The organism is Sphingomonas arabinosi, from assembly GCF_036663715.1.
GTDB lineage: Bacteria > Pseudomonadota > Alphaproteobacteria > Sphingomonadales > Sphingomonadaceae > Sphingomonas.
Genome location: NZ_JAXOJN010000009.1, coordinates 1 through 111,822, shown reverse-complemented (window position 1 = coordinate 111,822; position 111,822 = coordinate 1). Strand labels below are relative to the sequence as shown.

The following is a 111,822-nucleotide window of genomic DNA, read 5'->3' as shown; positions in this document are numbered from 1 at the left end:
TCACCCCCGCAAACCGCAGCGCATCCCCCGTCCACGCATTACACGTCCGAACCGCGTCATACCGCCCGTTAGCCTCGTAAAACGCATCATACCCCGCATACCCCCGGTACCGCGCACCCCCGTCGCGAAAGCTCGCCCGGATATACGCCGCCAACCGCCGATACTGCGCGGGCGTCACGACGATCTCCCGAGCCCCATCCCCCGGACGCGGCCTCGGCAGATGATCGACATGCATCAGTGTCCGATCACTCCCGACCGCCGAAACAACCACCGTCCGCAGCTTCACGTCCGCCCAGGTCGGCGTCTCCAGGTAGAACGCCTTTTCCCCCCACCCGAACGACACATGATCGAACGCCCCATAGCGAGGGCCACGCAAATCCTCCGCCCGAGCTACCCCGCGCCAGTCCACCCCCGCCGCCACCTTCGGCACGATGATCCCGGTATGCACGCCGTTGCTTTCGACGAAGATATGCACGCCCTCGGCAGGTGCGACCCAGTCGCGGTTGCTCGGGATCGACCCGCCGATCAGCCCCGCCACCGCATAGCTCGCGACCAGCCCCAAAACCGTCGCGACCATCCATAAAATCGTCTTAACCCAGCGCGTTTCCGTCTTCATTCCGTCATGCTAGACCAGCCGCATGGCCAATGACACGCACGTACTGAGCACCCCGCCCGAAGGCGCCCCCGACTGGACGATCCCGCAGAACTGGTCGGCCTATACCGCGGAGGACCATGCGACCTGGGACACGCTGTTCGCCCGCCAGTCGAAACTGCTCCCCGGCCGCGCGTCGAACGCGTGGCTGCGCGGGCTCGACGTGCTGAAGCTGTCGAAGCCCGGCATTCCCGATTTCGAGGAGCTGTCCGAACGCCTGACGAAGCTCACCGGCTGGTCGGTCGTCGCGGTGCCCGGCCTCGTCCCCGACGACGTGTTCTTCGACCATATGGCAAACCGCCGCTTCGTCGCCGGCAACTTCATCCGCCGCCCCGACCAGCTCGATTATCTGCAGGAGCCCGACGTCTTCCACGACGTGTTCGGCCACGTGCCGATGCTCGCCGACCCGGTCTTCGCCGACTACCTCGCCGCCTACGGCCGCGGCGGCCAGCGCGCTTTGGGTTTGGACGCGCTGAAATACCTGGGAAGGCTCTACTGGTACACGGTCGAGTTCGGCCTCATCGCCGAACCCGAAGGCCTGCGCATCTACGGCTCCGGCATCGTCTCCAGCTTCGCCGAAACCCGCTTCGCCCTCGACGACCCAAGCCCCAACCGTATCGCGCTAGACCTCGCTAGGGTGATGCGGACCGAATACCGGATCGACGATTTCCAGCAGAACTATTTCGTCATCCCCAGCTTCGATGAACTGCTCCGGCTCACGGTAGAGACCGACTTCGCGCCACTGTACGAGGAACTGAAAGCGCTCCCGGATATCCCGGTGGCGCGGATCGAGCCGGGTGACGTGGTGATCACCGAGGGGACGCAGGACTACGCGAACGCGAAAGTGGCCGCCGAAACCGCATAAGCATCCCCCTCTAAGGCCACCACCCCGGCGAAGGCCGGGGCCCAATTGGGCGAACCTCCGAAATAGAGGCGCGCCGCCATCCCAATTGGGCCCCGGCCTCCGCCGGGGTGGTGCCGGAAGTGGGGTGAGGGTAACCCTTCCCAACTTGTTCCCCCGCGAAGGCGGGGGCCCAGACTGGCCCCCCGCCTTCGCGGGGGAACAACCTTCTACACTAGATATCCAAAGCCCACCCATCACGCCCCTTAGGATCGAACGGCCCCTCCGCCACGAACCGCTCAACCCCAGCCTTCAACCGAAGCACACTCCAATCCCCCCGCCGGTCGACCGCCTCGAGCGAACACCCGCAAGCCTCATACGCCGCGACAACCCCAGCCCGCTGAGTCTCCAGCAACCCGGCAAGAACAACCGTCGCCCCCACATCCGAAATCGAAGCAATCTCCGGCGCCATCGACACCAGCGGCCCCGCCAGAATATTAGCAATCACCATATCATACGGCGCCCGAGCCACGATCGCATCGTCCAGCGTCCCGTCCGCAACCACCAGATCGATCCCCTCGACCCCGTTCAACCCAGCATTCTCGCGCGTAACGTCGATCGAAACCGGATCGATATCCGTCCCCATCACCTTGGCCCCCGGCCAAAGATGCGCCGCCGCAAACGCCAGCAAGCCCGTCCCGGTCCCGATGTCGATCACGTTCGCAAACGACGCATCCGCCAACCCGTCGAGCATAGCCAGACACCCGCTGGTCGTCTCATGATGCCCCGTCCCGAACGCCCGGCTAGCCTCGATCAGAAAAGCCCGCTTGTCCGCCGGCACCGCGCCCGCATGCGCCCCGGTATGCACGAAGAACCGCCCGACCGACAAAGGCTCCAGCCCGGCCTGGCTCATCGTCACCCAGTCCGCATCGTCCAACCGCTCAACCGCGATCGCCGCCCCCGCCGCACTCGGCACCAGCGCGCGCACCGCAGCAACCGTGTCCGCCGCCGGCTCATGCTCGAAATACGCATCGAGCCGCCACGACTCGACGTCGTCCTCGATCTCCTCGGTCGTCATCAGCACGGCGTCGCCCGGAATCGCGTCACCCAGGTCGTCGCTCGCATCGATCGCCTCAGCCTCCGCCCGCGTGCAGGGGAGGGTGAGCTTCCAACTATCGGACATAGCTCGCCCCATTCACGTCGATCACCGACCCCGTCATCGACGCCGGCGCCTCCAGCGCGCAATAGCGTGCGACCGACGCGACCTCCGCCGGATCGGCAACCTTGCCGAGCGGAATATCCGCCAGCAACGCATCGCCGCCGCGGCTCGAAAGATAATCCTCCGCCATCCCGGTCATCGTGAACCCGGGGCACACGGCAAACGCAAGGATACCCTCCCGCGCGTACCCCCGAGCGATCGTCTTGGTCATCGCGACCATCCCCGCCTTCGACGCGGCATAATGCCAATGCGCCGGCGAATCCCCGCGATACGCCGCCCGACTCGCGATGTTGACGATTCGCCCACCGACACCGCGCGCCTGCCAGTGCAGCACCGCCAACCGGCACAGCTCGGCGGACGCGGTCAGGTTGACCCGCATCGTCCGCTCCCACTGCGCGGTCCAGTCGTCGTCCGCGAGCGGCGATGCCTCGAACACCCCCGCATTGTTGATCAGCACGTCGATCGCCCCGCCAGCCTGCTCCAGCGCCGCGTTCCACAACGCAGTCGGCGCCGCAGGATCGGCGAAGTCGGCCGGGATACCGCTACGGGTCCCATGCCCGATGACGGAAGCGCCCGCGTCGGTCAGCGCCGCATGAATGGCCGCGCCGATGCCCCGGCTCGAACCTGTAAGAAGAATGGTCATGCCGAAGCCTTTAGCGCGCGCCGAACAGTCCCGTCACCCCGAACCCGCGGAAGACAGCCCGCAACCAGGCCGCAACCAGGCCGCAACCTTCGCCACGAAATCGCCCGCGCTGTTCTTGAAGTTGCTGAGCCGCCCATCGAGCACGTCGAACCCGCGACCCACCCCGTCGATCCCGGTCGCGACCCTCTCATTGCCCTTCTCCGAGATTGTCATGGGTTATCGGACCGCCCCCAATGGGTTGCATCGCAGCACGCGGTGGCTAATAGGTCGCCCGATCTATATATTGTGAACCAAGATAATTTTGGTTCGTCATCTTCTGGTTCGAGGACTCCGCCCTTGGCATCGCGCAACCCGGCACGCCCGCTCTCTCCCCATCTGCAGGTCTATAAATGGGGCCCGCACATGCTGGTCTCGATCCTGCACCGCGCGACCGGCAGCGGGATGGCGACCGTCGGCAGCCTGCTGCTCGTCTGGTGGCTCGCCGCGATCGCCGCGGGCGATCAGGCCTATGCGACCTTCGTCGACGTGTTCACCACCGACACCGGTGGCCTCAACATCCTCGGCTACATCGTCGCCGTTGGCCTGACGCTGTCGCTGTTCCAGCACATGATGACCGGCATCCGCCACATGGTGCTCGATATCGGCGCCGGCTACGAACTGAAGCGGAACAAGATGGGCGCGCTCGCGACGATGGTCGCATCGGTGGCGCTGACGATCGTGTTCTGGCTCTACATGGGGATCAAGTAATGGGTTCGGGTACGGCAATCGGTCGCGTCCGCGGCCTCGGCAGCGCGAAACACGGCACGCTTCATTGGTGGCGGCAGCGGCTGACCGCGGGTTCGAACCTGTTCCTGATGCTCTGGCTGATGATCTCGGTCGCGCGGATGCCCGGCTACGACTACGCCGCGGTCCATATGTGGCTGCAATCCGCCTGGGCCGCCGTGCCGATGGCACTGCTGATCGCGTCTGTGTTCTATCATTTCCGTCTCGGTCTCCAGGTCGTGATCGAGGATTACCAGCATGGTGAGAGCCGCGTCGTCGCAATGATCGTGCTGAACCTGTTCACCTTCACGCTGGGCGGCATCGCCCTGTTCGCGATCCTGAAGGTCGCCTTCTCCGGAGCCCCTGCGTAATGTCTGCAGCCTACAAGATCATCGATCATACCTATGATGCGGTCGTCGTCGGTGCCGGCGGCTCCGGCCTGCGCGCCACGATGGGCATCGCCGAAAGCGGACTGAAGACCGCGTGCATCACCAAGGTCTTCCCGACCCGCTCGCACACCGTCGCCGCGCAGGGTGGCATCGCCGCGTCGCTCGGCAACAACTCGCCGGATCACTGGACCTGGCACATGTTCGACACCGTCAAGGGGTCCGACTGGCTCGGCGACCAGGACGCGATCGAGTATCTCTGTCGCGAAGCCCCGCAGGCGGTCTACGAGCTGGAACATGCCGGCATGCCGTTCAGCCGTAACGAGAACGGCACGATCTATCAGCGTCCGTTCGGCGGCCACATGCAGAACATGGGCGAGGGGCCTCCGGTCCAGCGCACCGCCGCCGCCGCCGACCGCACCGGCCACGCGATGCTCCACGCGCTGTATCAGCAGAGCCTCAAGTACAACACGGACTTCTTCGTCGAGTATTTCGCGCTCGACCTGATCATGGAAAACGGTGTCTGCCGCGGCGTCATCGCGCTGTGCATGGAAGACGGCTCGATCCACCGCTTCCGCAGCCACCAGACCGTGCTCGCTACCGGCGGTTACGGCCGCGTATATTTCTCGGCGACCTCGGCGCACACCTGCACCGGTGACGGCAACGCGATGGTGCTCCGCGCCGGCCTGCCGCTCCAGGACATGGAGTTCGTCCAGTTCCACCCGACCGGCATCTACGGCGCCGGCGTGCTCATCACCGAGGGCGCACGCGGTGAGGGCGGTTACCTGACGAACTCCGAGGGCGAGCGCTTCATGGAGCGCTATGCCCCGTCGGCGAAGGACCTCGCCTCGCGCGACGTCGTCAGCCGCTCGATGGCGCTCGAAATGCGCGAAGGCCGCGGCGTCGGCAAGAACGGCGACCATATCTTCCTGCACCTCGATCACATCGATCCCAAGGTGCTCGCCGAGCGCCTTCCGGGCATCACCGAGACGGGCAAGGTCTTCGCCGGCGTCGACCTCACGCGCCAGCCGCTGCCGGTCACGCCGACGGTGCATTACAACATGGGCGGCATTCCGACCAACTTCCACGGCGAGGTCGTCAACCTCGTCGACGGCAACCCCGACGCGGTCGTCCCCGGCCTGTTCGCGGTCGGCGAAGCGGCCTGCGTGTCGGTCCACGGCGCCAACCGCCTGGGCTCGAACAGCCTGATCGATCTCGTGGTGTTCGGCCGCGCGACCGGCCTGCGCATTCGCGACACCCTGAAGCCCGGCACCGCGCACGCGCCGCTGCCCAAGGGTTCGGAAGATCTGGCGCTCACGCGTCTCGACCATTTCCGCAACGCGAGCGGCGGGTCGCCGACCGCGCAGATTCGTCTCGACATGCAGCAGACCATGCAGAAGCATTGCGCCGTGTTCCGCGACACCGAACTGCTGAACCAGGGCGTCGAAAAGATGGCCGGGATCTACAACCGGATGACGGACGTCGCCGTGAAGGATCGCAGCATGATCTGGAACACCGATCTGGTCGAGACGATGGAGCTCGACAATCTGATCGGCCAGGCGGTCGTCACGATGAACTCGGCCGCCAACCGCACCGAGTCGCGCGGCGCGCACATGCACGAGGATTTCCCCGAGCGCGACGACGCGAACTGGATGAAGCACACCATCACCACCTTCGACGGCTGGGGCGGCAAGGGCGGCGAGACCAAGATCGATTTCCGCCCGGTCCACGACTACACGCTCACCGACGACATCGACTACATCAAGCCCAAGAAGCGGGTATACTAATGATCTGGGCCATCATCGCGATCGGGTTCCTGGTGCCCGTCGCGGTGGGGCTCCTGACGCGCTTCCAACCGATGATCGCCGGCTTCCTATGGCCAGCGGTCGTCGCACTGCTGACCGCGATCTACGTCTACGGAATAGAAGTCCGCGCCCTCGGCGAAGAACCCCAAAAGATAGCAATAACCTTCTACGCGCTATTCTCGCTCGTAGGCGGAGTCCCCGGCGGCCTCGTAGGCTGGATCCTCCAGCACAAGCGCACAAACCGGGAAGCGTAAAGCCACCCAACCCCACGGGACCCCCCTCCCTGAAAGGGAGGGGCCGGGGGTGGGTCGGCCAGCTCGAGTCACCCCGACAGCGTCAAGAGGAACCCGACCCACCCCCAACCCCTCCCTTCCAGGGAGGGGCGAAGAGGGTTCCGCGATCCCCGACCGCAGCGCCTAAACCGCGAACATCTCCCCAAGCACACCCAGCACCGCGCGGAGCGTCTGCGCGTCGATCCGCCCCAACCGCTTGATCAGCCGCCCGCGATCGATCGTCCGCATCTGATCCGGCAGCACCAACCCGCTCGTCCCCTTGAACGTCACCGCCACCCGAAACGGCGCCGGGTGGCTCCCCGTCGTCAACGGCGCGACGATCGCCGTCCGCAGATGATCGTTCATCTCGTTGGGCGAAACGACAAGGCACGGCCGCGTCTTCTGGATCTCGCTCCCGACGGTAGGATCGAGCGCCGCCAGCCAGATCTCACCCCGCTTCACGCGCCGCTCACCACGTCAGTGTCGCGTCGTCGGCAACGCCGACGCCGAGCCATTCCTGCTCTTCGCCGGTCGCAGCAAGCTCGGCCGCAGCCTCGGCCCAACCGTCCCGCGCGACCCGCTCGGCCGGTGTCGCGATCAGCTTGCCGTCCTCGACGCGCAGATCCATCGCCGCGCCGGTAGTGACGCCGATCGCCCCCAGGATCGACCGCGGCACGATCATCCCGGTTGAATTACCCATCTTCCGCAATGACGTCCGCATCGTAAATTCCCTTCGCCCGCACCGATACCATCAGCAGCGCGTGCTTACAAAGTTATAACGATATCCCGAATATGCTGATATGCCGCAACCCAACCGGAACCCACTCCCCCCGCAAAAGTTAGCCGCGGCATGACCGACACATCCCCCGCCTCGAACGCCCGCAACTACCCGCTGCTGGCCGCCCCCCACGTCCACCTCCACGGCCCCGTCGACGACGCGATGTACGACACGTTCAAGTCGCAACTGGTCGCCGCCCCAACCGAAGGCCCGCTGGTCGTCTCGATCACCACGCTTGGCGGCGATCCCGAAGTCGCGCGCGCGATGGGCGACAACATCCGCCTGCTCCGCGAATACACCGATCGCGAGACGCTCTTCCTCGGCAAGGTCGCGGTCTATTCCGCCGGCGCGACCTTCATGTCCGCCTTCCCGGTCGACAGCCGCTTCCTGACGCGCGGCAGCCGCATCATGATCCACGAGCGCCAGATGCAGAGCACAATCGAGCTCAACGGCCCGCTCAACACGCTGTCCTACGCGCTCAAGGCCAAGCTCCACGAGATCGAGGATTCGATCAACATCCAGGAGGAAGGCTTCCGCGCGATCGTCGAAGGCTCGAAGGTATCGCTCGAGGACTTGAAGAAGAAGGCCCCCTCCAACTGGTACATCGAGGCCGAAGAGGCCCGCGACCTCGGTCTCATCCTCGATATCATCTGAGCGAACCACGAATGGCGGCGCGGCGCGGCGGGTGACCCATGTTGCACCCGCGAAGCTAAGCGTTTGCGAGCGGGCCCCGTGTCATGTATCGGCTCCCATAACCTATAATCACACCACGGACGGACCGCTCGCAATGGCCGAATTCTCGCTCCCGAAAAACAGCGTCGTCAAGAAGGGCGTCAAGCACGCCTCTACGAGCCAGGGTTCGGGGGACAGCAAGCGTCTGAAATCGTTCAAGGTCTATCGCTACGATCCGGATTCGGGCGAAAACCCGCGCTACGATACGTTTGCGCTCGACCTAGACGACACCGGCCCGATGGTGCTCGACGCGCTGATCAAGATGAAGAGCGAGCATGACTCCTCGCTCACCTTCCGCCGCTCGTGCCGCGAGGGCATCTGCGGCTCGTGCTCGATGAACATCAACGGCAAGAACGGCCTCGCCTGCACGACGGCGATCGAGGATTGCAAGGGCGAGGTCCAGATCACGCCGCTGCCGCACATGGACGTGATCAAGGATCTGGTCCCCGACTTCACGCATTTCTACGCGCAATATTCGTCGATCAAGCCGTGGCTGCAGACCGTCACCCCGCCGCCCTCGGGCAAGGAGCGCCTCCAGTCGCCGGAAGACCGCTCGAAGCTCGACGGCCTGTACGAGTGCATCCTGTGCGCGTGCTGCTCGACCTCGTGCCCGAGCTATTGGTGGAACGCGGACAAGTTCCTCGGCCCGGCGATCCTGTTGCAGGCCTATCGCTGGCTCGCCGACAGTCGCGACGAGATGACCGGCGAGCGCCTCGACGAACTCGAGGATCCGTTCCGCCTGTACCGCTGCCACACCATCATGAACTGCGCGAACGCCTGCCCCAAGGGCCTCAACCCCGCCAAGGCGATCGCCGAGATCAAGAAGATGGAAGCCGAAAGGGTCGTTTGATCCGATTGATCGGGGAGGGGGCGTGTTTCACTCCCTGTTCCCCGCCCCAATCCTATTTCCCCTCCGGTCCCGCTCTCCCGTCCCGCTCCCCCCTCCCGTTCATGCTGAGCGAAGTCGAAGCGCGCGCTCGGGGCGGGGGAGGACATTCCCAAGATCCTTTGACTTCGCTCAGGACGAACGGGGAAAGGGTTTCAAGGAAACATCTTTGACCCAACCCCATTTCGTCGAAGCCGAAGACCCAGCCAACCCAGGTTGGCGCAGCTGGTCGCTCTCCGACCCAACCCGCTTCAACACGCTGCTCGGCCCCATGCTCTACCGCGTCGACGGCCACATCGTCCGCGTCCGCATCACCCCCGAGCATCGCCACTCCAACCTCCAGAACAACGTCCACGGCGGCGCGCTCCTCGCGTTCATCGACGTCGCGCTGTTCGCCGCCGCAAGAGGCTTCGGCCTGATCACCGCCGGCACCGCGGTAACGCTCGATCTCAACACGCAGTTCATCGGCGGCGGAAAGATCGGCGCGCCGATCGAGGCGCAGGTCGAGGTGCTCAAGGAAACCGGCCGCCTCTTGTTCCTGCGGGGCCTCGTGGTGCAAGGCGACGACGAAACCAAGATCGCCGCCTTCTCGGCCACGATCCGCAAGCCGTCCGGCAAGCCTCCAAAGGCTGACACCGCCACCTGACACCACCCCGGCGAAGGCCGGGGCCCAATTGGGACACGATCATTGTTGAAGCGCCCCGCTCCGTTATCGAAACCTTTCCAATTGGGCCCCGGCCTCCGCCGGGGTGGTAAAGAGGTGGGGCAGTGACCGTCCTCAAAGCCTACGAAGCGCTCGTAGCCTCAGGCGAACTCCGCCCAGACCCCGAACAAGCCGCCGCCGCCGCCCGCCTCAACACGCTCGCCAACGAACTCGCCGCCCCCAAGTCCACCGGCTTCTTCGCCCGCTTCTCGAAGAAACCAGACCCCCGAGGCGTCTATCTCTGGGGCGGTGTCGGTCGCGGCAAATCCATGCTGATGGACCTCTTCTTCGCCAACGCCCCAGTCGACAAAAAACGCCGCGTGCATTTTGGCGAGTTCATGCTCGAGGTCCACGCGCGCATTGCCGCCGAGCGCCGCAAGGAAGTCGGCGACCCGATCGTCCCCGTCGCCACCGCGATCGCAGACGAGACCCGCCTGCTCGCATTCGACGAGATGATGGTCACCAACAGCCCCGACGCGATGATCCTGTCACGCTTGGTGACGTCGCTGCTCGATTCCGGCGTGACGATCGTCACTACGTCCAACCGCCCGCCCGCCGACCTCTACAAGAACGGCCTCAATCGCGAGCATTTCCTGCCCTTCATCGCGACCATCGAGCAACGCCTCGACGTGCTGCCGCTCAACGGCCCGGTCGATTACCGCCGCGATCGCCTCGGCAGCCAAGACACCTGGCTCGTCCCCAACGGCCCCGAGGCGACCGCGCAACTCTCCGCCGCGTTCTTCCGCCTCACCGACTTCTCGACCGACGACAGCGAGCACGTCCCCGCCGAAGATCTCATCGTTCAGGGTCGCACGCTCCGTGTGCCGAAGTCGCTTAAGGGCGTCGCGGTGTTCAGCTTCAAGAAGCTGTGCGGAGAGGCGAGGGGCGTGGCCGACTACCTCGCCATCGCGCGGAAGTTCCACACCGTCATCCTGGTCGGCATCCCCAAGCTCGGCCCCGAGAACCGCAACGAGGCCGCGCGCTTCGTGGCGCTGATCGACGCGCTGTACGAGCACAAGGTGAAGCTGCTCGCCGCGGCGGATGCGCAGCCGGGGGACCTTTACGAGAAGGGCGACGGGAGGTTCGAGTTCGACCGCACGATCAGCCGTTTGGAAGAGATGCGCTCCGAGGAATATTTGGCGGAAGGCCACCTCTGACGCACCCCAAATACCACCCCGGCGAAGGCCGGGGCCCAATTGGAAAGGTCGCAGTAACAGCGCGCGGTGCCCCGTTAGCAACGTTCCCCAATTGGGCCCCGGCCTCCGCCGAAGTGATTCGGTTTAAGTCGGCAAAGCTTATTGCACATGCGAACAACTCGCAATAACGCCATCACTTTTCCGCTTTAACGGTTGCCGTAGCGCCATAATGCGCGTAACCGGCGTCACCAATCACCCCGCACATCAGACGGAGACGGATTGGAATGGCTCGCAAGAAGATCGCGCTGATCGGCGCCGGTAACATCGGCGGTACGCTCGCGCACCTCGCAGCACTCAAGGGCCTTGGCGATATCGTCCTGTTCGACGTGGCCGAGGGCATCCCCCAGGGCAAGGCGCTCGACCTGTCGCAGTGCGGCCCCGTCGAAGGCTTCGACTCGACGATCACCGGCTCGAACGATTACGCCGACATCGCCGGCGCGGACGTCATCATCGTGACGGCCGGTGTCGCGCGGAAGCCCGGCATGAGCCGCGACGACCTGCTCGGCATCAACCTCAAGGTCATGAAGGCCGTCGGCGAGGGCATCAAGGCCAACGCCCCCGACGCATTCGTCATCTGCATCACCAACCCGCTCGACGCTATGGTTTGGGCGTTGCGTGAGTTCTCCGGCCTTCCGCACCACATGGTCGTCGGCATGGCCGGCGTGCTCGACTCGTCGCGCTTCAGCCACTTCCTCGCCGACGAGTTCAAGGTCTCGGTCAAGGACGTCACCAGCTTCGTGCTCGGCGGCCACGGCGACACGATGGTCCCGGTCATCAGCTACTCGACCGTGTCGGGCATCCCGGTGCCGGATCTCATCGCGATGGGCATGTCGAGCCAGGAAAAGATCGACGCGATCGTCAAGCGCACGCGCGGCGGCGGCGGCGAGATCGTCGCCCTGCTGAAGACCGGTTCGGCGTATTACGCGCCGGCGACCAGCGGCATCGCGATGGCCGAGGCGTATCTGTACGACCAGAAGCGCGTGCTGCCGGCGGCGGCGTATGTGTCGGGCGAGTATGGCCTGACCGATCTGTACGTCGGCGTGCCGGTGGTGATCGGGGCCGGCGGCGTCGAGAAGATCGTCGAGATCAAGCTCGACGACGAAGCCAAGGGCAACCTCCAGGTCTCGGTCGACGCGGTCAAGGAACTGATCGTCGCCTGCAAGGGTATCGATGGTTCGCTGAATTGATTTGAAGACGTGAGCTAAACCGATCTGCTGTTCCCCGGCGAAGGCCGGGGTCCAGTTGGGAGAACTCCCGAGATGGATACCGCCTTCTGCGTCTACATCATGGCCAGCATGCGGAACGGTACGATCTACCTCGGCGTCACGAGCAATCTTCCCAAGCGTGTTTGGGAGCATCGCAACGGTGTTGTCGCAGGGTTCACGAAGAAATACGGTTGTCATCTGCTCGTCTGGTACGAAGTTTATGACGATCTGGACGCCGCCCGGCAGCGCGAGCTGCGGATGAAGGAATGGAAACGGGACTGGAAGGTGAAGGAGATCGAAGGGATGAACCCGAACTGGGATGATCTGTTCGATACGCTGACGCCAAACTGATCCGCCTTCCCAACTGGGCCCCGGCCTCCGCCGGGGAACAAGAGAGAGAAAATTAGATGAGCATCCTCGTCGACAAGAACACCAAGGTCATCACTCAGGGCATGACCGGCGAAACCGGCAGCTTCCACACCAAGATGGCGCTGGAATACGGCACGCAGATGGTTGGCGGCGTCACACCCGGCAAGGGCGGCACGACCCACCTCGACCTCCCCGTCTACAACACCGTCGCCGAAGCCAAGGCGATGACCGGCGCGACCGCGTCGGTCATCTACGTGCCGCCCCCCTTCGCCGCCGATTCGATCCTTGAGGCGATCGACGCCGAGATCGAGCTGATCGTCGCGATCACCGAGGGCATTCCCGTGCTCGACATGGTCAAGGTCAAGCGCGCGCTGTCGGGCTCCAAGTCGCGCCTCATCGGCCCGAACTGCCCCGGCGTGCTGACCCCCGGCGAGTGCAAGATCGGCATTATGCCAGGCTCGATCTTCAAGAAGGGCTCGGTCGGCGTTGTCAGCCGTTCAGGCACGCTCACCTATGAGGCGGTGTTCCAGACGTCGAACGCAGGCCTCGGTCAGACGACCGCGGTCGGCATCGGTGGCGATCCGGTCAACGGCACGAACTTCATCGACGTGCTTGAGCTGTTCCTCGCCGACGACGAGACTCAGTCGATCATCATGATCGGCGAAATCGGCGGCGACGCAGAAGAGCAGGCGGCACAGTTCCTACGCGACGAAGCCAAGCGCGGTCGGTCGAAGCCGATGGCAGGTTTCATCGCCGGCCGTACGGCACCTCCGGGCCGCCGCATGGGTCATGCCGGCGCGATCGTGTCGGGCGGCAAGGGCGACGCAGAGAGCAAGATCGCGGCGATGGAAGCTGCCGGGATCCGCGTTTCGGAAAGCCCCAGCCTGCTCGGCGAGACGCTGCTGAGCGTGTTGAAGGGCTAACAAATCCTTCTCCCCTTGGGGAGAAGGTGGCACCCGTCAGGGTGTCGGATGAGGGGGAGTGGGGGCCGCAACGGTGTCCCCCTCACCCTCCCAGGCTTGCAGCTTGGGCCCCTCCCTCTCCCACAAGGGGAGAAGGACACTGAGGACGAGAACGATGGGCTACGAAGGCCAGGATTTCAGCGATATCGCAGCCGGCGTCAGCCCGGCGTTCGTGGAGACGCTCTACGCCAAGTTCAACGCGGACCCGGCCTCGGTCGAATCCGGTTGGCGCGCGTTCTTCGAGGGTCTCGAAGGCTCCGCACAGGGCCCGAGCTGGGAGAGCGCCCGCTGGCCGCTCACCACTACGGACGACCTGACCGCAGCGCTCGATCCGACCCAGATGGAGCCCGCGCCCAAGCCTTCGAAGGGCGGCAAGCCAGCCCCCGCCGCAGCGGCACCCGCTCCCGTCTCGAAGGAAGACATCGCCAAGGCCGCCGCCGACGCGATCCGCGCACAGTTGCTCGTCCGCACCTACCGCGTCCGTGGTCATCTCGCCGCCAACCTCGATCCGCTCGGCCTGTCGAAGCGCGAGATGCCCGAGGATCTGAAGACCGAATATCACGGCTTCTCCGATGCCGACATCGACCGGAAGGTCTATCTCGGCGGCACGATGGGTTTCGAATGGGTCTCGATCCGCGAGCTCGTCGACACCTTGCGCAAGAATTACTGCGGCAATGTCGGCCTCGAATACATGCACATCTCCGACGTCGAGGAGCGCCGCTTCCTCCAGGAGCGCATGGAGGGCCAGGACAAGGCGATCGAATTCTCCACCGACGGCAAGAAGGCGATCCTCACCAAGGTCATCGAAGCCGAGCAGTGGGAGAAGTTCCTCGGCAAGAAATACGTCGGCACGAAGCGCTTCGGGCTCGACGGCGGTGAATCGATGATCCCCGCGCTGGAAAGCGTCATCAAGTACGGCGGCCAGATGGGCGTGCGCGAGCTCGTCATCGGCATGGCGCATCGCGGTCGCCTCAACGTGCTCGCCAACGTGATGGCCAAGCCGTTGCGCGTGATCTTCCATGAATTCGCCGGCGGTTCGGCCAACCCCGACGACATCGGCGGCTCGGGCGACGTGAAGTATCACCTCGGCACCAGCACCGATCGCGAGTTCGACGGCCACAAGGTTCACATGAGCCTGGTCGCCAACCCGTCGCATCTCGAAGCCGCCGATCCGGTCGTGCTCGGCAAGACGCGCGCGATTCAGACGCTCAACAACGACCTCAAGGACCACGTCGCCAGCTTGCCCGTGCTGATCCACGGCGACGCGGCGTTCGCGGGGCAGGGGATCGTCTGGGAGTGCCTCGGCTTCTCGGGTATCCGCGGCTACAACACCGGCGGCTGCGTCCACTTCATCATCAACAACCAGGTCGGCTTCACGACCTCGCCGCAGTTCGCGCGCTCGTCGCCCTACCCGTCGGACGTCGCCAAGGGCGTCCAGGCGCCGGTCTTCCACGTCAACGGCGACGATCCCGAGGCGGTCACCTTCGCCACCAAGATGGCGATGGAATTCCGCCAGAAATTCCACCGCGACATCGTCATCGACATGTGGTGCTATCGCCGCTTCGGCCACAACGAGGGCGACGAGCCGTCCTTCACGCAGCCGCTGATGTACGACATCATCCGCAAGCACCCCGGCGTCTCGTCGGTGTACGGCGATCGCCTGATCAAGGAAGGCGTGATCGACCAGCCCTGGATCGACGAGAACGTGAAGCAGTTCACGCTCCGTCTCGAAGGCGAGTTCGAAGCGGGCGCGTCGTACAAGCCCAACAAGGCCGACTGGTTCGGCGGTCGCTGGACCGGCCTCAGCGCGCCGACCGACGGCGGTTCCGCGCGTCGCAACGTCGAGACCGGCCTCAGCCAGAAGCTGTTCGACTCGCTCGGCCGCACGCTGACCACGATCCCGGATAGCGTGAAGATCCACAAGACGCTCAACCGCGTGATCGACGCCAAGCGCGAGATGTTCAAGTCGGGCAAGGGCTTCGACTGGGCGACCGGCGAAGCGCTCGCGTTCGGCGGCCTGCTCTCGGAAGGCTATGGCGTCCGTCTGTCCGGCCAGGACTCGGGCCGCGGCACCTTCTCGCAGCGCCATGCGGTCTGGGTCGACCAGACCGACGAGCACAAGTACGTGCCGTTGCAGGAGATCGAACACGGTCGCTTCGAGGTACTCGACAGCCCGCTCAGCGAGTACGGCGTGCTCGGGTTCGAGTATGGCTACGCGCTCGCCGACCCGAAGACCTTGGTCCTCTGGGAGGCGCAGTTCGGCGATTTCGTCAACGGCGCGCAGATCATGATCGATCAGTTCATCACGTCCGGCGAGTCGAAGTGGCTCCGCGCCAACGGCCTCGTGATGCTGCTCCCGCACGGCTATGAAGGGCAGGGGCCAGAGCACAGCTCGGCGCGTCCCGAGCGCTTCCTTCAGTCGTGCGCCGACGACAATATCCAGGTCGCGAACTGCACCAGCCCGGCGAACTATTTCCACCTGCTTCGCCGGCAGATGCATCGCAACTTCCGCAAGCCCCTGATCGTGATGACGCCGAAGTCGTTGCTCCGTCACAAGCTCGCGGTCTCGAACGCCGAGGATTTCCAGGGCGACAGCCACTTCCGCCGTCTCCTGTCCGACACCAACGGTGCGGCGGACGTCGATACGAAGCGGCTCGTGCTCTGCACCGGCAAGGTCGCCTACGACCTGATCGAGGCGCGCGATGCCCACGGCGACACGGACACGCAGATCGTCCGCGTCGAGCAGCTCTATCCTTTCCCGGGCGAGCCGATCGCCGAGCGCGTCGCGCGGATGCCGAACCTCGAAGAGATCGTCTGGGCGCAGGAAGAGCCGAAGAACAACGGCTATTGGTTCTTCGTCGAGCCGCTGATCGAGGAGGCGCTGGCAACGGTGAACTCGCCCGTGAAGCGCGCGCGCTACGCCGGCCGCAACGCCTCGGCGTCGCCCGCGACCGGCCTGATGAAGCGTCACCAGGCCGAGCAGGGCGCGCTCGTCGCCGACGCGCTCGGCCACAACGTCCGCGACGAAATCCGCCGCGCGCGCAAGACCGAAGACGAACGCTCTGCCGGCAAGGCTGGCGCATAACTCCAATTCCTGCATCTCCGCCCGTGCGGGGATTGAAGAGGTAGAAGCAAACATGGCAACCGAAGTCACCGTCCCCGTCCTGGGTGAATCGATCACCGAAGCCACCCTCGGCGAGTGGCTGAAGCAGCCCGGCGACCCCGTCGCCGTCGACGAGCCCATCGCCAGCCTCGAGACCGACAAGGTCTCGGTCGAGGTCCCGTCGCCGGTCGCCGGCGTTATGGGCCAGCACGCGGTCGCCGTCGGCGACACCGTGCAGGTCGGCGCGATGCTCGCCACGATCGACGCCGGTGATGGCGCCGCCGCGTCGGCCCCTGCGCCCGCACCCGCCGCGACCGCAACGCCAGCCGCTGCTCCCGCCGCCAAGGACGAGTCCGGCGCGGGTTACGGCGACCAGCCCGGCGCCGGCACCAGCGACTCGCCCGCCGCGCTCTCCCCGTCGGTCCGCCGCGCGGTGCTCGAGCACGGCGTCGACCCCGGCACCGTAAAGGGCACCGGCCGCGACGGTCGCATCACCAAGGAAGACGTGACCGCCGCCGCGTCGAGCAAGCCTGCACCGGCCCCCGCCGCAGCCCCCGCACCGGCCGCAGCGCCCGCCGCATCGGGTCGCGGCGAAGAACGCGTGCGCATGACGCGCCTCCGCCAGACGATCGCCAAGCGCCTCAAGGAAGCGCAGAACACCGCCGCGATGCTGACGACGTTCAACGACGTCGACATGACCGCGGTGATCGAGGCGCGCGCCAAGTACAAGGACCTGTTCGAGAAGAAGCACGGCGTCCGCCTCGGCTTCATGGGCTTCTTCGTGAAGGCCGCCACCATGGCGCTGCGCGATATTCCCTCGGTCAACGCGTCGATCGACGGCGACGACATCGTCTACCACGACTATGCCGACATCTCGGTCGCGGTCTCGTCGCCGGGCGGCCTCGTCGTCCCCGTGATCCGCGATGCCGACCAGATGTCGGTCGCGACGATCGAGAAGACGATCGGCGACTTCGGCAAGCGCGCCAAGGAAGGCGCGCTCAAGATGGACGAGATGAAGGGCGGTACCTTCACGATCTCGAACGGCGGCGTGTTCGGCTCGCTGATGTCGACCCCGATCATCAACCCGCCGCAGTCCGCCGTGCTGGGCCTACACCGCATCGAGGAGCGCCCGGTCGTCGTCAACGGCCAGATCGTCATCCGCCCGATGATGTACTTGGCACTCAGCTACGATCACCGCCTGATCGACGGCCGCGAAGCCGTGACGTTCCTGGTGGCGCTTAAAAATGCTATCGAGGATCCGACGCGGATTCTTATCGACCTGTGAGGTAGCAATGGACTGGCGCGACCACATTCACTCGGACCCCGGCATCATGGGCGGCAAGCCTGTTTTTCGGGGTACGCGCTATACCGTGGAACGCGTCCTGAAGCTGGTCGGCGCGGGTTGGTCCTATGACCAGATCGCGGAAGAATATCCGGGGGTGCTTTCCGAGCACCTCCGCGCCGCCGCCCTGTTTGCCGCAGATCTCATGCACGACGAAAGCTATGTCGCGATCGGTCGGGCACGCGCGGCTTGAAGCTGATGTGCGATGCGAACATCGGTAGCCGCATCGCTCGCGTTCTGAGTACGGCCGGACACGATGTCGTACGTGCATCCGTTGTTTTGCCCGACGAGAAAGACGAAATCATTCTCGCGTATGCGGTCGCCGACGATCGCTTTCTCATTACGTGCGACCGCGATTTTGGCGAACTCGTCTTTCTGAAGCGAGCGCCCGCACCGCCCGGCATCATCTATGTCCGGTTCGAGCCGGACCACGTCGAACACATCCTTCCGCGGTTGTTGCCGCTCCTCGAATTCGAGGCGTGCAATGGCCATATGACTGTCATCGGGACGAAGCGTGACCGCGCTGTTCCCCTCCCAGCGAAGAGCAAAGACAATGGCTGACTACGACTATGACGTCCTCGTGATCGGTGCGGGCCCCGGCGGTTACGTCGCGGCGATCCGCGCCGCGCAGCTCGGCCTGCGCACCGCCTGTGCCGAGTCCCGCGAGACGCTCGGCGGCACCTGCCTCAACGTCGGCTGCATTCCGTCCAAGGCGTTGCTCCACGCGTCCGAGATCTACGAGGAGGCCAAGGGCGGCCACCTCACCAAGTTCGGCATCGATTTCCAGGGCGTCACCCTGAACCTCGACCAGATGCACGCCGAGAAGGCCAAGGCCGTCAAGGAACTGACCGGCGGCGTCGAATTCCTGTTCAAGAAGAACAAGGTAACCTGGCTCAAGGGCAAGGCCGCGTTCCAGGACGCGCACACCGTCGACGTGAACGGCCAGAAGGTCACCGCGAAGAACATCGTCATCGCCACCGGCTCCAGCGTCATGCCGCTCCCCGGCGTCGAGGTCGACCAGAAGACCGTCGTCGACAGCACCGGCGCTCTAGAGATCCCGAAGGTCCCCGAGCACATGGTCGTCATCGGCGGCGGCGTGATCGGCCTCGAGCTCGGCAGCGTCTGGCGTCGTCTCGGCGCCAAGGTCACGGTCGTCGAGTTCGTCGACCAGATCCTCCCCGGCTTTGACGGCGAAGTCCGCCGCGAGACTGCCAAGCTCTTCAAGAAGCAGGGTATGGAGCTGAAGCTCTCGACCAAGGTCACCGGCGTAACCGTCGCCGACGGCGTCGCGACCGTCACCGTCGAGCCCGCCGCCGGTGGCGCGTCCGAGACGCTGACAGCCGACGCGGTGCTCGTCTCGATCGGCCGTAAGGCCAACGTCGACGGCCTCAACCTCGAAGCCATCGGCCTCGAACTCAACAAGCGCGGCCAGATCGAAACCGACCACTCGTTCCGCACGAAGGTCGACGGCGTCTGGGCGATCGGCGACTGCATCCCCGGCCTGATGCTCGCGCACAAGGCCGAGGACGAGGGCGTCGCGGTGGCGGAAAACATCGCCGGCCAGACCGGCATCGTCAACGAGGACATCATCCCGAGCGTCGTCTACACGATGCCCGAGATCGCCGGCGTCGGCCTCACCGAAGAGGCTGCCAAGGAAAAGACCGCAGAATCGGGCGGCATCAAGGTCGGCAAGTTCCCGTTCGCCGCCAACAGCCGCGCCAAGACCAACCGCGACACCGACGGCTTCGTGAAGATCATCGCCGACGCCAAGACCGACCGCGTCCTCGGCGTCTGGATCGTCTCGAGCCTCGCCGGCACGCTGATCGCCGAAGCCGCCATCGCAATGGAATTCGGCGCGACCAGCGAAGACATCGCCTACACGTGCCACGCGCATCCAACGCATGCCGAGGCGATCAAGGAAGCGGCTATGGCGGTACAGGGCAAGCCGATTCATATCTAGTACGACCGCGCAAAGGCCGTAGCGCAAGCTACGGCCGAGCACCCAGCGGTCGGACCGGCCGGCGCGGCCAAAAGCCGCGTCCGACGACAGGGGCTTTGCCCCTGTCCGGCCAAGCCACGGTACGACCGCGCAAAGGCCGTAGCGCAGCTACGGCCGAGCAATCAGCGGTCGGACCGGCCGGCGCGGCCGAAAGCCGCGTCCGACGACGGGGGCTTTGCCCCTGTCCGGCCAAGCCACGGCTAAGCTGAATTTCTGGAGGGCGTCGGTGGTAATCCACCGGCGCCCTCTCTGCGTTTGCACGGCGAACGGCGAACGGCGAACGGCGAACGGCGAACGGCGAACGGCGAACGGCGCGGGTGCGGAGCGAGGGGTGAAGGGTGAAGGGTGAAGGGTGAAGGGTGAAGGGTGAAGGGTGAAGGGTGAAGGGTGAAGGGTGAAGGGTGAAGGGTGAAGGGTGAAGGGTGAAGGGTGAAGGGTGAGCGGTGAGCGGTGCGGCGGGGCGAAGGTAGGAAGCAGATGTAACCACAGTCAGCTTCAAGCCTCGCACCATTCCAAAACCCCACCCGGCGCCCCCATCCGTCATCCCGGCGAACGCCGGGACCCACGGTTACGGCGGACCCGGCGATCACGCGCCACCATTACCCGGTCCGCAACCATGGGTCCCGGCGTCCGCCGGGATGACGGGGGGAAGGGTGATCATGAGGGCGCGTGGTTTAAGGTGTAACGCGAACCGCAAGAGGATCATGATCCCCACCCGCCACCCCGGCGAACGCCGGGACCCACGGTTACGACGGACCCGGCGATACCGCGCCACCGTTACCCGGTCCGCAACCATGGGTCCCGGCGTCCGTCGGGATGACGGGGGAAGGACGATATGAGGGCGCGCAGTCAAAGGTGTAGGGCGACCTAGTGCCTGGTGCCCCGTGCCTCGTGCACTCCGCTCTGCTTAACCCCCTCACGCCCGAGCGGACCGACCAGCCCCGAGTACGGCTGCCGGATGCCAAGCCCAAGCGATCCTAGGAGGGGGAGGCCAAGAGAGACCACCGATCAGGTCCTCGCTAGCAGCCTCTCTCAAGGCCACCCATCCAACCAGAACCAAAAGCACCACCCCGGCGAAGGCCGGGGCCCAATTGGAAAGGCTGCAGTAACGGCGCGTAGCCCTACATCATCGCCGTTCCCCAATTGGGCCCCGGCCTCCGCCGGGGTGGTGCCAATCTGAAATGTATTGCCAGGAGGAAACCAGCCCAGAGCGTGCGACGACCAACGCGTTCCCTACAGCCATCGCGCCAACGAAACGGCCGCCGCCGCCCAGCACACCATCGTCAAACCTCAGGCGCACCATTCCGCTTCAGGCGGCAAGGGTGGTGCGTCACAACGCGCCGGTTCCGAGGCGGCCCCCGCACAGGGATTGGCCACAGACCCATCCTACCAAAAGCACCACCCCGGCGAAGGCCGGGGCCCAATTGGAAAGGCCGCAGTAACGGCGCGCCGCCCTACGTCATCGCCGTTTCCCAATTGGGCCCCGGCCTCCGCCGGAGTGGTGCCCCCATGACGTGTATCGCCGGGAGGATATCAGTCTAGGTCGTGCGACGAACGGCGCGTTGCACTACATCATCGCTCCAGCGAAACTGCCCCCCCCGGGCACACCAAAAATCAAACCTTAGGCGGACCATTCCGCGGCTTGCCGAACCCGGCGAACAGCGTCTCCAGTCCCGCCGTAACCGTGCCGATCACCTTGGCCATTTCAGGCGGCAACGGTGGCGCCTCCCCACGCGGCGGCTTCGGCGCAGCCCCGGCATAGGGATTGGCCGCAGGCTCGTCCGACGAAGGCTTCGCGCCAGCCTCAGGGGCTGCCGACGTCTCCGGCGTCACCGGCGGTTCAGGCGGGGCAGGGTGCCCAGCACGCCCGGCGGTCTTCGCATCCTGCTTCGTGATCGCAGCCGCAGCCATCATCAATCCAGCCGCGACCACCTGCCGCCCGGCCGGCGTCCCCAACTGCCGGGTGACCGCCGCAGCGATCCCCGCAAAAGGCGTCGCGCCATCATGCTTCCGGCCATGCTTGGCGCCATCATGCTTCCGGCCGTCATGCTTGCCGCCATGCTCATGCCCACACCCACCGCTGGCGGCCCGCTCAGCCTCGCGCTCGCGGCGCTTCCGCTCGTCCTTCTTTTTGCCCATGTCACGCTCCAGAACTGTATTGTCTATCCAATACACCATGTAAGTATCGCCGGCCCGCGCCACAATGCCCCCTTTCGTTCGGCACCCGCGTTACCCATCTCTGCAACCGACCTGACGGCGCCGCACAAGGCTTGCCGCACCCGAACAAATATGGAACACACCGCCTCATGCTGACCAAGATTTCCGTACGCGGCGCGCGCGAGCACAACCTCAAGGACGTCGACATCGACATCCCCCGCGACACGCTCACGGTGATCACCGGGCTCTCCGGGTCAGGCAAGTCCTCACTCGCGTTCGACACGATCTACGCCGAGGGCCAGCGCCGCTACGTCGAATCGCTCTCCGCCTATGCCCGCCAGTTCCTCGAACTGATGCAGAAGCCCGACGTCGACCACATCGAAGGCCTCTCGCCCGCGATCTCAATCGAGCAGAAGACGACCAGCCGCAACCCGCGCTCGACCGTCGCCACCGTCACGGAGATCTACGACTATATGCGCCTGCTCTGGGCGCGCGTCGGCATCCCGTACTCCCCCGCCACCGGCGAGCCCATTGCCGCGCAGACCGTGTCGCAGATGGTCGACCGCGTCATGGCGCTCCCCGAAGGCACGCGCCTGTACCTGCTCGCCCCCGTCGTCCGCGGCCGCAAGGGAGAGTACCGCAAGGAGCTCGCCGAGTGGCAGAAGGCCGGCTTCGCGCGCGTCCGCATCGACGGCGAGATTTACGACATCGACGAAGCCCCCGCGCTCGACAAGAAGTACAAGCACGACATCGAAGTCGTCGTCGACCGCTTGGTCGTCGGTGGCGAAATAGCCACGCGTCTGGCTGAGAGCTTCGAAACCGCGCTGAAACTCGCCGACGGCCTAGCCTATGTCGACCCCGCCGATCCGGTCGAGCCGCACACCCCCAAGTCGGAAATCCTCGGCAACAACGCCCCCGATGGTCGCATCGTCTTCTCAGAGAAATTCGCCTGCCCGGTCAGCGGCTTCACCATCTCCGAGATCGAGCCGCGCCTGTTCTCGTTCAACGCCCCGCAAGGCGCATGCCCGGCCTGCGACGGCCTCGGCGAGAAGCTGCTGTTCGACGAAGACCTCGTCGTCCCCAACCACATGCTCAGCATCAAGAAGGGCGCGGTCGTCCCCTGGGCGAAATCAAACCCGCCGTCGCCCTATTACATGCAGGTCCTCGGCAGCCTCGCGCGCGAATTCAAGTTCGACATCGAGACCCCCTGGTCCGACCTCCCGCCGGAGGTCCAGAGCACCATCCTGCACGGCTCGAAGGGCAAGCCCGTCACGCTCACCTTCATCGACGGCAAGAAGAAATACGACGTCTCGAAGCCGTTCGAGGGCGTCATCGGCAACCTCAACCGCCGCATGCTCCAGACCGACTCCGCCTGGATGCGCGAGGAACTCAGCAAGTACCAGTCCGCCGCCCCCTGCGAAGTCTGCGGCGGCGCGCGCCTGAAACCCGAAGCGCTCGCGGTCAAGATCGCGATGAAGGACATCTCCTACGCCACGCATCTCTCGGTGGTCGACGCGCTCCAGTTCTTCACCGACATGCCGCAGCATCTCGGCGACCAGCAGAACGCGATCGCCGAACGCATCCTCAAGGAGATCGTCGAGCGGCTGGGCTTCCTCAACAATGTCGGCCTGGACTACCTAAACCTCGACCGCACCTCCGGCACGCTAAGCGGCGGCGAAAGCCAGCGCATCCGCCTCGCGTCGCAGATCGGCAGCGGCCTGTCCGGCGTGCTCTACGTCCTCGACGAGCCCTCGATCGGCCTGCACCAGCGCGACAACGACATGCTCCTCAAGACGCTCCGCCGTCTGCGCGATCTCGGCAACACCGTGCTCGTCGTCGAGCATGACGAGGACGCGATCCGCACCGCCGACTACATCATCGACATGGGCCCCGGCGCCGGCGTCCGCGGCGGCCAGGTCGTCGCCCAAGGCACTCTCAAGCAGATCCTCAAGTCGAAGGGCAGCATCACCGCCGACTATCTCAACGGCACGCGCGAAGTCCCGGTCCCGACCACGCGCCGGAAGGGCAACGGCAAGAAGCTCACCGTCCACAACGCCGTCGCCAACAACCTGCGCGGCGTCACCGCCAGCCTGCCGCTCGGTACCTTCACCTGCATCACCGGCGTCTCCGGCTCGGGCAAGTCGAGCTTCACGATCGACACGCTCTACGCCGCCGCCGCGCGCGAGTTGAACGGCGCGCGCATCGTCCAGGGCAAGCACGACAAGATCACCGGCCTCCAGTATCTCGACAAGGTCATCGACATCGACCAGTCGCCGATCGGCCGCACCCCGCGCAGCAACCCTGCCACCTACACCGGCAGCTTCACGCAGATCCGCGACTGGTTCGCCGGCCTGCCGGAATCGCAGGCGCGCGGCTACAAGCCCGGCCGCTTCAGCTTCAACGTCAAGGGCGGCCGCTGCGAGGCGTGCCAGGGCGACGGCGTGCTCAAGATCGAGATGCACTTCCTCCCCGACGTCTACGTCACCTGCGACGTCTGCCACGGCGCGCGCTACAATCGCGAGACGCTCGAGGTGAAGTTCAAGGGCCATTCGATCGCCGACGTGCTCGACATGACGGTCGAGGACGCCGCCGAGTTCTTCAAGGCGGTCCCCCCGATCCGCGACAAGATGGCGATGCTGGTCGAGGTCGGCCTCGGCTACGTCAAGGTCGGCCAGCAGGCGACGACGCTCTCGGGCGGCGAAGCGCAACGCGTCAAGCTCGCCAAGGAACTCTCGCGCCGCGCCACCGGCAACACGCTCTACATCCTCGACGAACCCACCACCGGGCTCCACTTCGAGGATGTGCGCAAGTTGTTGGAAGTCCTCCACGCGCTGGTCGAGCAAGGCAATACGGTGGTGGTAATCGAACACAATCTCGACGTCATCAAGACCGCCGACTGGGTCCTCGACCTGGGTCCGGAAGGCGGCGTCAAGGGCGGCGAGATCGTCGCGGAGGGGACGCCGGAGAAGGTGGCGAAGGCCAAGGGTAGCTTTACGGGGAAGTATCTGGCGCCGTTGTTGGAGAAGCGGGTGGTTGCGGAGTGAGCAGGTTGAGCCTTAGAGGTCATCTCCCACAGGCTCGTCTTGCACCGCGAGCCCCTGTGGGTTGTCGTAATTGGCTTGAATATGCATGTGAAGGTTAACGCGAACTGCAGCTGCCATCGCTGGTGAGCGGACTGCGGGATCGAGGCCCTCTGCAGTACTTTGAATCATATATTCTCCCCAGACTCCAATATTCCCATCCCATTCGGCGTCTTCAATAACTCGCTCTGCAACATCTGCGTATGTTTCGCCGTCAACACTCCGCCAAGAGGTCCAGTTTAATCCGCGCGCGATATCGATCCTGGGTATGTTTCTCATAGGAACTGGGGCAGTGGGGGGACGAGTGCTTCCCCAGTCGCCGTATGTCAGAGATCCACGGTTTACGCTTCTTCGAACCTCTTGAAATAGAAGTCTTTCCGCAACGGGGATGTCAAACCGCTCACCGAGCCCCGAGAATGACTGTGGGAAGCTACTTCCCGCAACAACGACCTCAAAATGTTCAGATACGTCCATCAGCGATTCTAGTAAGCCGGCGCACGTTGCCGATTGTGTTAGAACATCGGTCCGCCATCCGCAATCGAAGACGAATAAAACGTTTCGAATGTTGCGATATAGGCAGTAACTTGCAATCTCTAAAAATTGCCCCGGCTCTTGAGTGGTAACACGAATGACAACGCCGCGATCTAAGTTCTCTATGTGATCTATCTGGCGCTCTAGTTGAAGGTCCAGCGGAGAAAGGCGTAATACGGGAACTATATTGTTTGATCTTGCAACGCATTCGTAATACTGAGAGTAGCCATCCGAGGAATCGAAAAGTCGAGAAAACTCTTGGTATGCCTGCCTTTGGGCGTTCGCAATATTTCGGGAATCATCTAGATCGAGGCCATATGCTCGGTCGCCGACCGCTTCCTGTATGACATCGAACACTTTTGCCAAAGTTCTTGCGTTAAGCCATGGGCGGATCTTAATGACAGGGAAGATAGCGTTCTTCGTATTTGTAGGAAGTTCGCGTAGGGCGCGCATTTCTGCCAAGCGTGCATGAAGCAGGGGTGCATACGTTCGCCCTTCAAGCATACTATACCCCTAACTTAATTCGCATTGCCTGCTGCGAAACTCGAAACAGTTTGCTCAACTCGGCAATCTGTTCGTCGACTGGCAGGTGGGCCACTTTTGGTCTCGCTTTTCGAACAGAGGCATCTGGCATAATTATGAGAGAAGCAAGCTTATTGGCTTCTACTTCCTTGCGATCGCTAAGGCTTGATCTGTAGAGGACGTCGTCAAAAAGGCCGCCTCCAATATCCTGACGATGGAGCAGAAAATGGGCAATCTCATGCGCTAGCGTGAAGCGCTGCCTTTCTACCATCTCGTGACGGTTTATCTTAATCCGGTAGCCACTCGCAGCTGTATCGGAAGGCTCAATCAAGCCAGATTCTTCAGGGCGAAGTGTGGATTTGAAAACCTCAAGGCCAAGAGCATCTGCTAAGGCGCCGAGTCTAACTGGGGTTTCTTGAAGATACTCGTCTAGAGTGGCTTTGTATTTTTCTGGAATGATCATACTGCGTCTTCGTCGAATGTGCTATCATTTTCGATTTGAGGCTTTCGTCCTCTGGCTACTTGAATTTCTCTGCGAACGTCCTCTTTTATCTCCTGAACTAATTCGACATATCTGATGTCGGTCGTGCTGAACCGACGTTCCAGAAATTCATCAGAGCTTTGTTTGACCCGTGACTCAAACGCGCTCCACCCTATTATGGCCAAGCCGCCTAGAAATAACGCCAGCGCTGCCAATATTACGCCGAGTGCAGTAAGAATTATGCTTATAAAATCTGCCGAAGATATTTTATCATTTGGACTTGGAGTCAAGCCGGAGCCAGCCTGCAAGACATATAATAATGCTGCGCCGGTAAGCATGAGGACGATCATCGTTAGGATGCGCCGAGCTACGTTCATAAAAGATCTGTGGAACAGAATGAGAACATAGTCAATACAGCCTGATTAGCATCGTTTAAGCCAACAATAAACGTCGCTACTGTTTTGCAAACCCCACCGCCACCCGCAACGCCGCATTGATCCTCCCTTGCCACCCCGGCCCGCCCTCGCGAAACTTCGCCAGCACATCGCGGTCAAGCCGCAACGTCACCTGCTGCTTGGCCCGGTCGCGCAGGGGAGGGTGGCCCTTCACGACGCCGTTTGGCCCCAGATAGCCCGTTGCCGGACGGATCACTTTCCCGCCGATCGCGAACTCGGCATGTTCGAACATCTCGTCGGTCCACTCCGGCGCATCGTCCGAGGGATCAAGCCAAGGGGTGCCGGTCAAGACCGGATGGTTGGTCGCGGTGGCGTAGGCGAGTGCTTCGCTGATGTCGGGGTCGGTCAGGTACGGAAAATCCTCGACGATTTCTTCCGCGCTCGCGCCGCCGAGAAGCATCCCGAGAACGTCGACGATACGCATACGTGTACCGGTTACGACGGGTGTTCCGCCGCACACGTCGGGAGCGATCGTTACGCGGGGAAAGCCTGCGACCGTCATGGGTATGAACGTGCAGCGCACGGGTGCCGTCGTCAAGCCGATCGGCGGAACACGCCAACGCCGCTGCTCGTTGAACCAGCGAACCAACAATCGGACGAACCCCATGACCAAGCCCCAACCGCACAAGCCCGCCAAGCCCAAGACGTTCGGCATCAACGCGTTGTCGATCGGCGCCGCGGCGATCGGTCTCGGGGGTGCGTTGCTGGCGGTGTTCCTGCGCTCGAAGAGCAACCCCGCCGAGCATGCCGCGCCCGATCTCGCGCTCGACAAGCCCCGCCCCGGTGCGGACGATCGCGCGCCGGAGGCCTTCCGCCCCGATCCTACCGCGGTCCCCACCAAGGCCGAGCGCGAGTCGCTCCGCCCCGCCACCGGCCCCGCGCCTTCGTTCGCCGCGGATCGCGGTTCGACGCTCGGCTGAGGCGAGCGGGGGCTGAGCGCTCGCTTCCGCTGATCCTCCCCCGCCAGGGGGAGGTGGCTGACGGAGGAAGGGCGTAACCTCCATCCTTGTTCTCCTGCGAAGGCAGGAGCCCAGGATCAAGCAGGACAGCGATCGTGGCTCCTGGGCCCCCGCTTTCGCGGGGGAACAAGACCGCAGTTCAAGCCGCCGAGCCATCCCGCTACCCCCCGAAACCGCTGTCCTACACACCCCGATCCGGCATACCTGATCGGTCCTCTCCGTAACGAGGATCGATCATGGCGAACGCACCCACCCCGGCCGACCCGCACCCATGCATCGCAACGCGCGCCGCGCCCGCACCCAGGCCGCGCTACGAACCCCCGATCCCCGATCATCTCCCCGACGCGGTCCGCCACGTCATGGCTTGGCAAGCCCATGTCGACGCCGGCCGGATTGGCACCCTCATCCCGGCATCGCCGGAGATCGCCGCCAACCGCGACCGCTGGACCGCGCTCGCCCGGAGCATGCGCAAGTGACCGCCCTCCCGCCGGAATCGATGATCGCCCCCCAACCCCGGCACACGCTGGAATCCGCGCCGGAGGCCACGACCGACCACGTCTCGCCCCAGCCCGCCGATCCCACCAACCAGCCCCACACCGAAAACGCGCCCTACGCCCCCGCAACGCCCGCCCGCTACACCCAGCGCAGCGACGGCTGGACCCCGGATCGCCAGCGCGCCTTCCTCGAACGCATCGCGGAGGGCGCCACCGTCGACGAGGCAAGCGCCAGCGTCGGCCTCTCGCCCGCTGCCGCCTACTCCCTGCGTCGCCGCGCATCCGGTGCGGCATTCGCGCTCGGCTGGGACGCCGCCAAGCTGGTCGCGCGGCCGATCGTCGCCGAAACCCTGTTTCTCCGCGCGATCGCCGGCCAGACCGAGCGCGTCACGCGTCCCGACGGCGAAGTGATCGAGCGCCACCGCTACGACAACCGCCTCGCCATGTCCTTGCTCAACCGGCTCGATCGCCACGCCGACGCCTCCGAGACGGCCAACGCCGCCACCCGCATGGTCGCCGCCGAATTCGAAGCCTTCCTCGACATCATCGCGCTGGACGCCGGCCCCGCCCGCGCCGGCCTGTTCCTCGGCGAGCGTCTCGAAGCCGACACGGCAGGGGAGGCGGCGATGGCCCCGATCCTCACGCTCGCCCGCGCGGATCGCTGGTTGCGCAGCGCCGCAGGTGTCGCGTCGGGGATCATGGTCGCCGATCTCGATCCCGCCGCCCGCGCCGACTGGACCGCCGATCAATGGTCCCGCGCCGAAGCCGCCGGCCTCCTCCGCCTCGCCCCCGAACCCGTGCGCGCACCCGCGCCCTCTACCAAACCCGCTCCCGCCGAAACCACGCCAGCGTCTATACTTCCTATACTTCACTCGGTTCGCCACGACGGTCGCGTGGGGGACAGCCCGGTCTGGTACGATCCGATCGCCGAAGGCTGGCGCACCAGTTTCCCGCCGTCACAGCCCTTTTTCGGCACCGAATATGGCGACTTCGGCGATGAGGAGTATCACCGCGAATGCTCGGACGACGAGGCGATCATCCTCGACGTTCCCCATGACCGGGAGATTGCCGAACGCGCGGCCGTCGAAGGCGCGGACCGCGACACGTGGTTCGTCGGCTATGCGGTCGACGGCGGCCTGGTCGACGAGGCCGGCGCCGAGGCCGCGGGCGCCACCGACAAAGCCCGCCTCGTCGCACTCGCCTGGAGATTCGATCCGCATCGCCCGCCCAAGCTCGAACCCAAGCTCGAACCCAAGCCGGCAACCGCATCCACGTCCGGGCCTGCGCCTCGTCCGCCCTCAACCGGCCTGTGTGTTCAACCCCCGCTCGGCCCCGTCCAGTCGCAGCCCACGGACGTTCCGTCGTCAGCGCTCGCGTGTCCTGCACCCAAATCCAACATCGGGCGTTCTCCCGCCGTCAGACTTTTAATCGACGGGAACCCGCATGAGCATCTTCAGCAAGATCAAGTCCGCTATCTTTGGTGAGAAGGGCCCGCTGGGCAGCGGCCATTTCGGCACGCCCAAGCCCGCCGCACCCGCGCCCGCACCCCAGACGACCGCCGCCCAGACGACCGCCGCCCAGCCCCAGGCCGCACCGACTCCGCAAGCCGCGCCTGCCGCCACGCCGGTAACCGCGCCCGCGCCGCAGTCGGTCGATGTCGAGGCCGTCCTCTCGGGCATCGCCTCGCGCAGGAATTCCGACCTCAACTGGCGGTCGTCGATCGTCGACCTGATGAAGCTGCTCGACCTCGATTCGAGCCTCGACAACCGCAAGGAACTCGCCACCGAGCTGGGCTACACCGGCGCGAAGGACGGCAGTGCGGAGATGAACATCTGGCTGCACAAGGCCGTGATGCGCGAGCTGGCGAAGAACGGCGGCACCGTGCCGGCCGGTCTCAAGGACTGATGTTAGGTCGGCGTCGGCAACCAAACCCCGGCGCCGATCATTACGTTTCAGTATCAACCGACTGAAAGGACACGAAATGCGCGTTGCGATGCTGGGCCTGCTGGCCGCCTCCACCCTGGTCGCCGGCTGCGTCGGCGGCGGAGGTGACCGCTACGGCGTCGACCCGCGCTATCGTTCCTACGATTACAACCGGCCGGACCCTGCCTATGGCAGCTATGACGCCGGCCGCTATTACCGCGACGACCGTCGCTACCGTGAGCGCCGCCTGTCGCGCAACGACCGCGTCTACCGCGGTAATGACGGTCGCTATTACTGCCGCCGCAACGACGGCACCACGGGGCTGATCGTCGGCGGAGTCGCGGGCGGCGTGCTCGGCAACGTCATCGCGCCGGGTGGTTCGGGTCTGCTCGGCTCCCTCCTCGGTGCGGCCGGCGGTGCGCTTGCAGGGCGTGCAGTCGATCGCTCGAGCAACGATGCCCGCTGCCGTTAAATACCTCGACCGGCGTCGAAATATCGGCGCCGGTCGTTTTAGATAATCCCTGGTCCGGGCGGCGGGGGACAAAATATTATCGGTGCAAATCGGTGTAATTCTCGACCCGATGTGGTCGCAAGATTTGCAATTCCAGCCGTCTTGGCCTATCTAGAAATCTGCTACAGTCGCACATCGACGGTTCTTGGCGCTTTGCGGCACCTTTCTCCTTCTTTCCCTGCTCCGCGGCACGCGGTCGCCCGGCTCTCGGGCGGTCTATCTTAAGAAGGAGCCATCTCATGGCTATCACCGGAACCGTAAAGTTTTTCAACGCCGACAAGGGCTATGGCTTCATCGCGCCGGACGGCGGCGGCAACGATGCATTCGTGCACATCACCGCGGTTGAGCGCGCCGGCATGCCTACGCTGAACCAGAACCAGCGCGTTACCTACGAGCTCGAGCCCGACAAGCGTGGCAAGCAGTCGGCCGTGAACCTCCAGCCAGCCGATTGATCTCGCTGGCGGATTTCGGTCCGCCAACCCGATCTTGGCTGCGATGCGGCGGCCATGATGGTCGCCGCATCACCCCTTTGAAATTTTCCGCAGGAGCGCACCAGCATGGCCGATAATCCAGAATTTTACCGGGCCCGCGCTGATGAAGAGCGTCGCAACGGTGATGCCGCCCTCCTCGACAACGTCCGCGATCGCTGCCGCCGCGCCGAAAAGGCCTGGGACGACATGGCATCGCGCGCCGAACGCACCCAGATCCTCCGCGCCGCCCGCGAAGCCGCCCCCCCCGGTGGCGAACGCATGATGATCGGCACCCCCTCGATGGCCCCCGCCGAATAGGCTCGCCCTTCGAGTTCTGAGTGATTTGAAGGAGACCCAGGTGCAGCGATGTGCTTGGGTTTCTTGGCGTAATGAGACAGCCACCGACTCGGTGCCGCGCAATCGCCGGCAGCGATCTATTTCAACGGCTTACCCGAATCCTTCCACCGCTCGAGAATCTGCGACTCCGGCGGCAGCCTGTCGGACACGACCGTTTCCAGCAGTACTGGAACGACGGGCCTAGCCCGAGCCAATCCCGTACCAGGAACCGCACCAACCATAGCGGCAGCGAACATCTGCGGAGTAGGCGGCACGACCGTCGCAACCGACACATGCGGCCTCGCCAACACCATGCCTGCTGCCCCTCGTCCGGCTCCGATGCAGCTTCATAATAAATCGCGACGGTGAGACACTGCATCGCCCGGTCGCGGTCGACTAACGATGCCCGGCCATCGAGAACGGTTGAGCCGCAACGACGCCGACGTCGACCATCGCACCCGTCGGTATTGGCAAGTCGGGCAGGTCGACAGTGCCGGTGACGCCGGTCGCAAGAGCGCCGGTCTCTCGTTCCGAGGACGACAGCTCCGTCGTGCCGGGGACGCGTACCGGCGACGCGGCCACAGCCTGGTCGTTCGCGGCGTTGCGCTCCGACAACGCCCGAAGTGCAGCGTGCGCCGAGATCCCGGCGGCGATGATCAACACCGTGGCAAGCGACGTCGGCCATACACGCTTCATCAACCGAACCGTCTGCACCCGAACGCGCAATCGCTTACTCCGCCTGCCCATGACGAGCGCCACCAACGCGCGCCGTAGCTGATCAGGCCGAACCGACCACGCAGCGGATTTCGGCCGTCCCACCACAGACGAAGCCTCATCCTGGCAACAAGGGCTTACCGTAAAGTTGCGGTGTCGAGCTTAAGCACGGCCTCGGGAATGACCTCGACGTTCGGATAGGCTTTGCGAAGTGGTTCGATGAATTGCTTGGCGTCGCCGACCACGACGATGCTCGCCGCCTTCGGATCGAGCAGCGCGACCGCCGCCGCCTGCACCGCCGCCGGATCGACCGCACCAACCGCGCCGGTGTACCGCTGCAACTCGCCCAGCCGCACGCCGTTCTGGACATACGCGCCGAGGATCCCGGCAACCCCCGACGTCGTTTCGATCCCGCGCCCGAAATTACCGACCAGCACGGCCTTGCGCGTGTCGAGTTCGGCGGCGGGCACGGGCGCCGACCCCAGCCGGGCCATCTCCGCCGCGATCAGCGTGACGACCTCCGCTGCGGTCGGATTCTTGGTCTGCGTCCGCGCGGCGACCGTCCCCTGTGTCTTGCCCGCATCCAGCCCACTGCTCGCGCCATAGGCAAGCCCGCGCTTGATCCGGATTTCCTGGTTCAGCCGCGACGAGAAGCCGCCGCCCAGCACGGTGTTGCCGACCGCCAGCGGGTAATAGCGCGCATCGTTCCGGGCAATCGCCGGCCGCGCGACGACCACGCCGGCCTGACCAGCCTCGGGCATGTCGACGACGATCACGCGAGGCTTGGGATACACGACCTCAGGCGCCTTCGCCGGCGCCGCGCCAGCCGATTGCCAGCGCCCGAACTGCGCCTCTGCCAACGCCTTCGCACGCGTCGCGGTGACATCGCCGACCATGATCAGCGTCGCCTGACCCGGCTGGAAACTCCGTGCATAGGCCGCAGCGATGTCGGGCCGGGTGATGGCCTTCAAAGACAAGGGCGTCCCCCCGATCGGTGCCCCATAAGGCGATCCGCCGAGCACCGCACGGTCCGCGACGAGCCCGGCGACCTGCGCGGGGTTCTTGAGCGCCAGCGTGACGGCATCGACCTGCTGCGTGCGTGCGCGCTCGATCTCCTCGGGGGCAAAGGCAGGGTTCACCGCCACGTCCGCTAGGATCGCCATTGCCGGCGCAAGCTGGTCCGACTTCACCGTCACGTCGACCGACGCGCCATCGCTGCCCGCCGCGCTGCCGATCGCGCCGCCAAGCCCCTCGATCGCCCGCGCGATCTGCGTTGCCGAGCGCGTCCTGGTCCCCTTGGTCAGCAGTTCCGCGGCCAGGCTGCTCACGCCCGCGCGGTTCGCCGGATCGGTCGCCGCACCACCCGCGGTCACCAGATAGGCGGTGACGATCGGCAGGTCGTGCCGCTCCACCGTGACCAGCCGCATGCCGTTGGCGAGGCGCACCTCGACCGGCTGCGGGATCGTCGGCGACACCGGCGCGCTCGGTGCCGGCGGCTGCTGGCGCTGGCCATCCGGCGCAGGCGTCACGATCTCGATATCCGCAGGCGCCTCCAGGTCCGCGACCTGCACGGTCGGCGCCACCGCGATCGTATTGGCAACGCCGGTCGCGGGCTTGTTGGCGATCGGCAGGTACCGGATCGTCGCCGACTGGTTCTCGCCCAGATATTTCCGCGCTACCCGCTGGATATCCGCCGCAGTCACCCGCGCGATCACCGCAAGCTGCTTGTCCGCCGCCTGCGGATCGCCATCGATCAACACCGCGGCGGCCAGCGTGCTCGCCTTGCCCTCGGCGGTTTCGCGCGACTGGATCGACTGGGTGAGGATCTCGTTCTTGGCCTCGGCCAGTTCGGCGGCCGTCACCGGCGCATCGCGGAACCGCGCGATCTCGCGCTTCAAGGCGGCCTCGCCCGCCTCGGCCGTCTTGCCACCCGCCAGGATCGCATAGACCACCAGATTGCCGGTCGACTGCTTGGTATCGAGGAATGCCTCCGCCGATTGCGCGAGCTGGTCGCGGTAGACCACGTTTTCGTACAGCCGCGAGCTCTCGCCCGTCGCCAGCACAGCGTTCAGCACGGTCAACGCCGCGCTATCCGCATCGCGGTCCGCGGGGACATGATAGCTCACCAGCACGGCTGGCAGCGGCGTGTTCGGCTCGTACACGGTGCGCGTCACCGCCTTGGTCCGCGCCGGCTCGGCCACCGTCACGCGCGGAATCGCCGCCGCCGGCTTCTTGATCCTGGCGAAATACTGGTCGACCCAGCCGTTCAACTGCGCGGGATCGAAATTCCCCGACACCACCAGGATGGCATTGTCCGGCCGGTAATAGGTCGCATGGAACGCACGAACGTCGTCGATCCCGGCCGCCTCGAGATTCTCCAGGCTGCCGATCGTCCCGCGCGCATAGGGGTGTGCCGTGTAAGCGAGCGCCGGATAATATAGCGAGAACAGCTTGCCGTACGGCCGTGCGAGCGTGCTCTGGCGGAGTTCCTCCTTCACCACGTCGCGCTCCGAGCCGAAACTCTTGGGCTCGACGACGAGGCTCGCCATCCGGTCGGCCTCCGCGAACAGCAGTCGCTGGAGGTGGTTGGCGGGGATCACCTCGTAATAATTGGTGTAGTCGTCGTTGGTCGACGCATTGTTGTAGCCGCCGACATCCTCGGTCAGCCGGTCCATCTGCTCCGACACGAGGTTGCGCGTCGACTTGAACATGAGATGTTCGAACATGTGCGCGAACCCGGACTTGCCCTTCGGGTCGTCCTTCGAGCCGACGTCGTACCAGACCTGCACCGACACATTTGGCGTGCCCGTATCGCGGATCGCATACACGCGCAGGCCATTGGGCAATGTGCGCTCGGTATAGGCGATCGGCTTGACCGATACCTGGGTCGGTGTGGTCTGCGCCACCACCGCTACGGGAAGACATGCCGCGGTGAGCAGCAAAGCGGAGCGGAGGAGGCGCATTGAGATCCTTACTTGTTGCGGTTCGCGAACAGCACCGCGCCCGCGATCGCCGCCGAGCCGATGCCGACGCCAAGGCCGATCTTCGCGAGCGGCCAGCTCTTCGCCTTCTGCGCGGCGTTGTGCGCGGCGACTTCGGCCTGCAACTTCGCCTCCTTCGCGGCGGCGAGGATCTCGTTCGGGGTATCGCTATCGATCTTGATGGTCACTTGGGCTCTCCTTCACTCTTCCGGGCATACACCGCGCGGAAATCATTCGCGAACTGCGTCAACGTTCCCGAGGCGATCGCCGCCCGCAGATCCGCCATCAGCGTTTCGTAGAACCAGATGTTATGCTCCGTCATAAGCATTGCGCCAAGCATTTCGCCCGACCGGACGAGGTGATGCAGATACGCCCGGCCCCAGGTCGCGCAGACGGGGCAGGGGCAGGCAGGATCGAGCGGCCCCATATCCTCGGCGAATTTCGCGTTGCGGATGTTGATCGGCCCGGTCCGCGTGAACGCCTGGCCGGTCCGCCCCGAGCGGGTCGGCATCACGCAATCGAACATGTCGATCCCGCGCTCGACCGCACCGATGATGTCGTCCGGCTTGCCGACCCCCATCAGATAGCGCGGCTTGTCGACCGGCAACTGGTCCGGCGCGAAGTCGAGGCAGCCGAACATCGCCTCCTGGCCCTCGCCGACCGCCAGCCCGCCAACCGCATAGCCGTCAAAGCCGATATTGATCAGCGCATCCGCCGACGACCTGCGGAATTCCTCGTTCAACGCACCTTGCTGGATGCCGAAGATCGCGTTGTTCTCGGCATGCGTCTCGCCTGAATCGAACGCCGCGCGCGACCGCTTCGCCCAGCGCATCGATCGCTCCATAGCCGCCGCCTGCACCTCGCGCGTCGAGGTCGTCGGCACCAGCTCGTCGAACGCCATCACGATGTTCGAGCCGAGCAGCCGCTGAATCTCAATGGACCGCTCCGGGCTGAGCAGATGCCGCGTACCGTCGAGATGCGACTTGAACGACACGCCCTCCTCTGAGCGCTTCGTCAGGTCGGCGAGGCTCATCACCTGATAGCCACCGGAGTCGGTCAGGATCGGCTTCGACCAGCCCGAGAACGCGTGCAGCCCGCCCAGCCGCGCGACCCGCTCCGCGCCCGGTCGCAGCATCAGGTGATAGGTGTTGCCGAGGATGATGTCCGCGCCCGCGCCGACCACGTCTGCGGGCTTCATCCCCTTGACCGTCGCCGCGGTGCCGACCGGCATGAAGGCGGGCGTGCGGATATCGCCGCGCTGCATCGCGATGACGCCGGTGCGCGCCTTGCCGTCGGTGGCGGATATGGTGAAGTCGAAGCGGGGACGGGTGGTCATATTACTTTTTCTTGCGGATGCCGTAGCGATCGCCGACCGGCGCGCCGCGGATGGTGATGAGTTCGGGGCGGGTCAGCACGCCGTCCTTGTCACGGTCGAACCGCACGAAGAACTGCACGAACCGCGTCTGCAATTCGGCGAGCGTGATCCGATTGTCGCCGTCGCGATCGACCTCGAACGGGCTCGGCAACGCGTTGCGATCGCCGAGCCACGCCTGCGCCCAATCGGCATAGGCGATGTACCCGATCGATCCCGTCGCCGCGCCTTCGGCGGTGGCATAGCTCCGCGCGACCCCCGCGGTAAGCTCTGCCTGCGTCACCCGGCCATCGCCATTCGCATCGCAGGCGGCGATGAACATGGCGGCGGGCTCGGCGAAGATCGTTGCAGGCGGCTGTGGCGTCCCCGCGGGCGGCGGCGCGGCGGTAATGGCTTGGAGTAGAGCGAAAGCGAGCAGCATGCCGCCCGTCATGGCAGCAGAAGCGAGGCGTCGCCATAGCTGTAGAAGCGATACTTTTCAGCGATCGCATGCGCATACGCCGCCTGCATCCGCTCACGCCCCATCAACGCCGACACCAGCATGAACAACGTCGAGCGCGGCAGATGGAAATTGGTCATCAACCCATCGATGCCGCGGAACCGGTATCCCGGCGTGATGAAGATCGCGGTGTCGCCATCGAATGGACGGATCACGTCGTCCTCGCCGGTCGCGCTCTCGATCAATCGCAGCGACGTCGTTCCCACCGCGATCACACGACCACCCCCAGCGCGCACGGCGTTCAGCCGGTCGGCGGTGGCGGCATCGATCCGACCCCATTCCGCGTGCATCTTGTGCTCGGTCGTGTCGGTCGCCTTCACGGGCAGGAACGTCCCCGCACCGACATGCAGCGTCAGTGTGGCATGTTCTATACCCGCGGCATCGAGCGCCGCCATCAGCTTCGGCGTGAAATGCAGCGCCGCCGTCGGAGCTGCGACCGCACCCGGCTCGGACGCGAACATCGTCTGGTAATCGTCCGCATCGCGTTCGTCGGTCGGGCGCTTGCCGGCGATATACGGGGGCAGGGGCATGTGACCCGCGCGTTCGAGCAGCAATTCGACCGGTTCGTCGCCCGCGAACACCAGCGCGTAGCTGCCGTCGTCCTCGCGATCGACCGCCGCCGCATTGACGCCGTTGCCGAACTCGATCACGTCGCCATCGCGCAGCCGCCGCGCGTTGCGGATGAACGCGCGCCACCGCCGCGGTCCTTCGCGCTTGTGCAACGTTGCGCCGATCTTCGCATCACCACGCCGTCCATCGAGCTGCGCCGGAATCACCCGCGTATCGTTGAACACGAGCATGTCGCCGCGTCGCAACAGCAACGGCAGGTCCGAAACGCGTGCATCCAGCGTGCGATCACCTTCGAGCACCAGCATCCGCGCAGCATCGCGCGGGGCCGCAGGGCGGAGCGCGATGTTGTCCGTCGGCAGGTCGAAGTCGAAAAGGTCGACGTTCAACGCGAGGTCACTTCTTTGCAGGAGCCTTCTTTACCGGTGCCTTGCGAGCGGCCGGCGCGAGCTGTGGCTTGGCCGCGTTCGAGCCCGTAGCCGTACCCGGCAACGTCACCGGTGCACCGAGTGCAGGGGCCGGGGGACCGGCGACATACGCCGGAGGATTGTCCGCGGCGATATACGCATGGACGATCCGCGACGGGTTCGCCGGCGGTTCGCCGCGCTCGATCGCGTCGACATACTGCATCCCGTCGATCACGCGACCGAACACGGTGTATTTCTTGTCGAGGCTCAGGCGCGGCTGGAAGACGATGAAGAACTGGCTGTTCGCGCTGTCCTCCTTGTCCGATCGGGCCGCCGACACCGCGCCGCGAACGTGCGGCAGGTAATTGAACTCGGCCTTCACGTCGGGCAGCGGCGAGCCGCCGGTGCCGTCGCCCTTGGGATCGCCGCCCTGCGCCATGAAGCCGTCGATCACGCGGTGGAACGCGAGGCCGTCATAGAAATGCTGGCGGGTCAGCGTCTTGATCCGCTCGACCATCAACGGCGCGACGTCGGGCCGCAGCCAGATCGTCACGCGCCCACCGGTCGACAGGTCGAGCAGCAGCAGGTTCTGCGTATCCGTGGTCAGGGGCGGGGTCCCGCGAACGGCAGGTGCCGCGGCCTCATTCTTCTGCGCACTCGCCGGCACCGTGACAAGGCACCCGAGCAACGCGAACATTCCGACGAAAAAGCGCATCAAATTCCCACTCGCAATACGCCCGGCGCAACCAGGCTGCCGCCACTTAGAGCAAATCCCCGCTTGCGCCAATCTGAACGTGCGCGGGCAGAGTACGCCGAATTGCTCCCCTCCCTGGAAGGGAGGGGCTGGGGGTGGGTAGGCCAGCTTTAGTCAGAACCGTTCGACCAAGCGGAACCCGACCCACCCCCGACCCCTCCCTTCCAGGGAGGGGGAATTGCCGCTCAACTCCCCTTGCGCCCGATCTTCTCGACCCGCGCAACCACCTCGTCACGCACCGACTCCGGCACGAACTTCGCGATATTGCCGCCATACAGCGCGATTTCCTTCACCAGCCGGCTCGCGATCGGCTGCAACGCGACGTCGGCCATCAGGAATACCGTCTCGACGCGCGGGTTGATCTGCTGGTTCATCCCCGCCATCTGATATTCATATTCGAAATCGGCGACCGCACGCAGCCCGCGGACGATCACCTTCGCCCCCTGCCGCTCGGCAAAGTCCATCAGCAGCGAATCGAACGCGACCACGTCGATGTCGCCATCGACGTCCGCCACCTCGCGCCTGACCGTCGCCATCCGCTCCTCGATCGTGAACATCGGCGACTTGGACGGGTTGGTCGTCACCCCGATCACCAACCGGTCGACCAGCTTCGCGCCGCGCCGGATGATGTCCATATGACCCAGGGTGACGGGATCGAAGGTCCCCGGGTAAACGCCAATCCGTGCGGTCATGTTGATCTCCCAGGTGCTGAAATCAGCGGTCGCGTTCGAGCACGAAGCGGGCGATATCCCGCAGCAGATCGGCTTCCTCGCCGTAGCTATGCAAATGCGCGATCGCCTGGTCGACCAGCATCCGCGCCTGTTCGCGCGCGCGCTTGGGCCCGAGCAGCGACAGGAACGTTTCCTTGCCCGCAACCTCGTCCTTGCGCAGCGACTTACCGACCACCGCCTCGTCGCCTTCGGCATCGAGCAAATCGTCGGCGATCTGGAACGCGAGCCCCAGGTCATGCGCATAGCCACGCAGCCCTACGCGACCTTCCGGCGGCAACCGCCCCAGGATTGCCCCGGCCTCGACCGAAGCCGAAATCAACGCACCCGTCTTCATCTGCTGTAACCGCGTCACGGTATTCAGATCGAAGCGCGTGTTCTCCGCCTCGATATCCATCTTCTGTCCACCGGCCATGCCGTTAGGGCCAGCAGCCCGCGCCAGGTCCATGACCAGTTCGATCCGCACGAACGGGTCGGCGTGCGTCGCAGGATCCGCCAAAATCTCGAACGCCAGCGCATGCAGGCAATCGCCCGCAAGGATCGCCGTCGCCTCGTCAAAGACCTTGTGCACGGTCGGCTTGCCACGACGCATGTCGTCGTCGTCCATCGCCGGCAAATCGTCATGGATCAGCGAATAGACGTGGATCGCTTCCAGCGCCGTCGCCGCCCGTGCCGAGCATTCGCGCGCGACGTCGAACAAATTGGCGGTCGCGAACACCAGCAACGGCCGCAGCCGCTTGCCCCCGCCGATCGCCGCATGCCGCATCGCCCGATACAGGTCGCCACGTGGATCATCCGGAATCGTCAGCAGCTGGTCGAACTGCCGGTCGATCTCTACCGAGACCTCGGCCAGTGCTGTCTCAAGCGTGACGGAACTCACCCCGTCAGCCCGCCGCAAACGGGCGGACGCCCGCAGGCTTGCCGTCGCCGTCGAGCCGGATCGCCTCGATCCGTGCCTGCGCCGCGTCGAGCCGATCGGCGCAACGCTGGCGCAGCTTGTTGCCGCGCTCGTACAGCTCGATCGCCTGCTGGAGCGGCGTATCGCCACTTTCCAGCTTCCCGACGATAAGCTCGAGTTCCTTCAATGCATCCTCGAACGCGAGGTCTTCGATCGGCGTGTCCATGCCCGCCGCTATGGCGCAGGCACGCGACAGGGGTCAAGGATGTGCGCTGAGGATCGTAGTCCGTTTCAGCGCAGCCGGTTCACGGTCCAGGTATAGAGCACCGAGACACCGACCAGCCCAAAATCCACCGCAGCCTGCATCCTGTGTGGTGCCGGATCGCTCGCCTCATGCGTGATCAGCCGGAAGTCGGCCGTCGGATGGCGCGCGGCGAGCGCAACCAGCGCGAGCCCCGCAACCGCCAGCACAACTCTACGATCGCGCATCGTCCATCTCCTGCAAGCGCTCATCATGGCGCAGTCGCATGCGTATCGCAAGCCGGCTGGCCCACCGACCTCAAGCCGCGATCGGCAGCATCCCGGCATCGCGCGACCGATCGCGTCCGGCGCCCTTCGCCGCGAACAACGCCCGGTCGGCGCTGCGATACAACGCCTTCCAGTCCGCCTCGCGTAACAATGGCCCGGTACAACTGCCGATGCTCGCGGTTATCGCCATGTCGAACGGCATCCGCTGGCTCCGCAACCGTTCGAGGATCGTCTCGGCCAGGACCGGCGTCGCCGCATCCACCAGGATCGCAAACTCCTCGCCCCCGATCCGTGCCACCAGCGCATCGAGCGGGACCGCATTGCGCAGGACCCGCGCGACGACCCTCAGCACCTCGTCGCCGCCGTCATGGCCGATCGTCTCGTTGACGTGCTTGAAATGATCGACGTCCGCGATCAGCAGCATCTGGTCGCCCGGCCGTCCGATCGCCCGGTCCAGGAATGCACGGCGATTGAGCAATCCGGTCAGCGGCTCGGTATCCGCGAGCAACCGCGCCGCGATCTCCTGTTCGCGCGCCTCGTCGCGCTCGACGCTCAGTAAACGGATCCGGTACGCGATCGCGAGACTGGAGAGCAGCGCCTCCAGCATCATCGAGATCATCGTCGAATTGTCTATCCAGAAGCTCCAGGGCAGCAGGCCAAGCGCACCGGCGATCCGCAGGCCCGCGAACACGATCGGCACGCCCCATGCCAGCGCGAACATCCACAGGTAATTGCTGCGGACCCGCCAGGCTCGATACAGGATCGGCGGCACCATCGCGATCAACGGAAGATAACTGAACGTCAGCAGGCGATCGAGCCAATAGATTTGCCACGGCGCAAATATCATGAAGGCAACGCTGGTCGTCGCAAGCGCAGCAAGCGCCACGTTGCTTGCACGGCGCGTCCACCCCTCGAACACGCCGCGCTCGAAGAACGCGCGCGCGAAGATCATCACCATGCTCGCAGAGACGGCGAGCAAGAAGACGTTGACGCGCAGGCGTATATTGTTGTCGAGCCACGGAAACAGTTGGCCAAGCGCCGCCGAAGACGAGAACGCATAGCCGAGCAGGCACAGCACGAGCAGGCAATAGACCGGCTGGAACGACTGCCGCAACGCACCCCACAACGCCAGATTGTAGACGATCAGAGCGATCGCCATCCCGGCAAAGCTTGCATAGAGCGCCGACAGCCATTTCTCGCTTTCCGCAGCCTCCAGCGGTGTCGCGAGCGACGCCCCGAGCACGACGCCGCGCAGGTTGGCCGCCCCCTCGACATGCCAGAGCAATCTTACCGGGCGCGCGGCGTGCGGCGGCAGCGTCAACGACAAGGACGCACCGATCCTCAGATGACGGCCCGCGGTACGATTGGTGAAGCCGGTGCGGCGAATCGCACCGTCCGCATACAGCACGTACAACGTCACGCGATACTGCCAGACGCTCGCAGTCCTCGCATGCAGTTCGAGAGCGCCTGTCAGGTCCGTCGGCAAGATCTGCGACAGTACCCAGAAATCTCCGGATCCGAAATGCCACTGTGGTGTCGCGCAGTCGAACCGCGACGGGGTCCTGAACAGCACGGGCGCGGTAAGGTCGGGGGTCGACGGCGTGATACACACGGCCAGCGGCCGACCGGTCATGGCTTCGGCGGGCGCCTCCCAGAACATCGTCAGCGTCATCGCAACGATGCCGATGAGCCAAGTGATACGAAACCCCAACGTCATGCAGAACACCGTTAAGTACCCTTCACCAATTAAAGGTAAAGACTGGCCCCGTCACGCGGCGTTCATCGCAATTCAGTTCAAATCGGCTCGATCTACGCGTTTTGTCGGCCCGTAAACTACGGAACTATGGGGCAAACGACGATCCGCTGGCGACCATGAAATTGATGGCGGACGATCGGGGTACAGTCGAAACGGGTGTATGCCGGTGCTACCGGTGGCCCTCCGTGGCCGTCCGTGCAGGCCGCCACTGTCGCGATCACGCGCGCAGGACAGTCTACGACGACCGATCGCCAAGCTCGCATGGGACTTCACCCTCGCAACCGAGAAGGCCTGAAGTACAAGGAGCGTGCGGTGCACAAGGCGTCGTTCAAGGCAGGACTTCGATGGGGAAGGAGGCCGGATGCGCCTCTCCCTTTTACCGGTCGCTGAGGCTTCCGGCGACCCAGCCTGCGCGATCCTCCTCCCATCCCGTCCGTGCCGAGTAGAGGTTGAGCGCAATCGAGAACGCGTATCGAGGTACAATGCGAAGGCACGCGAGCTGTTCGATACGCGATCGCAACAAGTTGGCTCGGCGCGAACGGCATCGCGCCATTCGGCCTGCACCGCCATCGAAGGTGCCACATGCAAAAAGACCCGGCCTGGAATATCCCGGCCGGGTCTAAGGTCGCTTACTCGGCGTCGACCGTCTCGGTCTTGCCCTTCTTTTTCGGCTTCTTTGGTGCTGCAGGCTCGATCGCAAACGACAGTACGCCGTCCTTCATCTTCACCGTCACCTCGCCGCCATGGACCAGCTTGCCGAACAGCAGTTCCTCGGCGAGCGGCTGCTTGATCTTCTCTTGGATCAGGCGACCCATCGGCCGTGCACCGTACAGCTTGTCATAGCCCTTGGTCGTGAGCCACGCCTTCGACTCGTCGTCGAGGACGATGTGCACGCCGCGGTCCGCCAGCTGCAGTTCGAGCTGGAGGATGAACTTATCGACCACCCGCGCCACCACTTCGGTCGGCAAATACCCGAACGGCACCACCGCATCGAGACGGTTGCGGAATTCCGGCGTGAACATCTTCGTCACCGCCACCTCGTCCTCGCCCTCGCGGGTGAGGTTCCCGAAACCGACCGTCTCGCGCGCCATGTCGCTGGCACCTGCATTGGTCGTCATGATCAAAATGACGTTGCGGAAATCGACCGACTTGCCGTGCTGGTCGGTCAGCCGCCCATTATCCATCACCTGCAACAGGATGTTGAACAGGTCCGGATGCGCCTTCTCGATCTCGTCGAGCAACAGCACGCAGTGCGGGTTCTGGTCGATCGCATCGGTCAGGAGACCGCCCTGGTCGAACCCGACATAGCCCGGAGGCGCACCGATCAGACGGCTGACCGAGTGCCGCTCCATATATTCGGACATGTCGAACCGCTGGAGCGGAATGCCGAGGATCGTCGACAGCTGCTTTGCAACCTCGGTCTTGCCGACACCCGTAGGCCCCGTGAACAGATAGTTGCCGATCGGCTTCTCCGGCTCGCGCAGACCTGCCCGCGCCAGCTTGATCGCCGAAGACAGCTTCTCGATCGCCGCATTCTGCCCGAACACCACGCGCTTCAGATCCGTCTCGAGCGTGGCAAGTGCCAACTTGTCGTCGGTCGAAACCGACTTCGGCGGAATGCGTGCCATCGTCGCGATGACCTGCTCGATCTCCTTCGGGGTGATCGTCTTCTTTCGCTTGTTCGGCGGTACCAGCATCTGCATCGCGCCGACCTCGTCGATCACGTCGATCGCCTTGTCGGGCAGCTTGCGGTCGTTGATGTACCGCGCCGACAGCTCGACCGCCGACTTGATCGCATCCGGCGTGTACTTGACGTTGTGGTGATCCTCGAACGCCGAACGCAAGCCAGCGAGGATCTTGATCGTATCCTCGATGGTCGGCTCGTTCACGTCGATCTTCTGGAAGCGCCGCAGCAACGCGCGGTCCTTCTCGAAGTGGTTACGGAACTCCTTGTACGTCGTTGAGCCGATGCAACGAATGGTGCCGCCCGACAAAGCCGGCTTGAGCAGGTTGGACGCATCCATAGCGCCGCCACTCGTCGCACCCGCACCGATCACGGTGTGGATCTCGTCGATGAATAGCACTGCGTCGGGCAGCTTCTCGAGTTCGTTGACAACCGCCTTCAAGCGCTCCTCGAAGTCGCCACGATACCGCGTTCCCGCCAGCAGCGCGCCCATGTCGAGCGAGTAGATCACCGCGGGCAACAGCACGTCGGGCACGTCGCCCTCGACGATCTTCCGCGCCAGGCCTTCTGCGATCGCGGTCTTGCCGACGCCGGGATCACCGACATAGAGCGGGTTGTTCTTCGACCGGCGGCACAGGATCTGGATCGTGCGATCCACCTCCAGGCCGCGCCCGATCAGCGGATCGACCTTGCCGGCCTTCGCCTTCTCGTTGAGGTCGACGGTGAATTGCTTGAGTGCGCTTTCCGTCTTCTTCTCCTGTCCCTTGGTCGGCTTCTCGTCGTCGGCACCCTTCGGCGTCGAGGCTTCGGTCGCCTGCTGGCCACCCTTGCCGACACCGTGACTGATAAAGCTGACCGCATCGAGGCGGCTCATGTCCTGCTGTTGCAAGAAATAGACGGCATAGCTCTCCCGCTCGCTGAACAGGGCGACAAGCACGTTGGCACCCGTCACTTCGTCGCGGCCCGAGGACTGGACGTGGAGAATTGCGCGCTGGACAACCCGCTGGAACCCGCTGGTGGGCGACGGGTCGGTCGCCGCATCGACCTTCAGCGCATCGAGTTCGCTGTCGAGGTAATGCGCGACGGTATTCTTCAGTTCGCCGATCTCGACGTTGCACGCGGTCATGACCTTCGACGCATGTTCGTCGTCGATCAGTGCGAGCAGCAGATGCTCCAGCGTCGCATATTCGTGGCGCCGGGACGACGCCGCCTCGAGCGCCTTGTGCAGCGTGGTCTCGAGGGCGGGTGCAAATGATGGCATTTACAATACTCCTGTCGGGCCGCGAGAACGCGAGCCCTTTGCCACTATGTCGGAACTGATATCGGTCGCATCAAGCACTTGAACCCGGCCCCATCCGTTCCTGCGCTGTCCGAAAATCGAAGCACTTGAAGAACGAGGTGCCACGATCGCTTCACTTACTCCGTCATACTGGGCTGGACCCAGGATCCAGAGCCAGGACCGCCCACGCTTTTGGCGCTGAATCCGAGCGTGCGCTGGGATGACGAAGCGGTGAGGTCGTGTCACGTTGGCCGAGACGAAGGTACCGGTCGATGCCGTGGCAGCGAACACAGGCACCGTCGCGACAGTCACCGCCTGAACAGGTCATCGGCGATGGCGCGGTGACTGACCGCGCGATCCTTCTTCAGTTGGCAGCGCGCGATTTCGCCCTGCAGCACGGTGATCCGCGCATCGAGCTCAGCGACCGACAAAGGATCGAGGTCCTGCCGCACCAGTGCGTCAAGCAGATCGTCGGGACGGGAGGGGGCGTCTTCCAGGTCCATCGTGCCTGCAACGTTGACCCGCACCCGAGTGATGTCAATAAGGCGCTGAAATCAAATGGGGCGTCCGCGCTGATGACAACCGATACCATACCCGACGTCATGAAGGCGATCGATCCCGAACAGCCCGGCGGTCCCGAAGTCTTGGTGCTGGTCGAGCGCCCCGTACCGAAACCGGGGCAGGGGGAGGTTCTCGTCAAGGTCGCGGCGGCGGGCGTCAATCGTCCCGAGGTGATGCAGCGCCAAGGCAAATACCCGCCCCCGCCGGGTGCGCCGTCGATCCTTGGCATGGAGATCTCCGGCACGATCGTCGCGGTCGGCGACGACGTCGGCGACGAACAGATCGGCCAGTCCGTCTGCGCGCTGATCTCCGGCGGCGCCTATGCCGAATACGCAGTCGCGCCGTTCGGCCAGTGCCTACCCGTCCCCGAAGCGCTGACGATGGTCGAAGCGGCGGCGATGCCCGAGACGCTCTTCACCGTCTGGACCAATTTGTTCGAGCGCGCCTACGCGATGGAGGGCGACACCGTCCTGGTCCACGGCGGCACCAGCGGCATCGGCACGATGGCGATCGGCCTGTGCAGCGTATTCGGCATCGACATCATCGTGACGGCCGGCTCGAAGGCCAAGTGCGAAGCGGCGCTAAGCCTCGGCGCCACCCACGCGATCGACTACAAGACCGAGGATTTCGTCGAGCGCGTGAAGCAGATCACCGGCGGCAAGGGCGTCGCGGCGGTGCTCGACATGGTCGGCGGCGATTACGTCCCGCGCAATCTGCAATGCCTCGCGGAGGACGGCCGCCACGTGTCGATCGCGGTCCAGGGCGGCATGATGGCGACTGTCCCCCTGTTCGAGATCATGCGCCGCCGCCTGACGCTGACCGGCTCGACGCTCCGCCCCCGCGACACGGCGTTCAAGTCGCTGGTCGCCGACGAACTCGCTCGCACCGTCTGGCCACACGTTGAGGCCGGCAAGCTGAAACCGGTCATCGACCGCGTCTTCGCCTTCGCCAATGCCCCGGCCGCGCATACCCGCATGGAAGCCGGCGACCACGTCGGCAAGATCGTCCTGACGATGGAGTGAACCGGCGAAGGGCGTGCGAAGGGGGCCAAGGGCGCCAAGGGCGCTCGCATCCGCCCCCGTCATCCCTCGTCACCCCATTCTTCTCTTGTCACCCGAGCCTTCCCTCGTCACCCCAGCGAAAGCTGGGGTATCCTCGTCTGATACGAGATGCACACCAAGCTCCACCACCACCCCGGCGAAGGCCGGGGCCCAGTTGGGAAACCCGAGTAAGGGCGCGGTGCGCCTCGTTACCACGACCTCGCCAACTGGGCCCTGGCCCCCGCCGGGGTGGCAAATCGGGGATCAGAGCGAACGCCGTTCCAAACCAAACCCTGTTCACCCGGGAAGGCGAGAACCCAGTCTGGATTCCCGCCTTCGCGGGACTCAAGCTGCCTTCGCAAATCAAACGGCCCAATCTTCCCCCGCCAGGGGGAGGTGGCCGGCACTTGCCAGACGGAGGGGGAGGGCAGGGTAACTACCGTTCCGCGTCCTCCCCTCCGTCGCCTTACGGCGCCACCTCCCCCCTGGCGGGGGGAGGATTGCAGCAAGGCTACCTCACTCCCGCGCCTACCCCTTAGTTGCTGTCCGAACCCCCATCATCATCCCCACCGCTGGTCGCGAGCAGCACGCCGACCACGAGCGCAGCCAGGATGCCGATGTTGATATAGGTCGCGGTCGGACCCTCGGCGATCTTGCTCTTGCCCGATGTCGTCGTCCCCGCACGCGCCTGCGCCACCGACAGCGACGATGCGGAATTCGCCGCCGACGCCATCGTCGGTGCGACCATCATCGCCACGCCCGCAACCGCCACCGCAACATTCTTGAAACCAGACTTCACGATATTTTCTCCCTGTAAGATCGCCGCATAGGTTCAGCTTCGCCCCGATTCGTCAACGCGTTTGCGCGCAGTTGCAGCAACGTTTTTCACTGACTTCGAACAGTCACCGGACTGCGGCTACCCTGTCACAATACTCGGCTAATACTCGCGGTGAGGGATACCTTGCCGGGGGACAGGCTCATGAACGCCGTTACGACGTTTCCGCCATCTAGCGTCTTGGGCGCCGACATCACCGATATCGCCGACTTCATCCATTCCCGGCCCGCCGCGCCCGAGCCGATCGTCGAGCGCCGCCAATACCGGACGATCTGGATCTCCGACGTCCATCTCGGCACACGCGGCTGCAACGCGGGGATGCTCAACGACTTCCTCGATCACGTCGACAGCGAGACGATGTACCTCGTCGGCGACATGATCGACGGCTGGCGGCTGAAAAAGAAGTTCTACTGGCCCGCCGCGCATAACGACGTCCTCTGGCGGCTGCTCAAGCGCGCCAAGCGTGGCACGCGCGTCGTCTACATCCCCGGCAATCACGACGAAGTGTTTCGCCAATATTCCGGGCTCGACTTCGGCGGCATCTCGATCCGGCGCAAGGCGATCCACGAGACGGCCGACGGGCGTCGCCTGCTCGTCCTTCACGGCGACGAGTTCGACGCGATCACGCTCGCACACCGCTGGGTCGCGCATATCGGCGACGCCGCGTACACGATGCTGATGGGGCTCAACCGCTGGGTCAACGGCGCGCGCCGCCGCATGGGCATGCCCTATTGGTCGCTGTCGAAGCACGCCAAGGCCAAGGTCAAGAACGCGGTCGCCTTCATTTCCCACTTCGAAGAGGTCGTTGCGCATGCCGCCGATGCGCGGGGCGTCGACGGGGTCGTCTGCGGCCACATCCACACCGCCGAAATGCGCGAGATCGCCGGCATCGCCTATTACAACGACGGCGACTGGGTCGAAGGCTGCACCGCGCTGGTCGAGCATTTCGACGGCCGCATGGAGTTGCTCCACTGGGGCGATGAAATTGCCGCCCGCGAGCGCGACAAAGTTGTCACCCTAGCCGCCTGACCCAAAACCCTCTCCCCAGCGGGGAGAGGGAAAGACGCGAAGCGGCGAGGGTGAGGGCAAGTCCGCCGCATCAACGAAGAAGCGTGCCCTCACCCTCCCACCGCAAGCGCGGCGGGCCCCTCCCTCTCCCTTCGGGGGAGAGGGGTTAGAACGGAGAAAATACGATGCGTATCGCAATCGTCACGGACGCCTGGAGCCCGCAAGTCAACGGCGTCGTCCGCACCCTGCAAGCCGTTCAGCGCGAACTCGAATCGATCGGCCATCAGGTTTTGGTCGTCTCGCCCGAGCGCTTCGCCTCGATGCCATGCCCGACTTACCCCGAGATCCGCCTCGCCTTCGCCCGCTCCGGCGCGGTCGGTCGCATGCTCGCCGCGTTCGGGCCGGACGCGATCCACCTCGCCACCGAAGGCCCGGTTTGCCTCGCCGCCCGCTCGTGGTGCCTCGCCCGCGCGCTCCCGTTCACCAGCGCCTATCACACGCAATTCCCCGATTACGTTGCCGCCCGCACCGGCGCGAACCCCGACTGGATCTGGCGCTACATCCGCTGGTTCCATCGCCCCGCGCAGTCGATCCTCGTCTCCACGCCGTCCGTCGCGAAGACGCTCGCGGAGCACGGCCTGCACCAGGTCCGCGAATGGGGCAGGGGCGTCGACTTCGCCCAGTTCGGCCTCGACGGCGCCCGCGATCCCGAGATGGCGGCGCTCCCCGGCCCGATCCAACTCTACGTCGGCCGGGTCGCAGTCGAGAAGAACATCGAGGCGTTCCTCTCCTCCGCGCATCCCGGCACCAAGGTCGTGGTCGGCGAAGGCCCCGCCCGCGCCGCGCTCGCCCGCCGGTTCCCGGACGCGGTCTTCCTCGGCCAGCGCTCCGGCCTAGACCTCGCCGCAGCGTACCGCACCGCCGACGTCCTCGTCTTCCCCAGCCGCACCGACACCTTCGGCCTTGTCATGATCGAAGCCTTAGCCTGCGGAACCCCCGTCGCGGCCTACCCGGTAACCGGCCCGATCGACGTCCTCGACACCCGCGTCGGCGCGATGCACGATGACCTCGACGTCGCGATCGCCACTGCGCTGACCCGCGACCGCGTCACCTGCGCCGCCTATGCCGCGCGCTACAGCTGGCCGGCCAGCGCCCGCCAGTTCCTCCACGCGCTCGTCCCGCTGGAAAGGAAGCTGTTGGCCGCCTGAGCTTGTTCGCTTGCCTGTTGCCCCCGCGCGCACTAAGTCTCTCTCATGTCAGGCCGCTCCGAAAGGGGCGGCCCTTTCTATTTTTACGGAGTTTCCGCCGTGGCCCAGCCGCTCATGCCCCACGCGACCGCCGCCTGGATGGTCGATAATACCGCGCTCAGTTTCGAGCAGATCGCGGACTTCTGCGGCCTACATATCCTCGAGATCCAGGCGATCGCCGACGACACCACCTCGACTAAGCTCACCGGTCGCGATCCCGTCCGCGCGCACGAAGTCACGCAGGAAGAGATCGACAAGGGCGCCGCCGATCCCGATTACCAGCTCAAGATGATCAAGGGCCCCGAGCAGGTCCGCCGCACCAAGGGCCCGCGATACACGCCGGTCTCGAAGCGCCAGGACAAGCCCGACGGCATCTCGTGGATCATCCGCAACCACCCGGAGATCACCGATGGTGCGATCTCACTGCTGATCGGCACCACGCGTACGACGATCGCCGCAATCCGTGATCGCAGCCACTGGAATATCGCCAACATCACCCCGAAGGATCCGGTCACGCTGGGTCTCACCTCGCAGCGCGAGTTGGACGCAGCAGTGGCGAAGGCGGCCAAGGCAGCCGGCATGGAAGCCCCCACCGATACCCGCCTCGAAGGCGACCGCGAAGTGCTCCTCCAGCAGCTCCGCGCCGAGCGCACCCAGGCGGCCGCGGACGCACAGTTCGTGGCAGACGGCGGCGTGTTGCCCGTCAAGCCGCTATTCGACGACCCCTTCAAGCGCTGACCTTACTTCCCCTCCCGCAAGCGGGAGGGGGCAGGGGGTGGGCATGCGCTCCCCCCCAAACGATACGCCGAGTGAGCGCGGTAAGGCCCACGCGCCGCGCAGATGGAGAAGCGCAAACCCCTCCTCCGTCATCCTGACGAAAGTCATGACCCAGAGCCAAAAAATGCCGCCCTACGTTACTCTGGATCCTGACTTTCGTCAGGATGACGGGGAGCGCGCAACGCCCGCCGGCACTATCTCCCGCCACATCCAGTTGCTAACCGCAACGGATGGCAACCGCACCCGACACAGACTTCACGCCGACCAGCCACAAGGGCCTGACCTACCCCTTCGGCGGCGCAGAGCCGGCAGCCGGTGACGTCTACGAGGTCGCCCCCGGCATAGACTGGGTCCGCCTGAAAATCCCCGGCCCGCTGAAACACGTAAACTGCTGGCTACTCGCTGACACCGACGGCGACGCGCTGGTCGACACCGGCATGAACACGGCCGAGGCTCGAGACGCATGGAAAGCCATCTTCAGCGGTCCCAAAGCCAACACCCGCATCACGAAGATGATCGGCACTCACTTCCACCCCGACCATATCGGCCTCGCCGGCTGGATGTGCGACCACCATTCCGCCCCCCTGATCATGACCCGAGCCGAGTGGCTGACCGCACGCATGCTCGCCGCCGACGCCCGCGACTCCGTCCCGCACGAAATGCTCGCCTTCTGGCGCGGCGCAGGCTGGAGCCCGGAACAGATCGACCACGCCACCGCCAAGGGCTGGGCGGGGTTCCGCAAGATCATCACGCCGCTCCCGCTTAGCTACACCCGCATCGAAGACGGCGACACCCTCACGATCGGCGCGCGCGACTGGCGGATCGTCACCGGCTCCGGCCACTGCCCCGAACACGCGTGCCTGTACGACGAAGCCAGCGGCATCCTCATCGCCGGCGATCAGGTCTTGCCCCGCATCAGCCCCAACGTCTCGCTAGGCGTCACCGAACCGAACGCCGATCCCCTGGGCGAATGGTTCGCCTCGATCGCCAAGCTCAAGACGCTGCCCGCCGACCTGCTCGTCCTCCCCGGCCACGGCGACCCGTTCACCGGCCTCCACACGCGACTAGACGCGATGGACCGCGAACACCGCGAGCGACTCGACGAACTCGCCATCTTCTTCGCCGAACCCCGTCGCGCGATCGACTGTTTCGGTCGCCTGTTCCGCCGCGCGATCGGCCCGGACGTGCTCGGCATGGCAACCGGCGAAGCGCTCGCCCACCTCCGCCGCCTCGAAGTCGAAGGCCGAGCGACCCGCGAAACGCACGATGGCGTATGGTGGTGGCGCGGAGCCTGAGTTAGCATGCGGCCAAATTCAAGAGGATAGGCCCATGTGCGACGAGCATACCGCAGACGATAACGAAGCGTATCTGGCCGGCGTTTCGCGCCGCCAGTTCGGCGTGATGACCGGCGCGATGGGCCTGACGATGCTGCTACCCGCCCCCGCCAACGCCGCCGTCATCAAGGGCCGCGACGTCGCGATCACCACGCCCGACGGCAAGGCCGACGCCTATTTCGTCGCGCCCGCCACCGGCAAGCATCCCGGCGTGCTGATCTGGCCCGACATCATGGGCCTGCGCCCCGCCTTCCGCCAGATGGCCGACCGCCTCGCGCAATCGGGGTACGCGGTGCTCGTCGTCAACCAGTTCTACCGCTCGACCAAGGCACCGTTCCTCGCCCCCGGCGAGTCCTATGACCAGCCCGCCGTCCGCGCCCGCATCGCACCCTTCCGCGAAGCGCTCACCGCCGAGGGCACCGTCCGCGACGCAAAGGCCTTTGCCGCGTTCATCGACGCGCAGCCGCAGACCGACCGCAAGCGTGGGCTGGCCAGCACCGGCTATTGCATGGGCGGCCCGATGGTCCTGCGCACCGCCGCGGCCGTGCCGAGCCGCATCCGCGCCGGCGCGACCTTCCACGGCGGCGGCTTCGTCACCGACAAGCCCGACAGCCCCCATCTCCTGATTCCGCAGATGAAGGGCCGATACCTCATCGCGATCGCCGCCAACGACGATGCCCGCTCGCCCACCGAAAAGGACACGCTCCGCACCGCCTTCGCCGCTGCGAAATTGCCAGCCGAAATCGAGGTGTACGAAGGTACGATGCACGGCTGGTGCCCGCCCGACTCGAAGGTCTACAACGCAGCCCAGGCGGATAAGGCCTGGGCCCGCATGCTCGCGCTGTTCGATAAGGCGCTTGTGTAACGGGGGAAGGGTGAGGGGCCCGTAACCGAGCCCAGCCCTCCACGTCCTTGTCCTCCCGCGAAGGCGGGAGCCCAGCCTGGGCTCCCGCCTTCGCGGGAGAACAAGCTTACTTCGCCAGCGCCGCTTGACCGCGACCCTAGGCCATGAGACCCTCGTTCACGATCCGTTCTCAGGAGGCCCGCATGACTCTAACGCTCTACACCAACCCGATGTCGCGAGGCCGTATCGCGCGGTGGATGCTCGAAGAGGTCGGCGCCGAGTATGACACCGTCGTCCTCGACTACGCCTCGACGATGAAGGCCGAGCCGTTCCTGTCGATCAACCCGATGGGCAAGGTCCCGACGATCGTCCACAACGGCCAGACCGTCACCGAATGCGCCGCGATCTGCGCGTATCTGGCCGAGGCGTTCCCCGACGCCGATCTCGCACCGCACCCCGACGAACGCGCCGCCTATTACCGCTGGCTGTTCTACGCCGCCGGCCCGCTTGAGGCCGCAATCACCAACCGCTCGCTCGGCGTCGTGCCCACCGACAGCCAGCAGCGCATGATCGGCTATGGCAGCTACGACACCGCCGTCGACGTGCTGGAGAAAGCGGTGGCCGCGCATGACCATATCGCCGGAAACCGCTTCACCGCCGCCGACGTCTATGTCGGATCGCAGGTCATCTGGGGACTGCAATTCGGCTCGCTCCCCGACCGCCCGGCGTTCGCCGGCTATGCCGATCGGTTGAAGGCACGCCCGGCCTATGTGCGCGCCGGCGCGCTGGACGATGCGCTGATCCCGGTCGCTGCGTAAGAGCGAGCGGCCCGCCAACCAAACCCGTCATCCTGACGAAAGTCAGGACCTAGGATCTCAGGAGCTAACGCTCGTGGCTCTGGGGCCTGATTTTCGTCAGGATGACGGCATATGTTGGAACGAACCGAGCGGCATGGACCGGTTTCCTAGAGAGCCGGTTCATGCCGCACGACAGGTGCCTCGAACCCATTCCCTCTCCCATCGGGGAGAGGGAGAGACGCCGAAGGCGGCGATAGGTGAGGGCAAGCCAAACGGGGCGACGTAATGGAGCAGGCGAACCCCATCACTCGCCTCAGTCCGCAACAAAAAAGCGCTAACGTGTCTCAAAATCCCGGATCAGGCCGCCCACTTCGCCAGCCAGTTCGCCAACGCCTGAGGCCCCATCGACCGCGCATCCGCCAACTCGGTTTCATGCCCCGCATTCAGCAACCGGTTGCTCCGCGGGTCGACTACCAGCACCGCCGGCACGCCCTTCAGCCGCCCCTTGATGCCGTAGCCCGCAGCGATCTGCCCGTTCTTGTCGAAGCGGCCGATGTCGACCGTCACCACCACGAACTTGCTGTCCACAAAGCGCTTCATCTCCGGCAGGTCGATCGTCCCCGCGAGCAGACGGCAGTCGAGGCACCAGTTGCCGCCGAGATCGATCAGCAACCGCTTGTGCGTCTTCAGTGCCCGCGCACGCGCTGCCGCAACCTGTGCGTTGGCGTTGGCCGACTCATTATACGGCAGCGGCAAGGGCTGGGGCAGCTTGTCGAAGCTCGTCGTATTCACATGCGGCGCCACCACCTTCGCAGCGGGGGCGGCCACTGCGGTGGCGAGCAAGGCAAGCGCGGCGATACGGCGCATCGACATCATTCATATCCTCCGATCACGGCATTCAGGAAGCTCGGGAATGGTCCGTTCCAGCCATCCGCCGGCGTATCGGCGACCGGTTGGCGGCGACCACCGGTTGGATCCGCAGGAATGCGCTCCGTCCGCGGCGGCTCGACCTTCGCCACTTCCGAACGAACAGCTTGCGAGCGAACCGGCTCCGAACGCACCGGCGCGGCGCGAACAGGTTCCACATACGCCGGTTCGACCTGCACCGGCTCGATCCGTGCCGGCTCGGCAACACGCGGTTTCACCGCGGGCACGGGCTCGTCGATCGGCGTACGCTCCCAGCGTGGACGCTTGGCCGCCGTAACCGGTTCGGCCGCAGCCAGCACTTCGGCGACGATCGCCGGCGCGACCGTATCCGCCCGCGGCACCCGCCGCGTACGGGGCCCATCCGACTCCCCGGCAACCGGCACCGGCGTAAACGTCTCGGACCGCACCCCGCGCCGCGGCCGCGCGCGCCGCGCCGTGCCCTCGTCTTCGGTCGCAGCAGTAACGGCCGCCGTCTTCGGCTCGGCACCCTTCAGCCGCTCGATCGTCTGCCCGGTAAGCTTCTCGATATTGACGATATTCTCGGCATCATCCGGCGCGACGAACGTGTACGCCGTCCCCGTCGCCCCGGCGCGACCCGTCCGCCCGATCCGGTGCACATAGTCGTCCGGATGCCAAGGCGCGTCATAGTTGAACACCGTCGACACTCCCTTGATGTCGAGCCCACGCGCCGCGACGTCCGACGCGACCAGGATCGTCACCGCGCCGGACTTGAACAGCTCGAGCTCGGCCAGCCGTTGCGGCTGTTCCATATCACCGTGGATCTCGCCCGACTTGTAGCCCGCCTGCTTCAGCACCTTGTTCAGGTCGCGCACCGTCGTCTTGCGGTTGCAGAAGATGATCGCGTTGGTCACCTCCTCCTGCGCGAGAATTCGGCGCAGCGTGTCGCGCTTGGCGGTCTGGCTCGGTACCGGCACCAGATACTGCTTAATGTTGAGGTTGGTCGACGCCGGGCGCGACACCTCGATCGTCTTGGGATTGGTCAGGAACTTGTCCGCCAGCTTCTTGATCGGCGGCGGCATCGTCGCCGAGAACAACAGCGTCTGGCGCTGTTTCGGCAGCTTGGTGCAGATTTCCTCGATGTCGGGGATGAAACCCATGTCGAGCATCCGGTCCGCCTCGTCGATCACCAGTAGCGAACAGCCGTTGAGCATGATCTTGCCGCGCCCGAACAGGTCCATCAGCCGGCCCGGCGTCGCGATCAGGACGTCGACGCCCTTCTCCAGCGCGGCGAGCTGGTCGCCCATCGACACGCCACCGATCAGCAGCGCCATCGAGAGGTTCGAGTTCACCCCGTATTTCTCGAAATTCTCCGCCACCTGCGCGGCGAGTTCGCGCGTCGGTTCGAGGATCAGCGAGCGCGGCATCCGCGCGCGGCTGCGGCCATGCGCGAGAATGTCGATCATCGGCAGCACGAACGACGCGGTCTTGCCGGTGCCCGTCTGGGCGATGCCGATGATGTCGCGCATCATCAGCACGGACGGGATCGCGCCGGCCTGGATCGGGGTCGGCTCGGTATAGCCGGAGTCGGTGACTGCCTTGAGCAGTTCGTCGGAGAGGCCGAGATCGGCAAAACTCATGCAAATGTCCGGTAAATAGAGGGTGAAATGCACTGCCCTCAAGCGTTCCGGCGCTCGCCGATTTAGCGACAAATGTCAAGGAAACGCGGTGAATGGAGGGCGCAGGCGGCGGCGGGAGGTGTATTTCCGCAAAAAAACCCGTCATCCTGACGAAAGTCGGGATCCAGAGCCAAGCACCGCACCGTTCGTTACTCTGGACTAGGACCTTCGTCAGGATGACGAAGCAGGTAAGAATGGGTTCGCCACACGCGACCGGCCAGCCCCGCTACTTCTTCACGCGCAAGCTCTTGAACCCATCGATCTCGCAGCGCGCACCCGATCGCATCCGGATCGCATCGCGGTCCTTGCAGATCATCCCGTCCGCGCCAGGTCGCAGATAGAAACCCGAATAATAATCGAGCGGCTTGCAATCGCCGTCCAGCCGCGCGCGCAGTCGCGTGGTGTCGTCCATCACCAGGTCGACCGCGCCGTCCTTGTTGAGCATCGCGCCGGCGATCTCGTCGACCGCGATGCATTTGGGGCCCTTGTGCTCCTTCCATTCGCGTGGCGGCGCATAGGTGCGGACGGGAGCCCGGCTCATCCGGGGTACGCGGATGATGATGCGTTCGTGGATGGAGACCTGCGCGACTTGCAGACCGTCGAGCTTGAACCCCGGCGACGGCACGTCGCGCCCATCTGCAGCAAAGGGGCCTGCAGCAAAGGCGTCTGCAGCAAAGGCACCCGCAGCGAACGGGCCCGCGAGCGCGAGCAGGGTGGCGGGAATCGCGGGGTGAATCATGCTGGCTGGATCATGCTGACGTAACCGTTAGGGCCAATCGTTGAACGCGCGATGAATTTTGTCTAGCGCTTCGTTCGTGCCCGAAATTCAGACAGCAACCCTGACGCCTTCGCAAGCCGCGATATTAACCGCGCTCGCGCCGCATCTCGACGCCAAGGCGATCGTGACCGACCCCGCCGATATCGATCCCTGGCTGCATGACTGGCGCGGCCGGTTCCACGGCGCCGCGCCCGCGTTGCTTGCGCCGACCTCGACCGCGGAAGTCGCGCTGATCGTCAAGGCCGCCGCCGAGCACCGCGTGCCGCTGGTAGCGCAAGGCGGCAACACCTCGATGGTCGGCGGCGCGACCGCCCCCGCGGACGGTAGCGCGCTGATCCTGTCGCTCCGCCGCATGAACACTATCCGCAGCCTCGACACCGAAGCCGGGTTCGCGATCGCCGAGGCCGGCGTGATCCTCGCCGACCTCGACGGCACCGCGCAAGGGCAGGGGTGGCGCTTCCCCCTGACGCTAGGCGCGCGCGGCACAGCGACGATCGGCGGGCTCGTCTCGACCAACGCCGGCGGCACACAGGTGCTCAAGTTCGGCACGATGCGCGGCCTCGTTGCAGGCGTCGAGGCGGTGCTCGCAGACGGCACCATCCACGACGGCCTGTCCGCGCTCAAGAAAGACAACCGCGGCTACGACCTCGATCAGCTCTTCATCGGCGCGGAGGGCACCCTGGCGATCGTCACCGCCGCCACTCTCCGTCTCGCTCCCGCAATTGCCGCACGCGGCACGGCTTGGGTCGGCATCGCGTCCCCTCAGGCTGCACTCAAACTGCTGCGCGCGATCCAGGCGCAGACCGACGCGATCGAAAGCTTCGAGATCCTCCCCGCCGAATCGCTGGACGCCGCCATCGCGCATCTCCCGAACGCCCGCGCGCCGCTCGCCGGCCGCCACCCCTGGCACCTCCTGATCGAGGCGACCTCGGCCACCCCCGACGGCGACTCCCCCAGCGCGCTCCTCGAACGCCTGCTCGGCAAAGCTCTTGAAGACGACGCGATAGAAGACGCAACGATCGCCACCAGCGAAGCCCAGTCCACCGCGTTCTGGCTCCTCCGAGACTCGCTCTCCGCCGCCGAACGCGCACTCGGCCCCGCAACGCAGCACGACATCTCGATCCCGGTCGAGACGATGCCGCGCTTCATGATCGAGGCGGCGGCGGCGTGCGACGCGCGTTTCCCCGGCACGCACGCGAGCGGTTTTGGTCATCTCGGCGACGGCAACGTCCATTTCCACGTCCGCGCCGCGCCCGGCACCGATCCCGCCCGCTGGTATGCCGAGGACGCGCCGGTCGTCACCCGCTTCGTCGGCGATCTCGTCACGGCGGCCGGTGGTTCGATCTCGGCGGAGCACGGCATCGGCCAGATGAAGCGCGACGAACTCGAACGCCTGTCGTCTCCCGCCCGCATGACTGCGCTCCGGGCGATCAAGTCCGCGATGGATCCACTCGGCATCCTCAACCCCGGAAAGCTCGTCACACTTGCACGCCCGCCCGGCGCGCCATAGAGCCTCGCCCCAATCGGTGGCATGAGCCACCGGCATTTCGACCGACCGATCCGGAGAGTAAAATGGCCAGCACCGCCCAGCTTCCGCTTTTCTATAATGGCCTCGAGCCGCTTTCGAGCGACACGCACGCGAACTACAAGGTCCGCCCGCAGGACAGCGCGCCGTTCCTGGTCGGCCAGCATGCGATCCCGATCACCGTCGACGAATTTCCGCTGGTGCAGCGCCATATGCCGATCGTCTTCTCCGTCGGTGACGACGCCATCCCGCTCGCGCTGATGGGCCTGAACGAGGGCGTCAACGTGTTCGTCGGCGAGGACGGCAGGTTGACCGAGAACACCTTCTACGTCCCGGCCTACGTTCGCCGTTACCCGTACATGCTCGCGCGCCTCCACCCCGACGCACAGGAGCTGTCGCTTTGCTTCGACCCCACGTCGCAGGCGCTTGGCGAATTCGAGGAGGGCGATGCGCTGTTCGAGAACGGCCAGCCGACCGAGCTGACCAAGAACATCCTCGGCTTCAACGAATCGTTCGAACAGGCCGGCGCGCGCACGCAGAACTTCATGAACGAGCTGCGCGAACTCGAGCTGCTGATGGACGGCGAAGTCACGATCCAGCCCGACGGCGCCGACCAGCCGTTCGTCTATCGCGGCTTCCAGATGATCAACGAAGAGAAGCTGATCGATCTGCGCGGCGATGCACTGCGCAAGATGAGCAAGTCGGGCATGCTGCCTTTGCTCTACGCCCACCTGTTCTCGCTGTCGCTGATGCGCGACATCTTCGCGCGTCAGGCGCAGCTCGGCATGACCCCGCAGCAGCAGATGCCGGCCCCGGCGCAGTTCAACGTCTGATCATCGTCCGCCTGTAATGTGAGGAAGTAAGCATGGCAGCGCAGGATCGTCCGGATCGCTACTCGTCGGATCGCTATTCGAGGGTAGCGATCTGGTTTCACTGGACGATCGCGCTGCTGGTCATCCTCAACCTCGCGGTCGGGTTGCTGCACGATTCGGTGCCGGCGCTGCGCAGCTGGATGGGTGCGCACAAGGCGCTAGGCCTCGCGATACTGGCGCTGACCCTGGCACGGATAGCGTGGCGGCTGGCACACCGGCCGCCGCCGCTTCCCGCGCGTACCCCGGTATGGGAGCGCTCGCTCGCGCATGGCTCGCACACAATGCTGTACGTCCTGATGCTCGCCATGCCGTTGACGGGCTGGATGATGGTATCGGGCGGCAAGCCGGGCGGTGTAAGCATCTTCGGCCTGTTCGACGTTCCGTATCTGCCGGTGTCGAAGGCGACCGGGCAGCTTGGTCACAGCGCGCATGGCGTGCTCGGCTGGGTAATGCTCGCTCTGGTCGTGCTGCACATCGCCGCCGCGCTGCGCCATCACCTGCTGCTTCGCGATACCGTTCTGACCCGGATTGCGCCGGTGCTTGACCGTCGGTGATACGATCGACCCCGCACGGCCGCAAATATATTTGGTGTGCGATGCAGCAAGGGTTGAACCAAAACGGCGCTCACCCATTTAGGTTCTGTACGGCATCGTGTCCCCCCCTTTCGCGGCGCCGTACGGTACGCTTCTAGCGTACCTCCTCCCTGAACCTAGGCCACTCCGTGCGACACGCACGGGGTGGTTTTTTTTGACCTGCGCGGTGGGGCGGGCCCGTCCGCTCTTCCCACCCGTTGCGTGCCCGTGGAATTATTCGAAAGCCTCGACGCGATCCTGCTCGCCGCGCTGGTCCTGCTGGTCCTCGCGCGCAAGTTGAACGTACCGTATCCGACCTTGCTGGCGGCGGCCGGTCTCGGTTTTGCGATCCTGCCGTTCGCGCCCAAGATCACGGTGGAGCCGCATCTCGCACTGGCGCTGTTCATCGCCCCGGCACTGCTCCATGCCGCGTATCACACCAGTCCGCGCGCACTTCGACGCCACTGGTTCCCGCTACTGTCCCTTGCCGTGTTCGCCGTCCTCGTCACCGCTGGCACGGTTGCGTTTGTCGGCGTGACGCTGGGCGGACTACCGCTCGCCGCTGCGTTCGCGCTTGGAGCGATCGTCGCGCCCCCGGACGCTGCCGCATCGGAAGCGGTGCTCGGCGAGGTCGGCATTCCGCGTCGCGGCCTCTTGCTGCTCCAGGGTGAGAGCCTCCTCAACGACGCCACTGCACTTTTGTTGTTCGGGCTCGCGGTCGCGTTCGCGACGCATTCCGACACGCCGGTGACACCCCTTGCGTTGGCGGCTGCGGTGCCTGGCGGGATCGTGTTCGGAGCCTTGGCGTCGTGGCTCTACCTGCGCGTTGTGCCGCTGTTCGCAGGCACGCTGGGCGCAAGTCTGGCCGATTTCGCGGTGACGTTCGGGATCTGGCTGCTGGCCGAGCGGCTGCATATCTCGCCGGTGCTTGCGGTCGTCACGTTCGGGATGATCGTGTCGCAGCGTCGCCCGATAGGCCAACCCGCGCGTGACCGATTGCAAAGCGCGGCAGTCTGGTCTGCGGCGGTGCTTGTCCTCAACATCATCGCGTTTGCGTTGATGGGGCTGCAATCGCGCGACGTGCTGGTTGGCCTGCCCGCCGCACAGCGCTGGCCGGCGATCGGGTTCGCTGGCGCGGTCCTTGCAACCGTGCTGGTCACGCGCGTCGCGTGGGTGTTCTTCGTGCGGTTCGTGGAGGGCGTGATCGCCGATCGCTACGCGCCGTCCTGGTTGCCCAAGCCGCCGCCGTGGAACGCGTCGATGATCCTCTCCTGGTCGGGCATGCGCGGCCTCCTGACGCTGGCGACCGCGTTCGCGCTGCCGCGTTCGGTGCCAGGCCGCGACCTGATCGTGCTAGCGGCGTTCGGCGTCGTGATCGGTACGCTCGTGCTGCAAGGGCTCACACTCGGGCCTCTGATCCGCCGTCTCAATCTCGGCGCGGATACCGGGCTGGCCGACGAGATCGCGCCCGCCCGCAAGCGGCTTATCGACGTAGGTCTCGCGGTCCTGCCGGCGCGCGAAGGCAAGGCGGCGGACGCCCTGCGCTTCCGTTACGGCGCGGCGGGCAAGGTCACCGCCGAGGCCGACGATCCGCAGGCGACCTCCGAATTCGACGAACTCCACCTCGAGATGATCGCCTGCCAACGCGTCGTGCTCCATGAGATGCGCGACAAGGGTGAGGTGGCGGAGGACGTCTATCGCCGCCTTCAGGAGGAGCTCGACTGGGCGGAGGTCGACGCGCGCGCGTTCGGAGACAATATCCTCACGGCGACCTGAAGGCGTGCGGGGAACATCGGCACGCGCTACGCAGTTTGAAGGAACCACCGTAGAAAGGGTCGATCCATGTCCGAGGCGTCTTCGTGAGCAACTCCGTCAAGCCCGCCCCGCCGACGACGCTCGTGATCTTCGGCGCATTCGGTGATCTGACCCGCCGCCTGCTGATGCCCGCGCTGATCAACATGACTCGGCTTGGGCTGGTCGGCGACGATTTCCACGTGCTCGGCGTCGGCATCGACGAAGGAGACGATCAGTCGCTGCGCGAGGCACTCGGCAATTTCGACGCGAAGGGCGGCGAGGGGGCCAGCGAGAAGGGTGACGCCTGGGCAAGGCTCAAGGATCGTGTGGGCTATCTCAAAGGCGATTTCACGCATGACGAAGTCTACGAGAGGCTCAAGGCGCGGGTAAGCGGCAACGTCGCATTCTACTTCGCGGTCCCGGCCAAGTTCTTCGGCGATATCGTCGACAAACTCGCGAAGCACGGCCTGATGGCCGAAACTCCGCACGCCTTCCGTCGGATCGCGATCGAGAAGCCGTTCGGCCACGACCTCGCCTCCGCGCGCGATCTCAATGCGCGCATTCTCGACAAGGTCTCGGAGGCGCAGGTCTACCGGATCGATCATTTCCTCGGCAAGGAAACCGTGCAGAACATCATGACCGCGCGGTTCGCGAACATGATGATCGAGCGGGTCTGGAATTCGGACTGCATCGCGCACGTCCAGATCACCGCGGCCGAAACCGTCGATGTCGGCACCCGTGGCAAATTCTACGATGCGACCGGCGCATTGCGCGACATGGTGCCGAACCATCTGTTCCAGCTGCTCGCGATGGTCGCGATGGAGCCGCCCGCGAACTTCGACGCGGAGGCGATCCGCAACGAAAAGGGCAAGGTGCTCAAGGCGGTCCGCGCCTATTCGCCAGCGCAGGCCAAGCGCAACGGCGTCCGCGGCGCCTATACGGCGGGCAAGGTGCAGGACCATGACGTCCCCGACTACACCGCCACCGCGGATGTCGCGCCGGACAGCCATACCGAGACCTATGTCGCGCTGAAGCTGATGGTCGACACCTGGCGCTGGGCGGGGGTGCCGTTCTACCTGCGCACCGGCAAGGCGATGACCTGCCGCGACACCGAGATCGTGATTACCTTCAAGCCCGTGCCGTTCGCGTCGTTCCCGGGTGCCGCGGCGGACATGCTCCCGCCCAATCGCCTGATCATCCAGATTCAGCCGGACGAGGGGCTGAGCATGGACATCAACATCAAGCGCCCCGGCCTCGAAGTCGCGACCGCCCCGATCGCGCTCGATTTCCGCTACGCCGACGCGTTCGATATCGGCCACCTGACCGGCTACGAGTCGCTGATCTACGACCTGTTCGCCGGCGACCAGACGCTGTTCCAGCGCGCCGATGCGATCGAGGCCGGCTGGGCCGCGGTGCAGCCGTTCCTCGATCTATGGGCGACAGACCAGAGCATTCCGGAGCCGTACGAGGCCGGCACGCTTGGCCCGGCGGCGGCGGACACACTGTTGGCGCACGACGGCCACGAATGGCACGAACTCGCGCCCGCAGGCCAAACCGTCCCCTGACTTTCACCCCTCCCTGAAAGGGAGGGGCCGGGGGTGGGTAGGCCGCTTGGGAAGGAAAACGTCCGCCAACTCGCCGACCCACCCCTAACCCCTCCCTTTCAGGGAGGGGAGCAAGTCGATCAAACCCGCTCGGTCAGCTCGATCTCGCCCTCGACCTCCATCTCGTCCTCGTCGCCCATCTCGTTCATGTCGGGCATCGTGAAGTCGGCCTTCCAGTCATAGACCTTCTCGACGCCGCCCTGCACCCAGACGCGGACCGCGCCCGAGGTGATCTCGCCACCCATTGCGCCGACGAAATCCGCTACCAGCGAATCCGCCGCATCCTCGTGATCCGTCGCGCCCGGGATCGTCGCGGCCGTCATCTCCTCGTCGAGTTCGATGATCTGCGCCCAATATTGCTTCGCCATGTGTCGCTCCTGCGTAAGATGAGATGCCGTCCGCCAGCCGCTCGACCGCGTCGACCTCGCTCGCGCTGCCCGACGGCGTCACCGCCCAGTTGCAATGCGCGTGCGTCGCGAGGCTATAGACCTTCACGTCGCCGACGATCAGCCGCCACCGCCGCCGATCGCCGCTGTTGTACCGGACGAGGTTGGTGACGAACAGGCTCTGGAGATCCGATGCGGTCATCCGCGCCCCATAGCCACAACCGCGCACCCGCCGCCACCGCAAACGGGACGCCGTGGACCCCTTCCAAAATTCGGCGCGTTTGGGACTTCGACGAGATCATCACCAGATACGGGAATTGCACATGGCCGGAACGGCATTGGTAGTGGGTACGAGCGGGATCGTCGGCAGCGCGACCGCAGCGGCGTTGGTGAAGGCGGGCTGGGCGGTATACGGCCTCGCGCGGCGGCCGACCGAACAGGACGGCGTGCAGCCGGTCGCCGCCGACTTGCAGGACCCAAGCAGCCTGGAGGCGGCCCTGACCGGCATCAGGCCCGATGCGGTATTCATCGCAACCTGGTCGCGCCAGGACAGCGAGGCGGAGAACATCCGCGTCAACGGCGGCATGGTCCGCAACCTGCTCGGCGCGCTCAGCCCCGGCGGCAGCGTGCGTCACGTCGCGCTCGTCACCGGGCTCAAACATTATCTCGGACCGTTCGAGGCGTACGGGAAGGGCGTTCTCCCGCAGACCCCGTTCCGCGAGGAACAAGGGCGCCTCGACGTCGAAAATTTCTACTATGCGCAGGAAGACGCGGTGTTCGAGGCGGCGGGGCGCGACGGCTTCGGCTGGAGCGTCCATCGCCCGCACACGATCATCGGCAAGGCGGTCGGCAACGCGATGAACATGGGCACCACGCTCGCGGTCTATGCGACGCTGTGCCGCGAGACCGGCCGCCCGTTCCGCTTCCCCGGCTCGGCCGCGCAGTGGAACGGCCTCACCGACATGACCAGCGCCAGCCTGCTCGCCGATCACCTGTTGTGGGCCGCGACCACGCCAGCCGCGCGCAACGAGGCGTTCAACGTCGTCAACGGCGACGTCTTCCGCTGGAGCTGGATGTGGGGCCGCATCGCAGACTGGTTCGGGATCGAGGCCGCCCCGTTCGACGGCACGATCCTCACCCTCGAAGAACAGATGAAGGATGACGCCGGCATCTGGCGCGAGATCGCCGCCCGCGAAGGCCTCGCGGAGGCCGATCTGTCCCGCCTCGCGTCCCCCTGGCACACCGACGCCGATCTCGGCCGCCCGATCGAGGTGGTGACGGACATGGGCAAGAGCCGCCGGCTCGGGTTCAAGGAATACCAGCCGACCGACGACGCGTTCTTCGACCTGTTCGAACAACTCCGCGCGGACCGGCTGATCCCGTAAGTCTTTCCCCTCTCTTCCGTCATTCCCGCGGAGGCGGGAACCCATACTGGCTAACCGTGCGATCGATCACGATCGTGCGAGGGTATGGATCCCCGCCTGCGCGGGGATGACGGACGGGGGCCGAAGGTTTACGGTTTCACCGCCACCGTAGCCGTAACCCCCGGATCGTCCCGCAGCCGCAGGTACAGCATCCCCCCAACCGGCTTCGGCACCGCAAACGAGCCCCCGGTAAACCCCTCCGGCACCAGAGCCGCCTCCGCAAACCCCGCATTTGCCGCCACGGACTCGATCAAGAACAGATCCGTCCCCGCCAGCATGCAAGTCTCCGCACAGGTCACCCCGGTAACACCCGGCACCCGCACCAGGGTCGTCAACGGCACCCAGTCGCCCGCGACCCCATTCTGCACCAGTCGCCACTTGAGCGGCCCATGCGCCGAAACCCCGAGCGCCTTGCCCGGCTCGACCGTCGCCACCGCGATCCGATCGTCCTGCACGGTCAACCCGCGCCCCGACGCAACGCTCGTGGTCGTCTTCCCGTCCGCCGTCGCGATCTCGACGCTATCGCCAGCGGAAAACCGCGTACCCTCGGCGAGCAGTGAAAACGTCAGCCGGGCATCCTGGGAAATCGCCGTATCCCCCGTCAACACGACCGGAAGCCCGGGCGAGGGCGGCCCCACTACGCTCTTGGCGATCAGCGTCGCCTTTGGCCGCGCGACCGCGACGACGAACTTCACCGACCGCTTTCGCCCATCCGTCAGCGTGACGAGCGCCGTCTTCGCCTGACCCGCCGCAAACGCCGGCGCCGTATCCGCGACCAATCCCAGCCGATCCACCTTGTCCGCCCGCACGACCTCGCCCGGCTTGAACGCCACGCCGTCGACGGTCATCGACGCCACCAGATCCAGCCGCGTCCCCGCCAGCGTCCCCGCAGCATCGCCGGCATACAGCGTAAGCCCATCGATCCGCCCCGCTTCGGCGAGCGCGGTCAGCGCGATTTTGTCCGGCGCCTCGACGCCATATTGCTTCACCAGCAGTGACAGTTTCCCCGGTGCGGTCTTCGCCAGCGGGAGGGTCAGCCCGATCCGATCCCCCGTCGTCGTCCAGGCGAGCGGCACCTGACCCGCATCGCTCACCAGCGTCACCGCCTCGACGCAACTCGGCGTCGGCCCGGCCAGCGCCACCGCATTGTCGCGACCCACGACCAGACTCTCGGGATCGGTATCGACCATCGTCCATCCGCCGGCGCGCGGCACCTGCAACCGAAACCGCGGCCCGTCGAACGGCGTGAACCCCCAGCGCCCATGCAACGTCGCGTCGGTCACGCTCCCAAGCCCGGCGGTCCGCATGCCGACCTGATCGAGCACATACCCGCCACGCTCGGCATCCGCCTGCACCGGCAGCTCGACCACGCCACCCTGCGGCGTCGTCACGCGCAGCATCATGTCGTGCGCGAACTTCGTCGCATAGATCAGCGGCGCGCCCTCGACCGGCAGCACCAGATCGGGCCGGGCCGCACAGACCAGTCGGTCCGCCTCCGCCCGCCGCATCGTCGGAGTCTGCGGCGCGCCTGTCTCGATCACCGGCATCGCGACCACCATCACCGATTTCGGGCTCGCAAACGACGGCGCCGCGTTCAGCAGCAGCGCCAACCGATCGTCGTGCGCCCGCGCCAGCGCTGGAATATATCGGAACTGCGTCGACTGGAACGCGCCGAAGATCTTCGCCAGATCGCGCACCACGCCGATATACGGGCTGTAATAGCCGAGCCCGCCCTCCGGCGTCGCGCTCAGTTGCAGCGCCAGGTCGGTCGGCGCACCCACAAGCGTATCCGCCAGCGTCGAGCTCTGCCCATCCGCCAGCACCAGAGAATCGCGGCTTTGCGTCAGGCACGACGCTTGCAGATCGGCGGCCAGATCGAGGCACTCCGCCTTCAACTTGATCGCCAGACTGCGCGACAGCAACGGCGACACCGCCTCGATCCGCTCGGGCCGCGTCCGCTCCAGCGCATGGATCCCGTCGAGAAACGCATCGAGCCGCGCGCGATCGAGCGACGCCTGGTCGAGATCCTGCACCGCGCGTACGAACGCCCCCGGCTGCTTGCGCACCGCCGACACGACCGCATCGAACCCGCCGCTCTCCGGCACCAGGAACACGACCAACTGCCGCGCGCCCTCCGGCACCTTCAACGCGAGCGCGTTCTTCTTCTCTTTCCACGTCTCGGCCTTGAAGAACCATGACTTGGGCGGTGGCTCGGTCGCACCGCGCAGGAACGCCGCGACCAGCAGATAGCGCGCGCCATCGTCCTTCTTGCCAACCGCCAGATCCGCCGCGATCGACACGCGGTCGCCGGTCGCGAGCTTGGGCACCCGCGCGATCGGCAGCGTCGTCGTCCCATGCGTCACGGCGACGCGCAGGGTCGGCCCGGTCAGGTCGAACGGCGCAGGGTCGGCCTGCGCAGCCACGGGCACGAGGGCCGCGGCCAGCGCGCAGAACGGAAGAAATCGAAGCATCATCACGGGCGATCTCATCGTCGGAAGCATCCCCGATGGCCTGTACCGGTGTCGAGAATAGGGCAACCCCGCGGCACCTTTCGATCCTCCCCCGCCAGAAGGGGTGGCTGGTCGATCCTCCCCCGCCAGGGGGAGGTGGCTGGCCCTTGCCAGACGGAGGGGGAGGCACGCGAAACCGCAGCTGTGTGTCCGCTACTTCGGCGCCCACGGCGCGCCAAAAGCAACACATCGACTAGCTCCACACCGCCCCCGATCGGCCACCCCCACCACAACCCCAGCCACGTCTCACCGCTACCCAGGCGCGCCTCGTCGCATCGCGGGTTGCCGTAGGGCCGTGTTCAGCCTCCCCCGCCCACAACGACGCGACGACCGCGCGCAGGGGATTTTCGACGATGACGACCGACCGCGGGGCCTTGGCTGCCCTGCTCGCCACCATGACGATGCTCGCATCGGCGAGCCCGGCGCTGGCGCAGACCGAGCAGACCGCGCCCGTTCGCGGACTGGAAGGGCTGGCGAACCCCGCGCCGCAGACCAACGCGACCGTCCCGATCCCCGACGCGCCGAAGATCGTCCTGCCCACCGAGACGCCGACGCCCCAGCGCTCGCCGAGCCCGCGCCCTACGGATAAGTCTGCCACCGACAAGACCAATGCGGCAAAGACCAATGCGGCAAAGACCGCCGCCGACCGTCCCGCCGCGCGCAACGAACCGGAAACATCGACCCGCAGCGCCATGGACACTGCGCGGTCGTCGACCTCGGCCGAGCCTGCCCCGGTAGCGACACCTGCACCCGAGCCAACGGTGGCCCCGCCGCCGACCGAGGCACAGGTTACCGATGCAGCCCCGCAGCCCGCGCCGCAAACCGTACCCGATGCGACGCCCGCGCCGACCTCGCAACCGACGATCGCCGCGCCGGAGACGAGCAGGGCGATGCCGCTCTGGCTCTCGCTCGCCGTCATCGTCGTGGTGCTCGCCGCACTGTGGGTACTCCGCCGCAAACCTCGTGGCCGTCGTCAGGATCAGATGGAGCCCGAAACCCTCGCCGAGCCAACACCGGAGCCCGCGGCACCCGAACCCGTTGCGCGTCCAGCCGCTGCCGCCGCCACCGCCGCCGCCACCCCCGTGGAGCCAAAAGCCACGCCAGCAGCACCTGCCGTCGCAGCAGTCCCCACGACCGCGATCGCTGCGCCGAAATTCCTCGAACCCCGTGCAAAAACACCCCCGCCGCCGCCAGCGGCCCCCCGAGCCCGCGTCACCTGCGATCTCCGCCCCTTGCGCGCCGGCCTCAACCTCCTTAGCGCCACCGTCGAGTGCGAACTCGTCGTCACCAACGCCGGCACTGCGCCAGCCGAGGCGGTCCGCACTGGCGTCGCCCTCCTGACCGCGCACGCAGGCCGGGACACCGATCTCGCCCGGTTCAATGCCGCCCCGATCGGTCGCCCGGCCACGCCGCCCTTCGCGCTGGCACCCGGCGAATCGCGCACCATCCGCACCGTCGTGGCGATCGCGCGCGACGCGATCCAGACGATGACCGCCGCCAACCGCCCGATGTTCGTCCCCGTCGTCGCCACCAACATCCTCTACGCCACCGCCGGCGACGACGCACAGACGGCCCGCGCCTGGGTCGTCGGCATCGAACGCGTCGACTCCGCCAAGCTCGCCCCGTTCTGGCTGGACGCGCCCGCGCGCATGTTCACGACCGTCGCCGCTCGCCCCCACGGTGCCGAGTTCGAACGCTAAGGGCACCGGACAGCAGAAACCGCACGCTTGACGTTTATCGATAAACGATACATATCGTTTTTCGATAAGCGGAGGGTGGCATGCAGGATCGATTTCTAGGCATCGCAAGCGGACTTGTACGGTTTGCGCACTGGTTGAACTTGGTGGTCGCTATCGGTTTCGTAATCGCGATCATCTTGTCGTTCGTGTTCGGCGACGCGCTCACAACCCAGATTTCCACCAAATATCACGGCCAGCACGTCGCCGAGACGATCGCGTACCTCCGCATCGTTGCGGTAATAAGCATCGCTGTCTGCGCTGCCGTCTACCAGCTTTTCAGTCGCCTGCTGGCGATCGTCGAGACCGTGCGCGCTGGTGATCCGTTCGTCGTCGCCAATGCCGACCGGCTTCAGAGGATCGGTTGGGCGTTGTGCGCTATCCAGGTGCTGGACCTCGTCTTCGGCGCAATCGTGCTGATGCTCGACCGCATCGGCGTCGAACATGCGACGTGGGTTCCGGGCTTCACCGGATGGATCGGCGTGGTGATGATCTTCGTGCTCGCCCGCGTGTTCCGGCTCGGCGCGGCGATGCGCGACGATCTGGCGATGACCGTCTGATGCCCGTCATCGTCACGCTCGACGCCGTGCTCGCCGCTCGCGGCATGACGTTGACCGAGCTGTCGCAGACCGTCGACATCACGATGGCGAACCTGTCGATCCTGAAAACCGGCAAGGCGAAAGCGATCCGTTTCTCGACGCTCGAGGCGCTCTGCCGCGTGCTCGACTGCCAGCCGGGCGAGATCCTGAGTTTCACGCAAGAGGGGGAAGAAGCATGACCGAGGGTGACAACACACGCCGGACGGACGTGGGAATCCTTGGTGCGCTCCGCAGCGTCGGGCGAGCGATGGTCGAGACCTATCGGCATGGCGGACATATGGTCGTCATGGCGCCGCTCATACTGGCGATCGCCGTCGTGCCGGAATTCCTGCAACATATCGGCGAGATCCATCTGGGGATGTTCGACTCAGTCGACCGGTTCCGCGCGCTCGCCAACGATCCGCTGCGCTGGAGCTTTGGTTATGTGAAGGTGGCTGGGTTCATCATCGCCATTCTCGCCACCGCGCGATTCTGGTCGGTCGGGTCCGTCCGCCGCACGCTGCTCGCGCCGCCGCTTGTTCTGGTCAAGGTCGTGGGTGGCTTGCTGCTCGGCTACGCACTGGCGCTGCCGTTCGAATGGCTGGGCAAGCAAGGTCTGTCGCTTGCGATCGGCATTCCGTTCAAGATCGTCTCGGCGGTCATTCAGGCGGGTATTCTGATCTACGTCGTCGGCGCGTTGCTGGAAGACCGATCGGTGACGGCAAAGCGGGCGATGACCTCGCTCCTGCCCGCCGCGATCCTGCTCTGCGTCCTCGCGGCCATCGCCTTTGCGCCGTCGCAGTTGCTGCACATGGTGAACCACAAACTGGCCCTGGGTCAGCCGCTGCCGATCGTCTGGGCGCTGATGATCTTCGATGCGCTGTGGGTCGGGCTCTTCGCAGGCCTGGTCGGGTCTGCGTTGTTCGTCGGGTCGAGAACCGGGCTGACCTGGCAGGGCTGGACCGTGCGGCCTCGCGATCTGGGTGTGGTGAGTAAGCGGACGCTCGACGCGGCACAGTTTGAAGCTCGGACAGTCTGATCCTCACGGTGCTACCCCGGCTAAAGGCCGGGGCCCAGGCGGGAAAGCCAGCGTGATAGCGTGCAGCGTTTCGCTACCCCCGTTTCTCAACTGGGCCCCAGCCTTCGCCGGGGTGGGGTGTACGGAGTGATCTTCCCGCATACGAAAAAGGGCGACCCCATCGCTGGGGCCGCCCTTTTTCTTAGCTGCGGCCAGCAGGGGCAAAGCCCCTGCTTCGTCGGTCGGTGCAGGCACCGCCGGCCGGCCTTGCGGAAGTGCGATTTAGCCTAAGCTAAATCGTCTTTCTCGCTGCGGCTTACTTAACCTCGACGGTCGCGCCGGCTGCTTCGAGCTGCGCCTTGATCTTGGCGGCCTCGTCCTTCGACACGCCTTCCTTGACGGCCTTGGGAGCCGACTCGACCAGCGTCTTGGCTTCGGTCAGGCCGAGCGCGGTGATCGCACGGACTTCCTTGATGACGTTGATCTTCTTGCCACCGTCGCCGGTCAGGATGACGTCGAATTCGGTCTGCTCTTCTGCTGCAGGAGCGGCTGCGCCGCCGCCTGCTGCCGGTGCTGCGACCGCTGCTGCGGCCGAAACGCCCCACTTCTCTTCGAGCAGCTTCGAAAGCTCAGCTGCTTCGAGAACGGTCAGTTCGCTCAGGCTCTCAACGAGCGCGTTCAGGTCTGCCATGATAAATCTCCATCTCGGGGCTCATGCCCCATCAGTTCAAAAAGGTAACGAAAGGCCTGCAAGATCAGGCGGCTTCCTTCTCCGCGTAGGCGGAAAGCACGCGCGCGAGCTGCGCTGCCGGAGCCTGCGTGATCGTTGCCAGCTTCGTGGCGGGTGCCACGATGAGGCCAACGATCTTGGCACGCAGTTCGTCCAGCGAGGGCAGCGTTGCGAGCGCCTTCACACCGTCGACGTCGAGGGTCGTCGCGCCCATCGCCCCACCCACGATTTCGAACTTGTCGTTCGTCTTCGCGAATTCCACGACCACCTTGGCGGCCGCGACGGGATCGATGGAGCTGGCCAGACCGACCGGACCCGTGAGCATGTCGCCCAGCGAGCTGTAGTCGGTGCCGTCCATTGCGATCTTGGCAAGCTTGTTCTTCGAGACCTTGTAGGTCGCGCCGGCGTCGCGCATCTTGTTCCGCAGCACAGTGGACTGTGCGACGGTCAGGCCGAGGTTGCGCGTGACAACGACGACGCCGACCTCGGAAAAGGTGCGGTTCAGCTCGGCTACGGCCGCGGTCTTTTGATCACGATCCATGCCATTCTCCACGTTTTACGAGTTCACCGCTTAGGTAGTGGACCCGGTTACTAACCGGAGGCGCAGACAAACCCGCGCTTCCGGGGTGTCTCGTCGATGGGGCATGGGAGAGGGCAGCACGCAGATGGGCCGACAAAATCTCATTCCCCGTCTAGGTGGGAGATTAAGCACTGGCAAACCCTGTGCACCCACTGTCTCGGACGGAGTTCGACGAGCAAGCCCGCCGAACGAAGGTGCGCCTTAGCGGAATTGGCGGGGGAGTCAAGTTTGTGTGGTCGGGGTGGCGCGCGTGATCGTTGGCGCGTGTGATCTCGAACGCACGCGCGCTTCCTTGTTCTCCCGCGAAGGCGGGAGCCCAGTCTGGGTCCCCGCCTTCGCGGGGAAACAAGCCTTTGTCGGGATACAAGCCTTGGAGTCGTTGGCGCCGACTACGCGCTACCCGCGTCATCCTGACGAAAGTCAGGACCCAGAGCCACATGGGGCACCGTCCGTAACCCTGGGTCCTGACTTTCGTCAGGATGACGGGAGTGGGTGGGTGAGTGATCCTTGGTGAATGGCCAAAGTAGCGCGGACGCAAAAAGGGCCGGGATCGCTCCCGGCCCTTTTCTGTCTCTTAGCGGCAGGACGGGATTAAATCCCGTCCTCGTCGGTCGCGGTAGAACCGCGCCCGCCGGCCTGTCGCCGTCTCGGAATTAGCTCGCGCTAACCCCGTGCGGCTCGGGCTTACGCGCCTGCAACCTCAGCCGTATCGACCTTGATACCCGCACCCATGGTCGACGAGATCGCGACCTTCTGGACGTACTTGCCCTTGGCGCCGGTCGGCTTGGCCTTGACCACCGCGTCGACCAGTGCGTCGAAGTTCGCGCGCAGGTCTTCCGCTGGGAACGACGCCTTGCCGATGCCCGAATGGATGATGCCGGCCTTCTCGACGCGGTATTCGATCTGGCCGCCCTTGGCTGCCTGAACCGCGGCGGCGACGTTCATCGTCACCGTGCCGAGCTTCGGGTTCGGCATCAGGCCCTTCGGACCCAACACCTTACCGAGGCGACCGACGATGCCCATCATGTCCGGGGTCGCGATGCAGCGATCGAAATCGATCGTGCCACCCTGGATGATTTCCATCAGGTCTTCGGCGCCGACGACGTCCGCGCCGGCTGCGAGAGCCTCTTCAGCCTTCGCGCCGCGGGCGAACACGCCGACGCGGACGGTCTTGCCGGTGCCCTTGGGCAGCGTCACCACGCCGCGGACCATCTGGTCAGCGTGACGCGGATCGACGCCCAGGTTCAGCGCGATTTCGATCGTCTCGTCAAACTTCGACGTGGCGCCCGACCGTGCGAGACCGATGGCCTCGTCGATGCCGTGCAGCTTGACGAGGTCGACCGTGACGGCCTTCTGCTTCTTGCTCAGCTTAGCCATGATCTCAGCCCTCCACCACTTCGAGGCCCATTGCGCGGGCGCTGCCTTCGATGATCTTCGTCGCAGCGTCGATATCGTTGGCGTTGAGGTCCTTCATCTTCGTCGTGGCGATCTCGCTGAGCTGCGAGCGCTTGATCTTGCCGGCGACGACCTTGCCCGGCTCCTTCGAACCCGACTTGAGACCAGCGGCCTCCTTGATCAGGTACGAGGCAGGCGGGGTCTTGGTCTCGAACGAGAACGAGCGATCCGCATAGACCGTGATGACGGTCGGAATCGGCATGCCCTTCTTCAGTTCGCTCGTGCCGGCGTTGAACGCCTTGCAGAATTCCATGATGTTCACGCCGCGCTGACCCAACGCAGGCCCGATCGGCGGCGCAGGCTTTGCCTCGCCTGCAGGGACCTGCAGCTTGATGTATCCGGTAATCTTTTTAGCCATGTCACTCTCTTTATGAGGGCGGCGAACGCGTGAGCGAGCCACCCGGTGAGTCTAGCGGTGATGACGGCCACCTCTCGGCGACCTCCCGCAGATTTCCAGCAATTACGGTGGAAGCTGGCGCGCATAGACCAAAACGCGCGAGGCGGCAACTAGCGTTCGCGGTGCCTTGGAGGCAATACTCCGCGCCGACGTGCCGCGCTATTCGAAGACGTCGACAGGCCAAGCGATCTGCTTGGCCGCGGCGTAACACGCCGACCGCGTGGCGTAGCCGTCGGAATAGCTGATCAGTTCGCCCGCGTCGTGGAACAGCAGCCACGCCCACGTACCTGTCAGGACGAGCGGTGGCGCAAGGTCGAGCCCGTCGACCTCACGGATTTCCAGTCGCATCGATGACCGCTCGTCTTCGACCGGGCTCGCAGCAACGGGCTCCGCCTCGTCGAGTGTCTGGCCGATAAAGCGGCCGAACCTGTTGTCAGGCGCCATGACGGGGTACGATCGTTTCAAGCGGCACGGGCTTTCCCCAGTAGAAACCTTGCCCACAGTCTGCGCCGAGGGATTTTGCCAGGGCCAGATCGTCCACGGTCTCGATGCCCTCGATCACGGTTCCGATCATCCGGCTTCGGCAGTAATCGATGATCTCCTTCAGTAGCGATGCGGGAAACTCGCCCTTCAGGCACTTCTGGAAGATCTTCCTGTCGATCTTGACCTCGGAAACAGGCAGGTCGGAGATGCGGTCGAAGTTGGTCGCGCCCTTGCCGAAGTCGTCGAGCGAGACCGGTATGCCCATCGTTCCAAGCTCGTGCATGTTTTCCAGCAAGCGGCCATCAAGCCCCGAATAGCTGATTTCGGTAAGTTCGATCCCCAGCATACCGGGAGCGACGTTATGGCGACGTAGCAGGATCGGCAGCGCGGCGATGAAATCCGGATGCGCTAGCACCGCGGCGCTGCAATTCACCGCGACCGGCACCGGCCTGCCTTCGGCTTCCAACGCCGCAAGTAGGCGCGCTGCGGCTTCTACGGCAAGCAACGTCGCCGCGATCGCCAGGGAGAGGATCGTCGAGGGCGCGAAGATGTGCTCGGGGTTGAGCGACGGCCGATTGCGCAACCGCGTCAACGTTTCGTAGCCGGCGATGCTGTCGTCGTGCAGGCTGCGTTTCTCATGGAATTCGTGCGTGAGATTGGGCAGCAGGCGGCCTTGCTGGATCAGCCACGACAGGAAATGACGGTCGCCGATGTCGCCGTCATGTGGTTGCCGGGCAATGTCTGGCAGCCGGTCGGCAATGTCCTGCGCGGTAAAGGGCGCGTTCAACCAGTCGACATGATCGATGCCGGACTGTTCCGCCAAGGCGATGGCATCCCGAAAATGCACGCTTGGGCGCAACAGCGTCAACGTCCCGGAAAACTGTTCTTTGTCCAACAAGGCAATGAACGCGTGACGATTGCCGATCGAAGCGTCCGGGTTCATCACGATCAGGTCAGGCTGAAACGCGAGCCCTGCACGTTCTTCGCTGGGCAGGCCGATCCATGCGGTTTTGTGGCCCATCTCTTCGAGTTGACGATGAATGCCATTAGCCGCCGCGTTCTCGATATCAAGAAACAAGATGCGATGCCCGACTTCGATCGCATCCGGAGAAGGGCGAGCCCCTACATTGCCCGAGCGCAAGTGATCGCTGTGGATGTGCGATGTTTTAAGGGCCGTGTTCGTCAAGGGCATCAGTCATTTCCTGTAGGCGGATCGCTGAATACGGTTGCATGCGCGTTAAGCTAGATAGAGTTTGCCGGATACGCGGGACGTCATATTCGGGGCGCGTATTGTTAACTACCCGACGTCTTGTACGCGGACTGTCTTACAAATGTTAGCGTAGTATGACCGATGATGGTTAATTTGATGTGAAAGTAGTCCACGGTGTTCGGGGCAAATTGGCATGCCTGCGCCAACCCGATGATAATTAACAAATCTACGACCGCGAAAAGCCGGCTCGTAGTAGGGCCGATCTGAAATATATTTTTACATCTGGGTGGGTCCGAGATCCAAGTAGGCGTGTTGATGTGTTGTCTGCCTATATCTGGCCCAGTTTCTCCGTTTGATAACGGAGTTGGCCAAAACGCTTAATTATGGTGTTTGAGACGCGGCCGCTAAACGCGAGGCCGGCGACGAAGCGCGATAGCAGTCGTTTTGAACCGAATAGCTATCGGCAGGCGGCGGGCGAGACTTATAGTATTGCCGGAAACCGGATGGGGGCATCCAGAACAGGGGTGGGTATGATCGCTTTGTGCCGCGCGATGCTTGTCGCGCTGATGGTCGTGATTGCGGCGACCGCGCCTGCGCACGCGCAGGAGAAAACGGGAATAAAGCCTGGTTTCGTACTGCAGCCGGGAACTGCGCGGATCGTATTGATGCGACCTTCGATCCGGGTCGGCGCGCAGTCGACCGGCGGGATGTACGAGCCGAACGCCGACTGGACCGATCAGGCGAAGGAAAACATCGGCGCGGCGCTTGCCAAGGCGCAGGCTGGTCTCGGCAACAGCGTCGTCGGGTATGTCGAGCCGGTCGGCGCGAGTTCGGCCAAGGTCGCGGAGTATCAGGAATTGTTCGGGGCGGTCGCGTCGTCGGTGATTGAGTATCAGTTCTTCAAGGGTAACCGCCTGCCGACCAAGAAGCGCAAAGACCAGTTCGAATGGGGGCTCGGCCCCGACGTTCGAACACTCCCCGGTCTCGAAATGGCCGATTACGCGCTATTCATTACGACGGAGGATCATTTCGGTTCGACCGGGCGGAAGGTGCTGCAGGTGTTCGCGGCGATGGCGCGGGTCGGCGTCACCGCGGGGGTCCACAAGGGATTCGCCGGGCTGGTCGATCTGCGTACGGGAGAACTGGTCTGGCTGAACGCCGACATGCAGATGGGTGGCGATGTCCGCGACGCGGAGGGCGCCGACAAGCGCGTGCGGCAGTTGCTGGAGGGTTTCCCGGGTAAGCCGGTTGAAGCTACGGTGGCGGTCACTGCCGTTGCAGCCGCTCCCCCCATCGCTTCGGCGCACTGACATGCGGATCCCGATGGTCGGGCTTCTGCTCGCGACCGCGATCGGTACGTCTGCGCTCGCTGCCGACAAGCGCCCGCCGCTACCGACCTACACGCAAGCCTATACCCCGACGACGGTCGATGAGCGCGGAATATGGATGGAGGCGGACGAGCGCGAGCGGGTGCAGCGCGACTCCCGGTCGCTGGTCAAAGATCCGGCGCTCAACGCCTATGTCCGCGGCGTGCTGTGCCGGACCGTCGGGGAGGACCGGTGCCGATCGGTTCGGCTCTATATCGACGAGGTGCCGGCGTTCAACGCGTTCATGACGCCCAACGGCGCAATGGTGGTGTGGACCGGACTGCTGCTTCGTGTCCGCAACGAAGCGGAACTCGGCGCGATCCTCGGCCACGAGTTCGGGCATTTCGAACTCCGGCATTCGCTTAAGGACTTCAAGAGCCACCGCACTGGCACCGACCTGATGGCGTGGGCTTCGATCCTCGTCCGCAACAGCGGTAACATCCGATATGCCATGATCGGCCAGATGTATGCCTTCAGCCGCGATCAGGAACGCGAGGCCGACATGACGGGCTTCCAGTATCTCGCGCGCTCGCAATATCCGTCGTCGGCCGCCGCGGATGTCTGGGAGCACGTCATGGGCGAGGCCGATGCGACCGCGATCGGCCGCAGGGGCAGGGCGCAACACAAATACGTCGCCGGTGTCTTCGCCACTCATCCGACCGATCTCGCGCGTGCCACCTATCTCCGCGCCGCGTCGATCGAGGCGCATGACGTCAAGCCCGCAGTCGTCGACACGCATCGGACGGCGATGGCGAAGTGGCTGCCGATATTCCTTAACGACCAGATCAAGCTCAACGATTTCGGCGGCAGCGAGTATCTGCTCGCCACTTTGGCGGACGGTACCGGTTGGACGACGCCGCTGCTGTGCGCCCGCGGCGACCTGTACCGCGAGCGCGGCAATCCCCGCGATCTCGTCAGCGCCGCGCAGTTTTACCAGGAGGCGGTCGGCAAGGGCGACGCGCCACCTGAGGCATATCGCGGCCTGGGCCTGGCGTTGCTCCGCAGCCAGCGCGTTGCCGAGGGTCAGGCTGCGCTCGCCAACTATCTCCGCCTCAAGCCGGCCGCGACCGACGCCGCACTAATCGCCACGCTGATCTCGTAAGAAGGATGACCATGTCCAAGACCCTCGCAATGCTTGCCGCGGTCGCAACGCTCTCGCTCTCGGCCCCCGTTGCGGCTGGCAACAAGCTAATTTTCGCCGGCGAACGCATCGCCGTCGCCAAGTCGACGATGACCGTGCAGCCGGGCGCGGAGTGGAACAAGCTGTCCGAACGGCCCGGTCGCAACGCCGAAACCTGGACGCAGGACGGCGACGACCTGAACGACCTGAGCTTCTATGGTGGCATCGAGTCTGGCAGGCCGCTTTTCCGCGAGATCGACAGGAAGAACAAGCCGTTGCCGAAGGTCTCGGCGACGATGCTGATCACCGATATCCCGGTGCTGCTCGAGAACAGCTACCGGATCGCGCGCGACGCGTCGTCGATGGCGATCGACACGATCGCGCCGATACAGTTCGCCGGTAACAAGGGCGTACGATTTACGTACACGTTTTCGAAACAGAACGAGACGCTGCAGCGCCGCGGCGAAGCACGCGGTGCGGTGGTCGGCGGGAAGCTGTATCTGGTGACGTACGAGGCGCCGAGCTTGTATTATTACGACCGTAGCGTTGCGGCGGCTCAGGTCGTTGCAGATAGCGTTCGGTTTTGAGGCGCGCGGGTCTGTTGGCTGGGCGTCGCCTCGCTAACGGCATTCCTGGGGTCGGGGCGTCTGCCCCGACCCGTCATCCTGACGAAAGTCAGGACCCAGGGCAAAGCAGTTCCGCGTTCCGTAACTCTGGATCCTGACTTTCGTCAGGATGACGTAGCAGAGCGGGGATGTGTTTAGCGCCCCCCAAAGCGCGACGCGGGAGTAAATCGCGCGTCGTCGGTCGGGCCGGTGGCCCGCCGGCCGGGCTGGCGCCGTCACGCGATTAGCCCTTGGCTAATCGCGTCCGGCTTGGCCTTACTTGCTGCGTTCGACCTGCTCGAATTCCAGCTCCACAGGCGTGGCACGCCCGAAGATCGACACCGAAACCTTGACGCGGCTGCGGTCGAAGTCGAGTTCCTCCACCAGGCCGTTGAAGGTCGCGAACGGGCCGTCGAGGACCTTGACCTGATCGCCGATCTCGTAGTCGACCTTGACCTTCTGCTTGGGCGCAGCGGCGGCTTCTTCCTTGCTGTTCAGCATCCGCGTGGCTTCCGCCTCGCTGATCGCCTGCGGCTTGCCCATGCTGCCGAGGAAGCCGGTGACCTTCGGCGTGTTCTTCACGAGGTGATACACGTCGTCGTTCATGTTCAGCTTGGCAAGCACATAGCCCGGCATGAACTTGCGCTCGACCGCGATCTTCTTGCCGCGGCGGGCCTCGGTGGTGGTTTCGGTCGGGACTTCGATCTGCTCGACGAGCTGTTCGAGACCCATCCGGGTCGCCTCGGCCATGATCGAGTCGCGGACCTTGCCCTCGAAGCCCGAATAGGCGTGAATGATGTACCAGCGCGCCATGACGGAACCTTGCTTACTGAGCGAGTTTGAGGAGGGCGGAGACGATCGCTTGCAGGATCGAGTCGACGCCCAGGAAGAACAGCGCGAGGATCGTCGTCATGATCACCACCATCACGCCGGTCATGACCGTCTCGCGACGCGTCGGCCAGGTGACCTTCGCGGTCTCGTTGCGGACCTGCTGGATGAATTCGAGGGGGGACGTCTTCGCCACGATGTTCTTCGAACCCGCTGATTGAGAAACTGAGATGCGAGGCATAGACCCACTAGCCGCTCCCTGTGAAGGGGTGCGGCGGCAGGTCCGTCCTCGCTGTCGGAAGCGCGGCAGATAGCTTCCGCTCGTGGTGAAAGCAAGTGCGCGGCAGGAGGGGGGAGCGAGCATGCCCGTAGATGGCAGGCGAGGGCCAGAGAAGTGGCGCATGGGCAAAGAAGTGGCGGGGGAGAGCGCTTGGGTCACTCGATCCCCCGCACGATCGTCTTGCCGGTGCCGGTTTGACCGGCGGCTCCGCTCCCACGGTTTCTATTTATCGTTCGGCTTGACGACGGCACACAGCCTGTACGCCGAACGCGGACGAAAAAAAAGGCCGGTACAAGACCGGCCGTAAAAGTTTTTAGGAGAGGATGCCTGAAAGGCTTGAGTGTTGTGCATCGCAGCAGATGATTTCTCAAGTGCGCAATATGCATCAAGGAATGCAATTTCTGCAATCGCAATGGACGCAGGAAAACGGCGAGCGCGAATACCGCAATGTTGACCGAAATTTAAAGGGGGTGGCAGGAGTGCTCGGATTCGAACCGAGGGCCTTCGGTTTTGGAGACCGACGCTCTAACCAACTGAGCTACACTCCTACACGGACGCGCCCCTTACCCAGCGTTTTCGGGAAGGGCAAGCGTCTCGCGTGCAATTCGTTCGGGAACCATGATCGCGACGATCACGCGTTGGACGATCCGCTGTTTGCTCGCTAACCCCGGAGCCGTCTCATTGGATGTATGAAAGCGTAATCGTATGAAGGCGGGATTGATGACGCTGGCGCTGCCGGTCGCGGCGCTGCTCATGGGGGCGGGCCCGGTACCGCAGGCGCCGGACCTCGGGCCGCAGCTCGAACGCTTCGCCTATCCGTGGCCGGTTCAGACGATGGACGTCGATATCGTCGGCGCGCCTGCGCAGATGGCCTTCATGGATATTGCGCCGCAGCGTCCCAACGGCCGCACGGTCGTCCTGCTGCACGGCAAGAATTTCTGCGGTGCGACCTGGGGCAGCACCGTACGGGCGCTGAGCAAGGTCGGCTACCGGGTGATAGTTCCCGACCAGATCGGCTTCTGCAAATCGTCCAAGCCACGCGCGGCGCAGTATAGTTTCGAAATGTTGGCGACGTTCACCAAGCGGCTGCTCGAATCGCGCGGGATCACGCGGGCGACGATCGTCGGGCATTCGATGGGTGGCATGCTCGCGATACGGTACGCGATTCTTTACCCGGCGTCGGTCGAGAAGCTGGTGCTCGTCAATCCGCTCGGTCTCAAGGATCGCGGCGAAGAGGGGGTGCCCTATACCGATGTCGATACGCTCTGGGCGGGCGAGAAGAAGACGAGCTACGCGTCGATCAAGGCGTACCAGCTCGAGAACTACTATCACGGCGTATGGAAGCCGTCCTACGACCGCTGGGTCTGGATGCAGGCCGGCATGTACCAGGGGGCTGGCCGCGACACCGTTGCGCTCGCCCAGGCTAAGACCAGCGAGATGATCAAGACGCAGCCGGTCGCGCACGAACTCTACCGGATCACCCCGCCGACCACGCTCATCATCGGCACGCTCGACAGGACCGCCTTCGGCCGTGCGCAGGCGCCGGCGAATCTGCGCAAGTCCCTGGAAGCGATTCCGGCGGTCGCGCCGCGCGCTGTGAAGCAGATGCCGAATGCGAATCTGGTGATGCTGGAAGGGCTGGGCCACTCGCCACAGGTCGAGGATCCTGCGCGATTCGAGAAGACGTTGCTCGCCGTGCTCGGGACGCGGTCGCGGTAGGGGGAGCCGCGCGATCCTCCCCCGCCAGGGGGGTGGGTGGCGCTTGCCGGACGGAGGGGAAGGGACGGGTTACAGCCGTTGCGTGTTTCTCCCCCTCCGTCACCTTCGATGCCACCTCCCCCTTGCGGGGGAGGATTAGAAAGGGTGGTCGACGGAGTTGCATGGGCGTTCGTATCCCCCTGAAACCAATCCTCTGCCTGCCACCCAAGCTGATTCCGCCCCGTTGACCCCGACCCCGTCCTGACCTATAGGCGCGCCCTGTTCTTCGGGAGTCTTTCCCGCCGGGCATGCTTGAACATTGCTGGATGCATTCCAGGGCCTGAGGAGCGTTTTCACTTCATAGGGTCCTTTTTGTATTCTCAGGCGCCTCATGGCTCCAGCAAAGTAACCACTTGAAAGGTGAAGGCTTCAATGCCGACGATCAACCAGCTGGTCCGCAAGGGCCGCGATCCGCAGAAGGCCAAGTCGAAGGTCCCTGCGATGGAAGCAAATCCGCAGAAGCGTGGCGTTTGCACGCGCGTCTACACGACGACCCCGAAGAAGCCGAACTCGGCTCTGCGCAAGGTGGCCAAGGTTCGCCTGACCAACCAGCGCGAAGTCATCAGCTACATCCCGGGCGAGGGCCACAATCTTCAGGAGCATTCGGTTGTCCTGATCCGTGGCGGTCGTGTCCGCGATCTTCCCGGTGTTCGCTATCACGTCCTGCGCGGCGTGCTCGATACACAGGGTGTGAAGGACCGGCGTCAGTCGCGTTCCAAGTACGGCGCTAAGCGTCCGAAGTAAGCCGGTCAGGTATCTGATCACTACGGCTGAAGTTTAGAAGGAATACAAAATGGCACGTCGTCGTCGTCCCGAAAAGCGGGTCATCCTGCCTGATCCCAAGTTCGGGGATGAGGTTCTGTCGAAGTTCATGAACAGCGTCATGCTGGACGGCAAGAAGTCCGTCGCAGAGCTGATCGTGTACGGTGCGTTCGAAACCGTCGAGCAGCGCGCCAAGCGCGATCCGATCGGCGTTTTCCATGATGCGCTCAACAACGTGAAGCCGGGCATCGAAGTTCGTTCGCGTCGCGTCGGTGGTGCAACCTACCAGGTTCCCGTCGAAGTGCGTCCCGAGCGTGCACAGGCGCTGGCGATCCGCTGGCTGATCGGTGCGGCGCGTTCGCGCAGCGAGAACACGATGGCCGCACGGCTGTCGGGCGAGCTGATGGACGCCGCCAACAACCGTGGCAACGCGGTGAAGAAGCGTGAAGATACGCACCGGATGGCGGAAGCCAACCGTGCATTCTCGCACTACCGCTGGTAAAAGCGGGCTTCGAAGACTAGCATTGGTAACCGCGTCACGGGCGGTCTTTCGCCTGTAACGCAAACACCTATATATTGGGGAGCCGGCACGTTCGGCTCCCCATATCCTTAAGGAAGCACGATCATGGCCCGCAGCCATCCGCTCGACCGTTACCGTAACATCGGCATCATGGCGCACATCGACGCCGGCAAGACGACGACGACCGAGCGCATCCTCTATTACACCGGCAAGTCCTACAAGATTGGCGAAGTGCACGAAGGCACCGCGACGATGGATTGGATGGAGCAGGAGCAGGAGCGCGGGATCACGATCACGTCGGCTGCGACCACCTGCAAGTGGCGCGCCGAAGAAGGTAAGGGCGAAGAGCACCTTATCAACATCATCGATACGCCTGGGCACGTCGACTTCACGATCGAAGTCGAGCGTTCGCTCCGCGTGCTCGACGGTGCCGTGGCATGCTTCGACGGCGTTGCCGGCGTCGAGCCGCAGTCCGAGACCGTGTGGCGCCAGGCCGACAAGTACGGCGTGCCGCGCATGTGCTTCATCAACAAGCTCGACCGGACCGGCGCCGATTTCTACTTCTGCGTCAATTCGATCATCGAGCGCCTCGGCGCGCGCCCGGCCGTGCTGTATCTCCCGATCGGCATGGAAGGCGGCTTCAAGGGCCTCGTCGATCTCGTCGAGAACCGCGCGATTATCTGGCTCGAAGAGTCGCTCGGCGCGAAGTTCGAATATGCCGAGATCCCCGCGGATCTGGCCGACAAGGCCGCGAAGTATCGCAGCGAGCTGATCGAAATGGCCGTCGAGCAGGACGATGCCCTCATGGAGGCGTATCTCGAAGGCAACGAGCCTAGCGTTGCCGATCTCAAGGCGCTGATCCGCAAGGGTACGCTGAGCATGGCGTTCGTGCCGGTCGTTTGCGGTTCGGCGTTCAAGAACAAGGGCGTCCAGCCCCTGCTCGACGCCGTGGTCGACTATCTGCCTTCGCCGCTCGACGTTCCCGCGATCCAGGGTCTGAAGCTCGACGGCGTGACGCCGGACGAGCGTCCTTCGTCGGACGAGGTTCCGTTCTCGGCACTGGCGTTCAAGATCATGAACGATCCGTTCGTCGGTACGCTGACCTTCGCCCGCATCTATTCGGGCAAGCTGGAGACCGCATCGCAGGTCACCAACTCGGTCAAGGACAAGAAGGAAAAGGTCGGTCGCATGCTGCTTATGCATGCGAACAGCCGTGAGGATATCCAGGAGGCTTTCGCTGGCGACATCGTCGCTCTCGCGGGTCTCAAGGACACCACGACCGGTGACACGCTCTGCGCGATGAACGCACCGATCATCCTCGAGCGGATGGAATTCCCCGAGCCCGTGATCGAGCTGTCGGTGGAGCCGAAGACCAAGGCCGACCAGGAGAAGATGGGCGTCGCGCTCAATCGTCTCGCACGCGAGGATCCTTCGTTCCGCGTTTCGTCGGACCCCGAGTCGGGTCAGACCATCATCAAGGGAATGGGCGAGCTCCATCTCGAGATTCTGGTCGATCGCATGAAGCGTGAGTTCAAGGTCGAGGCGAACGTCGGCGCTCCTCAGGTCGCGTATCGCGAGTATCTGAAGAAGCCGGTCGACGTCGACTACACGCACAAGAAGCAGTCGGGTGGTACCGGCCAGTTCGGTCGCGTGAAGGTCAAGGTCACGCCGGGCGAGCGCGGTTCGGGCATCACGTTCAAGGATGAGATCAAGGGCGGCAACATTCCGAAGGAATATCTGCCGGCGATCGAGAAGGGCTTCCGCGAAACCGCTGCGTCGGGTTCGCTGGTCGGCTTCCCGATCATCGATTTCGAGATCGTGCTGTATGACGGCGCGTATCACGACGTCGACTCGTCGGCGCTGGCGTTCGAAATCTGTGCCCGTGGCGCGATGCGCGAAGTCGCACAGAAGTCGGGCATCACGCTGCTCGAGCCGGTCATGAAGGTCGAAGTCGTCACCCCGGAGGATTATCTGGGCGACGTCATCGGCGACATGAACAGCCGTCGTGGCCAGATCCAGGGCACCGACAGCCGCGGCAACGCACAGACGGTTGAGGCGATGGTCCCGCTGGCCAACATGTTCGGCTACGTGAACTCGCTCCGTTCGTTCACGCAGGGTCGCGCGAACTACTCGATGCAGTTCTCGCACTATGACGAAGTGCCGCAGAACGTTGCTGACGAGGTGAAGGCTAAGCTGGCGTAAGCCGAAGGCGCACGGAGCTAGGGCAACCTAGCTCCGAGACGCCGCAAGGCCGGCCGGCCTCGGGCTTGCTCGAGGTCCGACGACACGGAATTCACTTCCGTGTCGGTCCCCTTCGCAAGGCAGGGGCTGGCGCAACGCTTTAACAGCCGCTATTGGGCCGCGTTCGCGCGGTTCCCGGGGTGGCACCGGAATACGAATCAGAAGGTAGGAAACAATGGCCAAGGCAAAATTTGAGCGGAACAAGCCGCATCTCAACATCGGCACCATCGGTCACGTCGATCATGGCAAGACGTCGCTCACCGCTGCGATCACGAAGGTTCTGGCAGAGACGACCGGCGGTACCGCCGTCGACTTCGCCAACATCGACAAGGCTCCCGAGGAGCGCGAGCGCGGCATCACGATCTCGACCGCACACGTCGAGTACGAGACGGCCAACCGTCACTACGCGCACGTCGATTGCCCGGGCCACGCCGATTATGTGAAGAACATGATCACCGGTGCAGCCCAGATGGACGGCGCGATCCTCGTCGTTTCGGCGACCGATGGCCCGATGCCACAGACCCGCGAGCACATCCTGCTCGCACGCCAGGTCGGCGTGCCCGCAATGGTCGTGTTCATGAACAAGGTCGATCTGGTCGACGACGAGGAAATCCTCGAGCTGGTCGAGATGGAAATCCGCGAGCTGCTCAGCTCGTACGACTTCCCGGGCGACGACATCCCCGTCATCAAGGGTTCGGCTACCTGCGCACTGTCGGGTTCGAACCAGAAGCTTGGCGCTGACGCCGTCACCGAGCTGATGCAGGCTGTCGACGACTACATTCCGCAGCCAGAGCGTCCGCTCGACAAGCCGTTCATGATGCCGATCGAGGACGTGTTCTCGATCTCGGGTCGTGGTACGGTCGTCACCGGCCGCGTCGAGACCGGCATCGTCAAGGTTGGCGAGGAAGTCGAGATCGTCGGTATCCACCCGACCGTTCGCAAGACCACGGTCACGGGCGTCGAGATGTTCCGCAAGCTGCTCGACCAGGGCCAGGCTGGCGATAACGTCGGCGCGCTGATCCGCGGCGTTGCACGCGACGAAGTCGAGCGTGGCCAGGTGCTCTGCAAGCCAGGCACGATCAAGCCGCACACCGACTTCAACTCGGAAGTGTACGTGCTGTCGAAGGAAGAGGGTGGCCGTCACACGCCTTTCTTCGCCAACTACCGCCCGCAGTTCTACTTCCGTACGACAGACGTGACCGGCACCGTTGAGCTGCCTGAGGGCACCGAGATGGTCATGCCAGGCGACAACGTGTCGCTCGGCATCAAGCTGATCGCACCGATCGCCATGGACGTGGGCCAGCGCTTCACGATCCGCGAGGGCGGCCGTACCGTCGGTGCAGGCGTCGTCAGCCAGATCGACAAGTAACCATCCTCTCCTTCGGGAGTTGATCGAAGAGCCCGGCTTCTCGCAAGAGAGGCCGGGCTTTTTTGTGTTTAAGTGTGCTGGATGTGGGAGCGGTGTGGGGTAGGCAGATAAACGCGTGGGGGAAGTCCGCGGCGCACGAAGCGATGCAGCCACGACTTCGCTCAAGCGTCGCGTTGTACGCGATCAGGCAACGCGGGCTGCCAAGTGCTTACTCGTGGCATCTGCCCTTGCCCAATTGCAAACATCCGCACCTAGGTGCAGACTTTCGTAATGAAGAGCATAACTCTCGCGATGCTAGCTGCTCTACCGACCCCAACGGGTGTGGGATTGACTGAGTCTTGGCCGCCCGAAGCGCTATTAGCTGAAGCTGCCTTGCCCGAATCCAGGCAAGCGCTCACGTTGTCCGGACCAATAGCGACGTTATCCAACGTGCTGAAGCAACTTACATCTCAGCCGCATTCATGGAGCGCGGGCCCGGTCGAGAGGTCTGGTAAAGTAGCTAGTGTACGTCTTAGCTGGCCAGGCCAGTTCAGCTACAAAGATTTGGGTGGTATTCTATACCTGGTACAATTGAACGGCTTGACCATCACGGATACCGAACAGCTCTTGCAGAATTCTTGACGGCAGCTGGCCGGGCAAAACCGGCATTTGTGGTGCAATCAGGGAGAGTATTGGAAAGCCCGCAAATCCTCCCCCGCTAGGGGGAGGTGGCGCCGGAGGCGTCGAAGGGGGTGGGGGCGATTAGCTTTCGATGGTGGTTCGGCGTTGGAGTGCGACGGACGTGATCTGGCGGACGGCGTCGTCGAGTTTGGCTAGCATTTCGCGGGCTGGGTACCGGAGGACCTGGATGTTTTGGGCTGTTAGCCATGCGTCTTGCGCTGCGTCTTGTTCGAGGCGGTTGCTGTGGTTGTGGGCTTCGCCGTCCACTTCGATCGCGAGTCGGGCTGTAGCGCAGTAGAAGTCCAGGACGTAGGGGTCTGCGGCGTGTTGCTTTCGGAATCGTAGGCCCTCTTCGTTGCCTCGGAACGCCAGGCAGAGGCTATCTCAGGAGGAGTCATTTGTTTTCGCAAGCGCTTGGCGTTGTTGCGGCCGGGTAGGGATCCTTCGAGCCGCATCGCTTGCCTCCCCCTCCGTCACGCTTCGCGTGCCACCTCCCCTGGCGGGGGAGGATCAAGTAGCGGGGCGATCTTAGCGGCGAAGCGTCGACATCTACAATCCTCCCCCGCTAGGGGGAGGTGGCACCGAAGGTGACGGAGGGGGAGGGCAGGGCGTCCTTCGATAGTGGCCTCGCCTGAAAACCCGCAACCCCCGGTTGCATTTCAACCGACTCTCCCGTAATGGCCCGCCTTCGGTTTAAACATCAACCAGCAAGAGCCCGGAAACGGGCCCGCTCTTTCGCATCGGTAGGGACTATGGACAGCAATATCCGCATTCGTCTGAAGGCGTTCGATCACCGTGTGCTCGATCAGGCCACTGGCGACATCGCCGACACCGCACGCCGCACCGGCGCGCTCATCCGCGGTCCGATTCCCCTTCCGACGCGCATCGAAAAGTTCACCGTGAACCGCGGCCCGCACATCGACAAGAAGTCGCGCGAGCAGTTCGAGGTGCGCACGTACAAGCGTATGCTGGATATCGTCCAGCCGACGCCGCAGACGGTCGATGCGCTCATGAAGCTGGACCTCGCCGCTGGCGTTGACGTCGAGATCAAGCTCGCCTAAGGGCTGGCGCGGCGCGGTCGACCGGTAACGGTCCCGCGTCGTTCGACATTGGGATACCGCCGTCGGTGAAAACCGACGGGGCAGCGTCCCCCGTTACGCTTCCGCATTTGCAGGAGCACCAGCCCGGGACGGGGGCACGTTTCGTATTTACCGGGTTGAACCGACTCCATTCAGGGCCTTTGCCGGGGATGGGGTCAGGTGGACGCATCATGGAGCTCGCTCCGGAAATGGTCCGCAAGCCCCCGAGGAATAGTCCGACGGGGCCTCTGTCTAGGAAGGGACAAGATCATGCGTACTGGCGTGATCGCGAAGAAGATGGGGATGACCCGCCTGTTCCAGGAAGATGGTCGGCACGTGCCGGTCACTGTTCTGGCACTCGAAGGCAATCAGGTCGTTTCCGTTCGCGAAATGGATCGTGACGGCTACACCGCCGTCCAGCTTGGTGCAGGTGTCGCCAAGTCGAAGAATGTCGCAAAGCCGCAGCGCGGCCATTTCGGCAAGGCCGAAGTGGAGCCAAAGGCTGTCGTCCATGAGTTCCGCGTGAACGCAGACGGCCTGCTCGACGTCGGCGCCGAGATCTCGGCCGACCACTACGTCGCAGGCCAGATCGTCGATATCCAGGGCAAGACCCAGGGTAAGGGCTTCCAGGGCGGCATGAAGCGTTGGGGCTTCGGCGGTCTGCGGGCAACCCACGGCGTGTCGGTCTCGCACCGTTCGCTCGGTTCGACCGGTCAGCGCCAGGATCCGGGCAAGGTCTTCAAGAACAAGAAGATGGCTGGCCACATGGGTGACAAGTATCGCACCCAGCAGAACCTCGAGATCGTATCGACGGACGTCGAGCGTGGTCTCCTGTTCGTCAAGGGTTCGGTTCCTGGCTCCAAGGGCGGCTGGCTCTTCGTCAAGGACTCGGTGAAGGTCGCGCGCCACGCCGACGCACCGTTCCCCGCCGGTCTCAAGACCGCAAACAGCAACACCGCAGCAGACACGCCGGCCGAAACGACCGACGCACCTGCAGCCGACGGCCAGGAGGGCTGAGCGTGAAGATCAAGGTTTCATCTTTCGCCGGCACTGACGCAGCGGACATCGAGCTCAACGACGAGGTCTTCGGCCTCGATCCGCGCGCCGACATCCTGCACCGTGTCGTCACCTGGCAGCTCGAGAAGCGTCGCGAGACGGCTCGTGGCACCCGTGAGCGCGCAGACGTCGCACGCACCGGCAAGAAGTTCGGTCGCCAGAAGGGCGGCGGTACGGCTCGTCACGGCGATCGTCGCGCACCGGTGTTCATCGGTGGTGGTAAGGCACACGGCGCACGCGTTCGTGACTTCAACCCGTCGCTGAACAAGAAGGTTCGCTCGCTCGGCCTGCGGATGGCTCTTAGCAGCCACGCCAAGGCGGGCTCGCTGGTCATCATGGACAGCCTGGCTGTCGAGGGTGGCAAGACCAAGACGCTGCAGGGCGATCTGGCAAAGCTCGGCTTCGGCAAGCGTGCGCTCGTCATCGACGGCGACATGGTCGACACCAGCTTCGCATTCGCCGCGGGCAACCTGTACGAAGTGAACGTGATGCCGGCTGCCGGCGCGAACGTTTACGACATCCTGAAGCATGACACGCTGGTGCTGACGCGCGCCGCTGTCGAAAAGCTGGAGGCGCGCTTCCATGGCTAAGAAGCAGAAGGCGGGCATCGATAATCGTCATTACGACGTTATCCTGGCCCCGCACATCACCGAGAAGACGACGACTCTGTCGGAGTTCAACGCGGTTGTGTTCAAGGTATCGAACGATGCCACGAAGCCCGAGATCAAGGCGGCCGTCGAGGCGCTGTTCGACGTGAACGTCGTCGGCGTGAACACGCTCGTCCAGAAGGGCAAGACCAAGAAGTGGAAGGGCACGAACTACTCGCGCTCCGACATGAAAAAGGCAATCGTGACGTTGAAGGACGGTCAGTCCATCGACGTGACGACGGGGATCTGAGGCCATGGCACTCAAGCATTATAATCCGACATCGCCGGCACGCCGCGGTCTCATCCTGGTCGACAAGTCGTCGCTATGGAAGGGCCGCCCCGTCAAGGCGCTGACCGAAGGTAAGCACAAGACCGGCGGTCGTAACAACAAGGGCCATGTGACCTCGCGCGGCATCGCCGGCGGTCACAAGCAGAAGTACCGCTACATCGACTTCAAGCGTCGCAAGTGGGACGTCGAAGGCACCGTCGAGCGGATCGAGTATGATCCCAACCGCACCGCGTTCATCGCCCTGGTCAAGTACCCGGACGAGGAACTCGCCTACATCCTGGCGCCGCAGCGTCTGGCCGTCGGCGACAAGGTTCTCGCGGCCAAGAAGACCGACGTGAAGCCAGGCAATGCCATGGAACTCGGTCAGATGCCGGTCGGCACCATCGTCCACAACGTGGAGATGAAGCCGATGAAGGGTGGCCAGATCGCCCGTTCGGCCGGCACGTACGTGCAGGTCGTCGGTCGCGACAAGGGCATGGTGATGGTCCGCCTGAACTCGGGCGAGCAGCGCTACATCCGCAGCGATTGCATGGCGACGGTTGGCGCGGTTTCGAACCCCGACAACCAGAACCAGAACCTGGGCAAGGCAGGCCGTTCGCGCTGGATGGGTATCCGTCCTCTGACACGCGGCGTCGCCAAGAACCCGGTCGACCATCCGCACGGCGGTGGTGAAGGCCGTACCTCGGGTGGCCGTCATCCGGTTACGCCTTGGGGCAAGCCGACGAAGGGTGCGCGCACGCGTCATAACAAGTCGACCGACAAGATGATCATCCGGTCGCGTCATTCGACGAAGAGGAAGGGCTAACATGGCTCGTTCAGTCTGGAAGGGCCCCTTCGTGGACCTTCATCTGCTCAAGAAGGCAGAAACCGCCCAGGACACCAACGCGCGTTCGCCGATCAAGACTTGGTCGCGTCGCTCGACGATCCTGCCGTCGTTCGTGGGCCTCACGTTCAACGTCTATAACGGCCGCAAGTTCGTGCCCGTCTCGGTCAACGAAGACATGGTCGGCATGAAGCTCGGTGAGTTCGCGCCCACGCGCTACTTCCCTGGCCACTCCGCCGACAAGAAGGGCAAGCGCTGATGTCTAAGCAAGTCAGCCCGCGCAAGGTCGCGGACAACGAGGCGCTTTCGGTCGGTACGCAGATCCGTGGGTCCGCGCAGAAGCTCGGCCTCGTGGCTGCGCTGATCCGTGGCAAGAAGGTCGGCGATGCGATGAACATCCTCGCCTTCTCGACCAAGGGCATGGCGATCGAAGCGCGCAAGGTGCTGGCCTCGGCCATCGCCAACGCCGAGAACAACCATAACCTCGACGTCGACGCACTCGTCGTCGCCGAGGCTTCGGTCGGCAAGTCGATCACGATGAAGCGCTTCGCCACCCGCGGCCGCGGCAAGTCGACCCGCATCCTCAAGCCATTCAGCCGTCTGCGCATCGTCGTGCGCGAGCAGGAAGAAGCATAATGGGTCAGAAGAGCAACCCCATCGGTCTGCGTCTGCAGATCAACCGTACCTGGGATAGCCGCTGGTACGCCGAAGGCGCCGACTATGGTCGGCTCTTGCTCGAGGATCTCAAGATCCGTGCATTCATCATGAAGACGCTGCCGCAGGCCGCGATCTCCAAGGTGGTCATCGAGCGTCCGGCCAAGCTGGCCCGTATCTCCATCTTCGCTGCACGCCCCGGCGTGATCATCGGCAAGAAGGGTGCGGACATCGAGAAGCTGCGTTCGACGATCGGCAAGATGACGTCGTCGACCGTGTCGCTGAACATCGTCGAGATCCGCAAGCCGGAAGTCGATGCGCGTCTCGTCGCGCAGGGCATCGCCGATCAGCTCGAGCGTCGTATCGCCTTCCGTCGCGCCATGAAGCGTGCGGTCCAGTCGGCGATGCGTCTCGGTGCCGAGGGCATCCGGGTGAACTGCGGTGGCCGTCTTGGCGGTGCCGAGATCGCACGGTCGGAGAGCTATCGTGAGGGTCGGGTTCCGTTGCACACGCTGCGCGCGAACATCGATTATGCCGAGGCTACGGCGCACACGTCCTACGGCGTTTGCGGCGTGAAGGTCTGGGTCTTCAAGGGCGAGATTCTCGGCAACGATCCGACGTCGTACGACCGCATCATGATGGAGGCTCAGACCTCCGGCGTGCGGCCGCAGCGCGACGATCGTCGCTAAGGGGCAGGAACAGACATGCTGCAACCAAAAAAGACCAAGTTCCGGAAGGCCTTCAAGGGCAAGATTTCGGGCGATGCCAAGAGTGGCTTCTCGCTCAATTTCGGCTCCTACGGCCTCAAGGCGATGGAACCCGACCGGATCACCGCACGCCAGATCGAGGCGGCCCGCCGCGCGATCACGCGTCACATGAAGCGCCAGGGGCGTTTGTGGATCCGCATCTTCCCAGACCTCCCGGTCTCGGGAAAGCCAGCAGAAGTCCGCATGGGTAAGGGCAAGGGCGCGCCGGAATACTGGGCCGCTCGCGTCAAGCCGGGTCGGATCCTGTTCGAGCTCGACGGCGTCGACGGCAAGATCGCCGCCGAGGCGTTCGAGCGGGCGGCCATGAAGCTGCCGATCAAGGTAAAGGTCGTTGCCCGCCTGGGCGACACCTCGCATCTGGGAGGCGAGTAAGATCATGGCTCGTATCGACGACATGAAGACCAAGAGCGACGACCAGCTGTCGGAGTCGCTCGGCGAACTGAAGCGCGAGCAGTTCAACCTGCGCTTCCAGGCCGCCACGAACCAGCTCGAAAAGCCGAGCCGCGTTCGTGAGGTCCGCCGCGACATCGCTCGCATCAAGACCCTGCAGGCTCAGCGCACCAGCGCTGAAGCCGCGAAGTAAGGAACGTATCATGCCGAAGCGCGTGCTGACCGGTCTGGTCGTGTCCGACAAGGGCGACAAGACGGTGGTCGTGAACGTCGAGCGTAAGGTGAAGCACCCGCTCTACGGGAAGATCATCCGTCGCTCGAAGAAGTATCATGCTCATGACGAGAGCAACGAGTTCAAGCAGGGCGAGACCGTGCGGATCGAAGAGACCGCACCGATCTCCAAGCTGAAGACCTGGAAGGTGATCGAGCGGGTCAACACCCACGCGACGCCGGAGCGGGCTTCGGCCGAGGGCTGAACTGGTACGCTCCAAACCCCGTCATCCCAGCAAACGCTGGGATCTCGTGGTAAGGGGCGATCGGCTCGAACCGGTTCCCGTCATCCTGTCGAAAGTCAGGATCCAGAGCCAGGAGCGTGACGCTTCATAACTCTGGATCCCAGCTTTCGCTGGGATGACGGTTTACATTGGAACCTTGTGTTCCATCGACGGAACGGCTAAGCGGCCGCTCCTCCCCGTTGCGGTTCGTCCGTGGCGGGGTGATTTTTTAGGCGGGGTTCGGTCGGTATCGACCCCAGAGACAGAGAAGGGATACGGATCCATGATCCAGATGCAGTCCAATCTCGACGTCGCTGACAACAGCGGCGCGAAGCGGGTGCAGTGCATCAAGGTGCTTGGGGGTTCCAAGCGTCGTGTTGCAGGCGTTGGCGACATCATCGTCGTCAGCATCAAGGAAGCGCAGCCACGTGGCCGTGTGAAGAAGGGCGACGTTCACCGCGCGGTGATCGTGCGTACCGCCAAGGATATCCGCCGTGCAGACGGTACGGTCATCCGCTTCGACGGCAACGCCGCGGTGCTGGTCAACAAGAACGAGGAGCCGATCGGCACCCGTATCTTCGGCCCAGTCGTTCGCGAGCTGCGCGGCAAGAAGCACATGAAGATCATCAGCCTCGCGCCGGAGGTGCTGTAATGGCGTCGCAGCGTATCAAGAAGGGTGACAAGGTCATCGTCCTGTCCGGCAAGGACAAGGGCAAGACCGGTGAAGTCACCGTCTCCATGCCGAAGACCGACAAGGTCGTCGTGTCGGGCGTCAACATCGCCGTGCGCCACACCAAGCCGACTCAGGGTGACCCGCAGGGTGGCCTGATCCGCAAGGAAGCACCGATGCACGTTTCGAAGGTCGCGCACGTGACCGCCGACGGCAAGCCGACCCGCGTCCGCTTCGAGGAGCAGGACGGCAAGAAGGTCCGGGTCGCCGTCAAGACCGGGGAGAAGATCAATGGTTGATCAGAACACTGGCGAGCAGGCCGGCACCGAGGCCGTCTACGTTGCGCGGATGCGCAAGCTGTACGACGAGACGATCATCAAGGCGATGACCGAGAAGTTCGGTTACAAGAACGTCATGGAGATCCCGCGGCTCGACAAGATCGTGCTGAACATGGGCGTCGGCGAAGCCACGCAGGACAAGAAGAAGGTCGACCAGGCTGCTTCCGAAATGGAGCTGATCGCCGGCCAGAAGCCTGTCGTGACGAAGGCCAAGAAGTCGATCGCGCAGTTCAAGCTGCGTGAAGGCATGCCGATCGGCGTGAAGGTCACCCTTCGCCGCGAGCGCATGTACGAGTTTCTCGACCGTTTCATCACGATCGCTCTTCCTCGCGTCCGCGATTTCCGCGGGCTCAACCCGAAGAGCTTCGATGGCCGTGGCAACTATGCCTGCGGTATCAAGGAGCAGATCGTGTTCCCAGAAATCAGCTATGACCGGGTCGACAAGGTCCGCGGCATGGATGTGATCGTGACGACGACCGCAAAGACCGACGACGAGGCTCGCGAGCTTCTTCGTCTGTTCGGTTTTCCGTTCCCGATCGAAGACGACGCTGCCGACGAGAAGAAGGCAGCGTAAGAGATTCCCTCTCCCCTCGGGGAGAGGGTTGGGGTGAGGGGGAGTGAGTCTCCCTCACCCCGCCCGAAAACTGGAGGCGCGGTCCTGCTGGGCTGCCCCTCACCCCGACCCTCTCCCCGGAGGGGCGAGGGGGCAGAAGAAAGAAAGAACTTAAGTCGATGGCGAAACTGAGTTCAGTCAACAAGAACGAGCGCCGCAAGCGCATGGTCAAGCAGTATGCCCCGAAGTACGCGGCACTGAAGGCGATCGCAGCGGACAAGACGCTCGATGACGGTGAGCGTCTGATCGCTCGCCTCAAGATGGCGGCACTGCCGCGCAACGCGAACCCGACCCGCATCCGTAACCGGTGCGAGCTGACCGGTCGCCCGCGCGCCTATTACCGCAAGTTCCGGCTCTGCCGTATTCAGCTGCGCGATCTGGCCAACAAGGGCCTCATCCCCGGCGTCACGAAGTCGAGCTGGTAAGGACTAAATCATGGCAGTGACCGATCCCCTGGGTGATTTGCTCACCCGTATCCGTAATGGCCAGCGCGCGAAGAAGGACTCCGTCCTCACGCCGGCGTCGAAGCTGCGCGTCCGCGTGCTCGACGTTCTGCAGCGCGAAGGCTATATCCGTGGCTATAGCGAAGAGCAGATGGGCCCCGCGGCCGGCCTTCGCATCGAGCTGAAGTATTTCGAGGGCCAGCCTGCGATCAAGCATGTCGCGCGCGTCTCGAAGCCCGGCCGTCGCGTCTATTCGGGCTCGCAGGAACTCCCGCGCGTCCGTAATGGCCTCGGCATCACCATCGTCTCGACGCCCCGCGGCGTGCTTTCGGATTCCGAAGCACGTGAGCAGAACGTCGGCGGCGAAGTCCTCGCGGAGGTGTTCTGATGAGCCGCATTGGTAAGAAGCCGGTCACCGTACCGGCGGGCATCACGCCGACCATCGAGAACAAGCAGCTGACGATGAAGGGCCCCAAGGGTACCCTCAAGATGCCGCTTCGCGACGAGATCAGCTACACGATCGAAGACGGCGGCATTTCGGTGCAGCCGGCCAACGACACCAAGCGCGCGCGCGCGTTCTGGGGCATGCAGCGGACCATGGTGCAGAACCTGGTCACCGGCGTGTCGGAAGGCTTCACCAAGAAGCTGCTGATCACCGGCGTCGGCTATCGTGCCGCAGCGCAGGGTCGCAACCTTAAGCTGCAGCTCGGCTACAGCCATGACGTCAACATCGACGTGCCGGAGGGGATCGAAGTCAAGACTCCCGACAACACGACGATCGAGATCTCGGGTTCGGACAAGCAGATGGTCGGTCAGCTGGCCGCGGAAATTCGTCAGTGGCGCAAGCCCGAGCCTTACAAGGGCAAGGGTATCAAGTACGACGGCGAGTTCATCTTCCGCAAGGAAGGGAAGAAGAAGTAATGACCAAGGGACTTTCTCTTTTCGCCAAGCGGCGTCGCCGCAACCGTACCGCGCTCCGCGCACGTGCAGGCACCCGTCCGCGGTTGTCGGTGCATCGCTCGGGCAAGCACATCTATGCCCAGGTGATCGACGATGCCGCTGGCACGACGGTCGCATCGGCCTCGACGCTGGAGAAGGACGTGCGCGGCACGTCCGGCGCCAACATCGACGCGGCGACTTCGGTCGGCAAGCGCGTCGCCGAGGCTGCCAAGGCAGCGGGCGTGACCCAGGTCGTGTTCGATCGCGGCGGCTTCCTCTACCACGGTCGCGTGAAGGCTCTTGCCGATGCCGCGCGCGAAGCCGGATTGGAGTTCTAAGACATGGCTGACGAAAACAACACGCCGGCAGCAGTAATCGCTCCCGAGACGACCGCACAGGACGTCACGGCTCAGAATGTCCCGCAGAGCACTGGCTACCAGGGCAGCAACGGTGGCGGTCGCGGTCGCGGCGGCGGCGGCGGCGGCGGTGGTCGTGGTGGCCCCGGTGGCAACCGCAGCGGTGGCCCAGGCGGCAACCGCGGTGGTCGTGACGGCGGTCGCGGTCGCGACAATCGTGGCGGTCGTCCGGGTGCGGACGATGGCGGCGAAGAGCTGATCGAGAAGCTGGTGCACATCAACCGCGTCTCGAAGACGGTCAAGGGCGGTAAGCGCTTCGGCTTCGCAGCGCTCGTCGTGGTCGGCGACGGCAAGGGTCGTGCAGGCTTCGGTCATGGCAAGGCACGCGAAGTGCCGGAAGCCATCTCGAAGGCGACGGCTGCTGCCAAGAAGAAGATGGTTCGCGTTCCGTTGAAGGACGGTCGCACGCTGCATCATGACGGCAACGGCCACTTCGGTGCCGGCAAGGTCACGCTGCGGTCGGCGCCTCAGGGTACGGGCATCATCGCCGGTGGCCCGATGCGCGCCGTCTTCGAATCGCTGGGCGTTGCGGACGTTGTGACCAAGTCGGTCGGCACGTCGAACCCCTACAACATGATCCGCGCCACGTTCGAGGCCCTTGGCGAGCAGACCTCGCCCAAGGCCGTCGCACAACGTCGCGGCAAGAAGATCGCCGACCTGCTCGGCCATGGTGGTTCCAAGACCGCCGAGGCCGATGCAGCTGCGATCACGGAGTAAGCGATCATGGCAACCATCAAGATCACGCAGACCGGTTCGCCGATCCGCCGCGAGAAGGACCAGCGCGCAACGCTGATCGGTCTCGGCCTGAACAAGATGCACAAGACCCGCGAGCTGGAAGACAGCCCAGAGGTCCGCGGCATGATCCGCAAGGTGCAGCACATGGTCTCGGTCGAAGGCTGAGCCTTCACGACCCACGTGACAAATACGGGGAAGGGGGCTAACGGCCCCCTTTCTTATTACAGATTCTAATCCAACCAGCGCGTAACAAGCGAAAGCGAGTGCATTACCATGAAGCTCAACGAACTCCGCGATAACCAGGGTGCCCGTAAGTCCAAGATGCGCGTCGGACGCGGCATCGGCTCGGGCAAGGGCAAGACCGGCGGCCGCGGCCAGAAGGGTCAGAAGAGCCGCGAGGGCGTGTCCATCGCCGGCTTCGAAGGCGGCCAGATGCCACTCCACATGCGTCTGCCTAAGCGCGGCTTCAACAACATCTTCCGCAAGGACTTCGCAGAGGTCAACCTCGGCGCGATCCAGCTCGCGGTCGACGCCGGCAAGATCGAGGCTAACGCCACGCTCGACCACGACGCGCTGAAGGCCGCTGGCCTGGCACGCGGCGGCAAGGACGGCGTCCGCCTCCTCGCCAAGGGCGAGCTGACCACGGTCCTCTCGTTCACCGTCGACGGCGCGTCGAAGGGCGCGATCGAAGCGGTCGAGAAGATCGGCGGCAAGGTCGAGGTGATCCACTTCGTGCCAGCAGCCGAGAAGGCTGCCGCCAAGAAGGGTGTGAAGTACAAGGAGCGTGCGGCGCATAAGGCGTCGTTCAAGGCTTAAGCCGAACGGAAGGGGGCGGGTGCAGATGCGCCGGCCCCCTTTTTATTTGCCTGACTTAGCGTCTTCTCGCCGCCGACTTCCTGTCGATCCCTATCAGGGACCTCTCTTCCTCCGTTCGCCCTGAGCGAAGTAGAAGGGTGCCTCACTTGGGGCAATGTCCTTCGACTTCGCTCAGGACGAACGGGACAGGGGGCGACCGGAATTCGTCTAGGCATTAGACAAGCGCGCTCCTGCGCCTATATGAGCGGCGGGGGCGGTCACAACGCATCCCGCCTTCTTTGTTTCCAGGACGATCACACGCATGGCATCCGCAGCCGACCAGATGGCGCAAAGCATCAGCCTTTCGAAATTCGCGAAGGCGACCGACCTCAAGAAGCGGTTGTGGTTCACGATCGGTGCGCTGATCATTTTCCGCCTGCTCAGCTATGTTCCGCTGCCGGGTGTCGACCCGACCGCGCTCGGCCTGCTCTCGCAGCAGACGCAGGGTGGCGTGCTCGATTTCTTCAACACCTTCTCGGGTGGTTCGCTCAGCCGCATGTCGCTGATCGCGCTCGGCGTGATGCCCTACATCACCGCCTCGATCGTGGTGCAGCTCGCGACCTCGCTGTCGCCGACGCTCGCCGCAATCAAGAAGGACGGCGAATCGGGCCGCAAGCGTCTCAACCAGTACACGCGCTACGGCACCGTTGGCCTGACCGCGGTGCAGGGCTATTTCATCGCCGTCGGCCTTGAGACGCTCGGCGCGGCACAGGGCATCCAGGCAGTCATCGAGCCCGGCATGATGTTCCGCGTCGCTGCGGTCATCTCGCTGATCGGCGGTACGATGTTCCTGATGTGGCTCGGCGAGCAGATCACCAGCCGCGGCATCGGCAACGGCGTCTCGCTGATCATCATGGCCGGCATCGTCGCGCATCTCCCCGTCACGCTCGTCAACCTGCTCGAAGGCGGCCGTTCGGGCTCGCTCGATCCGATCAAGCTGATCGGTATCGTCGTCGCGGTGGTCGTTCTGATTCTCTTCATCTGCTTCATGGAGCGCGCGCAGCGCCGCATCCTGATCCAGTATCCCAAGCGCCAGACGCAGCGCGGCATGCAGGCCGATCGCAGCCATCTGCCGCTGAAGATCAACACCGCGGGCGTGATCCCGCCGATCTTCGCGTCGTCGCTGCTGCTGATGCCGCTGACGATCTCGCAGTTCGCCGGCCAGCGCGTCGCTGGTGAGTCCAAGTGGGGTGATTTCATCATCACGCTCAACCAGTATCTGCAGCACGGCTCGCCTGTGTACATGTTGCTGTACGGCGCCGGCATCATCTTCTTCTCGTTCTTCTACACCGCGGTCGTCTTCAACCCCGAAGAAACCGCTGACAACCTGAAGCGCAATGGCGGGTTCATCCCCGGCATCCGCCCGGGCAAGAACACCGAGAACTACTTCGATTACGTGCTGACGCGCATCACCGTCATCGGTGCGGCGTATCTGACGATCATCTGCCTGTTGCCCGAATATCTGGTGACCGCGTTGCAGATCCCGTTCTACCTCGGTGGCACCAGCCTGCTGATCGTCGTCAACGTGACGATGGACACGGTGACGCAGATCCAGTCGCATCTGCTGGCGCACCAGTATGGCGACCTGATCAAGAAGGCGAAGCTCAAGGGCAATCGACTTCGCTAAGCCGCGCGTCTAACGCGGTAAAAATCCTGCACGAACGAGGGGAGTGCGTTTCGTGAATATCATCCTTCTTGGACCGCCTGGCGCGGGCAAGGGCACGCAAGCCGCCACGCTCGTCAGCGAGCGCGGCATGGTGCAGCTTTCGACCGGCGACATGCTGCGTGCAGCGGTCGCCGTCGGAACGCCGGTCGGCCTTCAGGCGAAGTCGGTGATGGAATCGGGCGGTCTCGTGTCTGACGAGATCGTGTCTGGCATCATCGGCGAGCGTCTCGACCAGCCGGACACCGCGAACGGCGTCATCTTCGATGGCTATCCGCGTACGGCCGCTCAAGCCGAGGCGCTCGACGGCTTGCTCGCCGATCGTGGTAGGACGCTCGATTACGTGATCGAACTCGGCGTAGACGAGGCCGCGCTGATCGACCGCGTCGTTGGGCGCTATACCTGTGCCAAGTGCGGCACAGGGTATCACGATCGCTACAAGAAGCCGGTCGTGGCGGGCGTCTGCGACGTCTGCGGCTCGACCGAGTTCAAGCGCCGTCCTGACGACAACGCAGAGACAGTCCACAACCGCATGGCCGAATACCGCGCGAAGACCGCCCCGATCCTGCCGATTTACGATGCACGCGGCCTGGTCCACCGCGTCGATGGCATGGCGGATATCGCACACGTTGGTGCCGCGATCTCGGCGATCCTCGACGGTAAGTAAGCTTAGATAATCGTAGGTAAGTATGTTCTCCCGCGAAGGCGGGAGCCCAGTCTGGGCTCCCGCCTTCGCGGGAGAACAAGATGGGGACTGCGACGACATTACGTCTCTCAGTTCCCCCCCCCACCCTCCGTCATCCCGGCGAACGCCGGGACCCACGGATACGGCGGACCGGGCGATAGCGTACGACCACCACCAACTCCCCAACCATGGGTCCCGGCGTTCGCCGGGATGACGGAAAGGGGGATGGGCCCACTTTTTTTCATCGTGATAGCTCGCTCAATCATCGGGAGCCGACTCGTGATGCATGCTTCCCAGCGAGCATCTCGCCCCCCCCCATCAACATGACGAAATTGTCACCCGTCAGTCATCGCGCTGACCCCCTCCCGATCCTAGAACCGACCCGTGCCAGCAACGGCCGCGCGAGTTTCCAGAGATCGGTGCCCGTCACTCCCGGGGGTACCGTGGGGGCCGGTGGGAAGACTTCTTTCCGCCGGCCTTTCCGTTTATGAGGGTCGGCGACAGTGACCGAATTCGGTGGCAGGGAAGGTGATACCGCGTTGAGCCGCAAGATTTTGATCGTCGAGGACGATGCGTCGACCTCCGCCTATCTTGTCAAGGGTCTAGCGGAAGCCGGCCATGCGATCGAAGCCTGTGCGGACGGCCGCGATGGCCTGTTCCTGGCGAGCGAAGGCATTTTCGACCTTATCATAGCCGATCGCATGCTGCCCGGGCTGGATGGTTTGTCGATGGTCAGCGCGATCCGCGCCGCCGGCATCGCCACCCCGGTGTTGATCCTGTCGGCGCTCGCGGCGGTCGACGACCGCGTCGATGGTCTCAGGGCCGGCGCCGACGACTATCTCTGCAAACCCTTCTCGTTCGCCGAGCTGTCCGCGCGAATCGAGGCGCTGGTCCGGCGCTCCGACCGCGCTGCCACCGAACCGCAAAAGACCAAGCTTTCGGTTGGCGACCTCGAAATCGATCTTCTCGCCCGCGCCGTCTCGCGGGCCGGCCGCTCGATCCCGCTCGGCGCGCGCGAATTCAACCTGCTCGAATTCCTCGCCCGCCACGCCGGCCAGGTCGTGACTCGCACGATGATGCTCGAGAAGATCTGGAACTATCATTTCGATCCGGGTTCGAACGTGGTCGACGTCCATATCGGCCGCCTCCGCCGCAAGCTCGAGGACGGCTTCCCCACGCCGATCCTGCACACCGTGCGCGGGGCAGGATACCGGCTCGCCGTCGAAGGCTGATCGGGGGTGGCGATCCGCCTTTCGGTAACCGCGCGGATTGCGCTTCTGTCGATCGCGCTGGCGCTTGTGTCCAACCTCGCGCTGGTCGGATTCGTCTGGAAGACCACGAGCGCCGATGCGATCGATGCGATCCGCCGCGAAACGACTGAGCAATCGGAAGCCTTGCGCGCGGTCTGGCGCAGCGGTGGCCTCCCCGCAATCCGCCAGGCGATCGGCAGCGCGGTAGTCCCCGGCGACGTCTCGCTCGTTCTCGCGGTAGTCGATCCGAAGGGCAGGGCGGTGGTCGGCATCGCCCCCGAACGCCTGGCGGTGCCTCTCCGCGTCACGCAGTTCCGTATCGCACGACTCGGCGCGGACGAACTCTGGTCGGCGCGCGAGACCGGGTACGCACTGCACCCGCTCGGCACCTACTGGCTTCTCACCGGCCGCAACCTCGACCTGATCGCCGCGGAGGAACGCGCGATTGAGCGAGCCCTCGCGGTTGCGGTTTTTCTTTCGCTGGCGTTGGGCGTGCTCGGCGGCCTCGTCCTGACGCGGTATGTCGGCCGCCGGCTCGACGGTATCGCCAAGGCGATCGAGGCAGCCGGCGAGGGCGATCTGTCACGCCGCGTCGACATGATCGCTGGGGGCGGCGATGCGTTTGATCGGTTGGCGGCTCGCCTGAACGTCATGCTCGGCAAGCTCGAAGGTGTGATGGCGGAGCTGCGGATCGTTACCGACAGCCTCGCGCATGATCTTCGCTCGCCGCTCGCCCGCCTTCGGACCAAGACCGAGCAGGCGGTATTGATCGCCGATCCCGATGCGCGCGAGGCCGCTCTCGGGGGCTTGCTGGTCGAAACCGATCTCGTCATGCGGATGCTGACGATGGTGATCGAGATCAGCCGCTCGGGCTCGGTCTCGCGGGATCGCTTCATCGAGGTGTCGCCAGCGAACCTGCTGGAGGAGATCGGCGAGCTTTACGCGCCCGTCGCGGAGGACGCCGGGCTCGTCTTCACGATTGCGATCGACGATCGGCCGCCGCCCATGAAGCTTCACCGCGAACTGATCAGCCAGGCGATCACGAATTTGATCGACAACGCGCTCCGCCACGGTGCCGGCGGGGGTGAGGTTACGCTGCGGATCGTCCATCAGACCGACGGCGTCGCGATCCAGGTCGAGGACCGCGGCCCCGGCATCGCTGCCGCTGATCGTGCACAGGCGCTGAAGCGCTTCGGCCGCCTCGACAGTGCCCGCTCCACGCCCGGTGCAGGCCTTGGTATGGCGCTCATCGAAGCCGTCGCGCGCCTTCACGACGGCCGTTTCGAACTCGCCGACAACGCCCCCGGCCTGATCGCGCGCGTAGTGCTGCCAATCTGATCCTCCCCCGCAAGGGGGAGGTGGCTGGCGCTTGCCAGACGGAGGGGAAGGATTGGGTAACGTCGGCTCCATGTCCCCCCTTCTGTCGCTTCGTACCACCTCCCCTTGGCGGGGGAGGATCGTCTGCGGCAATCGGTTGACCCCAACGGCCTCCGCGGCGATGCCGTGCACATGACGACACTCGCCTCCAACCGCCGTATCCTCGCCGCCAGCCTGGTCGGCACCGCGGTCGAGTTCTACGATTTCTACATCTACGCGACCGCCGCCGCGCTCGTGTTCGGCCCGCTGTTCTTCGCCGGGCAATCCGACTCGGCGCAATTACTCCTCAGCTACGCGACATTCGGGCTAGCCTTCGTCGCGCGGCCAGTCGGCGCGGTCGTGTTCGGACACTTCGGCGACCGCGTCGGGCGGAAGTCCACCTTGGTTGCGTCGCTGTTGCTGATGGGAGGATCGACCGTCGGGATCGCGTTCTTGCCGACCTACGCACAAGTCGGCTGGATCGCGCCGGCGTTGCTGTGCCTGATGCGGCTGGGGCAGGGGCTGGGCCTCGGCGGCGAATGGGGCGGGGCGGCATTGCTCGCGGTCGAGAACGCGCCGCCGCACCGCAAGAACACCTGGGGGATGTTCCCGCCGCTCGGGGCGCCAGTGGGCTTCCTCGCCGCCAACGGGCTGTTCCTGATCATCGGGCTCGTGCTCGACGATGCGCAGTTCCTTGCCTGGGGCTGGCGGATTCCGTTCCTGCTGAGCGCGATCCTGGTGGGGCTCGGTCTATGGGTACGGCTTAAGCTGACCGAGACGCCCGCCTTTCTCGAAGCCGAAGCGACCGAGGCGCTGCCCAAGGTGCCGATCGCAACGCTCCTTACGAAGCATCTGCGCGCGACGCTGGCAGGCACGTTCGGCGTCATCGCATGCTTTGCGCTGTTCTACCTCGCGACCGCATTCGCGCTCGGCTACGGCACCAAGACGCTCGGCTATTCGCGCGAGGCATTCCTGTCGGTCGAACTCGTCGCGATCTGGTTTCTCGCGGGTGGCGTGATCGTGGCCAGCGTGCTGGCGGACCGGCATTCCGCCGCGCGGATGCTCGCGATCGGGTTTGCCGGGTGTATTGGCGTCGGCGCGCTGATGGGGCCGATGCTGGGCTCGGGATCTCTGTTCACGGTGTGGCTGTGGCTGTCGGGCGCGCTGTTCGTGATGGGGTTCGCCTACGGCCCGCTCGGCGGATGGCTGCCGAGCCTGTTTCCGGCGGGGGTGCGCTACACCGGCGTGTCGATGACGTTCAATCTTGGCGGTGTGCTCGGCGGTGCGCTCGCGCCAATCGTGGCGGAGGCGCTGGCGCCGCGCGGGTTGTGGCTGGTCGGCGGGTATCTGATGGCGGCGGGGGTGCTGAGTTTGGGTGGCCTGCTGATTCTAGGCCGCACCGCCACCGCCAAACGATAGTATGTTCTCCCGCCTGCGCGGGAGAACATTTTAGGCGGGTCGAAGCAGCGTGAGCCGCGCCTTGCCGTGGACGCGCGTGGCGTCGACCTCGAAGCCCGCCAGCTCGACGACCTCCGCCTTTGCCGTCTCCAGGCTGATCCACGTCGCCGGCCCGAACCAACCCAGCCGCGACAGCTTGTCGAGCGCAACCAGCCCAGCACCGGTGTTGTACGGCGGATCCATCAGGATCACGTCGAGCGGCGCCGGTGCGGGTCCGAGCGCCATCACCGAGGTGGCGCGGACGTCGCCGCGGATCTCCAGCTTGGCGAGGTTGGCCTTCAGCGCATCGACCGCCAGCTTGTCCGATTCGACGAACATGCACGTCGCCGCCCCGCGCGACAGCGCCTCGATCCCGAGCGCCCCGGAGCCTGCGAACAGATCGGCGACCGCCAACCCCTCGAAACTCCCGACCCGGCTCGTCAGCATCGAGAACAATGTCTCGCGCATCCGGTCCGCCGTGGGACGGGTGGAGTCACCCTTGGGTGCGACGATCGGGCGACCGCGCCATTGGCCTGCGATGATACGCATCAGCGCTTTCCTCCACGTGGTGCACGGGGCGGATGACCGCGCCCTCCCGACGGACCCTTGCCGGGTGCGGTCGGACGACTGCCACGTTCGGGGCGGGCAGGCGCCTCGCGCACGGGCCGCGGCTCGGCCCCCGGACGCCCGGCGGCACTGCGAGCGGCCCGCTTGTCGAGCGAACCGCGTCCCCGCGAATCATCCGCCTGCGGACGGAAGCCCCGCGGTTGCTCCTGACGTTGCACGGTACCGCCCGCACCGACGCGAGACGGCGTAGCGCGTTCCCGCGGCGGCTTGGCAGCACGGAAGTGCTTGATCTTCGGGCTCGTGCTCAGTTCCTCACCGCGATCCGCACGCTCCTGCCGCACATAGGGCTTGGACGTCTCGCCACTCGTGGGCCGGGCATGATGCGTCCCCGTCGGCCGAGCGGCATTGCGTGCATCCGGCCGCGCCCAGGGATCGTTCACGTCGCCGCGCTGCATGGCGGCCGTCGGCCGGATCCGCTCCGGTCGAGCCGGCCGCGAAGGCCGATCGGTCGGTGCCGCACCACTCGAAAAGCCCGAGTTCGCCGGCGCCGCATACGGACTGCGAACCGGACTGCGCGCACCACCGGCAGCAGGCCGCGCACCTGAAACCGGACGCGCACCCGGCACCGGACGCGACGTGAGAGCGGGTCGCGGCGCATTGCTGCCCCGCTGACTCGACCGTGCGCCGATCCCGGCCCCGGCACCCGCACTTGCGCTGATACCGATATTCGCGCGCGCGCCCGGACCTTCGGGCTTGCCCTTCGCTAGCTCCTTCTGGAACGCGACGACGTCGTGCTGCAGCACCTCGCCGATCTGCCCCGGCGCAAGATCGCCGAGCACGAACGGACCATAGCGCGTCCGGATCAGCCGCGAGACCTGGAGCCCGAGATGCTCCAGAACCCGGCGGACTTCTCGGTTCTTGCCCTCGGTCAGGATCATCTCGATCCACACGTTCGCGCCGGTACGCCGCTCGATATTGGCGTTGATCGACCCGTAGCGGACGCCCTCGATCTCGATCCCCTCGATCAGTTCCTCGAGCTGCGGCTGCGTGATGTTACCGTAGGCGCGCGCGCGATAGGCACGCTCGACACCCGTCGCGGGCAGTTCTAGCTGGCGCTTGAGCCCACCGTCGGTGGTCATCAGCAACAGCCCCTCGGTGTTGAGATCGAGGCGGCCGACCGGGACCAGCCGCGGCAATTCGCGCGGCAGGCGATCGTAGATCGTCGTACGCCCGGCCGGATCGCGCTCGGTGACGAGCAGCCCGGTCGGCTTGTGATACAGAAACAGCCGCGCGGCGCTCGGCGCCTCGACCGGATCGCCATCGACCGTGACGCCGTTGAGATTGCGGAGAATCGTCGCGGGTGTGTCGAGAATGCTGCCGTTGAGCGCAACGCGCCCCTCGGTGATCATCCGCTCGATATCGCGGCGCGAAGCGATCCCGGCGCGGGCGAGCAGCTTGGCGATACGGTCGCCCTTGATCGGTGAAGCACTGGCTTCGGGGGAGGTTGCAGGCGCGTCGTTCGACGGGCTGGCAGTCGGGTTATCGTCTTTTGAAGTCGTCATGGCGCGGCTGATACTATGGATCGGCGTCCAGCGCGAAAATATTTGCGACCGTTCGCCGGTAGGCGCGTTAGGACACGCAAGCGTAACGACGATGTGAGCGCACTCGGGGGCCTTTCGGCGATGTTGTTCGGGAAGAAAAAGCGGCAGATCGTCCGGCTCCTCGTGGTCGAGGACGAACCGCTGGTTGCGTTCGACACCGAATATTTCCTCACCGACGCGAAGTTCACGATCGTCGCCACGATCGACCGGGTTGCGGACGGGCTGTCGATCCTCGCGAGCGAGACGGAGATCGACCTGGTGCTGGTCGACGTCAACCTTGCGGACGGCTCGGGCATAGACGTCGCGCGCGCCGCGCATGCTCGCGGCGTGCCGGTGATGTTCGTGACGGGCAGTTGCCCCGTCGAAGCGACCACGCTCGCCGCCGGCTGCATGGCCAAGCCATATATGCCGCGCGACCTGATCGCCGCGATCGAGGCGATCGAGGCGATGCTCGGTGGCAACGAGCCGAAGCGCGTCCCGTCGGGCTTCACGCTGTTTCCGCAGGCGGCGTGACACCGTCCCCAGTCCATCGCCTGACGGGTAGCGCATCGCCGATTTGCCGTTAGGGTCCTCCCGAGCAATTGGGAGCGCGAGTACGATGGACGGAACCGAAGGCAAGCGCTGGAGCGACGGCTTCCGACCTTATGTCGAGAAAGCGCCGCTGGCAGCGCTGGCGCTTGGGATATCGTCCGGCTTTCCGTATGCGATGATCGGGGCGACGCTGACGACGCGGCTGGCGGCCAGCGGGATCGACAAGAAGACGGTGACGGCGTTCAGTCTTGCTTTCCTCGTCTACAACCTGAAATTCCTGTGGGCTTGGGTAGTCGATGGCGTCCGCTTGCCGGTCATCGGGAGACTGGGGCAGCGCGTGTCCTGGCTGATCGTGACGGCCGCGCTCGTCGCCGCGGCGGTAATCCATCTCGCCTTGATCGATCCCGCGGCAAGCATTGCGGCGACGGCGACCGCGGCGATCCTGGTCGGTGCGGCGGGCGCGACGTTCGACGTGGTTATCGACGCATTCCGGATCGAGACGCTCGAGCCGCGCCAATTGGGCGTCGGTTCGGGCATGAGCCAATATGGCTGGCGGATCGGTTCGGCGGGGTCAGGCGCGTTGGCGCTTGTCGTGGCCGAGCGCGCCGGCTGGAACGCAGCCTATCTCGCGTGCGTCGTATTTGCGTTGCCCGCGGTATTGGCGGGATTAGTGTTGGGTGAGCCCGAACGCCGCCGTCCGCCGATCGAACGCCGCGGCCTTACTGAAGGACTGCGGGCGATCTGGGGCCCGTTCGTCCAGTTCTTTTCGCGCGAAGGGGCGTTCGTCGTCCTGGCCTTCATTCTTATCTTCAAGGTTGGTGACACGCTCGCCAATCTGACGCTGCGGTTGCTGTTCGACGACCTCGGCTTCACCGGCGACGAGATCGCGTTCTACGACGTCGGGATCGGCTTCATCGCGTATCTGGTCGGCATCTTCATCGGCGGCATCCTGTATGCGCGCATGGGAATGAAGCGATCCGTCTTGCTGTCGCTCGTCCTCATGGGCGTATCGAACCTGTCATTCGCGGCACTTGCGGCGGCGGGGCATTCGAACCTCGGCATGGCCGCTGCAATCGGCTTCGAGAATGCCGCGAGTGGCTTTGGCGGCGTGGTCGTGATCGCGTATTTTTCGGCCTTGTGCGACCTTCGCTTCACCGCCGCGCAGTTCGCGCTGATCTCGGCCGCGGCGAGCATCCTGGGGCGGATCGTCACGGGTACGACCGCAGGCGCGTTGATCGAGGCGATCGGCTATGTCGACTTCTACCTGCTGACCACCGTCCTGGCGCTGCCGGGCGTCGTCCTGTTCTGGTGGATGAGCCGGTCGGGGATGATCGATCGTTCGATCGGCAGCGCGGGCGTGGAGGGTGAAGGTGACGCCCGCGCTGGTGATCTGGTCTAGAGCGTGATCGGGCGGCCCTCGTCGGCAAAGGCGGCTGCGACCGCCGCGGCACTGGTGAGGACGCCGTCGATGCGGCGGACGCCGAGCAGGTCGGCCATCAGGTAGCGCGCGGTTTCGGGGGCGGTCTCGACGCGCGCGAGCACCGACAGCATCGCCGACTCCGCCGGCGTCATCCGCGCGCAGCAGCAGGGGGCGATCGCGATCGTGCCGGCCGAGGTGCCGGCAAGGTCCGCCATCAAAGCCCTAAGTAGAACGAGCGGACGGCGGAAGCCCTGCCCAAACGCGGTGAACATCGTGTGCGAAGCGCGGGCGTCGGCCAGGCCGTGCGCGCCCATCCGCCGCATCGCGAACAAGGCGATTCGCGCATTTTCACAAAGCGGTAGGGCATGCGGCAGCAACGAGGTCGCACTGGCGATGCTCTGCGTCGAATTAGGGCGGGTATCGGTCATTCACGCGACTCCGTGGTGGTGCCCACAACGTCGCGTGTTGGTTATTGATAGTCAATAGCAATAAGAACTCACTCCGGTGGCTGGTCGTTCGCCGCGAGCACTTCACCGGCAAGGTAGAGCGAACCGGCGATCAGTACGAGTTGCGGCTGATCGGTATGAGCTGCGATCGACGCCAGTGCCTCGCCTGGCGTAGCCGCGACCGCTACGGTCTTTCCGAACGATCGCGCGAGCGTCGCGAGCGCTTCGGGCGCGTGATGTGCGTGGCCTGGGACCGGGATGGCGACGACATGTCCGACCGACGGTGACAGGATGCGGACTACCGCCTCGGCATCCTTGTTCGCGAGCATGCCCAAGACCAGCGTCGCCGGGCGGCCCTTTGCAAGCGTCCTGAGCGCCCGCGCGACGGGTTGCGCGGCGTTTGGATTGTGCGCGCCATCGAGCCACAACTCGCTTCCGCCAGGCAATGTCGCAAGCAACGGTCCATCCGACAATCGCTGCATGCGCGCAGGCCAGTGCGCCCAGTCGGCCGCGGCGCGCATCGCGGCTTCGGGGATATGCAACGCGCCCTGGTGTTGCAGCATGGCGATCGCGAGCGCGAGGTTGCGCGACTGGTGCGCGCCGACGAGGCGGGGGCGGTTGGTGACGACCGAAAAGCCTTGATCCTCGTACCGAACGGTCGAGCGCGCGGTCTCGCTGGTCCAGGCGGCGCCGCGGGCGAACACAGGCGCGCCCGCTGCATCGGCGACGGCTGCGATCTTCGCGCGAAGGGCCTTGCGATAGTCCATCGTGACGAGCGGTACGCCCGACTTTGCGATGCCCGCCTTCTCGCCGGCGATCTCCAGCAGCGTGTCACCGAGGAAAGACTGGTGGTCGATACCGAGCGCGGCGATGCCGGTGACGATCGGATTCGGAATAACGTTGGTCGCGTCGAGCCGCCCGCCGAGACCCACTTCGACGATCGTCGCTGCCGCCGGCGTGCGTGCAAACGCCAGGAACGCGACGGCGGTGGTGACCTCGAAGAAGCTCGCCTGCAGGGCGGCGGCTTGGTCGAGCACTTCTTTCAGCAAGGTTGCGAGCAGGGCGTCCTCGATCAGCGATCCCGCGAGGCGAATGCGTTCGTTGAAGCGGACGAGGTGCGGCGAGGAATAGACGTGGACGCTATGCCCCGCGGCCTCGATCGCAGCGCGCAGGAACGCGCAGGTCGAGCCCTTGCCGTTGGTGCCGGCGACGTGGAAAACCGGGGGGAGGTTCAGATGCGGATCGCCGAGGCGGCGCAACAGCGCAGTGATGCGCTCGAGGCCAAGGATGTCGGCGCCGGGCGACAGCGCAGTCAGTCGGTCGAGCTGAGCTTGTACCGCGGGTGACGAAGAAACGGCATGGTCGGGCATTCTAGGCTCCCTCTCCCCTCTGGGGAGAGGGCTGGGGTGAGGGGCAGTTCCAGGCGGCGTCCTGCTTGGCGGGGCCGCCCCCCCCCCCCCACCCCCCAGGGGGGGGGGGGGGTGTTTGGCCCCGGCGGGGGCGCGGCGCAAAACCCCCACCCGCGCCCCGGGGGCGCGGGAAAGACTC

General features: G+C 64.8%; 122 protein-coding genes and 1 tRNA gene (1 of these 123 only partly in view). 78 read left to right on the top strand and 45 right to left on the bottom strand.

Going from position 1 to position 111,822, the window contains the following annotated elements; genetic code table 11:
- Positions 1-616: the 5' portion of a TIGR02117 family protein gene (locus U1708_RS15065; RefSeq protein WP_332746630.1), read on the bottom strand. It extends 50 nt beyond the left edge of the window; the window shows 616 of its 666 coding nt (coding positions 1-616); its start codon is at positions 614-616; its stop codon lies beyond the left edge, outside the window.
- Between the two features lie 22 nt (positions 617-638).
- Here U1708_RS15065 and phhA point away from each other — a divergent pair, with 22 nt between their 5' ends.
- Positions 639-1,517 carry a phenylalanine 4-monooxygenase gene (phhA, locus tag U1708_RS15060; RefSeq protein WP_332746629.1) on the top strand — a complete coding sequence of 293 codons (879 nt, stop codon included), beginning with the start codon at positions 639-641 and terminating at the stop codon, positions 1,515-1,517.
- Positions 1,518-1,728: 211 nt separating this feature from the next.
- Here phhA and U1708_RS15055 read toward each other — a convergent pair whose 3' ends face one another.
- From U1708_RS15055 to U1708_RS15045, 3 genes are read right to left on the bottom strand one after another with little or no spacing between them, the layout of a single operon-like run.
- On the bottom strand, positions 1,729-2,676 hold the full coding sequence (locus U1708_RS15055) for a 50S ribosomal protein L11 methyltransferase (protein WP_332746628.1): 948 nt from the start codon (positions 2,674-2,676) through the stop codon (positions 1,729-1,731).
- Positions 2,666-3,355 (bottom strand): SDR family NAD(P)-dependent oxidoreductase, encoded by a 690-nt coding sequence (locus U1708_RS15050; RefSeq protein ID WP_332746627.1) that lies wholly within the window; start codon positions 3,353-3,355, stop codon positions 2,666-2,668. Before U1708_RS15050 ends, U1708_RS15055 begins: the two co-directional genes overlap by 11 nt.
- Positions 3,356-3,388: 33 nt before the next feature.
- Positions 3,389-3,568 carry a hypothetical protein gene (locus tag U1708_RS15045; protein ID WP_332746626.1) on the bottom strand — a complete coding sequence of 60 codons (180 nt, stop codon included), beginning with the start codon at positions 3,566-3,568 and terminating at the stop codon, positions 3,389-3,391.
- Positions 3,569-3,691: 123 nt separating this feature from the next.
- On the opposite strand from U1708_RS15045, the gene sdhC reads away from it, so the two are divergent.
- The 4 genes from sdhC to U1708_RS15025 are packed head-to-tail and all read left to right on the top strand — an operon-like array spanning position 3,692 to position 6,562.
- A complete protein-coding gene (gene sdhC, locus U1708_RS15040; protein WP_332746625.1) occupies positions 3,692-4,102 on the top strand; it encodes a succinate dehydrogenase, cytochrome b556 subunit in 411 nt (136 codons plus the stop codon).
- Positions 4,102-4,488: a succinate dehydrogenase, hydrophobic membrane anchor protein gene (gene sdhD, locus U1708_RS15035; RefSeq protein WP_332746624.1), complete on the top strand. Its 387-nt coding sequence runs from the start codon at positions 4,102-4,104 to the stop codon at positions 4,486-4,488. The genes sdhC and sdhD overlap by 1 nt, the downstream gene beginning before the upstream one ends.
- Entirely contained in the window at positions 4,488-6,290 is a 1,803-nt protein-coding gene (gene sdhA, locus U1708_RS15030) for a succinate dehydrogenase flavoprotein subunit (protein WP_332746623.1), read from the top strand. Before sdhD ends, sdhA begins: the two co-directional genes overlap by 1 nt.
- Positions 6,290-6,562, top strand: coding sequence for a hypothetical protein (locus U1708_RS15025; RefSeq protein ID WP_332746622.1), 273 nt, complete (start codon positions 6,290-6,292; stop codon positions 6,560-6,562). The genes sdhA and U1708_RS15025 overlap by 1 nt, the downstream gene beginning before the upstream one ends.
- Positions 6,563-6,724: 162 nt before the next feature.
- On the opposite strand, the gene U1708_RS15020 is transcribed toward U1708_RS15025, so the two are convergent.
- Positions 6,725-7,042: a type II toxin-antitoxin system PemK/MazF family toxin gene (locus U1708_RS15020; protein WP_332746621.1), complete on the bottom strand. Its 318-nt coding sequence runs from the start codon at positions 7,040-7,042 to the stop codon at positions 6,725-6,727.
- Between the two features lie 7 nt (positions 7,043-7,049).
- Positions 7,050-7,280, bottom strand: coding sequence for an AbrB/MazE/SpoVT family DNA-binding domain-containing protein (locus U1708_RS15015; protein WP_332746620.1), 231 nt, complete (start codon positions 7,278-7,280; stop codon positions 7,050-7,052).
- A gap of 150 nt (positions 7,281-7,430) precedes the next feature.
- Between U1708_RS15015 and U1708_RS15010 the strand changes: the two genes are divergently transcribed.
- The 12 genes from U1708_RS15010 (at position 7,431) to lpdA (ending at position 19,816) form a co-directional block, all read left to right on the top strand.
- A complete protein-coding gene (locus tag U1708_RS15010) occupies positions 7,431-8,012 on the top strand; it encodes a ClpP family protease (protein ID WP_332746618.1) in 582 nt (193 codons plus the stop codon).
- 133 nt (positions 8,013-8,145) lie between these two features.
- Complete coding sequence (locus tag U1708_RS15005) at positions 8,146-8,940, top strand: succinate dehydrogenase iron-sulfur subunit (protein ID WP_307083324.1); 795 nt, start codon at positions 8,146-8,148, stop codon at positions 8,938-8,940.
- A gap of 205 nt (positions 8,941-9,145) precedes the next feature.
- Complete coding sequence (locus U1708_RS15000; RefSeq protein ID WP_332746617.1) at positions 9,146-9,622, top strand: PaaI family thioesterase; 477 nt, start codon at positions 9,146-9,148, stop codon at positions 9,620-9,622.
- A gap of 122 nt (positions 9,623-9,744) precedes the next feature.
- Positions 9,745-10,836, top strand: coding sequence for a cell division protein ZapE (gene zapE, locus U1708_RS14995; protein WP_332746616.1), 1,092 nt, complete (start codon positions 9,745-9,747; stop codon positions 10,834-10,836).
- 263 nt (positions 10,837-11,099) lie between these two features.
- Complete coding sequence (mdh, locus tag U1708_RS14990; protein ID WP_254687682.1) at positions 11,100-12,062, top strand: malate dehydrogenase; 963 nt, start codon at positions 11,100-11,102, stop codon at positions 12,060-12,062.
- A gap of 72 nt (positions 12,063-12,134) precedes the next feature.
- On the top strand, positions 12,135-12,431 hold the full coding sequence (locus U1708_RS14985) for a GIY-YIG nuclease family protein (RefSeq protein ID WP_307083331.1): 297 nt from the start codon (positions 12,135-12,137) through the stop codon (positions 12,429-12,431).
- 56 nt (positions 12,432-12,487) lie between these two features.
- Positions 12,488-13,372, top strand: a complete 885-nt coding sequence (gene sucD, locus U1708_RS14980) for a succinate--CoA ligase subunit alpha (protein WP_132896083.1) — start codon at positions 12,488-12,490, stop codon at positions 13,370-13,372.
- Between the two features lie 154 nt (positions 13,373-13,526).
- Positions 13,527-16,496, top strand: a complete 2,970-nt coding sequence (locus tag U1708_RS14975; protein ID WP_332746615.1) for a 2-oxoglutarate dehydrogenase E1 component — start codon at positions 13,527-13,529, stop codon at positions 16,494-16,496.
- A 52-nt stretch (positions 16,497-16,548) separates the two neighbouring features.
- A complete protein-coding gene (odhB, locus tag U1708_RS14970; protein ID WP_332746614.1) occupies positions 16,549-17,799 on the top strand; it encodes a 2-oxoglutarate dehydrogenase complex dihydrolipoyllysine-residue succinyltransferase in 1,251 nt (416 codons plus the stop codon).
- A gap of 7 nt (positions 17,800-17,806) precedes the next feature.
- The gene (locus tag U1708_RS14965; protein ID WP_147079310.1) at positions 17,807-18,049 is read left to right on the top strand and encodes a DUF433 domain-containing protein; all 243 of its coding nucleotides are present in this window, start codon (positions 17,807-17,809) and stop codon (positions 18,047-18,049) included.
- Between the two features lie 5 nt (positions 18,050-18,054).
- Positions 18,055-18,417 (top strand): DUF5615 family PIN-like protein, encoded by a 363-nt coding sequence (locus U1708_RS14960; RefSeq protein WP_332746660.1) that lies wholly within the window; start codon positions 18,055-18,057, stop codon positions 18,415-18,417.
- Positions 18,410-19,816, top strand: coding sequence for a dihydrolipoyl dehydrogenase (gene lpdA, locus U1708_RS14955; RefSeq protein WP_332746613.1), 1,407 nt, complete (start codon positions 18,410-18,412; stop codon positions 19,814-19,816). Before U1708_RS14960 ends, lpdA begins: the two co-directional genes overlap by 8 nt.
- Before the next feature lie 1,653 nt (positions 19,817-21,469).
- Here lpdA and U1708_RS14950 read toward each other — a convergent pair.
- Positions 21,470-21,994: a hypothetical protein gene (locus U1708_RS14950; protein ID WP_332746612.1), complete on the bottom strand. Its 525-nt coding sequence runs from the start codon at positions 21,992-21,994 to the stop codon at positions 21,470-21,472.
- Positions 21,995-22,161: 167 nt separating this feature from the next.
- Here U1708_RS14950 and uvrA point away from each other — a divergent pair, with 167 nt between their 5' ends.
- Positions 22,162-25,056, top strand: coding sequence for an excinuclease ABC subunit UvrA (uvrA, locus tag U1708_RS14945; protein ID WP_332746611.1), 2,895 nt, complete (start codon positions 22,162-22,164; stop codon positions 25,054-25,056).
- A 12-nt stretch (positions 25,057-25,068) separates the two neighbouring features.
- On the opposite strand, the gene U1708_RS14940 is transcribed toward uvrA, so the two are convergent.
- From U1708_RS14940 to U1708_RS14925, 4 genes are all read right to left on the bottom strand, one after another.
- The gene (locus U1708_RS14940; protein WP_332746610.1) at positions 25,069-26,127 is read right to left on the bottom strand and encodes a beta family protein; all 1,059 of its coding nucleotides are present in this window, start codon (positions 26,125-26,127) and stop codon (positions 25,069-25,071) included.
- 1 nt (position 26,128) lies between these two features.
- Complete coding sequence (locus tag U1708_RS14935) at positions 26,129-26,608, bottom strand: ImmA/IrrE family metallo-endopeptidase (protein WP_332746609.1); 480 nt, start codon at positions 26,606-26,608, stop codon at positions 26,129-26,131.
- Positions 26,605-26,976, bottom strand: a complete 372-nt coding sequence (locus U1708_RS14930; RefSeq protein ID WP_332746608.1) for a hypothetical protein — start codon at positions 26,974-26,976, stop codon at positions 26,605-26,607. The genes U1708_RS14935 and U1708_RS14930 overlap by 4 nt, the downstream gene beginning before the upstream one ends.
- Before the next feature lie 103 nt (positions 26,977-27,079).
- Positions 27,080-27,583, bottom strand: a complete 504-nt coding sequence (locus U1708_RS14925; RefSeq protein WP_332746607.1) for a BrnA antitoxin family protein — start codon at positions 27,581-27,583, stop codon at positions 27,080-27,082.
- A 103-nt stretch (positions 27,584-27,686) separates the two neighbouring features.
- Between U1708_RS14925 and U1708_RS14920 the strand changes: the two genes are divergently transcribed.
- The 7 genes from U1708_RS14920 (at position 27,687) to U1708_RS14890 (ending at position 31,756) form a co-directional block, all read left to right on the top strand.
- A complete protein-coding gene (locus U1708_RS14920; RefSeq protein WP_332746606.1) occupies positions 27,687-28,001 on the top strand; it encodes a hypothetical protein in 315 nt (104 codons plus the stop codon).
- Positions 28,002-28,276: 275 nt separating this feature from the next.
- On the top strand, positions 28,277-28,516 hold the full coding sequence (locus tag U1708_RS14915; protein ID WP_332746605.1) for a hypothetical protein: 240 nt from the start codon (positions 28,277-28,279) through the stop codon (positions 28,514-28,516).
- On the top strand, positions 28,513-30,018 hold the full coding sequence (locus U1708_RS14910; RefSeq protein ID WP_332746604.1) for a hypothetical protein: 1,506 nt from the start codon (positions 28,513-28,515) through the stop codon (positions 30,016-30,018). The genes U1708_RS14915 and U1708_RS14910 overlap by 4 nt, the downstream gene beginning before the upstream one ends.
- On the top strand, positions 29,978-30,439 hold the full coding sequence (locus tag U1708_RS14905; protein WP_332746603.1) for a DUF3597 domain-containing protein: 462 nt from the start codon (positions 29,978-29,980) through the stop codon (positions 30,437-30,439). Before U1708_RS14910 ends, U1708_RS14905 begins: the two co-directional genes overlap by 41 nt.
- A 76-nt stretch (positions 30,440-30,515) precedes the next feature.
- Complete coding sequence (locus tag U1708_RS14900) at positions 30,516-30,929, top strand: hypothetical protein (protein ID WP_332746602.1); 414 nt, start codon at positions 30,516-30,518, stop codon at positions 30,927-30,929.
- 278 nt (positions 30,930-31,207) lie between these two features.
- A complete protein-coding gene (locus U1708_RS14895) occupies positions 31,208-31,420 on the top strand; it encodes a cold-shock protein (RefSeq protein WP_031394996.1) in 213 nt (70 codons plus the stop codon).
- A gap of 105 nt (positions 31,421-31,525) precedes the next feature.
- Positions 31,526-31,756 (top strand): hypothetical protein, encoded by a 231-nt coding sequence (locus U1708_RS14890; protein ID WP_307083377.1) that lies wholly within the window; start codon positions 31,526-31,528, stop codon positions 31,754-31,756.
- Between the two features lie 414 nt (positions 31,757-32,170).
- Here the strand turns inward: U1708_RS14890 and U1708_RS14885 are convergent, their stop codons facing one another.
- The 14 genes from U1708_RS14885 to U1708_RS14820 all read right to left on the bottom strand — a co-directional run bounded on the left by U1708_RS14885 (position 32,171) and on the right by U1708_RS14820 (position 46,444).
- Positions 32,171-32,470, bottom strand: a complete 300-nt coding sequence (locus tag U1708_RS14885; protein ID WP_332746663.1) for a hypothetical protein — start codon at positions 32,468-32,470, stop codon at positions 32,171-32,173.
- Between the two features lie 155 nt (positions 32,471-32,625).
- Positions 32,626-35,451, bottom strand: a complete 2,826-nt coding sequence (locus tag U1708_RS14880) for a M16 family metallopeptidase (RefSeq protein ID WP_332746601.1) — start codon at positions 35,449-35,451, stop codon at positions 32,626-32,628.
- An 8-nt stretch (positions 35,452-35,459) separates the two neighbouring features.
- Positions 35,460-35,657 (bottom strand): hypothetical protein, encoded by a 198-nt coding sequence (locus U1708_RS14875; RefSeq protein WP_332746600.1) that lies wholly within the window; start codon positions 35,655-35,657, stop codon positions 35,460-35,462.
- Positions 35,654-36,805 carry a tRNA guanosine(34) transglycosylase Tgt gene (gene tgt / locus U1708_RS14870; protein ID WP_332746599.1) on the bottom strand — a complete coding sequence of 384 codons (1,152 nt, stop codon included), beginning with the start codon at positions 36,803-36,805 and terminating at the stop codon, positions 35,654-35,656. The genes U1708_RS14875 and tgt overlap by 4 nt, the downstream gene beginning before the upstream one ends.
- Position 36,806: 1 nt before the next feature.
- On the bottom strand, positions 36,807-37,262 hold the full coding sequence (locus U1708_RS14865; RefSeq protein WP_332746598.1) for an EF-hand domain-containing protein: 456 nt from the start codon (positions 37,260-37,262) through the stop codon (positions 36,807-36,809).
- Positions 37,263-37,270: 8 nt separating this feature from the next.
- The gene (queA, locus tag U1708_RS14860) at positions 37,271-38,296 is read right to left on the bottom strand and encodes a tRNA preQ1(34) S-adenosylmethionine ribosyltransferase-isomerase QueA (RefSeq protein WP_332746597.1); all 1,026 of its coding nucleotides are present in this window, start codon (positions 38,294-38,296) and stop codon (positions 37,271-37,273) included.
- A gap of 7 nt (positions 38,297-38,303) precedes the next feature.
- Positions 38,304-39,029 carry a peptidylprolyl isomerase gene (locus U1708_RS14855; RefSeq protein WP_332746596.1) on the bottom strand — a complete coding sequence of 242 codons (726 nt, stop codon included), beginning with the start codon at positions 39,027-39,029 and terminating at the stop codon, positions 38,304-38,306.
- A gap of 224 nt (positions 39,030-39,253) precedes the next feature.
- On the bottom strand, positions 39,254-39,760 hold the full coding sequence (gene coaD / locus U1708_RS14850) for a pantetheine-phosphate adenylyltransferase (protein ID WP_332746595.1): 507 nt from the start codon (positions 39,758-39,760) through the stop codon (positions 39,254-39,256).
- A 22-nt stretch (positions 39,761-39,782) separates the two neighbouring features.
- A complete protein-coding gene (locus U1708_RS14845) occupies positions 39,783-40,676 on the bottom strand; it encodes a polyprenyl synthetase family protein (protein ID WP_332746594.1) in 894 nt (297 codons plus the stop codon).
- A 4-nt stretch (positions 40,677-40,680) separates the two neighbouring features.
- Positions 40,681-40,920 (bottom strand): exodeoxyribonuclease VII small subunit, encoded by a 240-nt coding sequence (locus tag U1708_RS14840; RefSeq protein WP_056060585.1) that lies wholly within the window; start codon positions 40,918-40,920, stop codon positions 40,681-40,683.
- 65 nt (positions 40,921-40,985) lie between these two features.
- The gene (locus U1708_RS14835) at positions 40,986-41,183 is read right to left on the bottom strand and encodes a hypothetical protein (protein ID WP_307083396.1); all 198 of its coding nucleotides are present in this window, start codon (positions 41,181-41,183) and stop codon (positions 40,986-40,988) included.
- A gap of 70 nt (positions 41,184-41,253) precedes the next feature.
- The gene (locus U1708_RS14830; RefSeq protein WP_332746593.1) at positions 41,254-42,939 is read right to left on the bottom strand and encodes a GGDEF domain-containing protein; all 1,686 of its coding nucleotides are present in this window, start codon (positions 42,937-42,939) and stop codon (positions 41,254-41,256) included.
- A 668-nt stretch (positions 42,940-43,607) separates the two neighbouring features.
- Positions 43,608-45,923 carry an ATP-dependent Clp protease ATP-binding subunit ClpA gene (gene clpA, locus U1708_RS14825; protein WP_332746592.1) on the bottom strand — a complete coding sequence of 772 codons (2,316 nt, stop codon included), beginning with the start codon at positions 45,921-45,923 and terminating at the stop codon, positions 43,608-43,610.
- Between the two features lie 326 nt (positions 45,924-46,249).
- A complete protein-coding gene (locus U1708_RS14820) occupies positions 46,250-46,444 on the bottom strand; it encodes a DUF1192 domain-containing protein (protein ID WP_332746591.1) in 195 nt (64 codons plus the stop codon).
- A gap of 72 nt (positions 46,445-46,516) precedes the next feature.
- Here U1708_RS14820 and U1708_RS14815 point away from each other — a divergent pair, with 72 nt between their 5' ends.
- Positions 46,517-47,524, top strand: a complete 1,008-nt coding sequence (locus tag U1708_RS14815) for an NAD(P)H-quinone oxidoreductase (RefSeq protein WP_332746590.1) — start codon at positions 46,517-46,519, stop codon at positions 47,522-47,524.
- 553 nt (positions 47,525-48,077) lie between these two features.
- Here U1708_RS14815 and U1708_RS14810 read toward each other — a convergent pair.
- Positions 48,078-48,341, bottom strand: a complete 264-nt coding sequence (locus tag U1708_RS14810; RefSeq protein ID WP_332746589.1) for a hypothetical protein — start codon at positions 48,339-48,341, stop codon at positions 48,078-48,080.
- Positions 48,342-48,521: 180 nt separating this feature from the next.
- Here U1708_RS14810 and U1708_RS14805 point away from each other — a divergent pair, with 180 nt between their 5' ends.
- From U1708_RS14805 to U1708_RS14780, 6 genes are all read left to right on the top strand, one after another.
- A complete protein-coding gene (locus U1708_RS14805) occupies positions 48,522-49,406 on the top strand; it encodes a UDP-2,3-diacylglucosamine diphosphatase (protein WP_332746588.1) in 885 nt (294 codons plus the stop codon).
- A gap of 164 nt (positions 49,407-49,570) precedes the next feature.
- Positions 49,571-50,593: a glycosyltransferase family 4 protein gene (locus U1708_RS14800; RefSeq protein ID WP_332746587.1), complete on the top strand. Its 1,023-nt coding sequence runs from the start codon at positions 49,571-49,573 to the stop codon at positions 50,591-50,593.
- 99 nt (positions 50,594-50,692) lie between these two features.
- Entirely contained in the window at positions 50,693-51,370 is a 678-nt protein-coding gene (locus tag U1708_RS14795; protein WP_056484483.1) for a DUF1013 domain-containing protein, read from the top strand.
- 269 nt (positions 51,371-51,639) lie between these two features.
- Positions 51,640-52,704, top strand: coding sequence for an MBL fold metallo-hydrolase (locus U1708_RS14790; protein WP_332746586.1), 1,065 nt, complete (start codon positions 51,640-51,642; stop codon positions 52,702-52,704).
- 34 nt (positions 52,705-52,738) lie between these two features.
- Entirely contained in the window at positions 52,739-53,608 is an 870-nt protein-coding gene (locus tag U1708_RS14785; RefSeq protein WP_332746585.1) for a dienelactone hydrolase family protein, read from the top strand.
- Positions 53,609-53,790: 182 nt separating this feature from the next.
- Entirely contained in the window at positions 53,791-54,405 is a 615-nt protein-coding gene (locus U1708_RS14780) for a glutathione S-transferase family protein (RefSeq protein ID WP_332746584.1), read from the top strand.
- A 336-nt stretch (positions 54,406-54,741) separates the two neighbouring features.
- Here the strand turns inward: U1708_RS14780 and U1708_RS14775 are convergent, their stop codons facing one another.
- The 3 genes from U1708_RS14775 to U1708_RS14765 form a co-directional block, all read right to left on the bottom strand.
- Positions 54,742-55,251 (bottom strand): thioredoxin family protein, encoded by a 510-nt coding sequence (locus U1708_RS14775; RefSeq protein ID WP_332746659.1) that lies wholly within the window; start codon positions 55,249-55,251, stop codon positions 54,742-54,744.
- A 5-nt stretch (positions 55,252-55,256) separates the two neighbouring features.
- The gene (locus U1708_RS14770; RefSeq protein WP_332746583.1) at positions 55,257-56,909 is read right to left on the bottom strand and encodes a DEAD/DEAH box helicase; all 1,653 of its coding nucleotides are present in this window, start codon (positions 56,907-56,909) and stop codon (positions 55,257-55,259) included.
- Positions 56,910-57,174: 265 nt separating this feature from the next.
- A complete protein-coding gene (locus U1708_RS14765) occupies positions 57,175-57,687 on the bottom strand; it encodes a hypothetical protein (RefSeq protein WP_332746582.1) in 513 nt (170 codons plus the stop codon).
- A gap of 85 nt (positions 57,688-57,772) precedes the next feature.
- Here U1708_RS14765 and U1708_RS14760 point away from each other — a divergent pair, with 85 nt between their 5' ends.
- The 5 genes from U1708_RS14760 to zwf all read left to right on the top strand — a co-directional run bounded on the left by U1708_RS14760 (position 57,773) and on the right by zwf (position 64,054).
- Complete coding sequence (locus tag U1708_RS14760; protein WP_443030060.1) at positions 57,773-59,236, top strand: FAD-binding oxidoreductase; 1,464 nt, start codon at positions 57,773-57,775, stop codon at positions 59,234-59,236.
- 62 nt (positions 59,237-59,298) lie between these two features.
- Complete coding sequence (locus U1708_RS14755; RefSeq protein WP_307083422.1) at positions 59,299-60,084, top strand: SapC family protein; 786 nt, start codon at positions 59,299-59,301, stop codon at positions 60,082-60,084.
- 32 nt (positions 60,085-60,116) lie between these two features.
- The gene (locus U1708_RS14750) at positions 60,117-60,677 is read left to right on the top strand and encodes a cytochrome b (RefSeq protein WP_332746581.1); all 561 of its coding nucleotides are present in this window, start codon (positions 60,117-60,119) and stop codon (positions 60,675-60,677) included.
- A 246-nt stretch (positions 60,678-60,923) separates the two neighbouring features.
- Positions 60,924-62,471, top strand: coding sequence for a cation:proton antiporter (locus U1708_RS14745; RefSeq protein WP_307083426.1), 1,548 nt, complete (start codon positions 60,924-60,926; stop codon positions 62,469-62,471).
- Positions 62,472-62,554: 83 nt separating this feature from the next.
- Positions 62,555-64,054, top strand: a complete 1,500-nt coding sequence (zwf, locus tag U1708_RS14740; protein ID WP_332746580.1) for a glucose-6-phosphate dehydrogenase — start codon at positions 62,555-62,557, stop codon at positions 64,052-64,054.
- A gap of 119 nt (positions 64,055-64,173) precedes the next feature.
- Here the strand turns inward: zwf and U1708_RS14735 are convergent, their stop codons facing one another.
- On the bottom strand, positions 64,174-64,461 hold the full coding sequence (locus U1708_RS14735) for a hypothetical protein (protein ID WP_332746579.1): 288 nt from the start codon (positions 64,459-64,461) through the stop codon (positions 64,174-64,176).
- A 341-nt stretch (positions 64,462-64,802) separates the two neighbouring features.
- On the opposite strand from U1708_RS14735, the gene U1708_RS14730 reads away from it, so the two are divergent.
- Positions 64,803-65,864 (top strand): SDR family oxidoreductase, encoded by a 1,062-nt coding sequence (locus tag U1708_RS14730; RefSeq protein ID WP_332746578.1) that lies wholly within the window; start codon positions 64,803-64,805, stop codon positions 65,862-65,864.
- A 128-nt stretch (positions 65,865-65,992) separates the two neighbouring features.
- On the opposite strand, the gene U1708_RS14725 is transcribed toward U1708_RS14730, so the two are convergent.
- Complete coding sequence (locus U1708_RS14725; protein WP_332746577.1) at positions 65,993-68,374, bottom strand: hypothetical protein; 2,382 nt, start codon at positions 68,372-68,374, stop codon at positions 65,993-65,995.
- 392 nt (positions 68,375-68,766) lie between these two features.
- Here U1708_RS14725 and U1708_RS14720 point away from each other — a divergent pair, with 392 nt between their 5' ends.
- From U1708_RS14720 to U1708_RS14705, 4 genes are all read left to right on the top strand, one after another.
- Complete coding sequence (locus U1708_RS14720; RefSeq protein ID WP_332746576.1) at positions 68,767-70,113, top strand: hypothetical protein; 1,347 nt, start codon at positions 68,767-68,769, stop codon at positions 70,111-70,113.
- 80 nt (positions 70,114-70,193) lie between these two features.
- The gene (locus U1708_RS14715; RefSeq protein WP_332746575.1) at positions 70,194-70,709 is read left to right on the top strand and encodes a DUF2975 domain-containing protein; all 516 of its coding nucleotides are present in this window, start codon (positions 70,194-70,196) and stop codon (positions 70,707-70,709) included.
- Positions 70,709-70,927 carry a helix-turn-helix domain-containing protein gene (locus U1708_RS14710; RefSeq protein ID WP_332746574.1) on the top strand — a complete coding sequence of 73 codons (219 nt, stop codon included), beginning with the start codon at positions 70,709-70,711 and terminating at the stop codon, positions 70,925-70,927. Before U1708_RS14715 ends, U1708_RS14710 begins: the two co-directional genes overlap by 1 nt.
- Positions 70,924-71,766: a hypothetical protein gene (locus U1708_RS14705; protein WP_332746572.1), complete on the top strand. Its 843-nt coding sequence runs from the start codon at positions 70,924-70,926 to the stop codon at positions 71,764-71,766. Before U1708_RS14710 ends, U1708_RS14705 begins: the two co-directional genes overlap by 4 nt.
- Before the next feature lie 295 nt (positions 71,767-72,061).
- On the opposite strand, the gene rplL is transcribed toward U1708_RS14705, so the two are convergent.
- The 6 genes from rplL to U1708_RS14675 all read right to left on the bottom strand — a co-directional run bounded on the left by rplL (position 72,062) and on the right by U1708_RS14675 (position 76,582).
- Positions 72,062-72,436, bottom strand: coding sequence for a 50S ribosomal protein L7/L12 (gene rplL, locus U1708_RS14700; protein ID WP_056047577.1), 375 nt, complete (start codon positions 72,434-72,436; stop codon positions 72,062-72,064).
- Between the two features lie 64 nt (positions 72,437-72,500).
- Positions 72,501-73,016: a 50S ribosomal protein L10 gene (rplJ, locus tag U1708_RS14695; RefSeq protein ID WP_055879768.1), complete on the bottom strand. Its 516-nt coding sequence runs from the start codon at positions 73,014-73,016 to the stop codon at positions 72,501-72,503.
- 723 nt (positions 73,017-73,739) lie between these two features.
- On the bottom strand, positions 73,740-74,432 hold the full coding sequence (gene rplA / locus U1708_RS14690; RefSeq protein ID WP_332746571.1) for a 50S ribosomal protein L1: 693 nt from the start codon (positions 74,430-74,432) through the stop codon (positions 73,740-73,742).
- A 4-nt stretch (positions 74,433-74,436) separates the two neighbouring features.
- Entirely contained in the window at positions 74,437-74,868 is a 432-nt protein-coding gene (gene rplK, locus U1708_RS14685) for a 50S ribosomal protein L11 (RefSeq protein ID WP_031392847.1), read from the bottom strand.
- Between the two features lie 198 nt (positions 74,869-75,066).
- On the bottom strand, positions 75,067-75,351 hold the full coding sequence (locus tag U1708_RS14680; protein ID WP_332746570.1) for a YegP family protein: 285 nt from the start codon (positions 75,349-75,351) through the stop codon (positions 75,067-75,069).
- On the bottom strand, positions 75,341-76,582 hold the full coding sequence (locus U1708_RS14675) for an EAL domain-containing protein (RefSeq protein WP_332746569.1): 1,242 nt from the start codon (positions 76,580-76,582) through the stop codon (positions 75,341-75,343). Before U1708_RS14675 ends, U1708_RS14680 begins: the two co-directional genes overlap by 11 nt.
- 548 nt (positions 76,583-77,130) lie before the next feature.
- Between U1708_RS14675 and U1708_RS14670 the strand changes: the two genes are divergently transcribed.
- From U1708_RS14670 to U1708_RS14660, 3 genes are read left to right on the top strand one after another with little or no spacing between them, the layout of a single operon-like run.
- The gene (locus U1708_RS14670) at positions 77,131-77,910 is read left to right on the top strand and encodes a hypothetical protein (protein ID WP_332746657.1); all 780 of its coding nucleotides are present in this window, start codon (positions 77,131-77,133) and stop codon (positions 77,908-77,910) included.
- 1 nt (position 77,911) lies between these two features.
- On the top strand, positions 77,912-79,069 hold the full coding sequence (locus U1708_RS14665) for a M48 family metallopeptidase (RefSeq protein ID WP_332746568.1): 1,158 nt from the start codon (positions 77,912-77,914) through the stop codon (positions 79,067-79,069).
- Positions 79,070-79,080: 11 nt separating this feature from the next.
- Positions 79,081-79,674: a hypothetical protein gene (locus U1708_RS14660; RefSeq protein WP_332746567.1), complete on the top strand. Its 594-nt coding sequence runs from the start codon at positions 79,081-79,083 to the stop codon at positions 79,672-79,674.
- A gap of 294 nt (positions 79,675-79,968) precedes the next feature.
- Here the strand turns inward: U1708_RS14660 and nusG are convergent, their stop codons facing one another.
- The 3 genes from nusG to U1708_RS14645 form a co-directional block, all read right to left on the bottom strand.
- Positions 79,969-80,505: a transcription termination/antitermination protein NusG gene (gene nusG / locus U1708_RS14655; protein WP_055872668.1), complete on the bottom strand. Its 537-nt coding sequence runs from the start codon at positions 80,503-80,505 to the stop codon at positions 79,969-79,971.
- Between the two features lie 13 nt (positions 80,506-80,518).
- Positions 80,519-80,716, bottom strand: a complete 198-nt coding sequence (gene secE, locus U1708_RS14650; RefSeq protein ID WP_056047594.1) for a preprotein translocase subunit SecE — start codon at positions 80,714-80,716, stop codon at positions 80,519-80,521.
- A 555-nt stretch (positions 80,717-81,271) separates the two neighbouring features.
- Positions 81,272-81,348: transfer RNA gene (locus U1708_RS14645), tRNA-Trp, on the bottom strand.
- A 157-nt stretch (positions 81,349-81,505) separates the two neighbouring features.
- On the opposite strand from U1708_RS14645, the gene U1708_RS14640 reads away from it, so the two are divergent.
- The 5 genes from U1708_RS14640 to tuf all read left to right on the top strand — a co-directional run bounded on the left by U1708_RS14640 (position 81,506) and on the right by tuf (position 87,450).
- A complete protein-coding gene (locus U1708_RS14640; RefSeq protein ID WP_332746566.1) occupies positions 81,506-82,519 on the top strand; it encodes an alpha/beta fold hydrolase in 1,014 nt (337 codons plus the stop codon).
- Positions 82,520-82,930: 411 nt separating this feature from the next.
- Entirely contained in the window at positions 82,931-83,302 is a 372-nt protein-coding gene (gene rpsL, locus U1708_RS14635; protein WP_010164594.1) for a 30S ribosomal protein S12, read from the top strand.
- A 49-nt stretch (positions 83,303-83,351) separates the two neighbouring features.
- A complete protein-coding gene (gene rpsG / locus U1708_RS14630; protein WP_055872660.1) occupies positions 83,352-83,822 on the top strand; it encodes a 30S ribosomal protein S7 in 471 nt (156 codons plus the stop codon).
- A 123-nt stretch (positions 83,823-83,945) separates the two neighbouring features.
- Positions 83,946-86,042, top strand: coding sequence for an elongation factor G (gene fusA, locus U1708_RS14625; protein WP_307083473.1), 2,097 nt, complete (start codon positions 83,946-83,948; stop codon positions 86,040-86,042).
- 214 nt (positions 86,043-86,256) lie between these two features.
- Positions 86,257-87,450 (top strand): elongation factor Tu, encoded by a 1,194-nt coding sequence (gene tuf / locus U1708_RS14620; protein ID WP_031393767.1) that lies wholly within the window; start codon positions 86,257-86,259, stop codon positions 87,448-87,450.
- 741 nt (positions 87,451-88,191) lie between these two features.
- Here tuf and U1708_RS20735 read toward each other — a convergent pair.
- A complete protein-coding gene (locus U1708_RS20735; RefSeq protein WP_443030059.1) occupies positions 88,192-88,416 on the bottom strand; it encodes an endonuclease domain-containing protein in 225 nt (74 codons plus the stop codon).
- A 446-nt stretch (positions 88,417-88,862) separates the two neighbouring features.
- Here U1708_RS20735 and rpsJ point away from each other — a divergent pair, with 446 nt between their 5' ends.
- From rpsJ to U1708_RS14490, 26 genes are all read left to right on the top strand, one after another.
- The gene (rpsJ, locus tag U1708_RS14615; RefSeq protein ID WP_007406109.1) at positions 88,863-89,171 is read left to right on the top strand and encodes a 30S ribosomal protein S10; all 309 of its coding nucleotides are present in this window, start codon (positions 88,863-88,865) and stop codon (positions 89,169-89,171) included.
- A gap of 288 nt (positions 89,172-89,459) precedes the next feature.
- Entirely contained in the window at positions 89,460-90,206 is a 747-nt protein-coding gene (rplC, locus tag U1708_RS14610) for a 50S ribosomal protein L3 (protein WP_056060507.1), read from the top strand.
- Between the two features lie 2 nt (positions 90,207-90,208).
- On the top strand, positions 90,209-90,835 hold the full coding sequence (gene rplD / locus U1708_RS14605; protein WP_056047616.1) for a 50S ribosomal protein L4: 627 nt from the start codon (positions 90,209-90,211) through the stop codon (positions 90,833-90,835).
- Positions 90,828-91,142, top strand: a complete 315-nt coding sequence (locus U1708_RS14600) for a 50S ribosomal protein L23 (protein ID WP_056047618.1) — start codon at positions 90,828-90,830, stop codon at positions 91,140-91,142. The genes rplD and U1708_RS14600 overlap by 8 nt, the downstream gene beginning before the upstream one ends.
- Before the next feature lie 4 nt (positions 91,143-91,146).
- Positions 91,147-91,986 (top strand): 50S ribosomal protein L2, encoded by an 840-nt coding sequence (gene rplB / locus U1708_RS14595; protein WP_055872649.1) that lies wholly within the window; start codon positions 91,147-91,149, stop codon positions 91,984-91,986.
- 1 nt (position 91,987) lies between these two features.
- Positions 91,988-92,263: a 30S ribosomal protein S19 gene (gene rpsS / locus U1708_RS14590; protein WP_031393761.1), complete on the top strand. Its 276-nt coding sequence runs from the start codon at positions 91,988-91,990 to the stop codon at positions 92,261-92,263.
- The gene (gene rplV, locus U1708_RS14585) at positions 92,263-92,640 is read left to right on the top strand and encodes a 50S ribosomal protein L22 (protein WP_056047621.1); all 378 of its coding nucleotides are present in this window, start codon (positions 92,263-92,265) and stop codon (positions 92,638-92,640) included. Before rpsS ends, rplV begins: the two co-directional genes overlap by 1 nt.
- Entirely contained in the window at positions 92,640-93,347 is a 708-nt protein-coding gene (gene rpsC, locus U1708_RS14580) for a 30S ribosomal protein S3 (RefSeq protein ID WP_055872646.1), read from the top strand. The genes rplV and rpsC overlap by 1 nt, the downstream gene beginning before the upstream one ends.
- A gap of 15 nt (positions 93,348-93,362) precedes the next feature.
- Positions 93,363-93,797, top strand: coding sequence for a 50S ribosomal protein L16 (gene rplP, locus U1708_RS14575; RefSeq protein WP_031393758.1), 435 nt, complete (start codon positions 93,363-93,365; stop codon positions 93,795-93,797).
- 4 nt (positions 93,798-93,801) lie between these two features.
- Positions 93,802-94,008 (top strand): 50S ribosomal protein L29, encoded by a 207-nt coding sequence (rpmC, locus tag U1708_RS14570; RefSeq protein WP_055872644.1) that lies wholly within the window; start codon positions 93,802-93,804, stop codon positions 94,006-94,008.
- A gap of 10 nt (positions 94,009-94,018) precedes the next feature.
- Positions 94,019-94,291, top strand: coding sequence for a 30S ribosomal protein S17 (gene rpsQ / locus U1708_RS14565; protein ID WP_031393756.1), 273 nt, complete (start codon positions 94,019-94,021; stop codon positions 94,289-94,291).
- 301 nt (positions 94,292-94,592) lie between these two features.
- Positions 94,593-94,961 carry a 50S ribosomal protein L14 gene (gene rplN / locus U1708_RS14560; protein WP_031393755.1) on the top strand — a complete coding sequence of 123 codons (369 nt, stop codon included), beginning with the start codon at positions 94,593-94,595 and terminating at the stop codon, positions 94,959-94,961.
- Positions 94,961-95,278, top strand: a complete 318-nt coding sequence (gene rplX / locus U1708_RS14555; protein ID WP_056047623.1) for a 50S ribosomal protein L24 — start codon at positions 94,961-94,963, stop codon at positions 95,276-95,278. The genes rplN and rplX overlap by 1 nt, the downstream gene beginning before the upstream one ends.
- Positions 95,279-95,327: 49 nt before the next feature.
- Positions 95,328-95,891 carry a 50S ribosomal protein L5 gene (gene rplE / locus U1708_RS14550; RefSeq protein ID WP_082441396.1) on the top strand — a complete coding sequence of 188 codons (564 nt, stop codon included), beginning with the start codon at positions 95,328-95,330 and terminating at the stop codon, positions 95,889-95,891.
- Between the two features lie 158 nt (positions 95,892-96,049).
- Entirely contained in the window at positions 96,050-96,355 is a 306-nt protein-coding gene (gene rpsN, locus U1708_RS14545; RefSeq protein WP_056015537.1) for a 30S ribosomal protein S14, read from the top strand.
- A gap of 10 nt (positions 96,356-96,365) precedes the next feature.
- Positions 96,366-96,761, top strand: coding sequence for a 30S ribosomal protein S8 (gene rpsH / locus U1708_RS14540; protein WP_031393751.1), 396 nt, complete (start codon positions 96,366-96,368; stop codon positions 96,759-96,761).
- Positions 96,761-97,294, top strand: coding sequence for a 50S ribosomal protein L6 (rplF, locus tag U1708_RS14535; RefSeq protein WP_056047628.1), 534 nt, complete (start codon positions 96,761-96,763; stop codon positions 97,292-97,294). Before rpsH ends, rplF begins: the two co-directional genes overlap by 1 nt.
- Complete coding sequence (rplR, locus tag U1708_RS14530; protein WP_031393749.1) at positions 97,294-97,650, top strand: 50S ribosomal protein L18; 357 nt, start codon at positions 97,294-97,296, stop codon at positions 97,648-97,650. The genes rplF and rplR overlap by 1 nt, the downstream gene beginning before the upstream one ends.
- 3 nt (positions 97,651-97,653) lie before the next feature.
- On the top strand, positions 97,654-98,445 hold the full coding sequence (gene rpsE / locus U1708_RS14525; RefSeq protein ID WP_332746558.1) for a 30S ribosomal protein S5: 792 nt from the start codon (positions 97,654-97,656) through the stop codon (positions 98,443-98,445).
- Positions 98,446-98,451: 6 nt separating this feature from the next.
- Positions 98,452-98,628 (top strand): 50S ribosomal protein L30, encoded by a 177-nt coding sequence (gene rpmD / locus U1708_RS14520; protein ID WP_055872633.1) that lies wholly within the window; start codon positions 98,452-98,454, stop codon positions 98,626-98,628.
- Between the two features lie 108 nt (positions 98,629-98,736).
- Entirely contained in the window at positions 98,737-99,279 is a 543-nt protein-coding gene (gene rplO, locus U1708_RS14515) for a 50S ribosomal protein L15 (protein ID WP_332746556.1), read from the top strand.
- A gap of 301 nt (positions 99,280-99,580) precedes the next feature.
- Positions 99,581-100,945, top strand: a complete 1,365-nt coding sequence (gene secY / locus U1708_RS14510; RefSeq protein WP_055872627.1) for a preprotein translocase subunit SecY — start codon at positions 99,581-99,583, stop codon at positions 100,943-100,945.
- Positions 100,946-100,997: 52 nt separating this feature from the next.
- Positions 100,998-101,648: an adenylate kinase gene (locus tag U1708_RS14505; protein WP_332746553.1), complete on the top strand. Its 651-nt coding sequence runs from the start codon at positions 100,998-101,000 to the stop codon at positions 101,646-101,648.
- Positions 101,649-102,205: 557 nt separating this feature from the next.
- Positions 102,206-102,898, top strand: a complete 693-nt coding sequence (locus U1708_RS14500; RefSeq protein ID WP_332746552.1) for a winged helix-turn-helix domain-containing protein — start codon at positions 102,206-102,208, stop codon at positions 102,896-102,898.
- A 6-nt stretch (positions 102,899-102,904) separates the two neighbouring features.
- Complete coding sequence (locus tag U1708_RS14495) at positions 102,905-104,254, top strand: sensor histidine kinase (protein ID WP_332746550.1); 1,350 nt, start codon at positions 102,905-102,907, stop codon at positions 104,252-104,254.
- A gap of 171 nt (positions 104,255-104,425) precedes the next feature.
- A complete protein-coding gene (locus tag U1708_RS14490; RefSeq protein ID WP_332746548.1) occupies positions 104,426-105,691 on the top strand; it encodes an MFS transporter in 1,266 nt (421 codons plus the stop codon).
- A gap of 30 nt (positions 105,692-105,721) precedes the next feature.
- On the opposite strand, the gene rsmD is transcribed toward U1708_RS14490, so the two are convergent.
- Positions 105,722-106,258 (bottom strand): 16S rRNA (guanine(966)-N(2))-methyltransferase RsmD, encoded by a 537-nt coding sequence (gene rsmD, locus U1708_RS14485; RefSeq protein ID WP_332746547.1) that lies wholly within the window; start codon positions 106,256-106,258, stop codon positions 105,722-105,724.
- Complete coding sequence (locus tag U1708_RS14480; protein WP_332746546.1) at positions 106,258-107,838, bottom strand: pseudouridine synthase; 1,581 nt, start codon at positions 107,836-107,838, stop codon at positions 106,258-106,260. Before U1708_RS14480 ends, rsmD begins: the two co-directional genes overlap by 1 nt.
- Positions 107,839-107,958: 120 nt before the next feature.
- On the opposite strand from U1708_RS14480, the gene U1708_RS14475 reads away from it, so the two are divergent.
- Positions 107,959-108,390, top strand: a complete 432-nt coding sequence (locus tag U1708_RS14475) for a response regulator (RefSeq protein WP_332746545.1) — start codon at positions 107,959-107,961, stop codon at positions 108,388-108,390.
- A gap of 85 nt (positions 108,391-108,475) precedes the next feature.
- Entirely contained in the window at positions 108,476-109,807 is a 1,332-nt protein-coding gene (locus U1708_RS14470) for an AmpG family muropeptide MFS transporter (RefSeq protein ID WP_332746544.1), read from the top strand.
- Here the strand turns inward: U1708_RS14470 and U1708_RS14465 are convergent.
- Positions 109,804-110,256: a DUF6628 family protein gene (locus U1708_RS14465; RefSeq protein WP_332746543.1), complete on the bottom strand. Its 453-nt coding sequence runs from the start codon at positions 110,254-110,256 to the stop codon at positions 109,804-109,806. The genes U1708_RS14470 and U1708_RS14465 overlap by 4 nt on opposite strands.
- A 68-nt stretch (positions 110,257-110,324) precedes the next feature.
- Complete coding sequence (locus U1708_RS14460) at positions 110,325-111,644, bottom strand: bifunctional folylpolyglutamate synthase/dihydrofolate synthase (RefSeq protein ID WP_332746542.1); 1,320 nt, start codon at positions 111,642-111,644, stop codon at positions 110,325-110,327.
- Between the last annotated feature and the right edge of the window lie 178 nt (positions 111,645-111,822).

Coding starts and splice junctions, on each gene's coding strand:
- phhA (WP_332746629.1), top strand. CDS start 639: ATGGCCAATGACACGCACGTACTGAGCACCCCGCCCGAAGGCGCCCCC.
- U1708_RS15055 (WP_332746628.1), bottom strand. CDS start 2,676: ATGTCCGATAGTTGGAAGCTCACCCTCCCCTGCACGCGGGCGGAGGCT.
- U1708_RS15050 (WP_332746627.1), bottom strand. CDS start 3,355: ATGACCATTCTTCTTACAGGTTCGAGCCGGGGCATCGGCGCGGCCATT.
- U1708_RS15045 (WP_332746626.1), bottom strand. CDS start 3,568: ATGACAATCTCGGAGAAGGGCAATGAGAGGGTCGCGACCGGGATCGAC.
- sdhD (WP_332746624.1), top strand. CDS start 4,102: ATGGGTTCGGGTACGGCAATCGGTCGCGTCCGCGGCCTCGGCAGCGCG.
- sdhA (WP_332746623.1), top strand. CDS start 4,488: ATGTCTGCAGCCTACAAGATCATCGATCATACCTATGATGCGGTCGTC.
- U1708_RS15025 (WP_332746622.1), top strand. CDS start 6,290: ATGATCTGGGCCATCATCGCGATCGGGTTCCTGGTGCCCGTCGCGGTG.
- U1708_RS15015 (WP_332746620.1), bottom strand. CDS start 7,280: ATGGGTAATTCAACCGGGATGATCGTGCCGCGGTCGATCCTGGGGGCG.
- U1708_RS15010 (WP_332746618.1), top strand. CDS start 7,431: ATGACCGACACATCCCCCGCCTCGAACGCCCGCAACTACCCGCTGCTG.
- U1708_RS15005 (WP_307083324.1), top strand. CDS start 8,146: ATGGCCGAATTCTCGCTCCCGAAAAACAGCGTCGTCAAGAAGGGCGTC.
- mdh (WP_254687682.1), top strand. CDS start 11,100: ATGGCTCGCAAGAAGATCGCGCTGATCGGCGCCGGTAACATCGGCGGT.
- U1708_RS14985 (WP_307083331.1), top strand. CDS start 12,135: ATGGATACCGCCTTCTGCGTCTACATCATGGCCAGCATGCGGAACGGT.
- sucD (WP_132896083.1), top strand. CDS start 12,488: ATGAGCATCCTCGTCGACAAGAACACCAAGGTCATCACTCAGGGCATG.
- U1708_RS14975 (WP_332746615.1), top strand. CDS start 13,527: ATGGGCTACGAAGGCCAGGATTTCAGCGATATCGCAGCCGGCGTCAGC.
- odhB (WP_332746614.1), top strand. CDS start 16,549: ATGGCAACCGAAGTCACCGTCCCCGTCCTGGGTGAATCGATCACCGAA.
- U1708_RS14965 (WP_147079310.1), top strand. CDS start 17,807: ATGGACTGGCGCGACCACATTCACTCGGACCCCGGCATCATGGGCGGC.
- U1708_RS14960 (WP_332746660.1), top strand. CDS start 18,055: ATGTGCGATGCGAACATCGGTAGCCGCATCGCTCGCGTTCTGAGTACG.
- lpdA (WP_332746613.1), top strand. CDS start 18,410: ATGGCTGACTACGACTATGACGTCCTCGTGATCGGTGCGGGCCCCGGC.
- U1708_RS14950 (WP_332746612.1), bottom strand. CDS start 21,994: ATGGGCAAAAAGAAGGACGAGCGGAAGCGCCGCGAGCGCGAGGCTGAG.
- uvrA (WP_332746611.1), top strand. CDS start 22,162: ATGCTGACCAAGATTTCCGTACGCGGCGCGCGCGAGCACAACCTCAAG.
- U1708_RS14940 (WP_332746610.1), bottom strand. CDS start 26,127: ATGCTTGAAGGGCGAACGTATGCACCCCTGCTTCATGCACGCTTGGCA.
- U1708_RS14935 (WP_332746609.1), bottom strand. CDS start 26,608: ATGATCATTCCAGAAAAATACAAAGCCACTCTAGACGAGTATCTTCAA.
- U1708_RS14930 (WP_332746608.1), bottom strand. CDS start 26,976: ATGATCGTCCTCATGCTTACCGGCGCAGCATTATTATATGTCTTGCAG.
- U1708_RS14925 (WP_332746607.1), bottom strand. CDS start 27,583: ATGACGGTCGCAGGCTTTCCCCGCGTAACGATCGCTCCCGACGTGTGC.
- U1708_RS14920 (WP_332746606.1), top strand. CDS start 27,687: ATGACCAAGCCCCAACCGCACAAGCCCGCCAAGCCCAAGACGTTCGGC.
- U1708_RS14915 (WP_332746605.1), top strand. CDS start 28,277: ATGGCGAACGCACCCACCCCGGCCGACCCGCACCCATGCATCGCAACG.
- U1708_RS14905 (WP_332746603.1), top strand. CDS start 29,978: ATGAGCATCTTCAGCAAGATCAAGTCCGCTATCTTTGGTGAGAAGGGC.
- U1708_RS14900 (WP_332746602.1), top strand. CDS start 30,516: ATGCGCGTTGCGATGCTGGGCCTGCTGGCCGCCTCCACCCTGGTCGCC.
- U1708_RS14895 (WP_031394996.1), top strand. CDS start 31,208: ATGGCTATCACCGGAACCGTAAAGTTTTTCAACGCCGACAAGGGCTAT.
- U1708_RS14890 (WP_307083377.1), top strand. CDS start 31,526: ATGGCCGATAATCCAGAATTTTACCGGGCCCGCGCTGATGAAGAGCGT.
- U1708_RS14885 (WP_332746663.1), bottom strand. CDS start 32,470: ATGAAGCGTGTATGGCCGACGTCGCTTGCCACGGTGTTGATCATCGCC.
- U1708_RS14880 (WP_332746601.1), bottom strand. CDS start 35,451: ATGCGCCTCCTCCGCTCCGCTTTGCTGCTCACCGCGGCATGTCTTCCC.
- tgt (WP_332746599.1), bottom strand. CDS start 36,805: ATGACCACCCGTCCCCGCTTCGACTTCACCATATCCGCCACCGACGGC.
- U1708_RS14865 (WP_332746598.1), bottom strand. CDS start 37,262: ATGCTGCTCGCTTTCGCTCTACTCCAAGCCATTACCGCCGCGCCGCCG.
- U1708_RS14855 (WP_332746596.1), bottom strand. CDS start 39,029: ATGCGCTTTTTCGTCGGAATGTTCGCGTTGCTCGGGTGCCTTGTCACG.
- coaD (WP_332746595.1), bottom strand. CDS start 39,760: ATGACCGCACGGATTGGCGTTTACCCGGGGACCTTCGATCCCGTCACC.
- U1708_RS14840 (WP_056060585.1), bottom strand. CDS start 40,920: ATGGACACGCCGATCGAAGACCTCGCGTTCGAGGATGCATTGAAGGAA.
- U1708_RS14835 (WP_307083396.1), bottom strand. CDS start 41,183: ATGCGCGATCGTAGAGTTGTGCTGGCGGTTGCGGGGCTCGCGCTGGTT.
- U1708_RS14830 (WP_332746593.1), bottom strand. CDS start 42,939: ATGACGTTGGGGTTTCGTATCACTTGGCTCATCGGCATCGTTGCGATG.
- clpA (WP_332746592.1), bottom strand. CDS start 45,923: ATGCCATCATTTGCACCCGCCCTCGAGACCACGCTGCACAAGGCGCTC.
- U1708_RS14820 (WP_332746591.1), bottom strand. CDS start 46,444: ATGGACCTGGAAGACGCCCCCTCCCGTCCCGACGATCTGCTTGACGCA.
- U1708_RS14815 (WP_332746590.1), top strand. CDS start 46,517: ATGACAACCGATACCATACCCGACGTCATGAAGGCGATCGATCCCGAA.
- U1708_RS14805 (WP_332746588.1), top strand. CDS start 48,522: ATGAACGCCGTTACGACGTTTCCGCCATCTAGCGTCTTGGGCGCCGAC.
- U1708_RS14800 (WP_332746587.1), top strand. CDS start 49,571: ATGCGTATCGCAATCGTCACGGACGCCTGGAGCCCGCAAGTCAACGGC.
- U1708_RS14790 (WP_332746586.1), top strand. CDS start 51,640: ATGGCAACCGCACCCGACACAGACTTCACGCCGACCAGCCACAAGGGC.
- U1708_RS14785 (WP_332746585.1), top strand. CDS start 52,739: ATGTGCGACGAGCATACCGCAGACGATAACGAAGCGTATCTGGCCGGC.
- U1708_RS14780 (WP_332746584.1), top strand. CDS start 53,791: ATGACTCTAACGCTCTACACCAACCCGATGTCGCGAGGCCGTATCGCG.
- U1708_RS14775 (WP_332746659.1), bottom strand. CDS start 55,251: ATGCGCCGTATCGCCGCGCTTGCCTTGCTCGCCACCGCAGTGGCCGCC.
- U1708_RS14770 (WP_332746583.1), bottom strand. CDS start 56,909: ATGAGTTTTGCCGATCTCGGCCTCTCCGACGAACTGCTCAAGGCAGTC.
- U1708_RS14765 (WP_332746582.1), bottom strand. CDS start 57,687: ATGATTCACCCCGCGATTCCCGCCACCCTGCTCGCGCTCGCGGGCCCG.
- U1708_RS14755 (WP_307083422.1), top strand. CDS start 59,299: ATGGCCAGCACCGCCCAGCTTCCGCTTTTCTATAATGGCCTCGAGCCG.
- U1708_RS14750 (WP_332746581.1), top strand. CDS start 60,117: ATGGCAGCGCAGGATCGTCCGGATCGCTACTCGTCGGATCGCTATTCG.
- U1708_RS14735 (WP_332746579.1), bottom strand. CDS start 64,461: ATGGCGAAGCAATATTGGGCGCAGATCATCGAACTCGACGAGGAGATG.
- U1708_RS14730 (WP_332746578.1), top strand. CDS start 64,803: ATGGCCGGAACGGCATTGGTAGTGGGTACGAGCGGGATCGTCGGCAGC.
- U1708_RS14725 (WP_332746577.1), bottom strand. CDS start 68,374: ATGCTTCGATTTCTTCCGTTCTGCGCGCTGGCCGCGGCCCTCGTGCCC.
- U1708_RS14720 (WP_332746576.1), top strand. CDS start 68,767: ATGACGACCGACCGCGGGGCCTTGGCTGCCCTGCTCGCCACCATGACG.
- U1708_RS14715 (WP_332746575.1), top strand. CDS start 70,194: ATGCAGGATCGATTTCTAGGCATCGCAAGCGGACTTGTACGGTTTGCG.
- U1708_RS14710 (WP_332746574.1), top strand. CDS start 70,709: ATGCCCGTCATCGTCACGCTCGACGCCGTGCTCGCCGCTCGCGGCATG.
- U1708_RS14705 (WP_332746572.1), top strand. CDS start 70,924: ATGACCGAGGGTGACAACACACGCCGGACGGACGTGGGAATCCTTGGT.
- rplL (WP_056047577.1), bottom strand. CDS start 72,436: ATGGCAGACCTGAACGCGCTCGTTGAGAGCCTGAGCGAACTGACCGTT.
- rplJ (WP_055879768.1), bottom strand. CDS start 73,016: ATGGATCGTGATCAAAAGACCGCGGCCGTAGCCGAGCTGAACCGCACC.
- rplA (WP_332746571.1), bottom strand. CDS start 74,432: ATGGCTAAGCTGAGCAAGAAGCAGAAGGCCGTCACGGTCGACCTCGTC.
- rplK (WP_031392847.1), bottom strand. CDS start 74,868: ATGGCTAAAAAGATTACCGGATACATCAAGCTGCAGGTCCCTGCAGGC.
- U1708_RS14680 (WP_332746570.1), bottom strand. CDS start 75,351: ATGGCGCCTGACAACAGGTTCGGCCGCTTTATCGGCCAGACACTCGAC.
- U1708_RS14675 (WP_332746569.1), bottom strand. CDS start 76,582: ATGCCCTTGACGAACACGGCCCTTAAAACATCGCACATCCACAGCGAT.
- U1708_RS14670 (WP_332746657.1), top strand. CDS start 77,131: ATGATCGCTTTGTGCCGCGCGATGCTTGTCGCGCTGATGGTCGTGATT.
- U1708_RS14665 (WP_332746568.1), top strand. CDS start 77,912: ATGCGGATCCCGATGGTCGGGCTTCTGCTCGCGACCGCGATCGGTACG.
- U1708_RS14660 (WP_332746567.1), top strand. CDS start 79,081: ATGTCCAAGACCCTCGCAATGCTTGCCGCGGTCGCAACGCTCTCGCTC.
- nusG (WP_055872668.1), bottom strand. CDS start 80,505: ATGGCGCGCTGGTACATCATTCACGCCTATTCGGGCTTCGAGGGCAAG.
- U1708_RS14640 (WP_332746566.1), top strand. CDS start 81,506: ATGAAGGCGGGATTGATGACGCTGGCGCTGCCGGTCGCGGCGCTGCTC.
- rpsL (WP_010164594.1), top strand. CDS start 82,931: ATGCCGACGATCAACCAGCTGGTCCGCAAGGGCCGCGATCCGCAGAAG.
- rpsG (WP_055872660.1), top strand. CDS start 83,352: ATGGCACGTCGTCGTCGTCCCGAAAAGCGGGTCATCCTGCCTGATCCC.
- fusA (WP_307083473.1), top strand. CDS start 83,946: ATGGCCCGCAGCCATCCGCTCGACCGTTACCGTAACATCGGCATCATG.
- tuf (WP_031393767.1), top strand. CDS start 86,257: ATGGCCAAGGCAAAATTTGAGCGGAACAAGCCGCATCTCAACATCGGC.
- rpsJ (WP_007406109.1), top strand. CDS start 88,863: ATGGACAGCAATATCCGCATTCGTCTGAAGGCGTTCGATCACCGTGTG.
- rplC (WP_056060507.1), top strand. CDS start 89,460: ATGCGTACTGGCGTGATCGCGAAGAAGATGGGGATGACCCGCCTGTTC.
- U1708_RS14600 (WP_056047618.1), top strand. CDS start 90,828: ATGGCTAAGAAGCAGAAGGCGGGCATCGATAATCGTCATTACGACGTT.
- rplB (WP_055872649.1), top strand. CDS start 91,147: ATGGCACTCAAGCATTATAATCCGACATCGCCGGCACGCCGCGGTCTC.
- rpsS (WP_031393761.1), top strand. CDS start 91,988: ATGGCTCGTTCAGTCTGGAAGGGCCCCTTCGTGGACCTTCATCTGCTC.
- rplV (WP_056047621.1), top strand. CDS start 92,263: ATGTCTAAGCAAGTCAGCCCGCGCAAGGTCGCGGACAACGAGGCGCTT.
- rpsC (WP_055872646.1), top strand. CDS start 92,640: ATGGGTCAGAAGAGCAACCCCATCGGTCTGCGTCTGCAGATCAACCGT.
- rplP (WP_031393758.1), top strand. CDS start 93,363: ATGCTGCAACCAAAAAAGACCAAGTTCCGGAAGGCCTTCAAGGGCAAG.
- rpmC (WP_055872644.1), top strand. CDS start 93,802: ATGGCTCGTATCGACGACATGAAGACCAAGAGCGACGACCAGCTGTCG.
- rpsQ (WP_031393756.1), top strand. CDS start 94,019: ATGCCGAAGCGCGTGCTGACCGGTCTGGTCGTGTCCGACAAGGGCGAC.
- rplN (WP_031393755.1), top strand. CDS start 94,593: ATGATCCAGATGCAGTCCAATCTCGACGTCGCTGACAACAGCGGCGCG.
- rplX (WP_056047623.1), top strand. CDS start 94,961: ATGGCGTCGCAGCGTATCAAGAAGGGTGACAAGGTCATCGTCCTGTCC.
- rplE (WP_082441396.1), top strand. CDS start 95,328: ATGCGCAAGCTGTACGACGAGACGATCATCAAGGCGATGACCGAGAAG.
- rpsN (WP_056015537.1), top strand. CDS start 96,050: ATGGCGAAACTGAGTTCAGTCAACAAGAACGAGCGCCGCAAGCGCATG.
- rpsH (WP_031393751.1), top strand. CDS start 96,366: ATGGCAGTGACCGATCCCCTGGGTGATTTGCTCACCCGTATCCGTAAT.
- rplF (WP_056047628.1), top strand. CDS start 96,761: ATGAGCCGCATTGGTAAGAAGCCGGTCACCGTACCGGCGGGCATCACG.
- rplR (WP_031393749.1), top strand. CDS start 97,294: ATGACCAAGGGACTTTCTCTTTTCGCCAAGCGGCGTCGCCGCAACCGT.
- rpsE (WP_332746558.1), top strand. CDS start 97,654: ATGGCTGACGAAAACAACACGCCGGCAGCAGTAATCGCTCCCGAGACG.
- rpmD (WP_055872633.1), top strand. CDS start 98,452: ATGGCAACCATCAAGATCACGCAGACCGGTTCGCCGATCCGCCGCGAG.
- rplO (WP_332746556.1), top strand. CDS start 98,737: ATGAAGCTCAACGAACTCCGCGATAACCAGGGTGCCCGTAAGTCCAAG.
- secY (WP_055872627.1), top strand. CDS start 99,581: ATGGCATCCGCAGCCGACCAGATGGCGCAAAGCATCAGCCTTTCGAAA.
- U1708_RS14490 (WP_332746548.1), top strand. CDS start 104,426: ATGACGACACTCGCCTCCAACCGCCGTATCCTCGCCGCCAGCCTGGTC.
- rsmD (WP_332746547.1), bottom strand. CDS start 106,258: ATGCGTATCATCGCAGGCCAATGGCGCGGTCGCCCGATCGTCGCACCC.
- U1708_RS14480 (WP_332746546.1), bottom strand. CDS start 107,838: ATGACGACTTCAAAAGACGATAACCCGACTGCCAGCCCGTCGAACGAC.
- U1708_RS14475 (WP_332746545.1), top strand. CDS start 107,959: ATGTTGTTCGGGAAGAAAAAGCGGCAGATCGTCCGGCTCCTCGTGGTC.
- U1708_RS14470 (WP_332746544.1), top strand. CDS start 108,476: ATGGACGGAACCGAAGGCAAGCGCTGGAGCGACGGCTTCCGACCTTAT.
- U1708_RS14465 (WP_332746543.1), bottom strand. CDS start 110,256: ATGACCGATACCCGCCCTAATTCGACGCAGAGCATCGCCAGTGCGACC.
- U1708_RS14460 (WP_332746542.1), bottom strand. CDS start 111,644: ATGCCCGACCATGCCGTTTCTTCGTCACCCGCGGTACAAGCTCAGCTC.